Annotated in this window: 102 protein-coding genes and 2 pseudogenes (2 of these 104 cut by a window edge); 49 read left to right on the forward strand and 55 right to left on the reverse strand. The window is 60.4% G+C overall.

Annotated elements, in window-relative coordinates; translation table 11 throughout:
* The 12 genes from nuoC to ACMYUN_RS25110 all read right to left on the reverse strand — a co-directional run.
* Positions 1–344 carry the 5' portion of an NADH-quinone oxidoreductase subunit C/D gene (nuoC, locus tag ACMYUN_RS25055; RefSeq protein ID WP_415762078.1) on the reverse strand. It extends 1,441 nt beyond the left edge of the window, so the window shows 344 of its 1,785 coding nt (coding positions 1–344); its start codon is at positions 342–344; its stop codon lies beyond the left edge, outside the window.
* A 69-nt stretch (positions 345–413) separates the two neighbouring features.
* Positions 414–1,088: a NuoB/complex I 20 kDa subunit family protein gene (locus ACMYUN_RS25060; RefSeq protein ID WP_016775278.1), complete on the reverse strand. Its 675-nt coding sequence runs from the start codon at positions 1,086–1,088 to the stop codon at positions 414–416.
* Positions 1,089–1,098: 10 nt separating this feature from the next.
* On the reverse strand, positions 1,099–1,512 hold the full coding sequence (locus ACMYUN_RS25065; RefSeq protein WP_003223812.1) for an NADH-quinone oxidoreductase subunit A: 414 nt from the start codon (positions 1,510–1,512) through the stop codon (positions 1,099–1,101).
* A 645-nt stretch (positions 1,513–2,157) separates the two neighbouring features.
* Complete coding sequence (gene aceA, locus ACMYUN_RS25070; protein ID WP_003223815.1) at positions 2,158–3,483, reverse strand: isocitrate lyase; 1,326 nt, start codon at positions 3,481–3,483, stop codon at positions 2,158–2,160.
* Positions 3,484–3,959: 476 nt separating this feature from the next.
* Entirely contained in the window at positions 3,960–4,721 is a 762-nt protein-coding gene (locus ACMYUN_RS25075) for a secretin N-terminal domain-containing protein (protein WP_024013416.1), read from the reverse strand.
* Between the two features lie 233 nt (positions 4,722–4,954).
* Positions 4,955–5,380, reverse strand: a complete 426-nt coding sequence (locus tag ACMYUN_RS25080; protein ID WP_016775275.1) for a GNAT family N-acetyltransferase — start codon at positions 5,378–5,380, stop codon at positions 4,955–4,957.
* Positions 5,373–6,542, reverse strand: coding sequence for a cupin domain-containing protein (locus ACMYUN_RS25085; RefSeq protein ID WP_016775274.1), 1,170 nt, complete (start codon positions 6,540–6,542; stop codon positions 5,373–5,375). The genes ACMYUN_RS25080 and ACMYUN_RS25085 overlap by 8 nt, the downstream gene beginning before the upstream one ends.
* Before the next feature lie 86 nt (positions 6,543–6,628).
* Positions 6,629–7,999, reverse strand: a complete 1,371-nt coding sequence (purB, locus tag ACMYUN_RS25090) for an adenylosuccinate lyase (protein ID WP_415762079.1) — start codon at positions 7,997–7,999, stop codon at positions 6,629–6,631.
* Between the two features lie 126 nt (positions 8,000–8,125).
* On the reverse strand, positions 8,126–8,749 hold the full coding sequence (gene hflD, locus ACMYUN_RS25095) for a high frequency lysogenization protein HflD (RefSeq protein ID WP_039763308.1): 624 nt from the start codon (positions 8,747–8,749) through the stop codon (positions 8,126–8,128).
* The gene (gene mnmA / locus ACMYUN_RS25100; protein ID WP_415762080.1) at positions 8,746–9,870 is read right to left on the reverse strand and encodes a tRNA 2-thiouridine(34) synthase MnmA; all 1,125 of its coding nucleotides are present in this window, start codon (positions 9,868–9,870) and stop codon (positions 8,746–8,748) included. Before mnmA ends, hflD begins: the two co-directional genes overlap by 4 nt.
* A 59-nt stretch (positions 9,871–9,929) precedes the next feature.
* Entirely contained in the window at positions 9,930–10,376 is a 447-nt protein-coding gene (locus ACMYUN_RS25105; protein ID WP_039763306.1) for an NUDIX hydrolase, read from the reverse strand.
* A gap of 203 nt (positions 10,377–10,579) precedes the next feature.
* On the reverse strand, positions 10,580–12,805 hold the full coding sequence (locus ACMYUN_RS25110) for an NADP-dependent isocitrate dehydrogenase (RefSeq protein WP_071172899.1): 2,226 nt from the start codon (positions 12,803–12,805) through the stop codon (positions 10,580–10,582).
* Positions 12,806–13,286: 481 nt separating this feature from the next.
* Between ACMYUN_RS25110 and icd the strand changes: the two genes are divergently transcribed.
* Entirely contained in the window at positions 13,287–14,543 is a 1,257-nt protein-coding gene (gene icd / locus ACMYUN_RS25115; RefSeq protein WP_415762081.1) for an NADP-dependent isocitrate dehydrogenase, read from the forward strand.
* Between the two features lie 73 nt (positions 14,544–14,616).
* Here icd and cspD read toward each other — a convergent pair whose 3' ends face one another.
* The gene (cspD, locus tag ACMYUN_RS25120; RefSeq protein WP_415762082.1) at positions 14,617–14,904 is read right to left on the reverse strand and encodes a cold shock domain-containing protein CspD; all 288 of its coding nucleotides are present in this window, start codon (positions 14,902–14,904) and stop codon (positions 14,617–14,619) included.
* A 224-nt stretch (positions 14,905–15,128) separates the two neighbouring features.
* Between cspD and clpS the strand changes: the two genes are divergently transcribed.
* On the forward strand, positions 15,129–15,512 hold the full coding sequence (gene clpS / locus ACMYUN_RS25125) for an ATP-dependent Clp protease adapter ClpS (protein ID WP_011334948.1): 384 nt from the start codon (positions 15,129–15,131) through the stop codon (positions 15,510–15,512).
* Positions 15,513–15,542: 30 nt separating this feature from the next.
* Positions 15,543–17,813, forward strand: coding sequence for an ATP-dependent Clp protease ATP-binding subunit ClpA (gene clpA / locus ACMYUN_RS25130; RefSeq protein WP_039763303.1), 2,271 nt, complete (start codon positions 15,543–15,545; stop codon positions 17,811–17,813).
* A 518-nt stretch (positions 17,814–18,331) separates the two neighbouring features.
* Here the strand turns inward: clpA and infA are convergent.
* The 3 genes from infA to aat all read right to left on the reverse strand — a co-directional run bounded on the left by infA (position 18,332) and on the right by aat (position 20,109).
* Positions 18,332–18,550 carry a translation initiation factor IF-1 gene (gene infA / locus ACMYUN_RS25135; RefSeq protein WP_002553999.1) on the reverse strand — a complete coding sequence of 73 codons (219 nt, stop codon included), beginning with the start codon at positions 18,548–18,550 and terminating at the stop codon, positions 18,332–18,334.
* Between the two features lie 112 nt (positions 18,551–18,662).
* The gene (locus ACMYUN_RS25140) at positions 18,663–19,370 is read right to left on the reverse strand and encodes an arginyltransferase (RefSeq protein ID WP_039763302.1); all 708 of its coding nucleotides are present in this window, start codon (positions 19,368–19,370) and stop codon (positions 18,663–18,665) included.
* Positions 19,371–19,428: 58 nt separating this feature from the next.
* Positions 19,429–20,109 carry a leucyl/phenylalanyl-tRNA--protein transferase gene (gene aat, locus ACMYUN_RS25145; protein WP_415762083.1) on the reverse strand — a complete coding sequence of 227 codons (681 nt, stop codon included), beginning with the start codon at positions 20,107–20,109 and terminating at the stop codon, positions 19,429–19,431.
* 289 nt (positions 20,110–20,398) lie between these two features.
* Between aat and ACMYUN_RS25150 the strand changes: the two genes are divergently transcribed.
* The 7 genes from ACMYUN_RS25150 to cysG all read left to right on the forward strand — a co-directional run bounded on the left by ACMYUN_RS25150 (position 20,399) and on the right by cysG (position 28,294).
* Positions 20,399–20,635, forward strand: coding sequence for a hypothetical protein (locus ACMYUN_RS25150; protein WP_415762084.1), 237 nt, complete (start codon positions 20,399–20,401; stop codon positions 20,633–20,635).
* Positions 20,632–23,040, forward strand: a complete 2,409-nt coding sequence (gene ftsK / locus ACMYUN_RS25155) for a DNA translocase FtsK (RefSeq protein ID WP_039763299.1) — start codon at positions 20,632–20,634, stop codon at positions 23,038–23,040. The genes ACMYUN_RS25150 and ftsK overlap by 4 nt, the downstream gene beginning before the upstream one ends.
* Before the next feature lie 65 nt (positions 23,041–23,105).
* Entirely contained in the window at positions 23,106–23,726 is a 621-nt protein-coding gene (lolA, locus tag ACMYUN_RS25160; RefSeq protein ID WP_415762085.1) for an outer membrane lipoprotein chaperone LolA, read from the forward strand.
* Between the two features lie 180 nt (positions 23,727–23,906).
* Positions 23,907–25,229 carry a replication-associated recombination protein A gene (locus ACMYUN_RS25165; protein ID WP_039763297.1) on the forward strand — a complete coding sequence of 441 codons (1,323 nt, stop codon included), beginning with the start codon at positions 23,907–23,909 and terminating at the stop codon, positions 25,227–25,229.
* Positions 25,229–25,603, forward strand: coding sequence for a fluoride efflux transporter CrcB (gene crcB / locus ACMYUN_RS25170; RefSeq protein ID WP_016775261.1), 375 nt, complete (start codon positions 25,229–25,231; stop codon positions 25,601–25,603). The genes ACMYUN_RS25165 and crcB overlap by 1 nt, the downstream gene beginning before the upstream one ends.
* Positions 25,604–25,618: 15 nt before the next feature.
* The gene (serS, locus tag ACMYUN_RS25175; protein WP_039763296.1) at positions 25,619–26,899 is read left to right on the forward strand and encodes a serine--tRNA ligase; all 1,281 of its coding nucleotides are present in this window, start codon (positions 25,619–25,621) and stop codon (positions 26,897–26,899) included.
* Positions 26,900–28,294 carry a siroheme synthase CysG gene (cysG, locus tag ACMYUN_RS25180; protein ID WP_039763295.1) on the forward strand — a complete coding sequence of 465 codons (1,395 nt, stop codon included), beginning with the start codon at positions 26,900–26,902 and terminating at the stop codon, positions 28,292–28,294.
* A 43-nt stretch (positions 28,295–28,337) separates the two neighbouring features.
* Here cysG and ACMYUN_RS25185 read toward each other — a convergent pair whose 3' ends face one another.
* A complete protein-coding gene (locus ACMYUN_RS25185) occupies positions 28,338–28,532 on the reverse strand; it encodes a hypothetical protein (RefSeq protein WP_415762086.1) in 195 nt (64 codons plus the stop codon).
* 108 nt (positions 28,533–28,640) lie between these two features.
* Here ACMYUN_RS25185 and thpR point away from each other — a divergent pair, with 108 nt between their 5' ends.
* Positions 28,641–29,180 (forward strand): RNA 2',3'-cyclic phosphodiesterase, encoded by a 540-nt coding sequence (gene thpR, locus ACMYUN_RS25190; RefSeq protein WP_415762087.1) that lies wholly within the window; start codon positions 28,641–28,643, stop codon positions 29,178–29,180.
* 279 nt (positions 29,181–29,459) lie between these two features.
* On the opposite strand, the gene ACMYUN_RS25195 is transcribed toward thpR, so the two are convergent.
* The 5 genes from ACMYUN_RS25195 to ACMYUN_RS25215 all read right to left on the reverse strand — a co-directional run bounded on the left by ACMYUN_RS25195 (position 29,460) and on the right by ACMYUN_RS25215 (position 34,803).
* The gene (locus ACMYUN_RS25195; protein ID WP_024013335.1) at positions 29,460–30,557 is read right to left on the reverse strand and encodes a polyamine ABC transporter substrate-binding protein; all 1,098 of its coding nucleotides are present in this window, start codon (positions 30,555–30,557) and stop codon (positions 29,460–29,462) included.
* Between the two features lie 195 nt (positions 30,558–30,752).
* A complete protein-coding gene (locus tag ACMYUN_RS25200) occupies positions 30,753–31,625 on the reverse strand; it encodes an ABC transporter permease subunit (protein WP_415762088.1) in 873 nt (290 codons plus the stop codon).
* Positions 31,622–32,536, reverse strand: coding sequence for an ABC transporter permease subunit (locus ACMYUN_RS25205; protein WP_415762089.1), 915 nt, complete (start codon positions 32,534–32,536; stop codon positions 31,622–31,624). The genes ACMYUN_RS25200 and ACMYUN_RS25205 overlap by 4 nt, the downstream gene beginning before the upstream one ends.
* Positions 32,533–33,675 (reverse strand): ABC transporter ATP-binding protein, encoded by a 1,143-nt coding sequence (locus ACMYUN_RS25210; protein WP_039763289.1) that lies wholly within the window; start codon positions 33,673–33,675, stop codon positions 32,533–32,535. Before ACMYUN_RS25210 ends, ACMYUN_RS25205 begins: the two co-directional genes overlap by 4 nt.
* 366 nt (positions 33,676–34,041) lie before the next feature.
* Positions 34,042–34,803, reverse strand: coding sequence for a gamma-glutamyl-gamma-aminobutyrate hydrolase family protein (locus ACMYUN_RS25215; protein WP_415762090.1), 762 nt, complete (start codon positions 34,801–34,803; stop codon positions 34,042–34,044).
* Between the two features lie 282 nt (positions 34,804–35,085).
* Here ACMYUN_RS25215 and ACMYUN_RS25220 point away from each other — a divergent pair, with 282 nt between their 5' ends.
* From ACMYUN_RS25220 to ACMYUN_RS25245, 6 genes are all read left to right on the forward strand, one after another.
* Positions 35,086–36,462: a glutamine synthetase family protein gene (locus ACMYUN_RS25220; RefSeq protein ID WP_007918694.1), complete on the forward strand. Its 1,377-nt coding sequence runs from the start codon at positions 35,086–35,088 to the stop codon at positions 36,460–36,462.
* Positions 36,463–36,648: 186 nt separating this feature from the next.
* Positions 36,649–38,139: an aldehyde dehydrogenase gene (locus ACMYUN_RS25225; RefSeq protein ID WP_415762091.1), complete on the forward strand. Its 1,491-nt coding sequence runs from the start codon at positions 36,649–36,651 to the stop codon at positions 38,137–38,139.
* A 49-nt stretch (positions 38,140–38,188) separates the two neighbouring features.
* Positions 38,189–39,472 carry an NAD(P)/FAD-dependent oxidoreductase gene (locus ACMYUN_RS25230; RefSeq protein ID WP_415762092.1) on the forward strand — a complete coding sequence of 428 codons (1,284 nt, stop codon included), beginning with the start codon at positions 38,189–38,191 and terminating at the stop codon, positions 39,470–39,472.
* 343 nt (positions 39,473–39,815) lie between these two features.
* A complete protein-coding gene (locus tag ACMYUN_RS25235; RefSeq protein ID WP_011333561.1) occupies positions 39,816–40,364 on the forward strand; it encodes a cupin domain-containing protein in 549 nt (182 codons plus the stop codon).
* Between the two features lie 196 nt (positions 40,365–40,560).
* A complete protein-coding gene (locus ACMYUN_RS25240; RefSeq protein ID WP_129999537.1) occupies positions 40,561–40,845 on the forward strand; it encodes a hypothetical protein in 285 nt (94 codons plus the stop codon).
* Positions 40,846–41,039: 194 nt separating this feature from the next.
* Entirely contained in the window at positions 41,040–41,324 is a 285-nt protein-coding gene (locus ACMYUN_RS25245; protein ID WP_129999536.1) for a hypothetical protein, read from the forward strand.
* Between the two features lie 70 nt (positions 41,325–41,394).
* Here ACMYUN_RS25245 and ACMYUN_RS25250 read toward each other — a convergent pair whose 3' ends face one another.
* Positions 41,395–41,826: a hypothetical protein gene (locus tag ACMYUN_RS25250; protein WP_039763280.1), complete on the reverse strand. Its 432-nt coding sequence runs from the start codon at positions 41,824–41,826 to the stop codon at positions 41,395–41,397.
* Positions 41,827–41,991: 165 nt separating this feature from the next.
* Here ACMYUN_RS25250 and ACMYUN_RS25255 point away from each other — a divergent pair, with 165 nt between their 5' ends.
* From ACMYUN_RS25255 to ACMYUN_RS25265, 3 genes are all read left to right on the forward strand, one after another.
* Entirely contained in the window at positions 41,992–42,381 is a 390-nt protein-coding gene (locus tag ACMYUN_RS25255; RefSeq protein ID WP_039763279.1) for a hypothetical protein, read from the forward strand.
* Positions 42,382–42,397: 16 nt separating this feature from the next.
* The gene (locus ACMYUN_RS25260; RefSeq protein ID WP_415762093.1) at positions 42,398–42,820 is read left to right on the forward strand and encodes an HD domain-containing protein; all 423 of its coding nucleotides are present in this window, start codon (positions 42,398–42,400) and stop codon (positions 42,818–42,820) included.
* 146 nt (positions 42,821–42,966) lie between these two features.
* Positions 42,967–43,986: an AbrB family transcriptional regulator gene (locus ACMYUN_RS25265; RefSeq protein ID WP_415762094.1), complete on the forward strand. Its 1,020-nt coding sequence runs from the start codon at positions 42,967–42,969 to the stop codon at positions 43,984–43,986.
* A gap of 37 nt (positions 43,987–44,023) precedes the next feature.
* On the opposite strand, the gene ACMYUN_RS25270 is transcribed toward ACMYUN_RS25265, so the two are convergent.
* A complete protein-coding gene (locus tag ACMYUN_RS25270; RefSeq protein WP_415762095.1) occupies positions 44,024–44,800 on the reverse strand; it encodes an NAD(P)H-dependent oxidoreductase in 777 nt (258 codons plus the stop codon).
* A 61-nt stretch (positions 44,801–44,861) separates the two neighbouring features.
* Between ACMYUN_RS25270 and ACMYUN_RS25275 the strand changes: the two genes are divergently transcribed.
* On the forward strand, positions 44,862–45,779 hold the full coding sequence (locus tag ACMYUN_RS25275) for a LysR family transcriptional regulator (protein ID WP_415762096.1): 918 nt from the start codon (positions 44,862–44,864) through the stop codon (positions 45,777–45,779).
* Between the two features lie 7 nt (positions 45,780–45,786).
* Here ACMYUN_RS25275 and ACMYUN_RS25280 read toward each other — a convergent pair whose 3' ends face one another.
* Entirely contained in the window at positions 45,787–45,951 is a 165-nt protein-coding gene (locus ACMYUN_RS25280; protein WP_165368427.1) for a hypothetical protein, read from the reverse strand.
* A gap of 83 nt (positions 45,952–46,034) precedes the next feature.
* On the opposite strand from ACMYUN_RS25280, the gene ACMYUN_RS25285 reads away from it, so the two are divergent.
* The gene (locus tag ACMYUN_RS25285; RefSeq protein WP_415762097.1) at positions 46,035–46,820 is read left to right on the forward strand and encodes a DeoR/GlpR family DNA-binding transcription regulator; all 786 of its coding nucleotides are present in this window, start codon (positions 46,035–46,037) and stop codon (positions 46,818–46,820) included.
* Positions 46,821–46,948: 128 nt separating this feature from the next.
* Here the strand turns inward: ACMYUN_RS25285 and ACMYUN_RS25290 are convergent, their stop codons facing one another.
* The 5 genes from ACMYUN_RS25290 to ACMYUN_RS25310 form a co-directional block, all read right to left on the reverse strand.
* Positions 46,949–48,232: an NAD(P)/FAD-dependent oxidoreductase gene (locus tag ACMYUN_RS25290; protein WP_415762098.1), complete on the reverse strand. Its 1,284-nt coding sequence runs from the start codon at positions 48,230–48,232 to the stop codon at positions 46,949–46,951.
* Between the two features lie 148 nt (positions 48,233–48,380).
* Entirely contained in the window at positions 48,381–49,745 is a 1,365-nt protein-coding gene (locus ACMYUN_RS25295; RefSeq protein ID WP_415762100.1) for a glutamine synthetase family protein, read from the reverse strand.
* 534 nt (positions 49,746–50,279) lie between these two features.
* The gene (locus ACMYUN_RS25300) at positions 50,280–51,179 is read right to left on the reverse strand and encodes a bestrophin family protein (RefSeq protein WP_039763268.1); all 900 of its coding nucleotides are present in this window, start codon (positions 51,177–51,179) and stop codon (positions 50,280–50,282) included.
* Positions 51,180–51,204: 25 nt separating this feature from the next.
* Complete coding sequence (gene moaA / locus ACMYUN_RS25305) at positions 51,205–52,203, reverse strand: GTP 3',8-cyclase MoaA (protein WP_415762101.1); 999 nt, start codon at positions 52,201–52,203, stop codon at positions 51,205–51,207.
* Between the two features lie 119 nt (positions 52,204–52,322).
* Positions 52,323–53,174, reverse strand: coding sequence for a CAP domain-containing protein (locus ACMYUN_RS25310; RefSeq protein ID WP_129999526.1), 852 nt, complete (start codon positions 53,172–53,174; stop codon positions 52,323–52,325).
* A gap of 198 nt (positions 53,175–53,372) precedes the next feature.
* Between ACMYUN_RS25310 and ACMYUN_RS25315 the strand changes: the two genes are divergently transcribed.
* Complete coding sequence (locus ACMYUN_RS25315; protein ID WP_415762102.1) at positions 53,373–53,993, forward strand: cell wall hydrolase; 621 nt, start codon at positions 53,373–53,375, stop codon at positions 53,991–53,993.
* Here the strand turns inward: ACMYUN_RS25315 and ACMYUN_RS25320 are convergent.
* Positions 53,990–54,703, reverse strand: coding sequence for a murein L,D-transpeptidase catalytic domain family protein (locus ACMYUN_RS25320; protein WP_415762103.1), 714 nt, complete (start codon positions 54,701–54,703; stop codon positions 53,990–53,992). The two genes, ACMYUN_RS25315 and ACMYUN_RS25320, sit on opposite strands and share 4 nt — an antisense overlap.
* Before the next feature lie 152 nt (positions 54,704–54,855).
* Between ACMYUN_RS25320 and ACMYUN_RS25325 the strand changes: the two genes are divergently transcribed.
* Positions 54,856–56,472 (forward strand): L,D-transpeptidase family protein, encoded by a 1,617-nt coding sequence (locus ACMYUN_RS25325; RefSeq protein WP_415762104.1) that lies wholly within the window; start codon positions 54,856–54,858, stop codon positions 56,470–56,472.
* An 813-nt stretch (positions 56,473–57,285) separates the two neighbouring features.
* On the opposite strand, the gene ACMYUN_RS25330 is transcribed toward ACMYUN_RS25325, so the two are convergent.
* The 3 genes from ACMYUN_RS25330 to ACMYUN_RS25340 all read right to left on the reverse strand — a co-directional run bounded on the left by ACMYUN_RS25330 (position 57,286) and on the right by ACMYUN_RS25340 (position 60,353).
* Complete coding sequence (locus ACMYUN_RS25330) at positions 57,286–57,768, reverse strand: REP-associated tyrosine transposase (protein WP_130000218.1); 483 nt, start codon at positions 57,766–57,768, stop codon at positions 57,286–57,288.
* A gap of 826 nt (positions 57,769–58,594) precedes the next feature.
* The gene (locus ACMYUN_RS25335; protein ID WP_415762106.1) at positions 58,595–59,212 is read right to left on the reverse strand and encodes a DNA-3-methyladenine glycosylase family protein; all 618 of its coding nucleotides are present in this window, start codon (positions 59,210–59,212) and stop codon (positions 58,595–58,597) included.
* 58 nt (positions 59,213–59,270) lie between these two features.
* Complete coding sequence (locus tag ACMYUN_RS25340; RefSeq protein WP_415762107.1) at positions 59,271–60,353, reverse strand: bifunctional transcriptional activator/DNA repair enzyme AdaA; 1,083 nt, start codon at positions 60,351–60,353, stop codon at positions 59,271–59,273.
* Between the two features lie 109 nt (positions 60,354–60,462).
* Between ACMYUN_RS25340 and ACMYUN_RS25345 the strand changes: the two genes are divergently transcribed.
* Positions 60,463–60,894: a VOC family protein gene (locus tag ACMYUN_RS25345; RefSeq protein WP_039763259.1), complete on the forward strand. Its 432-nt coding sequence runs from the start codon at positions 60,463–60,465 to the stop codon at positions 60,892–60,894.
* On the opposite strand, the gene ACMYUN_RS25350 is transcribed toward ACMYUN_RS25345, so the two are convergent.
* A complete protein-coding gene (locus tag ACMYUN_RS25350) occupies positions 60,876–61,994 on the reverse strand; it encodes a carboxylate-amine ligase (RefSeq protein ID WP_415762108.1) in 1,119 nt (372 codons plus the stop codon). The two genes, ACMYUN_RS25345 and ACMYUN_RS25350, sit on opposite strands and share 19 nt — an antisense overlap.
* A 160-nt stretch (positions 61,995–62,154) precedes the next feature.
* Here ACMYUN_RS25350 and ACMYUN_RS25355 point away from each other — a divergent pair, with 160 nt between their 5' ends.
* From ACMYUN_RS25355 to ACMYUN_RS25375, 5 genes are all read left to right on the forward strand, one after another.
* Positions 62,155–62,430: a hypothetical protein gene (locus ACMYUN_RS25355; protein ID WP_039763258.1), complete on the forward strand. Its 276-nt coding sequence runs from the start codon at positions 62,155–62,157 to the stop codon at positions 62,428–62,430.
* Between the two features lie 49 nt (positions 62,431–62,479).
* Positions 62,480–64,117 carry a malate dehydrogenase (quinone) gene (mqo, locus tag ACMYUN_RS25360; protein WP_415764002.1) on the forward strand — a complete coding sequence of 546 codons (1,638 nt, stop codon included), beginning with the start codon at positions 62,480–62,482 and terminating at the stop codon, positions 64,115–64,117.
* A gap of 184 nt (positions 64,118–64,301) precedes the next feature.
* Positions 64,302–64,907 carry a biliverdin-producing heme oxygenase gene (locus ACMYUN_RS25365; RefSeq protein WP_415762109.1) on the forward strand — a complete coding sequence of 202 codons (606 nt, stop codon included), beginning with the start codon at positions 64,302–64,304 and terminating at the stop codon, positions 64,905–64,907.
* On the forward strand, positions 64,904–67,141 hold the full coding sequence (locus ACMYUN_RS25370) for an ATP-binding protein (RefSeq protein ID WP_415762110.1): 2,238 nt from the start codon (positions 64,904–64,906) through the stop codon (positions 67,139–67,141). Before ACMYUN_RS25365 ends, ACMYUN_RS25370 begins: the two co-directional genes overlap by 4 nt.
* Positions 67,142–67,574: 433 nt before the next feature.
* Positions 67,575–68,162 (forward strand): LysE family translocator, encoded by a 588-nt coding sequence (locus ACMYUN_RS25375; protein ID WP_130000059.1) that lies wholly within the window; start codon positions 67,575–67,577, stop codon positions 68,160–68,162.
* A 52-nt stretch (positions 68,163–68,214) separates the two neighbouring features.
* On the opposite strand, the gene ACMYUN_RS25380 is transcribed toward ACMYUN_RS25375, so the two are convergent.
* Complete coding sequence (locus ACMYUN_RS25380) at positions 68,215–69,048, reverse strand: helix-turn-helix domain-containing protein (RefSeq protein WP_415762111.1); 834 nt, start codon at positions 69,046–69,048, stop codon at positions 68,215–68,217.
* 168 nt (positions 69,049–69,216) lie between these two features.
* On the opposite strand from ACMYUN_RS25380, the pseudogene ACMYUN_RS25385 reads away from it, so the two are divergent.
* Positions 69,217–69,608 (forward strand): annotated as a pseudogene (locus tag ACMYUN_RS25385) (GFA family protein).
* An 865-nt stretch (positions 69,609–70,473) separates the two neighbouring features.
* On the opposite strand, the gene ACMYUN_RS25390 reads toward ACMYUN_RS25385, so the two are convergent.
* Complete coding sequence (locus ACMYUN_RS25390) at positions 70,474–71,304, reverse strand: alpha/beta fold hydrolase (protein WP_039763251.1); 831 nt, start codon at positions 71,302–71,304, stop codon at positions 70,474–70,476.
* A 251-nt stretch (positions 71,305–71,555) separates the two neighbouring features.
* Between ACMYUN_RS25390 and ACMYUN_RS25395 the strand changes: the two genes are divergently transcribed.
* The 4 genes from ACMYUN_RS25395 to ACMYUN_RS25410 are packed head-to-tail and all read left to right on the forward strand — an operon-like array spanning position 71,556 to position 75,793.
* On the forward strand, positions 71,556–72,011 hold the full coding sequence (locus ACMYUN_RS25395) for a (2Fe-2S)-binding protein (protein WP_007956954.1): 456 nt from the start codon (positions 71,556–71,558) through the stop codon (positions 72,009–72,011).
* A 22-nt stretch (positions 72,012–72,033) separates the two neighbouring features.
* Complete coding sequence (locus ACMYUN_RS25400; RefSeq protein ID WP_415762112.1) at positions 72,034–74,196, forward strand: molybdopterin cofactor-binding domain-containing protein; 2,163 nt, start codon at positions 72,034–72,036, stop codon at positions 74,194–74,196.
* Position 74,197: 1 nt separating this feature from the next.
* The gene (locus tag ACMYUN_RS25405) at positions 74,198–74,776 is read left to right on the forward strand and encodes a hypothetical protein (protein ID WP_415762113.1); all 579 of its coding nucleotides are present in this window, start codon (positions 74,198–74,200) and stop codon (positions 74,774–74,776) included.
* A gap of 54 nt (positions 74,777–74,830) precedes the next feature.
* Positions 74,831–75,793, forward strand: coding sequence for a sensor domain-containing diguanylate cyclase (locus ACMYUN_RS25410; protein WP_415762114.1), 963 nt, complete (start codon positions 74,831–74,833; stop codon positions 75,791–75,793).
* Positions 75,794–75,923: 130 nt separating this feature from the next.
* On the opposite strand, the gene ACMYUN_RS25415 is transcribed toward ACMYUN_RS25410, so the two are convergent.
* From ACMYUN_RS25415 to gloB, 9 genes are all read right to left on the reverse strand, one after another.
* On the reverse strand, positions 75,924–79,043 hold the full coding sequence (locus ACMYUN_RS25415; protein WP_415762115.1) for a hypothetical protein: 3,120 nt from the start codon (positions 79,041–79,043) through the stop codon (positions 75,924–75,926).
* Between the two features lie 150 nt (positions 79,044–79,193).
* Positions 79,194–79,988 carry an enoyl-ACP reductase FabI gene (fabI, locus tag ACMYUN_RS25420; protein ID WP_003202751.1) on the reverse strand — a complete coding sequence of 265 codons (795 nt, stop codon included), beginning with the start codon at positions 79,986–79,988 and terminating at the stop codon, positions 79,194–79,196.
* A 19-nt stretch (positions 79,989–80,007) separates the two neighbouring features.
* Positions 80,008–81,618 (reverse strand): ABC transporter ATP-binding protein, encoded by a 1,611-nt coding sequence (locus ACMYUN_RS25425; protein WP_130000052.1) that lies wholly within the window; start codon positions 81,616–81,618, stop codon positions 80,008–80,010.
* A gap of 1 nt (position 81,619) precedes the next feature.
* Positions 81,620–82,639 carry an ABC transporter permease gene (locus ACMYUN_RS25430; RefSeq protein ID WP_016774153.1) on the reverse strand — a complete coding sequence of 340 codons (1,020 nt, stop codon included), beginning with the start codon at positions 82,637–82,639 and terminating at the stop codon, positions 81,620–81,622.
* 1 nt (position 82,640) lies between these two features.
* On the reverse strand, positions 82,641–83,714 hold the full coding sequence (locus tag ACMYUN_RS25435; protein WP_415762116.1) for a microcin C ABC transporter permease YejB: 1,074 nt from the start codon (positions 83,712–83,714) through the stop codon (positions 82,641–82,643).
* 4 nt (positions 83,715–83,718) lie between these two features.
* Entirely contained in the window at positions 83,719–85,560 is a 1,842-nt protein-coding gene (locus ACMYUN_RS25440; RefSeq protein ID WP_415762117.1) for an extracellular solute-binding protein, read from the reverse strand.
* Entirely contained in the window at positions 85,557–87,389 is a 1,833-nt protein-coding gene (locus tag ACMYUN_RS25445) for an extracellular solute-binding protein (protein ID WP_130000051.1), read from the reverse strand. Before ACMYUN_RS25445 ends, ACMYUN_RS25440 begins: the two co-directional genes overlap by 4 nt.
* Positions 87,390–87,698: 309 nt before the next feature.
* A complete protein-coding gene (locus tag ACMYUN_RS25450) occupies positions 87,699–89,162 on the reverse strand; it encodes a transglycosylase SLT domain-containing protein (protein ID WP_039763240.1) in 1,464 nt (487 codons plus the stop codon).
* A gap of 99 nt (positions 89,163–89,261) precedes the next feature.
* Positions 89,262–90,029: a hydroxyacylglutathione hydrolase gene (gene gloB / locus ACMYUN_RS25455; protein WP_415762118.1), complete on the reverse strand. Its 768-nt coding sequence runs from the start codon at positions 90,027–90,029 to the stop codon at positions 89,262–89,264.
* Between the two features lie 66 nt (positions 90,030–90,095).
* Between gloB and ACMYUN_RS25460 the strand changes: the two genes are divergently transcribed.
* The 4 genes from ACMYUN_RS25460 to ACMYUN_RS25475 all read left to right on the forward strand — a co-directional run bounded on the left by ACMYUN_RS25460 (position 90,096) and on the right by ACMYUN_RS25475 (position 93,194).
* Positions 90,096–90,854: a class I SAM-dependent methyltransferase gene (locus tag ACMYUN_RS25460; protein WP_039763239.1), complete on the forward strand. Its 759-nt coding sequence runs from the start codon at positions 90,096–90,098 to the stop codon at positions 90,852–90,854.
* A gap of 90 nt (positions 90,855–90,944) precedes the next feature.
* Complete coding sequence (gene rnhA, locus ACMYUN_RS25465; RefSeq protein WP_123441684.1) at positions 90,945–91,415, forward strand: ribonuclease HI; 471 nt, start codon at positions 90,945–90,947, stop codon at positions 91,413–91,415.
* Positions 91,416–91,531: 116 nt separating this feature from the next.
* Entirely contained in the window at positions 91,532–92,290 is a 759-nt protein-coding gene (dnaQ, locus tag ACMYUN_RS25470; protein WP_039763238.1) for a DNA polymerase III subunit epsilon, read from the forward strand.
* A 289-nt stretch (positions 92,291–92,579) separates the two neighbouring features.
* On the forward strand, positions 92,580–93,194 hold the full coding sequence (locus ACMYUN_RS25475; RefSeq protein WP_039763237.1) for a GNAT family N-acetyltransferase: 615 nt from the start codon (positions 92,580–92,582) through the stop codon (positions 93,192–93,194).
* Here the strand turns inward: ACMYUN_RS25475 and ACMYUN_RS25480 are convergent.
* Together ACMYUN_RS25480 and ACMYUN_RS25485 are read right to left on the reverse strand one after the other, a co-directional pair.
* Positions 93,160–94,053 carry a LysR substrate-binding domain-containing protein gene (locus ACMYUN_RS25480; protein WP_130000049.1) on the reverse strand — a complete coding sequence of 298 codons (894 nt, stop codon included), beginning with the start codon at positions 94,051–94,053 and terminating at the stop codon, positions 93,160–93,162. The genes ACMYUN_RS25475 and ACMYUN_RS25480 overlap by 35 nt on opposite strands.
* A gap of 85 nt (positions 94,054–94,138) precedes the next feature.
* Complete coding sequence (locus tag ACMYUN_RS25485) at positions 94,139–94,369, reverse strand: hypothetical protein (RefSeq protein WP_016774209.1); 231 nt, start codon at positions 94,367–94,369, stop codon at positions 94,139–94,141.
* A gap of 183 nt (positions 94,370–94,552) precedes the next feature.
* On the opposite strand from ACMYUN_RS25485, the gene ACMYUN_RS25490 reads away from it, so the two are divergent.
* Positions 94,553–95,110: an NADPH-dependent FMN reductase gene (locus tag ACMYUN_RS25490; RefSeq protein WP_039763234.1), complete on the forward strand. Its 558-nt coding sequence runs from the start codon at positions 94,553–94,555 to the stop codon at positions 95,108–95,110.
* A gap of 150 nt (positions 95,111–95,260) precedes the next feature.
* Positions 95,261–96,544, forward strand: a complete 1,284-nt coding sequence (locus ACMYUN_RS25495; RefSeq protein ID WP_415762119.1) for an arsenic transporter — start codon at positions 95,261–95,263, stop codon at positions 96,542–96,544.
* A gap of 111 nt (positions 96,545–96,655) precedes the next feature.
* Here ACMYUN_RS25495 and ACMYUN_RS25500 read toward each other — a convergent pair whose 3' ends face one another.
* On the reverse strand, positions 96,656–97,606 hold the full coding sequence (locus ACMYUN_RS25500; RefSeq protein ID WP_130000047.1) for a DUF1853 family protein: 951 nt from the start codon (positions 97,604–97,606) through the stop codon (positions 96,656–96,658).
* A gap of 114 nt (positions 97,607–97,720) precedes the next feature.
* Here ACMYUN_RS25500 and ACMYUN_RS25505 point away from each other — a divergent pair, with 114 nt between their 5' ends.
* From ACMYUN_RS25505 to pepN, 6 genes are read left to right on the forward strand one after another with little or no spacing between them, the layout of a single operon-like run.
* Positions 97,721–98,611: an NAD(+) kinase gene (locus ACMYUN_RS25505; protein ID WP_016774212.1), complete on the forward strand. Its 891-nt coding sequence runs from the start codon at positions 97,721–97,723 to the stop codon at positions 98,609–98,611.
* Positions 98,611–99,582 (forward strand): metallophosphoesterase, encoded by a 972-nt coding sequence (locus ACMYUN_RS25510; RefSeq protein WP_415762120.1) that lies wholly within the window; start codon positions 98,611–98,613, stop codon positions 99,580–99,582. The genes ACMYUN_RS25505 and ACMYUN_RS25510 overlap by 1 nt, the downstream gene beginning before the upstream one ends.
* Positions 99,579–100,448 (forward strand): rhomboid family intramembrane serine protease, encoded by an 870-nt coding sequence (locus ACMYUN_RS25515; RefSeq protein WP_415762121.1) that lies wholly within the window; start codon positions 99,579–99,581, stop codon positions 100,446–100,448. Before ACMYUN_RS25510 ends, ACMYUN_RS25515 begins: the two co-directional genes overlap by 4 nt.
* 34 nt (positions 100,449–100,482) lie before the next feature.
* Complete coding sequence (locus tag ACMYUN_RS25520) at positions 100,483–100,743, forward strand: YeaC family protein (protein WP_016774215.1); 261 nt, start codon at positions 100,483–100,485, stop codon at positions 100,741–100,743.
* The gene (locus ACMYUN_RS25525; protein WP_415762122.1) at positions 100,740–101,570 is read left to right on the forward strand and encodes a DUF2797 domain-containing protein; all 831 of its coding nucleotides are present in this window, start codon (positions 100,740–100,742) and stop codon (positions 101,568–101,570) included. The genes ACMYUN_RS25520 and ACMYUN_RS25525 overlap by 4 nt, the downstream gene beginning before the upstream one ends.
* A gap of 10 nt (positions 101,571–101,580) precedes the next feature.
* Positions 101,581–104,238: an aminopeptidase N gene (gene pepN / locus ACMYUN_RS25530; RefSeq protein WP_415762123.1), complete on the forward strand. Its 2,658-nt coding sequence runs from the start codon at positions 101,581–101,583 to the stop codon at positions 104,236–104,238.
* A 185-nt stretch (positions 104,239–104,423) separates the two neighbouring features.
* On the opposite strand, the gene katG is transcribed toward pepN, so the two are convergent.
* Entirely contained in the window at positions 104,424–106,700 is a 2,277-nt protein-coding gene (katG, locus tag ACMYUN_RS25535) for a catalase/peroxidase HPI (RefSeq protein ID WP_415762124.1), read from the reverse strand.
* A gap of 138 nt (positions 106,701–106,838) precedes the next feature.
* Complete coding sequence (locus tag ACMYUN_RS25540) at positions 106,839–109,049, reverse strand: LTA synthase family protein (protein ID WP_415762125.1); 2,211 nt, start codon at positions 109,047–109,049, stop codon at positions 106,839–106,841.
* A 329-nt stretch (positions 109,050–109,378) separates the two neighbouring features.
* On the opposite strand from ACMYUN_RS25540, the gene ACMYUN_RS25545 reads away from it, so the two are divergent.
* Entirely contained in the window at positions 109,379–110,395 is a 1,017-nt protein-coding gene (locus tag ACMYUN_RS25545; protein ID WP_415762126.1) for an ABC transporter substrate-binding protein, read from the forward strand.
* A 99-nt stretch (positions 110,396–110,494) separates the two neighbouring features.
* On the opposite strand, the gene ACMYUN_RS25550 is transcribed toward ACMYUN_RS25545, so the two are convergent.
* The 4 genes and pseudogenes from ACMYUN_RS25550 to ACMYUN_RS25565 all read right to left on the reverse strand — a co-directional run bounded on the left by ACMYUN_RS25550 (position 110,495) and on the right by ACMYUN_RS25565 (position 112,451).
* Complete coding sequence (locus ACMYUN_RS25550; protein ID WP_415762127.1) at positions 110,495–110,812, reverse strand: hypothetical protein; 318 nt, start codon at positions 110,810–110,812, stop codon at positions 110,495–110,497.
* A gap of 137 nt (positions 110,813–110,949) precedes the next feature.
* Positions 110,950–111,169, reverse strand: a pseudogene (locus tag ACMYUN_RS25555) (helix-turn-helix transcriptional regulator).
* A 197-nt stretch (positions 111,170–111,366) separates the two neighbouring features.
* Positions 111,367–111,846: a copper chaperone PCu(A)C gene (locus ACMYUN_RS25560; protein WP_073475275.1), complete on the reverse strand. Its 480-nt coding sequence runs from the start codon at positions 111,844–111,846 to the stop codon at positions 111,367–111,369.
* A complete protein-coding gene (locus ACMYUN_RS25565) occupies positions 111,846–112,451 on the reverse strand; it encodes an SCO family protein (RefSeq protein ID WP_016774221.1) in 606 nt (201 codons plus the stop codon). Before ACMYUN_RS25565 ends, ACMYUN_RS25560 begins: the two co-directional genes overlap by 1 nt.
* Positions 112,452–112,725: 274 nt before the next feature.
* On the opposite strand from ACMYUN_RS25565, the gene ACMYUN_RS25570 reads away from it, so the two are divergent.
* On the forward strand, positions 112,726–113,434 hold the 5' portion of the coding sequence (locus tag ACMYUN_RS25570) for a Gfo/Idh/MocA family protein (protein ID WP_415762128.1). It continues 218 nt past the right edge of the window; only the first 709 of its 927 coding nucleotides appear in the window; it begins with the start codon at positions 112,726–112,728; its stop codon lies beyond the right edge, outside the window.

Raw genomic sequence — 113,434 nt, forward strand, 5'->3', positions numbered from 1 at the left:
CCTTCTGACAAGGCCACCTTGATCATCACGTCACTATTACGCTCCAGCGACATGAGGTGATAGAACACGGTGAAATCGGCGCCGGTCGGCAGCCCTTGACGCTTGGTGCGCAGACGCTCGTCCACGCCGTGCAGGTCATAGAGCATGACGTACGGCTTGGGCAGGTTGCGCAGGAAAGTCAGGACTTCAACCAGTCTGGCGCGGGCCACCCACAGCACCGGCATGCCGGTGCGGGTTGCCTGCGCGGTGAACGCTTCGGCGCCAAAACGGTTGTTCAGTTCGACGACCACATCCTGGTCGTCTGCCTTGTAAGGCGGGATGTACAGAGCACTGCCTGTAGTCATGGTTATTTTTTCGCTTTCGGTCAACGTAAAGAATGAAGCCAGCTTCTCGTTACTTGGAACAGAACTGGATCAGACTTCGTCAGGGCTGCGCAGATTGGTGACTGCGATTCGCTGTTCGCGGCGCTGTTCCTTCTGCGATGGCATGTCGGCGCGATAGACGCCTTGATCACCAACGACCCAGGAAAGCGGACGACGCTCCTGTCCAATCGATTCCTGCAACAGCATCAAGCCTTGCAGAAATGCTTCCGGACGGGGCGGGCAGCCAGGTACGTAGACGTCCACGGGCAAGAACTTGTCCACCCCTTGAACCACGGAGTAGATGTCGTACATGCCGCCGGAGTTGGCGCACGAACCCATGGAAATAACCCATTTCGGTTCGAGCATTTGCTCGTAGAGACGCTGAATGATCGGCGCCATCTTGATGAAGCAGGTACCGGCGATAACCATGAAGTCGGCCTGACGCGGCGAGGCCCGGATCACTTCGGCGCCAAAGCGCGCGATGTCGTGGGGCGCCGTGAAGGCGGTGGTCATTTCCACGTAGCAGCACGACAGACCGAAGTTGTATGGCCACAGGGAGTTCTTACGTCCCCAGTTGACCGCGCCACTCAGCACGTCTTCCAGCTTGCCCATGAAAATGTTTTTGTGGACTTGATCTTCTAACGGATCGGCAACGGTTTCCCGCTGGCCAATCGGATACTGCTCGTTAGGAGCATCGGGGTCGATCCTGGTGAGATTGTATTGCATTGCCAAAGCCTCATTGTTTCAGCTTCGCCTGCCGCTTGCGACGAGCTTCCGGAGCCCAGTCAAGGGCGCCCACTCGGAACAGGTAGACAAGACCTGCCAACAGAATTGCTATGAAAACGAGAGCTTCGACGAATCCGGTCCAGCCGCTTTCGCGGACGGACACAGACCATGCAAAGAGAAAGAGGGCTTCGATATCGAAGATCACGAAGAGCATCGCGACCAGATAGAATTTGGCTGAGAGCCGCAAGCGGGCGCCACCGGTAGGTAGCATGCCCGACTCGAACGGTTCGTTTTTGCTGCGACCCCAGGCTTTTGACCCGAGGAGGCTGGAGACGCCAAGCATGAAGGCACACAGGCCGACGACACCCAGAAGGAAAATGGCAAAGCCCCAGTTGTGGGCCATGAGTCCTGTCGCTTCGGGCATGCTGGTAATCCTTAACAGAGAGCAAAGGTCTCTGAGCTTGATAAAGAAATAAGGCAGTGACGATATGTCGCAGCAATCAATCGGGCTGATTTTATGGCTAAACACCCGGCAAGTAAAATTCCAAAGGCGAAATTATTTACCGGATTAAGGACATAGCGCTTGTCCGCAGCCCTGCGGCCCATGCGTTGCGGGCATTAGCCGGGTTTCCATCAATTATGTTTTGTAGGGTTTGTAACGAACATAGTTGCCGCTAAATGATAATTGATATCGTTTGGAGTGGTTTTGTAACTGTTTAACGAGTGAGTGGCTGGGAAGTTGTCTTACTTGCGCGTTACTGCAAGTAGCGAAGCCTACCGTTTTAGCGGAAATTTCTGACGGATGTACCGCTCTGGATCAATGTATTGATTCGCGATCACCCCCGACCCTGTGGGAGCGAGCTTGCTCGCGAATGCGGTTCATCATTCGACAGGGATAGTGACTGACATGACGCCTTCGCGAGCAAGCTCGCTCCCACAGGGGCGTTGTGGCGTTTGGGAGATTGTCTCAGGCAAAAAAAACGCCCCGATCCAGTCGGGGCGTCAGTCTTGCGGCTCTGCGGTTAGCTTTTTATTCGATCCGCAAAGGCCGTTTGCTCAGCGAAGCTTATCAGTGGAACTGTTCTTCTTCGGTCGAACCGGTCAGCGCGGTCACCGAGGACGAGCCGCCCTGGATCACGGTGGTCATGTCGTCGAAGTAGCCAGTGCCCACTTCCTGCTGGTGCGCAACGAAGGTGTAGCCCTTGGCGGCGTCAGCGAATTCCTGCTCTTGCAGCTTCACGTAGGCAGTCATGTCGTTGCGGGCGTAGTCGTGCGCCAGGTTGAACATGCTGTGCCACATGTTGTGAATGCCGGCCAGGGTGATGAACTGGTGCTTGTAGCCCATGGCGGACAGTTCGCGCTGGAACTTGGCGATGGTCGCGTCGTCCAGGTTCTTCTTCCAATTGAAGGAAGGCGAGCAGTTGTACGACAGCAGCTGGTCTGGGTATTCCTTTTTGATCGCTTCAGCGAAGCGACGGGCTTCTTCCAGATCCGGCTTGGCGGTTTCGCACCAGATCAGGTCCGCGTACGGCGCGTAAGCCAGGCCACGTGCGATCGCTTGATCCAGGCCGGCGCGTACCTTGTAGAAACCTTCTTGAGTTCGCTCGCCGGTCACGAACGGCTGATCGTACGGGTCGCAGTCGGAAGTCAGCAGGTCAGCCGCGTTGGCGTCGGTGCGGGCCAGAATGATGGTCGGCGTACCGGCCACGTCAGCGGCCAGACGGGCAGCGGTCAGCTTCTGTACAGCTTCCTGGGTCGGCACCAGAACCTTGCCGCCCATGTGACCGCATTTCTTCACCGAAGCCAGTTGGTCTTCGAAGTGAACGCCAGCGGCGCCGGCTTCGATCATGCTCTTCATCAGCTCGTAGGCGTTGAGTACGCCGCCGAAACCGGCTTCAGCGTCGGCCACGATTGGCGCGAAGTAGTCGATGTAGCCTTCATCGCCCGGGTTCTTGCCGGCTTTCCACTGGATCTGGTCAGCGCGACGGAACGAGTTGTTGATGCGCTTGACCACGGTTGGCACCGAGTCCACCGGGTACAGCGACTGGTCCGGGTACATGGATTCTGCGGAGTTGTTGTCCGCAGCCACCTGCCAGCCGGACAGGTAGATCGCCTGGATACCGGCCTTGACCTGCTGAACAGCCTGGCCGCCAGTCAGGGCGCCCATGCAGTTGACGAAATCTTTCTCTGGACGGAAGGACGGCTTGGCACCCTGGGTGACCAGGTTCCACAGCTTCTCGGCGCCCATCTTCGCGAAGGTGTGCTCAGGCTGAACCGAACCGCGCAGGCGGACCACGTCGGCAGCGGAGTAAGTGCGAGTCACGCCTTTCCAGCGCGGGTTCTCGGCCCAGTCTTTTTCGAGGGCTGCAATTTGCTGTTCGCGTGTCAGTGCCATGGAGATAAACCTCGTCGCGTCTTTTATGAAAAGTTGTTCTGCGGTGGAAAATTCCTGCGCTCGCTGACCAAAAGCTTAGGTGGTCAAGTCGGATTCGGCGGGGTAGGCGACGGGATGAACGATGGGCTCGAGGGGAAAGTGAGCAGGTAGTGGCGGACTGCGGGGCGCATGCGGGCGTCGTGGGCCTTTATACGGACAACAGCGTGAAGCCGGGTTACCTAAATACGCTTCCGTCCCTCGGGACAACTTCGTTCCAGTCGGCAACCTCGTCAAACACGCCTTGTGGGCGGTACAGACACGAAGCGGTTCGCGGGGTAGGTGCGAACGGCGCTTCGAAGGCCCTTGCCAGGGCCTCTGATTAGCGGGAGCGAGGCCATCATGCCTTCGCTTTTTTTTCGCGTCAAACGTTTTGTAGTGCTTTTTTTCAAGCACTACATCTTTCGTCTAATACGACTAATCAGTCAGTTTTCGGTGCTTTAGTCCAGCGTATCGACTTTCACCCGCAAGGTCATGTCATCGCGGCCTTGAGTCGAGTAGCTGCGGGTCAGGCCCTGTTTGTCGGCCTGAGTCTGGCTATTAACGCCCGCCAGAGTGATCCACTCACCGAGGCGTCCGGTGACGGTTGTGTCGGTGCTTTGCACGTTCACTACATCGGGACGTTCCTGGCTCATGCGGTCACGGTTGGTACTGATTGCCAGGTGGACGGTCTCGCCGGTGACGCTGGCGGTGACGTAGAAGCCCTGGGTGACGTTGCGGTATTGGGTCTCGCTGCTGTAGCCACCGTAGGAGTCGCTTTGGGTGTTGGTGATCGGCACGCTCTGGCCAACCTGAATCAGCGCAGGAGTGCCTTCGCTGGTCTGCACTTGCTGAACGCCACCGTTGCGGCTGGTGGTGCTGCGGCTGATGATCCGGGTCTGGTTCGGTTGAGCGCCGTTGACTGAATAACCTTCGTCGCCACGGCCATTGTTTTCGTTGGTGTCGACGGTGATCAGCAGGCGCTTGGGCGCGGTATCGAGTTGCGCCAGCAGATCCTTCAGCTCTTGAATTTTGCCCGGCTCGGCCTTGACGATCAGTTGGTTGCCGTAAGCGCTGACCTGGCCGTCCTGGCCGATGAAGTCCTGCGCCACCGGCAGCATGTCAGCGCTGGTGTGGTATTTGAGGGGGACGATTTCTGTGGCTGCCAGCACCGAAAAACTGCAGCCGAGCAGCAGGGTGGTGAGCAGGGTGCGTAGGGACATGTCCGTTATCTCCGCGTTCGAAAGGCTTGATATTGCCAGTTTGTCGGCCCGGGGTGGGGCAAGTTGAATCGTAGATAGAAAAACGCCCCGGCATCGGTGGATGGCGGGGCGTGATCGTTCCCACGCTCTGCGTGGGAATGCAGCCAGTGACGCTCTGCGTCACATGCCGCAAGGGACGCGGAGCGTCCCGAGAGGCATTCCCACGCAGAGCATGGGAGCGATCAGGGCGGGGCTCAGGCCGAATGCCGAACCATGTCGACATGCGGAATCCCGGCCTCGAGAAACTCCTCGCTGACCAGACTGAAACCCAGGCGCTCGTAGAACGCCGTGGCTTGCACCTGAGCGCTGAGCTTCTGTTGCTTCAAACCGCGCGCTTCAGCTTCGGCAATCACCGCTTGCATCAGCGCATCACCGACCTTCATGCCACGCCAGTCTTTGAGCACCGAAACCCGGCCGATGTGGCCGTCGGGCAGCAGTCGGGCCGTGCCGATCGGGAAGTCGCCTTCGAACGCCAGGAAATGCACGGCAGTCGCGTCATCGGCGTCCCACTCAAGCTCGGGTGGCACCGATTGTTCGGCGATGAACACCGTTTCACGAATGCGCCGGATCTCGGCGATATCCTTCTGCCAGTCAGCGACACGAACGCGAATTTTATTCATCAGCGAACCCCAGGCTCCCTTGCTTGACCAGCTCGCAGAGCAGGCTGCGGCCGTCTTCATCGCTCAGCCACTCACCGAGGTTGTCGGCGTGCAGGGCGTCAGCGGCGCAGATCAGCTTCAGCAGTTCGCGCAGCTTGCCCGGCAGGTAACGGCTCTGGCCGCTGGCGAACAGCAGCAGATCGTCGTCGACTTCCGACCAGGCCAGACGTGCGCTCGGGTTGCGAATCAGTACGGCGCCGTCCTGCAGGGCGGCGAGGAAGTCTTCTTCTTCGACGTCTTCCGGGCCGACTACCAGTTCCGGGTAGCGCGGCTCGGTCATGTACTGGCCGAACCAGGTCAGCAGCAGGCGCTCGTCGCTCATGTGCTCGGCGAGCAGGCTTTTCAGGCGATCCAGTGCATCGTGTTGAATCTGGTGCGGATCGACCGCCGGCTTGGCGTCGGCATCGGTGTAGCGCTCTTCGTCGGTCAGGAACTGGCTGAGGAAGTCGGTGAAGTGGGTCAGCACTTCAGCGGCGCTTGGCGCGCGGAAACCGACCGAGTAAGTCATGCAGTTGTCGACCGCGACACCGCAATGGGCCAGACGTGGTGGCAGGTAGAGCATGTCCCCCGGCTCCAGCACCCATTCTTCGGTCTCGTGGAATTCGGCAAGGATGCGCAGGTCGGCATGTTGCAGCAGCGGGCTCTCGGAATCGCACATCTGGCCGATTTTCCAGTTGCGCTTGCCGTGGCCCTGCAGCAGGAACACGTCGTAGTTGTCGAAGTGCGGACCGACGCTGCCACCCGGGGCGGCGAAGCTGATCATCACGTCGTCGACGCGCCAGCTCGGCAGGAAGCGGAAGTTTTCCAGCAGTTCGCTGACTTCCGGCACGAACTGATCAACCGCCTGCACCAGCAGGGTCCACTCTTTCTCTGGCAATTTGCTGAACTCGTCTTCGGCGAACGGGCCGCGACGCAGTTCCCAGGGACGCTCGCCGTGTTCGATGACCAGGCGCGATTCGACTTCTTCTTCCAGGGCCAGGCCGGCCAGTTCGTCGGCGTCGATCGGGCTTTCGAAGTCAGGAATTGCCTGACGGATCAGCAGCGGTTTTTTCTGCCAGTAGTCACGCAGGAACTCGCGTGCAGTGAGGCCGCCCAGAAGTTGAAGAGGAATATCGGAATTCATATGTAACCTATTGAAAAAAAGCACTTTTCAGACGGGAATAAAAACGCCCGGCGCGGCCGGGCGTCTCAAACGGGGCAAACGGTCGATCAGATGCGTTTGGCTTGTGCCACAGCGTTGCCGATGTAGTTGGCCGGGGTCAGTTGCTTGAGCTCGGCTTTGGCTTGCGCTGGCATGTCCAGGCCATCGATGAAAGTCTGCAGCGCTTCAGGGCTGATGCCCTTGCCACGGGTCAGTTCTTTCAGCTTTTCGTACGGGTTTTCGATGTTGTAGCGACGCATCACGGTCTGGATCGGCTCGGCCAGGACTTCCCAGCAAGCGTCGAGGTCAGCGGCAATCTTCTGCTCGTTGAGTTCGAGTTTGCTGATGCCTTTGAGGCTGGCTTCGTAGGCGATCACACTGTGGGCGAAGCCGACGCCGAGGTTGCGCAGTACGGTGGAGTCGGTGAGGTCGCGCTGCCAGCGGGAAATCGGCAGTTTGCTCGCCAGGTGCTGGAACAATGCGTTGGCGATACCCAAGTTGCCTTCGGAGTTTTCGAAGTCGATCGGGTTGACCTTGTGCGGCATGGTCGACGAACCGATTTCGCCAGCGATCGTGCGCTGCTTGAAATAACCCAGGGAGATATAGCCCCAGATGTCGCGGTCGAAGTCGATCAGGATGGTGTTGAAGCGTGCAATGGCGTCGAACAGCTCGGCGATGTAGTCGTGCGGTTCGATCTGCGTGGTGTACGGGTTGAAGCCCAGGCCCAGCTCGTCTTCGATGAAGGCGCGGGCATTGGCTTCCCAGTCGATCTGCGGGTAGGCCGACAGGTGCGCGTTGTAGTTGCCGACGGCGCCGTTGATCTTGCCCAGCAGCGGTACGGCAGCGACCTGAGCGATCTGGCGCTCGAGACGGTAAACCACGTTCGCCAGCTCTTTACCCAAAGTGGTTGGCGAAGCTGGCTGACCGTGGGTGCGCGACAGCATTGGCACGTCGGCAAAACGGATGGCCAGTTCGCGGATGGCGTTGGCAGTCTGGCGCATCAGCGGCAGCATCACGTCGTCACGGCCTTCGCGCAGCATCAGGGCGTGGGACAGGTTGTTGATGTCTTCGCTGGTGCAGGCAAAGTGGATGAATTCGCTGACCTTGGCCAGCTCCGGCAGCTTGGCCGCCTGCTCTTTGAGCAGGTATTCGATCGCTTTGACGTCGTGGTTGGTGGTGCGCTCGATCTCTTTGACGCGCTCGGCGTGCTCCAGCGAGAAGTTTTCAGCCAGTTCGTTGAGAACGGCGTTGGCCTCGGCGGAGAAGGCCGGTACTTCAGGGACACCAGCGTGGGCGGCCAGGCGCTGAAGCCAGCGCACTTCAACCAGAACGCGGGCACGGATCAGGCCGTACTCGCTGAAAATCGGGCGCAGGGCCTGGGTTTTGCCGGCATAGCGGCCGTCAACAGGGGAAACCGCAGTGAGCGAAGAGAGCTGCATGGGGTGTTCTCGGACAGTCGGGCAACGAAATGGGGCGCGTATCATACATGAAAAAATCCGCCGGTCCGTCGCCAACTGACCGGCGTATTACGCGTTACAGACTACAAAGCCTTCATGACGCGGCGTTTACTCGCTGCGCATCAACGGATAAAGCTCTTTGAGTAACTTGCGGCGGCTGATCACCAACTGCCAGCGATGACCCCCGAGCTGACGCCACAGGCGCGCCGAACGGATACCCGCGAGCAGCAGGGCGCGGATCTTCGAGGCGTTGCTCGGCTGCTGCAGGTTGCGCATGTCGCCGTGCACCTGAATGCGTTGGCGCAGGGTGCTCAACGTGTCCTGATACAACGCACCGCAAGCGGCGACGACGTTTTCATGAGCCGGGCCAAAATGCTCCACCTGTGACTGAATCTGCGGCAGGCGCTTGGCAATCGTCTCGAGCATGTCGTCACGCTTGGCCAGCTGTCGCTCCAAGCCGAGCATCGACAGGGCGTAGCGCAATGGCTCGCGCTGCAGAGTGCTCGGGTCGCGCTCCAGTGCGCCAATCAGCGCGCGATAGCCTTCGCGCAGATTGATGTCATCGCCGCCGTACACGTCCAGCGTGTCTTTCGGATCACGCACCAGCAGGCTGCCGAGCATGCAGCTCAGGCCGGCCTCGTTGGTCTGGCCGGTCTTGGCGATGCGGTCGACCAGCACGGCGGCGAGAAACACACCACCCAGCGCTGTCAGTTGCTCCTGAGTCGGGCTCATGCCTGGCCGCTCCACGGCTCGGCTACTTCGATCACGCCGCCGCCGAGGCAGATTTCACCGTCATAGAAAACGACCGACTGGCCCGGCGTCACCGCGCGTTGCGGTTCGTCGAACACGGCGCGATAACCGCTGGCGGTTTTTTCCAGGGTGCAGGCCTGATCGCTCTGGCGATAACGCACTTTCGCCGTCAGGCGCAGCGGTTGGCTCAGGTCGATCGGGTTGACCCAGTAGATTTCCGACGCGAGCAGGGCGCTGGAGAACAGCCACGGATGGTTGTTGCCTTGGCCGACGATCAGCTCGTTGGTTTCCAGATCCTTGCGCAGCACGTACCACGGCTCATCGCCGGCATCTTTCAAACCGCCGATGCCGAGGCCCTGGCGCTGGCCGATGGTGTGGTACATCAAGCCGTGGTGACGGCCGATGACTTCGCCTTCGGTGGTCTTGATCTCACCCGGTTGTGCCGGCAGGTATTGCTTGAGGAAATCGCTGAAGCGGCGCTCGCCGATGAAGCAGATCCCGGTGGAATCCTTCTTCTTGGCGGTGGCCAGTTCGTACTTCTCGGCAATCGCGCGGACTTCAGGCTTTTCCAGCTCGCCGACCGGGAACAGGGTCTTGGCGATCTGTTCGCCGCCGACGGCGTGCAGGAAGTAGCTCTGATCCTTGTTCGGATCGAGGCCCTTGAGCAGTTCGGTGCGGCCATCGATGTCGCGGCGGCGCACGTAGTGGCCGGTGGCGATCAGGTCAGCGCCGAGCATCATCGCGTAGTCGAGGAACGCTTTGAACTTGATCTCGCGGTTACACAGGATGTCCGGGTTTGGTGTGCGTCCGGCCTTGTATTCGGCGAGGAAGTGCTCGAACACATTGTCCCAGTACTCGGCCGCGAAGTTGGCGGTGTGCAGCTTGATGCCAATCTTGTCGCAGACAGCCTGAGCATCCGCCAGGTCGTCCATGGCGGTGCAGTATTCCGTTCCGTCGTCTTCTTCCCAGTTCTTCATGAACAGGCCTTCCACTTCATAGCCCTGCTCGATCAGCAGAAGGGCGGAAACGGAAGAGTCCACGCCGCCGGACATGCCGACAATGACGCGCTTCTTGGATGTGTCAGAAGGGGCTGGATCACGCATAGGGATTCAATGAGTGTCTTGGAAAAGGGCGCGATTCTATCAGGCTCGCGGCCGCAAGGCTAAAGAGAAGGGCGGATCAGTTCGAGGCTGAAGTGATGACCGGCCAGATAATCGTCGATGCAACGGATGATCAGCTCGCTGCGCCAGTTGTCGCGCTGGGCGACTAATTCGTCGCGGGTCAGCCACTTGGCGCCGACGATGCCGTCGTCGAGTTGGTAATCCGGGTGATGCTGCACGGCTTTGGCGCTGAAGCATATGCGCTGGTAAGTCACGCCGTTGCTCGGCGCGGTATACAGATAAATGCCGATCACGCCGGTGGGTTCGACGTCCCAACCGGTTTCTTCGAGGGTTTCGCGAATCGCCGCGTCGATCAGGGTTTCATCCGGATCGAGATGCCCGGCGGGCTGGTTGAGCACATTGCGCCCGCCCTTGTGCTCTTCAACCATCAGAAAACGGCCGTTGTCCTCGACGATGGTGGCGACGGTGATGTGGGGGAGCCATTCCATAAAACCTTCCTCAATCTGTTGGTTAAACCCCAATCCCTGTGGGAGCTGGCTTGCCAGCGATAGCGGTGGTTCAGTCACCATCCATGCTGGATGATAAACTGCCATCGCTGGCAAGCCAGCTCCCACAAAGTTTTGTGGTGATCACAAAACCCGGAAACACAAACCCCGGCACAAGGCCGGGGTCTGTTTACCGCATTACAACCTTAAACCAGCGCAGCGATCGCCGCGTTGAAGGTTGCGCTTGGGCGCATGGCCTTGCTGATCAGCTCGGCGTCGGCGTGGTAGTAACCACCGATGTCGACTGGCTTGCCCTGAACGGCGTTGAGTTCGGCAACGATGGTTGCTTCGTTCTCGGTCAGGGTTTTCGCCAGCGTCGCGAACTGCGCTTGCAGTGCCGCGTCTTCAGTCTGGGCCGCCAGGGCCTGAGCCCAGTACATCGCCAGGTAGAAGTGGCTGCCGCGGTTGTCGATATTGCCGACTTTACGCGATGGCGACTTGTTGTTGTCGAGGAACTGCCCGGTGGCCTGGTCCAGGGTTTTCGACAGCACCAGCGCTTTCGGGTTGTTGTAGTTCACGCCCAGATGCTCAAGGGAAGCGGCGAGGGCGAGGAATTCACCCAGCGAATCCCAGCGCAGGAAGTTCTCTTCAACCAGTTGCTGCACGTGCTTCGGCGCCGAACCGCCAGCGCCGGTTTCGAACAGACCACCGCCGTTCATCAGCGGCACGATCGACAGCATCTTGGCGCTGGTGCCCAGTTCCATGATCGGGAACAGGTCGGTCAGGTAGTCGCGCAGTACGTTGCCGGTCACCGAAATGGTGTCCTTGCCTTCGCGGGTGCGCTGCAGGGTGTACTTCATCGCATCGACCGGCGCCATGATCTGGATGTCCAGACCGCTGGTGTCGTGATCCTTCAGGTACGCCTGAACCTTCTCGATCACTACGCCATCGTGGGCGCGCATCGGGTCGAGCCAGAAGATCGCCGGCGTGCTGCTCGCGCGAGCACGGTTGACGGCCAGTTTGACCCAGTCCTGGATCGGCGCGTCTTTGGTCTGGCACATGCGGAAGATATCGCCGGCTTCGACAGCCTGCTCCATCAGCAGCTTGCCTTTGCTGTCGGTGACGCGAACAACGCCGTCTGCCTTGATCTGGAAAGTCTTGTCGTGGGAACCGTACTCTTCGGCTTTCTTCGCCATCAGACCGACGTTCGGCACGCTGCCCATGGTGGTCGGGTCGAAAGCGCCGTTGGCTTTGCAATCTTCGATCACGGCCTGGTAGATGGTCGCGTAGCAGCGATCCGGGATCACCGCCTTGGTGTCGTGCAGCTGGCCGTCGGTGCCCCACATCTTGCCGGAGTCACGGATCATCGCTGGCATCGAGGCGTCGACGATGACGTCGCTCGGCACGTGCAGGTTGGTGATGCCCTTGTCGGAGTTGACCATCGCCAGCGACGGACGAACGGCGTAGACCGCGGCGATATCGGCTTCGATCTGCGCTTGCTGCTCGGCCGGGAGGGCCTTGATGCGCGCGTACAGATCGCCGATGCCGTTGTTCAGGTTGAAGCCGATCTGGTTCAGCACGTCAGCGTGCTTGGTCAGTGCGTCTTTATAGAACTCGGCAACGATCTGGCCGAACATGATCGGGTCGGAGACCTTCATCATGGTCGCTTTCAAGTGCACCGAGAGCAGCACGCCCTGGGCCTTGGCACTTTCGATTTCGGCAGCGATGAACGCACGCAGGGCGTTTTTGCTCATCACGGCGCAGTCGAGGATCTCGCCAGCCTGAACGGTGGTTTTTTCTTTCAGAACGGTGGCAGCACCGTCTTTGGCGATCAGTTCGATCTTCACAGCGTCAGCGGCGTCGATCAGGACAGCTTTTTCGCTGCCGTAGAAATCGCCGGTGCTCATGTGCGCAACGTGGGACTTGGAGTCTTTGGCCCAGGCGCCCATTTTGTGCGGGTGCTTGCGTGCGTAGTTCTTCACCGACAGCGGAGCGCGGCGGTCGGAGTTGCCTTCACGCAGAACCGGGTTCACGGCGCTGCCCTTGACCTTGTCGTAACGCGCCTTGGCGTCTTTGTCGGCGTCGCTGGTCACGGTTTCCGGGTAGTCCGGCAGGTTGTAGCCCTGCGCCTGCAGCTCTTTGATCGCGGCTTGCAGTTGCGGCACCGAAGCACTGATGTTCGGCAGCTTGATGATGTTGGCTTCAGGCGTAACGGCCAGGTCGCCCAGTTCGGCGAGGTGGTCGGCTACGGCTTTGTCGCCCAGTTGCTCGGGGAAGCTTGCCAGGATGCGCGCTGCAAGAGAGATATCGCGGGTTTCCACGGCGATATCGGCCGAGGCGGTGTAAGCCTCGATGATCGGCAGCAGGGAATAGGTGGCGAGGGCAGGAGCTTCGTCGGTGAAGGTATAGATGATCTTCGAGCGGGTGGGCATATTCGGATTAACTCTCTCTTCTTTGCTAAAGCGTGCGCAGAAACTCGAGGGGCGCCGGGTAAGCGCGTTCGTTCAAAGTCATCCATGAACCGAATGTCGAGATTCTTCGCGGTGATGTTGGGTGCATCAGTAGAGCGTCAAGCAGTCAGGCTGCGGTAACAACCCGACCAATCAGGCGGAAAGTCTCGTGCTAGAGAGGCCAGCCGTCGTGACCCTGTGGTCAGCGGGCGGCATTATACATAGGTAGCTGGCAATCTGCCGATGGTTCATATGCAACGATTCTCGTCCATTGGTCTAAAGGTCGCAGGGCGGCATCGGGCAAGGACTCGTTACGAATGCTGGAGTTTGGCGCTTTTCCCTTTGCTTTCAGGCTTGTACGAAACGAGATGTACACGGCGGCGGAACATAGGGTTTGCGTGTTGATACAACTGGGTTACGCTCGAAGCAAGCCAGGTGTTCAATCCAAACAATGGAGTTCAGCATGGGTTACAAGAAGATTCAGGTTCCAGCCGTCGGTGACAAAATCACTGTCAATGCAGACCATTCTCTCAATGTTCCTGATAACCCGATCATCCCCTTCATCGAAGGTGACGGTATTGGTGTCGACATCAGTCCGGTGATGATCAAGGTTGTCGATGCTGCTGTTGAAAAGGCCTACGGCGGCAAGCGCAAGATTTCCTGGATGGAAGTCTACGCCGGCGAAAAAGCCACTCAGGTTTATGACCAGGACACCTGGCTGCCGCAGGAAACCCTCGACGCAGTCAAGGATTACGTGGTTTCCATCAAAGGCCCGCTGACCACCCCGGTCGGTGGCGGCATCCGCTCGCTGAACGTGGCCCTGCGTCAGCAGCTCGACCTGTACGTCTGCCTGCGCCCGGTGCGCTGGTTCGAAGGCGTGCCGAGCCCGGTGAAAAAACCCGGCGACGTCGACATGACCATTTTCCGCGAGAACTCCGAAGACATCTACGCCGGTATCGAGTGGAAGGCCGGTTCGCCGGAAGCCACCAAGGTCATCAAATTCCTTAAAGAAGAAATGGGCGTCACCAAGATCCGTTTCGACGAAAACTGCGGCATCGGCGTCAAGCCGGTATCGCGCGAAGGGACCAAGCGTCTGGCGCGTAAAGCCCTGCAATACGTGGTCGACAATGATCGCGACTCGCTGACCATCGTGCACAAAGGCAACATCATGAAGTTCACCGAGGGTGCCTTCAAGGAATGGGCCTATGAAGTGGCGGCCGAAGAATTCGGCGCGACCCTGCTCGACGGCGGTCCGTGGATGCAGTTCAAGAACCCGAAAACCGGCAAGAACGTTGTGGTCAAGGACGCTATCGCCGACGCCATGCTCCAGCAGATCCTGCTGCGTCCGTCCGAATACGATGTGATCGCTACGCTCAACCTCAACGGTGACTATCTGTCCGATGCCCTGGCGGCAGAAGTCGGTGGTATCGGTATTGCGCCGGGCGCCAACCTCTCCGATACCGTGGCGATGTTCGAAGCGACCCACGGTACCGCGCCAAAATATGCCGGCAAGGACCAGGTCAACCCGGGCTCGCTGATTCTCTCGGCAGAGATGATGTTGCGTCATATGGGCTGGACCGAAGCGGCGGACCTGATCATCAAGGGTACCAACGGTGCGATCAGCGCGAAGACTGTTACTTATGATTTCGAGCGTTTGATGGATGGGGCCAAGCTGGTTTCGTCTTCGGGGTTCGGCGATGCGTTGATTTCGCATATGTAAAACGCGGACAACCAAAAAAACCGCCTGAATTTTCAGGCGTTTTTTTTGTGGCTGATGTTCAGGTGGAAATCAGTCAGCTCATCGCTTTGGCCGTGGCAGCGGCGGCCGCAGCAGCGGCGCCGACTGCACCGCCGACAGCCGGGTCGGGCGCTGCAATGACGATGTTGTGAATTTCGATTGCATGCAGGCCCTTTGGCCCTTGGATGATGTCAAATTTCACGGCTTGCCCGGCCTTAAGGGTCTTATATCCATCCATCTTGATCGCCGTGTAATGCGCAAACAGGTCTTCCGACTTGTCATCCTCAATGATGAAGCCGTACCCCTTGGCATTGTTGAACCATTTCACCTTGCCGACAGCCATGCTCAAATCCCTCTGCAACAGACTCCATCGCTGGAGTATCATCCACGACATCCGCAATCGAATTCGATAAAAGAATTGACTCCGCGGATCTTTTTTACCCACTGTGGGCTCTATTGGTTGTAACACCGTTTTCCCGATAGTCAAGGTGACCGGGCAGTCGTAGTTGAAAACGTGTGCAACCGCCCCCACCACTGTATTCGCACAACTGACGAACCTTTTTTTCCATGCATGCAATCAGCCAGATTCGACTAACATTCAATCAGGATCGCCCGCTTCTCCAAAAGGATCTTCCACAGGAGCACGACGACGATTCGGCAGGCGTTGCTGTTCAGGAAGCAAAGCCCGCGTTACAGGCGCCGCCGATGTACAAGGTGGTTTTGTTCAACGATGACTACACACCGATGGATTTCGTCGTCGAAGTGCTCGAGGTGTTTTTTAACCTGAATCGCGAGCTGGCGACCAAGGTCATGCTGGCCGTCCATACAGAAGGCCGGGCAGTATGTGGAGTGTTTACCCGCGACATCGCCGAGACAAAGGCCATGCAGGTCAACCAGTACGCCAGGGAAAGCCAGCATCCGCTACTCTGTGAAATCGAGAAGGACGGTTAATCGCCGACCACTTGGGTATGAGGTGAAGCTATGTTAAACCGCGAGCTCGAAGTCACCCTCAATCTAGCCTTCAAGGAGGCTCGTTCGAAGCGTCATGAATTCATGACCGTCGAACATCTCCTGCTGGCCCTATTGGATAATGAGGCTGCCGCCACCGTTTTGCGTGCCTGCGGCGCAAACCTCGACAAACTCAAGCATGATCTGCAGGAGTTCATCGACTCCACCACGCCATTGATCCCCGTGCATGACGAGGATCGCGAAACCCAGCCAACCCTGGGCTTCCAGCGTGTCCTGCAGCGTGCTGTTTTCCACGTACAGAGCTCGGGCAAGCGCGAAGTGACCGGCGCCAACGTGCTGGTCGCCATCTTCAGTGAGCAAGAGAGTCAGGCCGTGTTCCTGCTGAAACAGCAGAGCGTGGCGCGCATTGATGTCGTCAACTACATCGCCCACGGCATTTCGAAAGTGCCGGGGCATGGCGATCACTCTGAAGGTGAACAAGATATGCAGGACGACGAGGGCGGTGAGTCTTCTTCTTCAGGCAATCCTCTGGATGCTTATGCCAGCAACCTCAACGAACTTGCGCGCCAGGGTCGCATCGATCCGCTGGTCGGCCGTGAATCGGAAGTCGAGCGTGTCGCGCAGATTCTCGCGCGCCGGCGCAAGAACAATCCGCTGCTGGTCGGTGAAGCAGGCGTGGGTAAAACCGCGATTGCCGAAGGCCTGGCCAAGCGCATCGTCGACAATCAGGTGCCGGATCTGCTGGCCAATGCGGTTGTTTATTCGCTCGATCTTGGCGCTCTGCTCGCGGGCACCAAGTATCGCGGTGATTTCGAGAAGCGCTTCAAGGCACTGCTCAATGAACTGAAAAAACGTCCGCAAGCGATCCTGTTCATCGACGAGATCCACACCATCATCGGTGCGGGCGCTGCGTCGGGTGGCGTGATGGATGCCTCCAACCTGCTCAAGCCGCTGCTGTCGTCTGGCGACATTCGCTGCATCGGTTCGACCACGTTCCAGGAATTCCGCGGCATCTTCGAGAAGGACCGCGCCTTGGCCCGTCGTTTCCAGAAGGTCGATGTCGTAGAGCCGTCGGTGGAAGACACCATCGGTATCCTGCGTGGCCTGAAAGGGCGCTTCGAGCAGCATCACAGCATCGAGTACAGCGATGAGTCATTGCGTGCCGCCGCCGAACTGGCGTCGCGCTATATCAATGACCGGCACATGCCGGACAAGGCTATCGACGTGATAGACGAGGCGGGCGCCTACCAGCGTCTGCAGCCGGTGGAGATGCGCGTCAAGCGTATCGATGTGCCACAGGTCGAAGACATCGTCGCGAAAATCGCGCGGATTCCCCCAAAGCACGTCACCAGTTCCGACAAGGAGCTGCTGCGTAATCTGGAGCGTGACCTGAAGCTGACGGTATTTGGTCAGGACGCGGCAATCGATTCGCTGTCGACCGCGATCAAGCTGTCCCGGGCCGGGCTCAAGTCGCCGGACAAGCCGGTCGGTTCGTTCCTGTTCGCAGGGCCCACCGGTGTCGGTAAAACCGAGGCTGCGCGTCAGTTGGCCAAAGCGCTGGGTATTGAACTGGTGCGTTTCGACATGTCCGAGTACATGGAGCGTCATACCGTATCGCGTCTGATCGGTGCGCCTCCGGGTTATGTCGGTTTCGACCAGGGCGGTCTGTTGACCGAAGCGATCACCAAGCAGCCGCATTGCGTATTGCTGCTCGATGAGATCGAGAAGGCGCATCCGGAAGTCTTCAACCTGCTGCTGCAGGTCATGGACCACGGTACGCTGACCGATAACAACGGGCGCAAGGCGGATTTCCGCAACGTGATCGTGATCATGACCACCAACGCCGGTGCCGAAACGGCCGCGCGGGCTTCGATCGGTTTCACCCATCAGGATCACTCGTCTGATGCGATGGAAGTGATCAAGAAGAGTTTCACGCCGGAATTCCGCAACCGCCTGGACACCATTATCCAGTTTGGTCGCCTCAGCCATGAGGTCATCAAAAGCGTGGTGGACAAGTTCCTCACCGAGCTTCAGGCGCAGCTGGAAGACAAGCGTGTGTTGCTCGAAGTTACCGATGCGGCGCGCAGCTGGCTGGCGGCCGGGGGTTACGATTCGGCGATGGGCGCACGTCCGATGGCGCGTCTGATCCAGGACAAGATCAAGCGTCCGTTGGCGGAGGAGATTCTGTTTGGCGAACTGGCCGAGCATGGCGGTGTGGTGCACATCGACATCAAGGACGGGGAGTTGACGTTTGACTTCGAAACTACGGCAGAGATGGCCTGACGGCTGTGGATCAAGAGGGCGCCTTCGGGCGCCTTTTTGTTGCTCGTTGTTTAGTGGTTTTAGGTGTATATCCGTTGCTGCGGTTACGGCTGCTTAGGGTTTCGCCCTTACGGCGACTCACTTTTTTACAAACGCCTAAAAAAAGTAAGCAAAAAACGCTTGCTCCTGCGTTCGGCCCTCGCAGGCTCGGGTTCCTTCGCTCCGGGACTGATCCGGGCGCAGCGGCTACGGTTTGCTTCGCTGCACCTCCTTCCGCTGTGTCTGGCTGCGCCAGACGGTCGCTGCGCTCCCACGCCCGGATCAGTCCCTCCGCTCAGCCTCCCGAAGTCGCCCGTGGATCAAGATCAAAAGCAGGCGAGCTGACACTCGACCTCAGGGCGAATGCTCATTGTGTAGGAGCTGCCGAAGGCTGCGATCTTTTGATTTGCATGCTGTAAGTGCGAAACCGCCAGCCCCAAAACCTCAAAACCCAGACACAAAAACGCCCGGCATAACCCGGGCGTTCTGTATTGACTTGATTAACGAGCGCGGTAAGTGATCCGCCCTTTGCTCAAATCATAGGGCGTCAGCTCGACGCGCACTTTGTCGCCGGTAAGAATACGAATGTAGTTCTTGCGCATCTTGCCGGAAATATGCGCGGTTACGACGTGCCCATTTTCCAACTCCACACGAAACATGGTGTTGGGCAGGGTGTCGACGACAGTGCCTTCCATTTCGAAGCTGTCTTCTTTCGACATGCAGTAAAGCCCTCGGTATCCAATGAATGGCCCGGTGCAACTGCGCCAGGCAAAAGCGGCGTGCATTGTGCCCGAAAAATGGTGTTTACGCCAAGGGGTTTAGGCCGCAGGTTCAGTTCAGGACGACCCAGCGCTGATTGATCAGCAATTCGATGGGCCGATATTGCGTCTTGTAGTTCATCTTTTTGCAGTTCTTGATCCAGTACCCCAGATACACCGCCTCAAGACCCAGACGCTGGCTCTCGGCGATTTGCCAAAGGATCGCGTAACGACCGAGGCTGCGGCGCTCTTCGTTCGGTTCGTAGAACGTGTACACCGCAGACAAGCCGTTAGGCAGCAGATCGGTGACCGCCACCGCGAGCAGCCGTCCGTCGAGTCGGAACTCGTAGAAGCGCGAGAAGGGCAGGTCGCGCACCAAGAACGTCGAAAACTGGTCCCGGCTCGGCGGGTACATGTCGCCGTCGGCGTGCCGCTGTTCGATGTAGCGCTGGTACAGGTCGAAATATTCTTCGCTGAATTGCGGCTTGACCGGCTGCACTTGCAGATCGGCGTTGCGTTTGAAGATACGCTTCTGCTGACGGTTGGCGATGAACTGAGCGGAAGGGATGCGCGCAGGCACGCACGCATTGCAATTCTGGCAATGCGGCCGGTACAGGTGATCGCCGCTGCGACGAAAGCCCATTTCCGACAGATCTGCGTAGACGTGCACATCCATGGGCTGACTCGGGTCGAGAAACAGCGTCGTGGCCTGCTCCTCGGGCAGATAACTGCAAGAGTGGGGCTGAGTGGCATAGAACTTCAATCGCGCCAACTCGGTCATGAATCAACCCTCGGGATAAGCTGGTGGATTAAGTGTAAGCCACCTGCGCAAAAGTCGCTCAGCAAACCCAGGTCGCCGAATTCGGTTGATCGAGATGGCGCTGCAGATAGTCGGCGAATTCGTCGCGCGGAATCGACCGCGCACCGAGGCTGTGCAGGTGATCCGTCGGCATCTGGCAATCGATCAGCACAAAACCGGCGGCTTTCAGATGCTGGACCAGCGTGGCGAAGCCGTATTTTGAAGCGTTGTCGGCGCGGCTGAACATCGACTCGCCGAAAAACAATTGGCCCATCGCCAGGCCGTACAGGCCGCCCACCAGCTGTCCATCGTCCCAGACCTCAACCGAATGAGCGAAGCCGCGTCGATGCAGTTCTACGTAAGCATCCTGCATGGCCTCGGTGATCCAGGTGCCGTCGGCGTAATCACGCGGTGCAGCGCAGGCGCGGATGACGGCGTCGAAATCCTGATCGAAGGTCACTTGATAGCGTTGCTTGCGCAGCAATTTGGCAAGACTGCGCGAGACGTGCAGTTCGTCGGGGAAAAGCACGGTGCGAGGGTCTGGCGACCACCAGAGAATGGGTTGGCCTTCGGAGAACCAGGGAAAGCAGCCATGGCGATAGGCCTGAATCAGGCGGTCGGCGGACAGATCGCCGCCGGCAGCGAGCAATCCGTTCGGCTCGCGCATGGCTTTTTCCAGGGGCGGAAAGGTCAGGGAATTACGTTGTAACCAAGTCAGCATGGCATCCGGGCTTGCAGAAGGGGAGGGCGGTCAGGGGAGCGTAAAGACCCCGTGGAAGAGTTTGCCGCGAAACGCCGTCAATGTCCTGCAGCGATGTTTGATGGAGTGAGCATTGAGCTGCAACTTGATGTGTCGTCCGTGGTCGTAAGCGTCACCGTATCGATGCCTGTACGCATTCCGTCCAGCGAATTCGGCCGGCCTCGCTACGTTCATCAAATACACGTCATAAGCCTTTGTCACAAAAGACAATGCATGCTCCAATTGCAACGCAATTCGCATGCGTTTGGCTATGCTCAAGGCTCTGCTCTCAAGCATGGCGTCGGGCGCACAAACCCGTACAATGCCGGGTTGTGACGGGCTTTTCGCTGTGCACAGTGTTTATGGCTGTGTTTATAAAACCAGTGGCACAGTGTTAAAAGTAGTCTCAGTTGAGCTTTTCACCTTTTTTACCTGCCTGGATTGGGCAGTTTTTTATCGTCATTCAATAGATGGACGCGCCTCGGGCGCAGGAAAAGAAGCGTTTTGAAGAAGACCACCGAAGCACCCAAAACAGTCGTTCCGCTCTGGCGCCAGCAACTGCACTACCGGCTCAAGGAAGGTGCATTGATCGCCATTGGCGCCTTGTGCCTGTTCCTGATGATGGCTTTGCTCACTTACGGCAAGGACGACCCCGGCTGGAGCCATAACAGCAAGATCGACGATGTGCAGAACTTCGGCGGCCCGGCCGGCTCGTACAGCGCCGATATCCTGTTCATGGTGCTCGGTTACTTCGCCTATATCTTTCCGTTGTTGCTGGCGGTCAAGGCATACCAGATTTTCCGTCAACGCCATGAACCGTGGCAGTGGAGCGGCTGGCTTTTCTCCTGGCGTCTGATCGGTCTGGTGTTTTTGGTGCTTTCCGGTGCTGCTCTCGCGCACATTCATTTCCATGCCGCGACCGGCCTGCCTGCCGGCGCTGGCGGTGCCCTGGGCGAAAGCCTTGGCGATCTGGCAAAGAATGCGCTGAACATTCAGGGCAGCACGCTTCTGTTCATCGCGCTGTTCCTGTTCGGCCTCACCGTATTTACCGACTTGTCGTGGTTCAAGGTGATGGACGTCACCGGCAAGATCACCCTCGATCTGTTCGAACTGTTCCAGGGCGCGCTCAATCGCTGGTGGTCGGCGCGCACCGAGCGCAAGCAACTGGTGGCGCAACTGCGTGAAGTCGATGACCGCGTCCACGATGTGGTCGCACCGACTGTCACTGACAAGCGTGAACAGGCCAAGGTCAAGGAACGCCTGATCGAGCGCGAGCAAGCGCTGAGCAAGCACATGTCCGACCGCGAGAAGCAGGTGCCGCCGGTCATCGCGCCGGCACCGGCCAAGGCGCCGGAGCCGAGCAAACGCGTGCAGAAAGAGAAGCAGGCGCCGTTGTTCGTCGACAGCGCCGTGGAAGGCACCTTGCCGCCGATTTCGATTCTTGATCCTGCGGAAAAGAAACAGCTCAACTATTCGCCTGAATCCCTGGCAGCGGTCGGCCACTTGCTGGAAATCAAGCTCAAGGAGTTCGGCGTCGAAGTCACGGTGGATTCGATTCATCCGGGTCCGGTGATTACCCGTTACGAAATTCAGCCGGCGGCCGGCGTGAAGGTCAGCCGTATCGCCAACCTGGCCAAGGACTTGGCGCGATCGCTGGCAGTGACCAGTGTGCGGGTGGTCGAGGTGATTCCGGGCAAGACCACTGTCGGTATCGAAATCCCCAACGAAGACCGTCAGATCGTGCGCTTCTCCGAGGTGCTGTCGACGCCTGAGTACGACAACTTCAAATCGCCGGTCACCCTGGCGCTCGGTCACGATATCGGCGGCAAGCCGGTCATCACCGACTTGGCGAAGATGCCGCACTTGCTGGTGGCCGGTACTACCGGTTCCGGTAAATCGGTGGGCGTGAACGCGATGATCCTGTCAATCCTGTTCAAGTCCGGCCCGGACGACGCCAAGCTGATCATGATCGACCCGAAAATGCTCGAACTGTCGATCTACGAGGGTATCCCGCACCTGCTCTGCCCGGTTGTGACCGACATGAAGGACGCGGCCAACGCCTTGCGCTGGAGCGTTGCCGAGATGGAGCGTCGCTACAAGCTGATGGCCAAGATGGGCGTGCGTAACCTGTCCGGCTTCAACGCCAAGGTCAAGGAAGCCCAGGAGGCCGGCGAGCCGTTGAGCGATCCGCTGTACAAGCGCGAAAGCATTCACGACGAAGCGCCATTGCTGCAGAAACTGCCGACCATCGTCGTGGTGGTCGACGAATTCGCCGACATGATGATGATCGTCGGCAAGAAGGTTGAAGAACTGATCGCCCGTATCGCCCAGAAGGCGCGTGCGGCGGGGATTCACTTGATCCTCGCGACCCAGCGCCCTTCGGTGGACGTGATCACCGGTCTGATCAAGGCCAACATCCCGACTCGGATGGCGTTCCAGGTGTCGAGCAAGATCGACTCGCGGACGATCATCGATCAGGGTGGCGCCGAGCAACTGCTCGGTCACGGTGACATGCTTTACATGCCGCCGGGCACCAGTCTGCCGATCCGCGTGCACGGCGCATTCGTCTCCGACGATGAGGTTCACCGCGTGGTCGAAGCGTGGAAGCTGCGCGGCGCGCCGGAATACAACGACGACATCCTCAACGGTGTCGAAGAGGCGGGCAGCGGCTTTGAAGGCAGCAGTGGTGGTGGCGACGGTGATGATCCGGAAGCCGACGCGCTGTATGACGAAGCGGTGCAGTTCGTCCTCGAAAGCCGTCGCGCGTCAATTTCCGCTGTTCAGCGCAAGCTGAAGATCGGTTACAACCGCGCTGCGCGGATGATCGAGGCGATGGAGATGGCCGGCGTCGTCACCTCAATGAACACCAACGGTTCGCGTGAAGTTCTGGCCCCGGGCCCGGTACGCGACTGATTCACAAGCAAGAGGCGGGACAATGACGTTCCGCCACTCTCCCACGAGTATTCAAGAGGACTCTCATGCGCCTTATCCGCATGCTGTTGCCAATACTGGCGCTGACCACACTCACGGCCCACGCCGATGAAAAGGACGTGGCGCGTTTGACCCAATTGCTCGAAACATCGAAAACCCTGTCGGCCAACTTCTCGCAGTTGACCCTCGACGGCGGCGGCACCCAGTTGCAGGAAACCACCGGCAACATGACTCTGCAGCGTCCGGGCCTGTTCTACTGGCACACCAACGCGCCAGCCGAGCAGACCATGGTCTCTGATGGCAAGAAAGTCACCCTTTGGGACCCGGACCTGGAGCAGGCCACCATCAAGAAGCTCGACGAGCGTCTGACCCAAACCCCTGCGCTGCTGCTGTCCGGCGATGTCTCGAAGATCAGTCAGAGCTTCGACATCAGTGCGAAAGAGGCGGGCGGTGTGATCGACTTCATCCTCAAGCCAAAAACCAAGGACACCCTGTTCGACAACCTGCGCCTGTCGTTCCGCAACGGCCTGCTCAATGACATGCAACTGATTGACAGCGTCGGCCAGCGTACGAATATCCTGTTTACCGGGGTCAAGGCCAACGAAGCGGTGCCGGCGTCGAAATTCAAGTTCGACATTCCAAAGGGTGCCGACGTCATCCAGGAATAAACACCGGCCCTTGTGGTGAGGGCCTGCTATTGAGGGGCTATTGTGGCGAGGGGATTTATCCCCGTCCGGCTGCCCAGCAGTCGTCGCTTTTGGGGCCGCTTCGCAGCCCAACGGGGATAAATCCCCTCACCACAGGTTCTTCAGCAGATTTCAGAAAATCAGAGGTTTCAACGCTACGTGATGGATCTGTTTCGCAGTGCACCGATTGCCCAACCCTTGGCCGCGCGTCTGCGTGCGGCCAATCTGGATGAGTACGTCGGTCAGGAACACGTGCTCGCTCGCGGCAAGCCTCTGCGCGAGGCGCTGGAGCAGGGCGCGCTGCATTCGATGATCTTCTGGGGGCCGCCGGGCGTGGGCAAGACCACTCTGGCGCGCTTGCTCGCGGAAGTCTCCGATGCGCACTTCGAAACGGTCTCGGCGGTGCTCGCCGGCGTCAAGGAAATCCGCCAGGCCGTCGAGATTGCCAAGCAGCAGGCCGGCCAGTACGGCAAACGCACGATCCTGTTTGTCGACGAAGTACACCGCTTCAACAAGTCGCAGCAGGACGCCTTTCTGCCATACGTTGAAGACGGCACGCTGATCTTCATCGGCGCCACCACCGAAAACCCATCTTTCGAACTCAACAACGCCTTGTTGTCACGTGCCCGTGTGTACGTGTTGAAAAGCCTCGACGAAGCGGCGCTGCGTAAACTGGTGCACCGCGCACTCACCGAAGAGCGCGGCTTGGGCAAGCGTAACCTGACCCTGAGCGATGAGGGTTTCCAGATGCTGCTGTCCGCCGCTGATGGCGATGGCCGGCGTCTGCTCAATCTGCTGGAGAATGCCTCCGATCTGGCTGAAGACAACAGCGAAATCGGCACCGAGCTGCTGCAAAGCCTGCTCGGCGATACCCGGCGACGTTTCGACAAGGGCGGCGAGGCGTTCTACGACCAGATCTCGGCGCTGCACAAATCGGTGCGCGGCTCCAACCCCGACGGCGCGCTGTACTGGTTTGCGCGGATGATCGACGGCGGCTGTGATCCTCTGTATCTGGCGCGGCGCGTGGTGCGCATGGCCAGCGAAGACATCGGCAACGCCGATCCGCGCGCGCTGAGCCTGTGCCTGGCCGCGTGGGAAGTGCAGGAGCGGCTCGGTAGCCCCGAAGGCGAACTGGCTGTCGCTCAAGCCATTACTTATCTGGCCTGTGCACCGAAAAGCAACGCGGTGTACATGGGCTTCAAAACCGCACTGCGTGCCGCTGCCGAAAACGGTTCGCTGGAAGTGCCGCTGCACCTGCGCAATGCGCCAACCAAGCTGATGAAACAATTGGGTTATGGCGACGAGTACCGCTACGCCCATGACGAGCCCGACGCCTATGCCGCCGGGGAAGACTATTTCCCGGAAGAACTCGAGCCGATTGCGTTCTATCAGCCAGTGCCCCGTGGCCTGGAGTTGAAGATCGGCGAGAAGCTCAATCACCTCGCGCAACTCGATCGTCTGAGCCCTCGGCAGCGGAGAAAATAGTGGTCCCATTGATCCTTGCAGTGTCGGTCGGCGGTGTTGCCGGCACATTGTTGCGCTTCGCCACGGGTAATTGGGTCAGCGCCAATTGGCCGCGGCACTTCTATACCGCGACGCTGGCCGTTAATATCGTGGGCTGCCTGTTGATCGGCGTGTTGTACGGCCTGTTTTTGATACGCCCGGAGGTGCCGATCGAGGTGCGTGCCGGGTTGATGGTCGGCTTCCTCGGGGGGCTGACGACTTTTTCATCTTTTTCACTGGATACGGTGCGCCTGCTGGAAAGCGGGCAGGTGTTGCTGGCCCTGGGCTATGCGGCACTCAGCGTATTCGGCGGGCTGCTCGCCACGTGGGCCGGCCTGTCCCTGACCAAACTTTGATAACGAGAAACCGACATGCTCGATTCCAAACTGTTACGTAGCAACCTTCAGGACGTAGCGGACCGCCTGGCTTCCCGTGGCTTTGCCCTGGACACCGCGCGCATCGAAGCGCTGGAAGAACAGCGCAAGACCGTCCAGACCCGCACCGAAGCACTGCAGGCTGAGCGTAATGCGCGTTCCAAATCCATCGGCCAGGCCAAGCAGCGTGGCGAAGACATCGCGCCGTTGATGGCAGATGTCGAGCGCATGGCGGGCGAACTGAGCGCTGGCAAGGTCGAGCTGGACGCGATCCAGACCGAACTGGATTCGATCCTGCTTGGTATTCCCAACCTGCCGCATGAGTCGGTTCCGGTCGGCAAGGACGAAGACGACAACGTCGAAGTGCGTCGTTGGGGCACGCCGACCCAGTTCGATTTCGAAGTAAAAGACCACGTCGCCCTCGGCGAGAAGTTCGGCTGGCTGGATTTCGAAACTGCCGCCAAGCTGTCCGGTGCACGTTTCGCCTTGCTGCGGGGTCCGATCGCCCGCCTGCACCGCGCGCTGGCGCAGTTCATGATCAACCTGCACGTCAACGAGCATGGCTACGAAGAGGCTTACACGCCTTACCTGGTCCAGGCCCCGGCGCTGCAAGGCACTGGCCAGCTGCCGAAATTCGAGGAAGACCTGTTCAAGATCGCCCGCGAAGGTGAAGCCGATCTGTACCTGATCCCGACGGCCGAAGTGTCACTGACCAACATTGTTGCCGGCGAAATCGTCGATTCGAAACTGCTGCCGATCAAGTTCGTCGCCCACACCCCGTGCTTCCGCAGCGAAGCCGGTGCGTCGGGCCGGGATACGCGCGGCATGATTCGTCAGCACCAGTTCGACAAAGTCGAAATGGTCCAGATCGTCGAGCCGTCGCAATCGATGCAAGCGCTGGAAGGCCTGACCGCCAACGCCGAAAAAGTCCTGCAACTGCTCGGTCTGCCTTACCGCACCCTGGCACTGTGCACCGGTGACATGGGCTTCAGCGCGGTCAAGACCTACGACCTAGAAGTGTGGATTCCGAGCCAGGACAAGTACCGCGAAATTTCCTCGTGCTCCAACTGCGGCGACTTCCAGGCCCGTCGTATGCAGGCACGTTTCCGCAACCCGGAAACCGGCAAGCCTGAGCTGGTGCACACCTTGAACGGTTCCGGCCTGGCGGTCGGTCGTACTCTGGTGGCAGTGCTGGAAAACTACCAGCAGGCCGACGGTTCGATCCGCGTGCCGGACGTGCTCAAGCCGTACATGGGTGGCCTTGAGGTCATCGGCTAAATGAAATATCTGCCGCTGTTTCACAACCTGCGCGGCAGTCGTGTGTTGGTTGTCGGTGGGGGGGAAATTGCCTTGCGCAAATCCCGCCTGCTGGCCGATGCCGGTGCGCTGCTGCGGGTGGTCGCACCTGAAATTGAAACGCAACTGGCTGAACTGGTCGCTGCCAGCGGCGGTGAATGCCTGTTGCGCGGTTACGCCGAAACGGATCTGGACGGTTGCGGGCTGATCATTGCCGCGACCGACGACGAAACGCTAAACGCGCAAGTCTCCACCGATGCCCACCGGCGTTGCGTGCCGGTCAATGTGGTGGATGCGCCGGCCTTGTGCAGCGTGATCTTCCCGGCAATCGTCGACCGCTCGCCGTTGATCATTGCAGTCTCCAGCGGCGGCGATGCGCCGGTATTGGCGCGCTTGATTCGCGCCAAGATTGAAACCTGGATTCCTTCGACTTACGGTCAGCTCGCCGGGCTCGCGGCGCGCTTCCGCCATCAGGTAAAAAACCTGTTTCCGGATGTGCAGCAGCGTCGCGGCTTCTGGGAAGACGTTTTCCAGGGCCCGATCGCTGATCGCCAACTGGCCGGGCAAGGCGCGGAAGCCGAGCGCCTGTTGCAGGCCAAGGTCGATGGCGAGCCCATGGTCACCACGGGCGAGGTTTATCTGGTCGGTGCCGGTCCGGGTGATCCGGATCTGTTGACCTTCCGCGCGCTGCGGCTGATGCAGCAAGCCGATGTGGTGCTCTATGACCGCTTGGTAGCGCCGGCGATTCTCGAATTGTGCCGTCGCGACGCTGAGCGGGTGTATGTCGGCAAGCGTCGCTCCGAACACGCCGTGCCGCAGGATCAGATCAACCAGCAACTGGTCGATCTGGCCAAGGCCGGCAAGCGCGTGGTGCGGTTGAAGGGCGGCGATCCGTTCATCTTCGGCCGCGGTGGCGAAGAGATCGAAGAACTGGCAGCCCACGGCATTCCATTCCAGGTCGTGCCAGGCATCACGGCGGCCAGCGGTTGCGCGGCGTATGCCGGGATTCCGTTGACCCATCGTGATCACGCGCAATCCGTGCGGTTTGTCACTGGCCACTTGAAGGACGGTTCTACCGATCTGCCATGGGCTGACCTTGTCGCCCCGGCGCAGACGCTGGTGTTCTACATGGGCCTGGTCGGCCTGCCGATCATCTGCGAGCAGTTGATCAAGCATGGTCGTGCGGCGGATACCCCGGCGGCACTGATTCAGCAGGGCACCACGGTCAACCAGCGGGTCTTCACCGGCACTCTGGCCGACTTGCCGCGACTGGTGGCGGAGCATGAAGTGCATGCGCCCACACTGGTGATCGTTGGCGAGGTGGTGCAGCTGCGCGAAAAACTGGCGTGGTTCGAAGGGGCTCAGGCCCAGGTCTGAAACCGGGTCGCCTGCTTTGCGGGCAGGCGACCTCGGGTTTGCGTCACTCGGGAGACGGCGTGATGCGACAGCCCTTGCGGTTGCGGATCTGTTCGTCGGTTGGCCGTTCGCGGACGAATTCGAAGCGGGGTTCGCCTTCGTTGTAATGCACCAGCCAGCCCCATTCAAGTTCGCTTTCGTCCTGTCCAGGATTTGGTGGCCGGGCCCACCAGGGTTCTTTGCTGAGGATATCGCGCATGGCAGCCTCCGGTTGTTGGCAATCCTTGAACTATAGCTTCCTGTCACGAGTCGTCAGAACAGGCTGTGTTGAATCGGCTCGATGATGACGAAAAAGGGGGGCAGGGCAATGATTGATGGGGTGCGCAAGGATGAACCGTCGAAACGGCTGTTTTTCGCTTTGGATTGCCCGCCGGCGCAGCGCAAAGCCATCGCCCAGTGGCGTTCGGAACTGGGCTTGCGCAGCGGTAAACCGGTGCCGGCGGATAACTTTCATCTGACTTTGCTGTTTCTTGGGGCGGTGCCGCTGGCGCAGATCCACGGCGTTTGTGAAGCCGCAGGCAGTGTGCGTATTCCGGGCGAAGCGTTGCAGCTTGCGCTGGATCGGTTGCAGGTCTGGCATCGCGCCGGTGTGTTGTCGCTGGCGCCCGAGCAGGCACCGCCGGCGTTGTTGCGCCTGGTCTACGCGCTGGAGCAGGCAATGTTGCCGTTCGGTTTTGACGAGCCCACCCATGAGTTTCGCCCGCACCTGACCCTCGCCCGTGAATACCGCGCGCCGGAGCCAGAAGCGAGTACGCCGCCGGAGTTCTTTCTGCGCGCTGAACGCTTCGCCCTGTTCGAATCACACAAGGGCCGCTATCGGGTTGTGCAGGACTGGCCGCTGGTCTGAACGGACAAAAAAAGGCGCCCGAAGGCGCCTGCAATTTCACCCGAGCCGAGGGAGCCGGGTGAGGCCGTTCAGAGCAGGGGGCAGCGGTGGTAAGGCGCTGCGTGAACGGAAAGGGTTGCGCAGATCGTTCCCACGCTCTGCGTGGGAATGCGTCAATGGACGCTCTGCGTCTGCCGTCGAATGGGACGCGGAGCGTCCCGGGCTGCATTCCCACGCGGAGCGTGGGAACGATCAATCTTGCTGCCATAACACCGGACCACTGTAGGAGTGTTGGTGGGCTCACTTGCCGAGCTTCACCCGCGTCCAGCCGCGCGTCATGATCCGCTGCGTGGCAATCGGCTGATCCGGCACCGCATACAAGGTTGCCATCACCGCTTGCGACGGATACGAGCCCGGTTCGTTACGAATCGCTTCGTCCACCAATGGCGTGGCCGCTGCGTTGGCGTTGCTGTAGCCGATGCTGTTGGTGACTTCGGCGATGATGTCCGGGCGCATCAGGAAGTCCATGAACAGGTAGGCGTTGTCGACGTTCGCCGCATCACGGGGGATGGCGACCATGTCGTAGAAACTGCCGGCGCCTTCCTTGGGAATGCTGTAGTCGATCACCACGTTGTTGCCCGATTCCACCGCACGCGCCTTGGCCTGCAGGACGTCGCCGGAGTAACCGACCGCCACGCAGATGTTGCCGTTGGCCAGATCGGAGATGTACTTCGAGGAATGGAAATACGCCACGTACGGGCGGATTTTCATGAACAGCGCTTCGGCCTCGGCAATGTGCGCCTTGTCCTTGTCGTTCACCGGATAGCCCAGGTAGTGCAGGGCGGCCGGGAGCATCTCGGTCGGCGAATCGAGGAAACTGATGCCACAGGCTTTGAGTTTTTCCGCATTCTCCGGTTTGAACAGCAGGTCCCAGGAGTTGGTCGGGGCGTTGGCGCCGAGTACTTCCTTGACCTTGGCTGGATTGAAACCGATGCCGATCGAGCCCCACATGTACGGGAACGCGTGAGCGTTGTCGGGATCACTGGCAGAGGCGTTTTTCAGCAGCACCGGGTTGAGATTCTTCCAGTTCGGCAGCTTCGATTTGTCCAGCGGCTGATAGACGCCGGCCTTGATCTGTTTGGCCAGAAAACTGTTCGACGGCACGACAATGTCGTAACCGGATTTGCCGGCGAGCAGGCGCGCTTCCAGGGTTTCGTTACTGTCGAAGACGTCGTAGGTCACGCGAATGCCGGTTTCGTCTTCGAATTTTTTCACGGTGTCCGGCGCGATGTAATCGGACCAGTTGTAAACACGCAGCACCTTGTCGTTGGCCTGGGCGCCCATGACCATTGCGCCCATTAAGGACAGTGTCAGCAGAGTCCTGCCAAACATTTTCATCGGTACAACTCCCTTCTTTTTATTCAACAAAACAAAAGCTCGGTGCACTTGAACCTTGTGGCGAGGGGATTTATCCCCGCTCGGCTGCGAAGCAGTCGCAAAAACTGAATACGGAGTCTTCAGGTAGAACTGCAGGGACCGCTTCGCAGCCCAACGGGGATAAATCCCCTCGCCACAGTTGTTCATCGGTGTTGCTCAGGCAGTCGCCGCTGCTGGGTGTTGCCACGACTCGTTTGCGGTCTGATCCATCGCTTCCTGAATCGCCCGCTTGCGGTTGGCTTCTGCCTTGCGACCGAAGTACCAGACTAGGAAGGTCACCAGCGACACTGCCAGCAGAATCAGACTGGCCACGGCGTTGATCTCGGGTTTCACACCCAGGCGCACCGCCGAGAACACTTCCATCGGCAAGGTTGTCGAACCCGGGCCGGAGACGAAGCTCGCCAGCACCAGATCATCCAGCGACAAGGCGAACGACATCATCCCGCCCGCCGCCAGCGACGGCGCGATCATCGGAATGGTGATCAGGAAAAACACCTTGAACGGCTTCGCGCCCAGATCCATTGCCGCTTCTTCAATCGACAGATCCAGCTCCCGCAGGCGCGCGGAGACTACCACCGCGACATAAGCGGCACAAAAGGTGGTGTGGGCGATCCAGATGGTGACGATGCCGCGCTCCTGCGGCCAGCCGATCAGTTGCGCCATCGCCACAAACAGCAGCAACAGCGACAGACCGGTGATCACCTCAGGCATCACCAGCGGCGCGGTGACCAGGCCGCCAAACAGCGTGCGGCCCTTGAAGCGCGTCACCCGCGTCAGGACGAAGGCGGCGAGGGTGCCCAGTGCCACAGCGGCAATCGCGGTGTAGCAGGCGATTTCCAGCGAGCGCACCACCGAGCCCATCAGTTGCGTGTTGTCGAGCAGGCCGACATACCACTTGATCGACCAGCCGCCCCACACCGTCACCAGTTTCGAGGCGTTGAACGAGTAGATCACCAGGATCAGCATCGGCAGATAAATGAACATCAAGCCAAAGATCAGCATGAATCTGGAAAAGTTGAAGCGTTTCATCCCCGTGCCTCCATCTCTTTGGCCTGGCTGCGGTTGAACAGCAGAATCGGCACAATCAGGATCAACAGCATGACCACTGCCAGCGCGGACGCTACCGGCCAGTCGCGGTTATTGAAGAACTCTTGCCACAGCACGCGGCCGATCATCAGCGTCTCCGGGCCACCCAGCAGTTCCGGAATCACGAACTCGCCGACCACCGGAATGAACACCAGCATGCAGCCGGCAATGATGCCGTTCTTGGCCAGTGGCACGGTGATCTTCCAGAAGTTGTTGAAGTTACTTGAGCCCAGATCCTGCGCGGCTTCCAGCAGGCTGTTGTCATGCTTGACCAGGTTGGCGTAGAGCGGCAGCACCATGAACGGCAGATACGCGTAAACCACACCGATATAGACGGCAGTGTTGGTGTTGAGGATCTCGATCGGATGATCGGTGAGCCCGGTCCACATCAGGAACCCGTTGAGCAGACCGTTGTTGCTGAGGATGCCCATCCACGCATACACGCGGATCAGAATCGCCGTCCAGGTTGGCATCATGATCAACAGCAGCAGGACGTTTTGGGTTTCCTTGCCGGTCTTGGTGATCGCGTAGGCCATCGGGAAACCGATCACCAGGCACATCAGCGTGCTCAGTGCCGCGACCTTCAGCGAGCCGAGGTATGCGGACAGATACAGCTCGTCTTCACCGAGCAGCGTGTAGTTGCCGATGTTCATCAGCAGCTGGAATTTCTGTTCGGCGAAGGTGTAGATCTCCGAGTACGGCGGGATCGACAGCGCGGCTTCCGAGAAGCTGATCTTCATCACCAGAAAGAACGGCAGCATGAAGAACAGGAACAGCCAGATGAACGGAATGCCGATCACCAGTTTTCGTCCGCTGGGCACCAGGCGCAAGAATTGCTGATTGAAAGTTCTCATGAGCGCAGCACCACGCCGCTGTCGTCTTCCCACCAGACGTAGACCTTGTCGTCCCAGGTCGGCCGCGCGCCACGGCGTTCGGCGTTGGCCATGAACGACTGGACGATCTTGCCGCCGGGCAGCTCGACGTAGAACACCGAGTGGCCGCCGAGGTAGGCGATGTCGTGGACCTTGCCTTCGGACCAGTTGTAGCGGAACTCCGGTTGAGTGGTGCTGACAAGCATTTTTTCCGGGCGGATGGCGTAGGTGATCGACTTGTCCTGTACCGACGTGCTGACGCCGTGACCGACATAGATCTTCTGCTGCAAGTCGGGGCTGTGAATGATCGCGTGGCCTTCCAGGTCTTCCACCACGGTGCCGTCAAAGGCGTTCACGTTGCCGATGAATTCGCAGACCATGCGGCTGACCGGCGCCTCATAAATGTCCACCGGGCTGCCGATCTGCGCGATCCAGCCCAGGTGCATGATCGCGATGCGCTGGGCCATGGTCATGGCTTCTTCCTGATCGTGGGTGACCATGACGCAGGTCACGCCGACGCGCTCGATGATCTCCACCAACTCCAGCTGCATCTGCGAACGCAGTTTTTTATCCAGCGCACCCATCGGCTCGTCGAGTAGCAACAGCTTTGGCCGTTTGGCCAACGAGCGGGCGAGGGCGACGCGCTGTCGCTGGCCGCCGGACAACTGGTGCGGGCGGCGCTTGGCGTATTGGGTCATGTGCACCAGACGCAGCATTTCTTCGACGCGGGCATCGATTTCGCTGGCGGGCAAACGGTCCTGCTTGAGGCCGAAGGCGATGTTCTGCGCCACGGTCATGTGCGGGAACAGCGCGTAGGACTGGAACATCATGTTGATCGGCCGCTCATAGGGCGGCATGTCGGTGATGTCCACGCCATCGAGCAGAATCCGCCCCTCGGTCGGCCGCTCGAAACCGGCGAGCATACGCAGCAGCGTCGATTTGCCCGACCCGGAACCGCCCAGCAGCGCGAAAATCTCGCCCTGATGGATCTCCAGGGACACATCGTCCACGGCCACGGTTTCGTCGAACTTCTTGGTGACACGATCGACTTTCACCAGCACCTTTTTCGGTTGCTGATGACCTTCGAGTGCCTTGCGGTAAGTGCTGGAGGCGTTTGCCATGTGAAACTCCCAACAGGTTTCGTGTGCCTGGCCAACGTGGCCGGGCTTAAGTGGATTGCAAGCCTGCAGGTGCATTCCCAGTCGGATCACATCCCCCTGTGGGAGCGAGCTTGCTCGCGAAGACGTCGTGTCAGCCGACATCGTTGTTACCTGACACACCGCTTTCGCGAGCAAGCTCGCTCCCACAGGGTTTTGCATTGATCTGAAGGTCTTGCTCCTGCCGTCCGGCTTGTTCGGCGCCGCCGTCCTGGCTGCCTGGGTCGTACTTGTTGTTATCACGGGTGTTGCGGTTCACGACTGACGGATGTGCAAACGCACACCCGCCAGCCGTGGGGGCAGTAAATCGTTATTTATTTGGCGATTGCGTCAGCGCTGACTGCGCTTCGCCGCCCGTTGCCGGCAAGCCTCGCCGAACGCCTGGAAAATCTTCAGGTAGTTCGGGTTGTCCAGCACCTGCCATTCCGGGTGCCATTGCACGCCGAGGGCGAGGGTCGGACTGTGCTCGACCGAGATCGCTTCGATCAGGCCATCCGGCGCCACGGCTTCAGCGCGCAGGCCGGGAGCGAGGCGGTCGATGCCTTGGCTGTGAATCGAATTGACCTGAAATTCGTCGGGCAGCTCCAGCGCTTCGAACACGCCGCCAGCGATCACGCTGACCGCATGGGCCGGCGCGTATTGCACGGCCACATCCGGGCTGTCGGCCTCGCGGTGATCGAGCATGCCGGGCAGCTCGTGCACCTTTTGATGCAGGCTGCCGCCGAAGGCCACGTTCATTTCCTGGAAGCCACGGCAGATGCCTAGCACCGGAACGCCGGCAGCGATGGCTGCACGCAATAAAGAAAGGGTGGTGGCGTCGCGGGCTGGATCATGATCCGTGCCGGGCGCACTGGCCGGGCCTTGATAGTGGAAGGGCTCCACGTTAGACGGCGAGCCGGTCAGCAACAGACCGTCAAGCTGACCGAGCAGGTCATCGATTTCAGTCAGATTGCCGAGGGAAGGAATGACCACCGGCAACCCTTGAGCGCCAACGCTGACAGCACGTACGTACTTGTCGCCGCTGATGTGATAGGGGTGCAGGCCAATCCGTTTGACGCACGCAGTAACGCCGATCAATGGCTTGAATGCCATTTTTATTCACCTCGAAGTCTGTCACTTGAACGAGCTTTTCGGGAGCTTAGCCTCGTTGATTTTAATTAACAACTGCCATGTAAAAAATTCTAAACGCCGTTCATCAAATTGCTCAGGTTTACCGGGGTTTGCCGGCGGATATGGCACGAGAGTGTTAATAAAAGCCCGAAAAATAAAGGCTGCAGGGCAGGATGTTCGCTATTGACTTCACTTTGCCTTTCGGATTGACTGGCTGCGCAACACAGTGGTGAACATAATAATTAACAGCTAAATAGGTGCATCATGTCGGTCCCTCTGCGTACCGTTCAACTCAACGAAGCCAACGCATTCCTTAAGAAATATCCTGAGGTTTTGTACGTCGACCTTCTGATTGCGGATATGAACGGTGTGGTGCGCGGCAAGCGCATCGAACGCACCAGTCTTCATAAGGTGTACGAAAAAGGCATCAACCTGCCGGCGTCGCTGTTCGCGCTGGACATCAACGGCTCGACGGTGGAAAGCACCGGTCTGGGCCTGGATATTGGCGATGCCGATCGCATCTGCTACCCGATCCCCGGCACCCTGAGCATCGAGCCGTGGCAAAAACGCCCGACCGCACAACTGCTGATGACCATGCACGAAATCGAAGGTCAGCCGTTCTTCGCCGACCCGCGTGAAGTGCTGGCCAACGTGGTGCGCAAGTTCGACGACCTCGGCCTGACCATCTGCGCGGCGTTCGAACTCGAGTTCTATCTGATCGACCAGGACAACGTGAATGGCCGTCCGCAGTCGCCGCGTTCACCGGTATCCGGCAAGCGCCCGGTGTCGACTCAGGTCTACCTGATCGACGACCTCGACGAATACGTCGACTGCCTGCAAGACATCCTCGAAGGCGCGAAAGAGCAGGGCATCCCCGCTGATGCGATCGTCAAGGAAAGCGCCCCGGCGCAGTTCGAAGTCAACCTGCATCACGTCTCCGACCCGATCAAGGCCTGCGATTACGCGGTGCTGCTCAAGCGTCTGGTGAAGAACATCGCCTACGACCACGAGATGGACACGACTTTCATGGCCAAGCCTTATCCGGGCCAGGCCGGCAATGGTTTGCACGTGCACATTTCGATTCTGGACAAAGAAGGCAACAACATCTTTGCCAGCGAGGATCCCGAGCAGAACGCCGCACTGCGTCACGCGATCGGCGGTGTGCTCGAAACCCTGCCGGCGCAAATGGCGTTCCTCTGCCCGAACGTCAACTCGTATCGCCGCTTCGGCGCGCAGTTCTATGTGCCGAACTCGCCAAGCTGGGGTATCGACAACCGCACCGTGGCCGTGCGCGTGCCGACCGGTTCAGCGGACGCCGTGCGCATCGAACACCGCGTTGCCGGTGCCGATGCCAACCCGTACCTGTTGATGGCTTCGGTGCTGGCCGGCATTCACCACGGTCTGACCAATCAGATCGAGCCGGGCGCACCGGTAGAAGGCAACAGCTACGAGCAGAACGAGCAGAGCCTGCCGAACAACCTGCGCGACGCCCTGCGCGAGCTCGACGACAGCGAAGTCATGGCGCGCTACATCGACCCGATGTACATCGACGTGTTTGTCGCGTGCAAGGAAAGCGAGCTGGCCGAGTTCGAGAACTCGATTTCTGATCTTGAGTACAACTGGTATCTGCATACGGTGTGATCACAGACACCACCGATCCAATGTGGGAGCGAGCCTGCTCGCGAATGCGGTATGTCATTCAGAATATTGTTGCCTGACACGACGCTTTCGCGAGCAGGCTCGCTCCCACAGGGATCGGGTTATCAATTTTTGATGCGTGGGCGATCGCCCGCCGTCGCCCAATCTGCCCTTGTCGAGCTCAAAACAATGACCACAACCCGCAACGACTGGGAACAACGCTTCCAGTCTCTGTCCATCGAATCTCGCGCTTTCATCAACGGTGAGTACCGCCCGGCCATCAGCGGCGACACCTTCGAATGCCTGAGCCCGGTCGACGGCCGCTTTCTTGCCGCCGTCGCCAGCACCGATGAAGCCGACGCCAACCTCGCCGTCGAAGCCGCGCGCCAGTCCTTCAACTCTGGTATCTGGGCGCAAAAAGCCCCCGCCGAGCGTAAGCGCGTGCTGATCCGCTTCGCCGATCTGATCCTGCAACACCAGGAAGAACTGGCCCTGCTCGAGACCCTCGACATGGGCAAGCCGATCAGCGACTCGATGAGCATCGATATCCCGGCGGCCGCCAACGCGATCCGCTGGAGCGCCGAGGCCATCGACAAGATCTACGACGAAGTCGCTGCCACCCCGCACGACCAACTTGGTCTCGTCACTCGCGAGCCGTCCGGTGTGGTCGCGGCGATCGTGCCGTGGAATTTCCCGTTGATCATGGCCAGCTGGAAGTTCGCTCCCGCGCTGGCGGCGGGTAACTCGTTCATCCTCAAGCCTTCGGAAAAATCACCGCTGACCGCCATCCGCATCGCGCAACTGGCGCTGGAGGCGGGGATTCCGAAAGGCGTGTTCAACGTGCTGCCGGGCTACGGCCACACCGTCGGCAAGGCACTGGCGTTGCACATGGACGTCGATGTGCTGGCGTTCACCGGCTCCACGGCGATCGCCAAGCAGCTGATGATCTATGCCGGGCAGAGCAACATGAAACGCGTCTGGCTCGAGGCCGGCGGCAAGAGCCCGAACGTGGTGTTCGCCGATGCACCGGACTTGCGCGCCGCAGCTCAGGCAGCGGCCGGTGCCATCGCGTTCAATCAGGGCGAAGTCTGCACTGCCGGCTCGCGTCTGCTGGTCGAGCGCTCGATCCGCGAGCAGTTCATCCCGCTGTTGGTGGAAGCGCTGCAAGCGTGGAAACCGGGGCACGCACTGGATCCGTCGACCACCGTCGGCGCCGTGGTCGACCAGCGTCAACTGGACAACGTGCTGCGCTATATCAGCATTGGCCGCGAGCAGGGCGCCGAGTTGATTGTCGGCGGCCAACGCACCCTCGAAGAAACCGGCGGCCTCTACGTGCAGCCAGCGATTTTCGACGGCGTGACCAACGCGATGACCATTGCCAGGGAAGAAATCTTCGGCCCGGTGTTGTCGCTGATCACCTTCGACACTGCCGAAGAAGCCCTGCAGATCGCCAACGACAGCATCTTCGGCCTCGCCGCCGGGGTGTGGACCAGCAACCTCAGCAAGGCGCACACCTTCGCCCGCGGCCTGCGCGCCGGCAGCGTCTGGGTCAACCAGTACGACGGCGGCGACATGACCGCGCCGTTCGGTGGCTTCAAGCAATCGGGCAACGGCCGCGACAAATCGCTGCATGCGTTCGACAAGTACACCGAACTGAAAGCGACCTGGATCAAGCTCTGATTCTTTTACAGCGGCGGCCGCCCCTGGTTGGCGGCCCTCGGAGAAACCTATGAAACAGCAACACGTAAACAGCTACTACGCGGCCACGCGCAACGAAGTCATCGATTTCCCGGTTCTCGAAGAAGCACTGGACTGCGACGTCTGCATCATCGGCGCCGGCTACACCGGTCTGTCCTCGGCGCTGTTCCTCAGCGAAGCCGGCTACAAAGTCACCGTACTGGAAGCGGCGAAAGTCGGCTACGGCGCCAGCGGTCGCAATGGCGGTCAACTGGTCAATTCTTATAGCCGCGACGTTGATGTCATCGAAGAGCGCTACGGCGACAAGACTGCAGAAATCCTCGGCAGCATGATCTTCGAAGGCGCCGACATCATTCGTTCGCGCATCAAGGATTACGACATCAAATGCGACTACCGCCCGGGCGGCATCTTCGCAGCGATGAACAAGAAACAACTCAATGGTCTGGCCGAGCAGAAGCGCAACTGGGAACGCTACGGCAACCGCAATCTGAAGATGCTCGATGCCGCGGACATTCGTCGTGAAGTGGGTTCCGACGCCTACGTTGGCGGCTTGCTGGACATGCAGGGCGGCCACGTTCATCCGTTGAATCTGGCGCTAGGGGAGGCCGCTGCCATCGTGCGCTTGGGCGGCAAGATCTACGAGCAATCGGCGGCGGTGGACATCACCTACGGCGAGCCGATCACCGTGCGCACCGCTAAAGGTCTGGTCCGTGCCAAATACCTGTTGATCGCTGGCAACGCTTATCTGCCACAAGGTCTCGACAACCGTGTCACCGCGAAAAGCATGCCGTGTGGCTCGCAGATCGTCGTCACCGAACCGCTGACCGAACAGCAGGCACGCAGCCTGATCCCGAATAATTACTGCGTCGAGGACTGCAACTATTTGCTGGATTACTACCGCCTCACTGCCGACAACCGCCTGCTTTACGGCGGCGGTGTGGTCTACGGCGCGCGGGAGCCGGACGATATCGAACAACTGATCCGGCCGAAGATCCTCAAGACCTTTCCGCAGCTCAAGGACGTGAAGATCGACTACCGCTGGACCGGCAATTTCCTGCTGACCATGTCGCGCATGCCGCAGTTCGGCCGTATCGAAAAGAACGCCTACTACATGCAGGGCTACAGCGGCCACGGCGTCACTTGCTCGCACCTGGCCGGCAAACTGATCTCGGAAATGATCCGCGGCGACGCCGAACGCTTCAACGCCTTCGCCTCGCTGCCGCACATGCCGATGCTCGGCGGCCGCACGTTCTCGGCGCCGCTCACCTCTTTGGGCGCCGTCTACTACTCACTGCGCGACCGTTTCGGCGTCTGATTTACCTCACCGGCGGCGGTCCAAAAGACCCCGCCGGTTTTTCCCTAAACAGCACACAAAACCTGTGGGAGCTGGCTTGCCAGCGATTGCGGTCTTTCAGCAAAAGGGATGTTGAATGTGCCATCCAATCGCTGGCAAGCCAGCTCTCACAAGTTTTTTATTTATCCGCAATAATCGCCAGCCAGCTCATTTCGATCACCATCCATCGAACCTGCTGAGCAACACCGGCAAACGTGATTTAATAGCCGCCTTTCACGGTTCCGGGACACGGGAGCAACGTGATCCGCGCAACCTGCGCGTCACCCGCCACCCACCCCCATCGCCCCTTTTACATAAGGCAGTCATGGATACGGGTTCTCGACTCAAACTAGTACGCGAAAGCTACAAACTCTCCCAGCGCGAGCTCGCCCGGCGTAGCGGCGTGACCAACGCAACCATCTCGCTGATCGAACAGAACCGCGTCAGCCCCTCCGTCAGTTCGCTGAAAAAGCTGCTCGAAGGCATACCGATGTCCCTGGCCGACTTCTTCACCTTCGACCAGCCCCCGCGTGAACATCAATACGTATTCCGCGCCAACGAACAACCCGACCTCGGCCGCCACGGCCTGCGCCTGCTGCTCATCGGCGCCTCCGTCCCCAGCCGCCAGATGCGCCTGCTGCGCGAGCAATACGCCCCTGGCGCCAGCTCCGGCGAAGAGCCGATCGTGCATGCCGAAGGCGAAGAGTGCGGCTTGGTCACGCGTGGCACGGTGGAATTGACCGTGGACGGGCAGGTGAGTGTGTTGAGTGCGGGGGACGGGTATTACTTTCCGACGACGCTGCCGCATAAATTCCGGAATATTGGCGCGGATGAGGCTGAGATCATCAGTGCGAATACGCCGGCGAATTTTTGAAGGGCACGCGTTTCGCCTGGTTTGAATGAGGTGGATTTTTTAGCAGAACGCAGGCCGCACAGGTGTTTTCCTGCGAAGTATTCAGATCTTGAAATTTCGCGATGTCTGCGGCTGATAACCACTCGTCCGACGCATCGCACGTTCGCCGCGCACCTGCTTCCAATGCTGTAACTCCACACGCAACGGAAGAGCCACCATGCTGAACCATAAAATTGCGGTGATTACCCTAGCGGCGTTGCTGTTCGGCAGCGCGCCGTATGCGCTAGCGGCTGGCGACACGTCGACCCCGAAGGCGAGCGACGGCGCCAGCCAGACTCGTGAACCGGCGTCTCCAGCCACCAATGCCGACCCGGATGCCGATTCGCTGCCCCAAGGGGGTGATGGTGGCAAAACCGACAATGGGCCGGTGCCTTCTGCTTCCAAACCCACCCCCGCGGGTCAACCGTCTGGTAGCAGCAGTGGGGGCAGCGGTGGTGGTTGATGGGTACGTCGTATTGGAGAGCCCGGTCTTTCAAACCGGGCTTTTTTCTGCGTATCAGAAATTGTTTTTTCGATGACCCGATGCCTCTTCCGAGGTGTCGGGTCAGTTTATTTTCGCCGTTCGTCAGCCCCTCCGCATTTTCGCCGCTCGCCTGATTCCAATGCATACCTTACCCCCGCAAAGGAGCCGCCAACATGCGCCCAGTCAACCTCGCAGCACTGACGCTAGCCACCTTGGTATCCGCCACCTCGCTATACGCAACGGCCGCCAGCGACACCCCTGCACCCACCGCTAACGACGGCAACAGCCAGACCAACCCGAGCGCGCCGGAAGACATTCATTCCAATGGCGCCACCGTGCCCAAAGGCACACAGGGCAACACCACCAATAATGACGGCTCTACACCTTCAGGTTCCAAGCCCAGTGGTTCGAAGCAATCGAACGACAGCGGCACCAGCAGCGGTGCTGGTGAAGGCTGAGGCTGTTTGCACATGCTGCAAGCCCGGCAACAAGCCGGGCTCTCTATCAGGCAATGCTCGATAAACGAGGCTATTTAGCCTTCCAGTTCCCGCCGCTGTTTTCACAATCAATCTTCGCCTGTGCCAGATGCTCACCGTCGTAGTAATACGTCGTGACTTTGGCGTTGTCAGGCATGTTCAGCGGTTTGGCGCTTTTGTCTTTGCTGGTCGAGTGCGGGTTGGCCAGGGATTCCTGGGTGAGACGGGCGGTGCAGGTGGCCTGGTAGTGGTCGTCGCAGCGTTCGACTTTCTTCTTGGTGGCGTTGAGGGTGTCCTTGGTTTCGTTGCTGCATGACCAGTTGATGGAATCCACGGGCATGCCTTCGTATTCGTAGCAGCTGTGGGTTTCCACCGCCGGCACCGAGGCGCTGGAGGATCGGGTCTGCACGTCGCAGCCTTCAGCCATGACGCAGGTGGGAATGATGGCGAACGTGGCGATCAGGAGCAGCAGTCGGGTTTTCATCGGCAATTCCTCTCCAATGGCGCCGCGTCTGATCGGTGATTTGGCGCTTGTCTGGTTTCGAGGCGGCGAGGGCGGGCAAGGTTCAATCGGCTTTGCGCTGCGCGATCTTCGCGTACACTGCGCAACAATCAGAAACATTCAGCGCCCAAGGATTGGACCGTCGCCATGATTGAAATCGGCCGCCGCAACATAGCCCCCGCTTCACAGCATCCGTTTCACGACATCTATCTTTTTCATATCGATCCGAGCAAACCGGATACGCCGTTCTGCTTTGAGCAGTCCATGGGCGGCGGGCATATGGAGCATGGCGGCGCGCGGTTTTTGGCTCGGGATGAGCTGGACGGTTGGTGTGGTGACTGGCGCGCGCACTTGCGCAAGGCCGATTGCGCGTGGGTCGCCGAGTTGATCGATGCAAATCCGCAGGCGGATCAGGCGACGCTGGTGTCGATGATTCTTCAGCACCATGCTCATCCGGCGAAACCTGTAGGGCGTCTGCGAGCGATCGGCAACTGGCTCAAACGCAACATTCACGTTGGCGGCCGCTATGGCCTTTGACACCACGGAGACTCCCATGGCCCAAACCCTCGAACGCGCTATCGCCATTGCCGCCACAGCCCACAGCGGGCAGGTGGACAAGGGCGGGGCGCCGTACATTTTGCATCCGCTGAAAGTCATGTTACGCATGCACACGCTGGAGGAGCGCATCGTCGCCGCGCTGCACGATGTGGTCGAGGATTGCGGGGTGAGTCTGGATGATTTGCGTGGCGAAGGTTTTAGCGAAGAGGTGCTGGCGGCGATTGCGGCGGTGACCAAAGCGCCGGGCGAGTCCTACGAGGATTTTGTCGACCGCGCCGCGCAAAACCCGATCGGGCGAGTGGTGAAGCTGGCGGATCTGGAAGAGAACAGCGATATCTCGCGGATTGCCTCGCCGAGTTGGGAAGATCTGGAGCGTATCGAAAAATACCGGCGGGCGATTGCACGCTTGCGTATGTAAGACGTATTAGATTCTTGTAGGAGCGAGCCTGCTCGCGAAGGCGATAGATCAGTTATTCATCTGTGACTGGCAGGACGCTTTCGCGAGCAGGCTCGCTCCCACAGGGGAATGGTGGTGTGTCAGTTGGATAGCCAGGAAGGCGAACTATGAAATCCGTTGTGTGCTTGTTGATTGCCGCCGCTTTCGGCGCGTTATTGCAGTTTGAAGGCGTGCCTCACGGCTTGCTGTTGGGTTCGATTGCGGTTACTGCATTGTTTGCCGGCAAAACCGGCATCGCCCCGGCAACCCCTTACGGGTTGGGCTACATCCAGGTCACGCTGGGCATCGCCACTGGCCTTATGTTCGAAGCATGGGACAGCAAAACAGCCTCGACAATGTTGCCCAGCCTTGGCGTGTTGCTGATCTGCCTAGCCGTTCAAATCGCACTCGCCGGCTGGTGGCTGACACGCGGCGCCGGCTGGAATCGCACCGATGCACTGCTGGCGGTGTACCCCGGCGCACTGGCCGCAGTGTTCGATTTGCTTGAATCGGAAAAGGCTTCGAGCAAAGTTATCATCGTGCACCTGATGCGGCTGCTGTTGATCACCGTGTTGGTGAGTTTGCTGATTCCCGGGCAAGCACCTGTGGCTGAAGTCGTCAGCGATCCGTTGACAACAGGCATGGCGCTGACCGCACTCGCTGCCATCGCGCTGAGCGTGTTGCTCGGGCGTTTGCTGCTGCTGATCGGCGTCCCTGCGCCGTTCATGCTGACCGCGATCATCATAACTGCGGTGTTCGTGAAGGCCGGATGGCTGCATGGCTTTCACCTGCCGGAGTGGAGTTTGAACCTCGCCGCACTGATTCTCGGCGTACGCATCGGCTCGCGTTTTCAGGGCCTCGGCATCGCAGAGCTGGCGCGACATGGCCGCACCGCTTTGGTTTCCGTCGGGCTGATGATCGTCGTCGCGGCGGTGTTTGCTGAAGGGGCTGCGCGCTGGCTGGGCAGTGATCCGCTGTCGCTGTGGCTGGCATATATGCCGGGCGCGATCGAGACGATTGCCATTGTTGCGTTTGGTGGCGGGCTGAATGTGGTGTTTATCCTGACGCATCACTTGAGCCGGATGGTGCTGCTGCATTTTGCCCCGGCGTTGTTGGTGCAGGTCAGGCGGGTGCGCGAGGGGGCTTGACCGTGCGCAGCTCCCTCGCCAGACAAGTGGGCTGGGCTCAGCGTAAGTGCGCCGAAAAGCCCTCCAGGCCCGGGGCAATCTCATCCTTCAACGTCAACGCCGGAATCTCGTACTCCCCACCATTCTGCTGCCGAAACCCGATCGGCCGGGCACTCCACAGCTCATCCAGGCGCAACCCCAGTTCAGCGGTGGTCTCGGCATACCGTGCCTCATCCATCCGACTGGTGCGATACACCACAAACGGCGGCACTACATCAAAGCCTGGGTAATACAGAATCCCGTGCTGAATCGGAAACAGCAAATCGTCCATCGGCCCGTTGATGCCGCGTGGGCTGTAGTGCGATTCCCAGCCGCCGGTTGTCACCACCAGCATCGCCCGTTTGCCCTTCATCTTGCCTTCGCCGTAGCGCTCGCCCCAGCGGCTGTCGGAGTGTTCGCCGACGCCATAGGCAAAGCCGTAGGCGTAGACGCGGTCGAACCAGCCTTTGAGGATCGCCGGCATGCTGAACCACCACATCGGGAATTGCAGGATCAGCGCGTCGGCCCAGAGCAGTTTCTCTTGCTCGCGGGCGATGTCGGCGGCTTGGGTGCCCTCGGCGTAGCCGCGTTTCGAGTCGAGGGAGGCGTGGAAGGGTTGCGATGGGTCGCGCTGCGGTGCGTCGTCGGCGTCGAGCACGGCTTTCCAGTTCATCGCGTAGAGGTCAGAGACCTGCACGGTGTGGCCGGCGCCTTGCAGGCGCTGGACGGTGAAGTCGCGCAGCGAGCCGTTCAGCGAGGTCGATTCGGGGTGGGCGTAAACCAGCAATACGTTCATGTCGCGTGCTCCTTGAGTGGATGACTGCAGGATCGGCGCTGGCCCGGTATATTGGAAATGAATGTCCGATATGTCTGGTATAGCCGTGAATAATTTGAGACGCCTGGATATCAACCTGTTGCTGACCCTCGACGTGTTACTCGCCGAGCACAACGTCACCCGCGCGGCGCAGCGCCTGCATCTGTCGCAGCCGTCGGTGAGCGTGCACTTGGCCAGACTGCGCGAAATCTTCAACGATCCGCTGTTGCTGCCCGGCCCGCGAGGCATGCGCCCGACCGCTCGCGCCGATGCGCTGCGCGAGCCGTTGCGTGAAGCGCTGGAGGCGTTGGAAAGGGCGGTGGCGCCAGCGGATGTGTTCGACCCGGCGCAGGCAACCCACAGTTGGAAAATCGCCGCGACCGATTACGGCGAATCCACCGTCGTGCTGCCAGCGCTCAGCCATTTGCGCGAACTGGCACCGGGCACGCGGCTGGCGATCGTCGACCTGACGCCGGCGCAAATGGTCAAGCAAGCCGAGCAGGGCGTGTTCGATCTGGCTTTGCACATCAGTGAAGACGCGCCGCCGGAGTTACATCGACGACCATTGTTCACTGAGCGTTATGTGCTGGCCGGGCGCGTCGGCCACCCGCGATTGACCCAAGCGCCCAGCCGCGAGCAGTTCTGCGCGCTGGAACATGTGCTGGTGTCGCGGGAGGGCGGAGGCTTTTTTGGCGCGACTGACAAGGCGCTGGCAGAAGTCGGATTGGCGCGGAAAGTGGTGTTGTCAGTGCCGCACTTTCTTATGGCGATGTCGGTGCTGGCGAGCACCGATCTGGTGGCGATGCTGCCGTCACGCCTGGTGCGCGGCAATCCGGCGCTGCAAGTGGTCGATGCACCGCTGCGGGTGCCAGGCTATGAAATGGCGATGTTCTGGGCCGAGCGGGTGCACCGGGATCCGGCGCACAAATGGCTACGCGAGCAATTGCTGGCCTCGGTTTGATGCATGTTCAGGCGTGGCCCAAGGCAATCGCGAACGACACGACGATCATGCAGGCGAAGGCGAAATTGAGATTCATGGGCGGTTCTTCCTGAGCTTTTGAGAGTGGTGCCATTGTGAACAGGCGCAGCGCAAAGAAAAAATTCGCCGTGTTGATTCCAATGATCGAAAGCATTGATAGCCGCTGCGTTTGTATTTGCCCGAGACTTTCGCTAGTGTCGGCGAAACCTGCAACTACAAGCACAAACAGGCATAACCATGCACGACCACTCCATCGCCGAATTGCCGTCCCTGCGTCGGCAGAAAATCCTTTTGCTGCTCGAACGTGACGGCAAGGTCATGGCCTCCGAGCTGAGCCAGCATTTCGCGGTATCCGAGGACACTATCCGCCGCGACCTCGCCGAACTGGACAGCGCCGGCCTGGTGCAGCGGGTGCATGGCGGCGCGCTGCCGCGACCGAAGGACTCCGGCAAGGATTACTTCACCCGCCTGGATGAGACCGACGAGGTCAAGGTGCGCTTGGCGCAATTGGCGGCGCAGCACATCGAGGACGGGCAGATTGTGCTGTTCGATTCCGGCTCGACCACGTTGCAGGTGGCGCGCGCATTACCTGCCGACATCCGCATTACCGCCGTGACCGCGTCACCGCTGACCGCGATTGCCTTGTCCGAGTACAAAGGCGTGAAAGTGATTCTGGCGGGTGGCCAATTGAATCCGCATTCGATGTCGGCGAGCGGTCAGGAAGCGTTGCGGCTGCTGGCGGGGATCAAGGCGGACTTGGCGATTACCGGGGTGTGCGCGATTCATCCCGAGGTCGGCATCACCTCGCTGCATTTCGATGAAGTGCCGATCAAACAGGCGATGCTCGACAGTGCGACGCAGGTGATTGCAGTGACTACGGCGGACAAGCTGGGCGCGGTAGAGCCGTTTGTGGTGGCGCCGTGTACGCGCCTGCACAGGTTGATTACCGAGCGGCATCCGGGGTCGGGGAGTGTGGAGGATTATCGGCGGTTGGGGATTGTGGTGGAGCAGTTGCCGGATTGAAATTTTGTGGTGGGACTGATGGCCTCATCCCTGGCAAGCCAGCTCCCACAGTTTTTGCGGTGTACATGAATTTTGGGTACGCCACGGACACTGTGGGAGCTGGCTTGCCAGCGATAGGGCCAGTAAATTCAGCGCAACCGCTCAAGCATCTGGTAATACCACATCCCCGCCGCCAGCAACGGGTTGCCGAGCAGGTCGCCCATTGGCACGCGAATGTGCTGGCACGCGGCGAAGGTGTCGAACTGTTCCATTTGCCCAGTGATCGCCCGGCTCATGATTTCGCCCATGATGTGCGTGGTGGCGATGCCGTGTCCCGAGTAGCCCTGGCAATACCAGACGTTGTCCGAGAGCTTGCCCAGTTGGGGAATGCGATTGATGACGATGCCCATCGCGCAACTCCACTGGTAATCGATCGGCACGCCTTTGAGCGCCGGGAACGTGCGCTCGATACACGGGCGCAGTTCCGCCGCGATGTCGCGCGAATCCTTGCCGCTGTAGTTGGCACCGCCGCCGAACAGCAAACGGCCGTCGGCGGTGAGCCGGTAGTAATCGAGGACGAAGCGGCAGTCGTACACGGCGAGGTCTTCGGGGTTGATCTGTTTCGCCAGATCGCCCAGCGGCGCGGTGGTGACGATGCCGCCCATGGCCGGGAATATCTTGCCCTTGAGCTGACCCGGTTCGAGCTTGTGATAGACATCGCCGGCGAGCATCACCTGACTGGCGTCGATCTGGCCGTGGGCGGTGCGCACGCCGGGGTTGTCGCCGTGAATGATCTGCAGCACTTCGCTGTTTTCAAAGATCAGCGTGCCCAGGCTTTCGGCTGCGCGTGCTTCGCCAATGCACAGGTTGAGCGGGTGCAGGTGCATGTTGCGGGTGTTCTTGATGGCGCCGTGGTAGAGCTCGCTTTGCAGCAGATCGCGGACCTGGCTGCGGTCGAGCAGGCTCACCTCATCGCCCAATCCGCGACGCACAGCTTCGTCGTAATCCTTGCGCAGATCGGTCATGTGGCTCGGCTTGTACGCCGCGTGCAAATGGCCGTGTTTGAGGTCGCACTCAATGCCATATTTCTCGACGCGTTGCTGGATGATTTCATGTCCGCGCCAGCGCAGATGCCAGATGAAATCGTCCACGTCATCGCCCAGTTTCGCGCGCATCTGTTTGCGCATCGCACCGTCGCCGGAGAGGCTGCCGGTGACCTGCCCGCCATTGCGGCCGGTGGCGCCCCAGCCGATCTTGTGGCTTTCGACGATGGCGACTTTCAGGCCGTTTTCCGCCAGCTCGACGGCAGTGGCGACGCCAGTGAAACCGCCGCCGATGATCACCACATCGACCTTGTGCCGGCCTTGCAGGGTCGGGTAGTCGGTGTCCTGGTTGAGGGTGGCGGTGTAGTAGGAATTGCAGCGAATGGTCATGTCAGGGTCCACAAAAAATTCCAGGTTCGAAGTGCATTCCCTGTGGGAGCGAGCCTGCTCGCGAAAGCGGTGTGTCAGTCACCCAAAATGTTGAATGTGATGACGCCTTCGCGAGCAGGCTCGCTCCCATAGGTTCGGTGTCGGATCGTTAAGCCTCGGTCAGGTACCACCGCCAATCCTGCTCACCCACTTGCGCCATGAACTGCCGATACTCGGCACGCTTTACCGCCAGATACACCCCAAGGAATTCCTGCCCTAAAGCCTCTCGTGCCCACTGGGAATTTTCCAGCGCCTGCAACGACGTCAGCCAATCGGTCGGCAGCAATTCTTTCGCCTGGGCATAACCATTGCCCTCGACCGGCGCACCCGGATCCAGCTCTTCGCGGATTCCGCGATGAATCCCGGCGAGGATCGCTGCCGCTGCCAGATAGGGGTTGGCGTCGGCGCCGCAGATGCGGTGTTCGATGTGTCGTGTCGGCGCCGGGCCGCCGGGTACGCGCAGGCTGACAGTGCGGTTGTCGACGCCCCAGGTCGGCGCCAGTGGTGCGTAGCTGTTGGCCTGGAAACGCCGGTAGGAGTTGGCGTTGGGGCAGAACAGCAGCAGCGAATCCAGCAGAGAGGCGAGCATGCCGCCGATCGCCGTGCGCAACAGCGGCGTGCCGGCCGGGTCTTCAGAAGCGAACAAGTTACGCCCCTCGGCGTCGGCGAGGCTGACGTGCATGTGCATGCCGGTGCCGGCCAGATCATCGAACGGCTTGGCCATGAACGTCGCCTGCATGCCGTGCTTTTGCGCTACGCCTTTGACCAGACGTTTGTAGCGCACCGCCTGATCCATCGCCTCCAGCGCATCGCCGTGTTCAAGGGTGATTTCCACTTGCCCCGGGGCGTATTCGGAAATCGCCGTGCGCGCCGGAATGCCGTGCAGTTTGCACGCGCTGTAGAGGTCGGCGAGGAACGGCTCGATCTGTTCCAGCTCGCGTAAACCGTAGACTTGCGTGTGTCGCGGTCGCCCGCCGTCGGCGTCCAGCGCCGGTTGCGGGCGGCCGTTGTGATCGCGTTTGGCGTCGAGCAGATAGAACTCCAGCTCGCAGGCCATGATCGGGTGATAACCTTCGGCCTTGAGCCCGTCGATCACCTTGATCAGCAGGTGCCGAGGGTCAGCGATGCTCGCCGGCATGCCCTCGGTCGGGTGCATGCTGACCTGCACCGCCGCCGTCGGAATCTGCCGCCACGGCAGGCGCACCAGACTGCCTTGCAGCGGATAGGCGCGGCAGTCGATGTCGCCGACGTCCCACACCAGCCCGGAGTTCTCGACGTCCTCGCCTTGTACGGTCAGGCCAAGGATGGTGCTCGGCAATGGCCGGCCGCTTTCGTACACGGCGAGCAGTTCATCACGGTGCAACAGCTTGCCGCGCGGCACGCCGTTGGCGTCGAGGATGAACAACTCGATCATATCGATATCAGGGTTCTGTTCGAGGAACAGGCGGGCGTCTTCGATGGCTGCGAATTTCATGGCAAATCACTCACGATGGCGCCGCACAGGCGCGCAGATTCGGCCGGACACGACGCGACAAAAAGGCGTAAGTGTCCCGGCAGGGATATCAGCGAAAAGGAAAATTGACTGTCGCGGGTATCAAGCTCGCGATCAGGCAGGAACGGCGATATCCGGCGGGCGTGCGGAGTGACGCAGCTTGGAACGGCGCAGGGCCATGGGCAGATTGACGATGCGGTTCATACGCGGCCCCTGTTGCAATGGGCGCGTACAGCAGAGACGTGCAACCTTTGCGGTTGTTGTGGTGACGTACTCATAACGCGTGTTTCCGTTGGCGGAAAGCGTCGGCAGCAGGGCGAACCCGGCGACCGGTGTGCCCGGATAGTAAGGGGGAATTTGCGCGCGTGTAAACGGAAGATTAGTCGGTGGCGCTTTCCGGCGTTTGGGCTGATTGACCGAGTTGCCTTTTTCGCGAGCAGGCTCGCTCCCACAGGAGAATGCATTTCAACTGTTTCCGCGAGCACTTCGGTTCAGAGTGAACACGCCGGGCCCGCTTCAGCGCAGTACGTAATCGTCCGGTTCCGCTGCGGGCGGCAATGGCGAGACGCCCAGTTCGTACAGCACGTCGCGCTCCAGGGTGCGCACGAGTGCATCGGTCGGCAGATCGTTCTCATCGCGGCCGAACGGGTCTTCGAGCTCATCGGCAATCGCGTCGAGGCCGAAAAACGTGTAGCTGACAATCGCCGTGAACAGCGGTGTCAGCCAGCCGAGGGATTCGGCCATGGCGAACGGCAGCAGAATGCAGAACAGGTAAATCGTGCGGTGCAACAGCAAGGTGTAAGGGAAGGGCAGCGGCGTGGTCTTGATGCGGTCGCAGACGGCCTGCGCCTGGGTCAGGCTGGTCAGGTGACTGGCCAGCAATTGATAGCGCCACGCCGAGATCACACCGCTCGCTTCCAGTTCCGAACACTGGCGCCCGACTTGATGCAGAATCTGTCCGCAGTGGTCCGGAGCCCCCGTGTCGATGGGCGGGCTTAGCCAGTCGGCGCTGGCGCGCGCTTCGTTTTCGCCACGTAGCCGTGCGTTCAACGCGTGGGCGAAACCGCAGAGATTGCGCAACAGTGGCGCCCGCAGGCTGATTTCAGCAATGCCCTGGGTTTCGCGCATCACCGAACGCACCCGCACCAGTACCTCGCCCCAGGCCTTGCGCGCCTCGTACCAGCGGTCATAACAGGCATTGTTGCGAAAGCTCATGAAGATCGACAGCGACAGGCCGAGCAGGGTGAACGGTGTGGCGTTGACCTTGGCAAAGTAACTCGGCTCGAGGATTTCGATCAACACGATCACTGCAGCCAGCAGCGTGACCATCAAGGTGCGCAGAGCGATGCGTTTGGCGATCGAGCCTTTGAGGGTGAACAGCACGGCGAACTGATTGGGTTTCGGTCTGACGATCATCTCGCGGTCCGCGTCTGGGGGCTGGTCAGCCGCCGGTCATGTTCATGAAACGCACCACTTGCACGTCGTCGTTGACTTCGAAGTTGTGTCGATACGGTTTGAGTTTCATCGCCTCGATGATCGCGTTCTCCAGACGTTCCGGATGGCCCGGATGGGCGCGTAACACGGCTTTGAGGTCCATCGAGTGCTCGTTGCCCAGACACAGCAGCAGGCGACCTTCGACGGTCAGGCGCACGCGATTGCAGGTGCCGCAGAAGTTGTGACTGTGCGGCGAAATGAAGCCCAGGCGAATGTTCGGTGCTTCGGCCACGCGCCAGTAGCGCGACGGCCCTTGCGTCGATTCGGTCGAGTCGATCAGGGTAAAACGTTCGGCGATACGCTCGCGTACTTGCGCGCTGGAGTAGAAGGACTCAGCGCGGCTGTGTTCAGCAATCGCGCCCAGCGGCATCTCTTCGATGAAGGAAATATCCAGTTCACGCTCGATGGCGAAACTGACCAGATCGTTGATCTCGTGGTCGTTGCGCCCCTGCATCACCACGCAATTGAGTTTGGTGCGGGTGAACCCGGCGGCACGAGCAGCGTCGATGCCGTCGATGACCTGCGCCAGATCACCAGTGCGCGTCAGTTCCTTGAAACGGCGCGGATCGAGGCTGTCGAGGCTGATGTTGAGGCGCTTGACCCCGGCGTCGAACAGCGGCTTGGCCAATCGGCCCAATTGCGAGCCGTTGGTGGTCAGGCACAGTTCGCGCAGGCCGGGCAGGGCGGCGATCTGCTCGCAGAGTTGCACGACACCGGGGCGGATCAGCGGCTCGCCACCGGTCAGGCGGATCTTGCGCGTGCCGAGGGCGACGAAGCTTTGCGCCACCTGAAACAGCTCTTCGAGGGTGAGAATCTGCTGGCGCGGCAGGAACTGCATGTCCTCGGCCATGCAATACACGCAGCGGAAATCGCAGCGGTCGGTAACCGACAGGCGCAGATAATCCACGCGGCGGTTGTGACCATCGATCAATTCACGCTGTGTCATGGGCTCGCCTCGTGGATGTGGAACGCCGTCAGCGGGCGCAGATCGCGCAGGGTAGGCTGCGCTCGCCATGCCGTCCAATCACTCTGGCTGACCGAGTGATTGACGGCGTCGATGATGCCTTACGGTGCGCCAAACATTGCCGTCCAGTAAATACCGGCGTTGCTTTTCGGATCGGTCGCATAGGCGGCGCCCAGTTCCTGGTATTGCGGGTTCATCAGATTGGCGCAGTGCCCGGGGCTGGCGAGCCAGCCGTCAACGACCTTGCCGACGGTGTCTTGCCCGGCAGCGATGTTTTCACCGACCAGCTGCCCGCTGTAGCCGGACAGCTCGGCACGGTCGCCGGGTGTGCGGCCGTCGCGGTCCTTGTGGTCGAGATAATTGTTGTTGGCCATGTCGCGGCTGTGATCCTGAGCGACAGTGCCCAGCGTGGCGTTCCACGCCAGCGGTGCCGCCGCCGCGAAGGACTGCCCGCCGCACTGGCGCGCCTGGCCGCGCGCGGTATTGAGTTGCGCCAGCAGCTTTTGCCCTTCGCTTTGCGCATCGCCGAGTTTCGCCGTCAGCAACGGCCGCGCGAGGACGATGCGCCAGTCGCGGTCAACGCGGTTGACGCCGATATCGACAAACTGCGGGTCGAGCACCACCTGACAGAAGCTTTCCTGAATCGCCTTCATTGCTGACGCCGCATCTCGCGGGCCGTTGAGGGTAATCGCCTGCACGTTGACCATCGGGTAGTGGGCGCTGGTCATGGCCTGCTGCAAATCGACCGCGCCGCTGGCAGGCAGTCGCAGCCGTGGATCGGCCGACAGCGGTGGCAACTCGTTCGACGCCTGTGTGCCGCAACGCTGCGGCTGGCTGCGATAGCTGTTGATCGACTCGATCAATTGCAGTTCATCGCCGGCCAGCGCCGAGGTGGCGAACACCACACCCAGCGACAATGCGGCACAACGCAAAACGGACGGCATGAAGCGCATGGAAATCTCCCTTGAGCTGAATGCGCCCATGATGCGCGAAAGGCCTGCGATGAGTGAATGCCTTTTTCTTTCCAGAGGATTTTTTTCTGCGCTGGTACGCCCGCGCATTTGCTCGCTACACTCTGCGAAGACCCCGCAAACCGGGCGTCTCCCCGACGTAACACTCTGCCCTTCGCGGGCGCTGACGGAAGAACCGACATGGGATCGAAAGGCTTGGCGGGCGGTTTGTTGTGGATCTTTTTGACCGGCGCGACATGGGCCGGGACGCAGGCGCCGATCGAGGCCAAAGCTGAACAGAAAGCCGAGGTACTCGAGGAGAAAGCGGCGGATAAAGTCAGCGCTGCGCCGGCGCCGAAATCCGAAGCCATCACTCCCACCGAAGCGCAAGCGGTGGACCCGGCAGGCGCCGCGCCGCTGGACGATCCGCTGACCTGTCTGGCGCGCAGTATCTATTGGGAAGCCAAGGGCAAGGACACCCCGGAAATGGAAGCCGTCGCCAGCGTGGTGATGAATCGCCTCGGCCACGATGGCTTTCCCGACACGGTGTGTGCGGTGGTCAAGCAAGGCTCGGAAACCGGCAACTGCCAGTTTTCCTGGTGGTGCGACGGCAAGCCCGATCAGGTCAAGGAGGATGCCGAATACGCGCTGGCCAAGGAAATCGCTGGCAAGGCGTTGAACCGTCAACTCAAGGATCGCACGCGCGGCGCCCTGTATTTTCACGATCGCGGCGTGCGCCCGAGCTGGGCCAAGGCCTATCGCAACACCGCGCAGACCGGCAGGTTCCTGTTCTACAAACCCGCCGGGGGCGACGCGCGTTAACTGGCGTGGGTGTTGAGAATGCTTGCCACCTGCTGCGGCTGGCAGTTCAGGTACGGTGACTTTTGCAACCAGCGCTGATCCGGGTACCAGGAAAACATGAACTGGCCGTTCTTCAGGCGATCGATCACCTGTTTGGCAATCTGCGGCCGCACGGCGGGGCAACCCTGACTGCGGCCGATACGGCCCTGACGCTTGCTCCACAGCGGGTTCACGTAACTGGCGGCATGAATCACGATCGCGCGATCACGGGCCAGATCATTGAAACCCGGTTCCAGCCCATCCATGCGCAGTGAATAGCCGTGGGTGCCTTCGTAGCTTTCCTGGGTGCGGAACAGGCCGAGACTTGACTGATAACTGCCTTCGCGATTGGAAAACTGCGTGGCGAAGTTCTCCCCGGAGTTGGAGCCGTGGGCGACCAGATCGCGCAGCACCAGCTTCTTTTTATTCAAGTCGAAGATCCACAGGCGGCGCTCGGTGGACGGTTGCGAATAATCGATGATCGCCAGATGCCGCGAGGGTTTCGCGCCGTTGTTGACCGCGCATTGCATGGCGTTCAATGCACCTTTGAGCGCCTGGGGATTGAGTTCCGGCGCGGCGTGGGCGAGGCTGTTGTAGAGAACCGGCGATGGCTTGCCGGCGGCAAATACGGGGCTGGTCACGGCGACAACGGTCGCGGTGCTCAACAGAAGTCGGCGCAAAAACGTCAACATTTTATAAAGTGTCCTCAACTTGCTACATAAACGGCACTTTGGCTCCTGACTCCCAGTCAATACCCGCAGGCTCGCGGTTCGAGCCTGACTGTTCAGCGCACCTGATGTAAGGTTGGCCGTCATCTGGACGGCCATGGATTGGAGTAAAGCAGTTGTTCAAAAAGTACGCATGCTACTTGAGCATTTGTTTGCTCGCTGCGCCGTTTGTCGCTTGCGCCGATGAGCCGCTGCCCCCGCTCGAAACCCTGCCGACACCGGCGACGCAATTGCCGGTGGAACCGCGCAGCCCGTTGCAAGCGGTGTTGATCAGTCTCGCGCAGTCGTGCCCGGCGATTGCCGCGCGCCTCAACGCCCCGGCCTTGAGCCAATTGCAGGCGTTCTATGAACAGCAGGACTGGATGCCGGTATGGGCAGGGGAGCCGGCACGCTTGCCGGCGTTGCGTGCGCAATTGCAGCTGTTGGCCGACGATGGCCTGAATCCGAACCGCTACGCCGTGGCAACAACGCCGCCGCAGGATGGTGAGCTGTGCGCCGACATCGACATCAGCCGCAACTATCTGCAGGCCTTGCAGGATCTGCATTACGGTCGTCTGTTGCAATCGCATTTCGAACCGCTGTGGCATGTCGACGGTCCGCAGACCGACCGTCAGGCGCAATTGCTCAGCATTGCCGTGCCGGGCATGAACGACATTCCTGCGGCGTTCGATCTGGCGCGTCCGCATCTGCCGCAGTATCAAAGTCTGCGCCAGCTGTATGCTGCGCAACGCTTGCAAGCCTTGCCGCAATGGCAGCCGGTGGGCAACGGCCCGTTGCTGCGTCCGGCGATGGAAGACCCGCGCGTGCCGGAACTGGCCCGACGACTCTACAACGAAGGCTATCTGGCACACGCGCTGGTGCCGCCGGAAAATGCCTACGATGACGTGCTGGTGGAGGCAGTGAAGCATTTTCAGGCCACGCATTCGTTACAGGCTGACGGTGTGGTCGGGCCGGGCACCATTGCCGAACTGAACATCAGTCCGCTGACCCGCCGCGATCAGTTGCGCGTCAATCTCGAACGTTTCCGCTGGATGGCCCAGGACATGGAGCCCAGCGGGCTGGTGGTGAATGTCGCGGCCGCTGAGCTGACGCTGTATCAGGGCGGTCAACCGGTGTGGCAGACCCGCACCCAGGTCGGCCGCGCCGAACGCCAGACCCCACTGCTCAAATCCCGCGTCACCCGCCTGACACTGAACCCGACCTGGACCGTGCCGCCGACCATCTGGAAAGAAGACAAGCTGCCGGAAATCCGCAAGGACCAGACCTTCCTCAGCCGCCAGAACCTGCAAGTGCTCGACGCCAACGGCCAGCCTCTGGCGGCCGCAGACATCGACTGGGACAACCCGGGCAATATCCTCTTGCGCCAGGACGCCGGTCCACGCAATCCGCTGGGGCAGATGGTCATTCGATTCCCCAACCCGTTCTCGGTGTACCTGCACGACACGCCGAGCAAAGCGCTGTTCGACAAGGGGCCGCGAGCGTTCAGCTCCGGTTGCGTGCGCGTCGAGCATCCGCTGCAACTGCGCGACCTGCTGCTGTCCCCCGCCGAAAAGACCCGCACCGATACGTTGCTGGCAAGCGGTACGACTCATGAATTTCGCTTGTCGGCGCCGGTGCCGATCCTGATGACCTACTGGACGGCGCAAGTCGACAGCACCGGCCATGTACGCTACGCGCCAGACATCTACAGTCGCGACAGCGCATTGCTGGTGGGGCTGGATCGGGCGCATTGACGTTGTATGGAGCGATACATCAGCAATGATGCTGCCCGACCTGACGCTTTCGCGAGCAAGCCCGCTCCCACAGGGGGATTGATGGTGTTGGAAGATTTTGCGCCTGTCGCCAGTCGAATGTGGGAGTGGGCTTGCTCACGAAGGCGGCGGTACGGTCAGCAGTGATGCTGCCTGACCTGACGCTTTCGCGAGCAAGCCCGCTCCCACAGGGGGATTGATGGTGTTGGAAGATTTTGCGTCTGCCGCCAGTTGAATGTGGGAGTGGGCTTGCTCACGAAGGCGGCGGTACGGTCAGCAGTGATGCTGCCTGACCTGACGCTTTCGCGAGCAAGCCCGCTCCCACAGGGGGATTGATGGTGTTGGAAGATTTTGCGTCTGCCGCCAGTTGAATGTGGGAGTGGGCTTGCTCACGAAGGCGGCGGTACGGTCAACAGTGATGTTGCCTGACCTGACGCTTTCGCGAGCAAGCCCGCTCCCACAGGGGGATTGATGGTGGTGGAAGATTTTGCGTCTGCGCCAGTTGAATGTGGGAGTGGGCTTGCTCACGAAGGCGGCGGTACGGTCAGCAGCGATGTTGCCCGACCTGACGCTTTCGCGAGCAAGCCCGCTCCCACAGGGGGATTGATGGTGTTGGAAGATTTTGCGCCTGTCGCCAATTGAATGTGGGAGTGGGCTTGCTCACGAAGGCGGCGGTACGGTCAGCAGCGATGTTGCCCGACCTGACGCTTTCGCGAGCAAGCCCGCTCCCACAGGGGATCTGTGGTGTTGGAAGATTTTGCGCCTGTCGCCAGTCGAATGTGGGAGTGGGCTTGCTCACGAAGGCGGCGGTAGGGTTCGGCTGACCCAAATTGCATCCCAGAGTGAGTAATCATCAAGCTTTTGCACCAGACCCGCGCGTAGCGGGTTGGCCACTACATATCTGGCCATTTGCACCAGACTCTCTTCTTGCCGTAGCGCACGATCATGAAAACCCTGTTGCCACAGGCTACCTGTTCGACCGCTCGCCACATTGATGGCTCTGGTGCTCAGGGACTTCGTCTGGCACATCAGTTGTCCCAGTGTTCCATTTTGCAACTGGACCAACCAGTGGAAATGATCCGGCATGACCACCCAGGCCAACGTATCGGCCAAACCTTCTGTTTGCGCTCGCTGGAACTGGTTAGCTACTAATCTGCCGAGATCGTGATTCTTGAAAACCGGCTCGCGATGCAAGGTGTTGGCCGTGAGCAGGTAAATGCGGTTCTGTTCGCAAAAGCGGCCGATTCTGAGACGGTGAGACGAATATCGTTCGGGCATTCCTTTGCCTTGTTCATGATTGATTGGAATGAAAGGCTAGCCGAGCTGGAAGAGCCGGATGTGATGATTGTTGGCAGGATGTGTCTGCGTATCAGACTCCTGCTGAGGGGATTAAGCAGCGATGTTGTCTGACCCGACGCCTTCGCGAGCAAGCCCGCTCCCACAGGGGGATTGATGGTGTTGGAAGATTTTGCGTCTGCCGCCAGTTGAATGTGGGAGTGGGCTTGCTCACGAAGGCGGCGGTACGGTCAGCAGTGATGCTGCCTGACCTGACGCTTTCGCGAGCAAGCCCGCTCCCACAGGGGGATTGATGGTGTTGGAAGATTTTGCGCCTGTCGCCAATTGAATGTGGGAGTGGGCTTGCTCACGAAGGCGGCGGTACGGTCAGCAGCGATGTTGCCCGACCTGACGCTTTCGCGAGCAAGCCCGCTCCCACAGGGGGATTGATGGTGTTGGAAGATTTTGCGCCTGTCGCCAATTGAATGTGGGAGTGGGCTTGCTCACGAAGGCGGCGGTACGGTCAGCAGTGATGTTGCCTGACCTGACGCTTTCGCGAGCAAGCCCGCTCCCACAGGGGGATTGATGGTGTGGGAAGATTTTGCGTCTGGCGCCAGTTGAATGTGGGAGTGGGCTTGCTCACTAAGGCGGCGGTACGGTCAGCAATGATGTCGCCTGACCTGACGCTTTCGCGAGCAAGCCCGCTCCCACAGGGGGATTGATGGTGTTGGAAGATTTCGCGCCTGCGCCAGTTGAATGTAGGAGTGGGCTTGCTCACGAATAGGGCAGCAAATTCAGTGCAGATGGTTGAGTTGACGCCGTTTGATGCCTAGCCCCTGCCCACCCGCCACAAATACCACGCCGCCACCGTGCGATACGGGCTCCAGGCTCGGCCGATTTCGATCATTTCTTTGCGTGTCGGCTGGATTTCCAGGCCTTTCAAACGTCGATAACCCTCGCGCACGCCAAAGTCATCGGCGGGGAGGATGTCCATGCGTTCGAGGCTGTAGATCAGCAGCATTTCCACTGTCCAGCGACCGACGCCGCGCAGACTGGTGAGGCGTGCGATCAGCGTTTCATCGTCCATCGCCCGCGCAGTCGGGTAATCCGGCACCACGCCATCCAGCGTCGCCTGGGCAATCCCCTGAATCGTGGCGATCTTGCTCGCTGAAAACCCGCAGGCACGCAGTCGCTCGACATCAGTAGCCAAAATCTGCTCCGGACGCGGAAACGCCTGTCCGGGAAACAAACCCACCAAACGCCCGAGAATCGCATCGCCAGCCTTGGCGTGCAGTTGCTGATAGGCAATCGCGCGGACCAGCGACTCATAGGGATCGCGCGCCGGATGTGGCTGATGCAGACACGGGCCAACCGCGCGGATATGGCGCTGCCAGTCAGCGTCTGTAGCGGCCAGAAAAGCGCTGGCCAGGTCATACCCGTCAGCCATGCTGCCGTGAACCGGTCGTACTCATCCAGATCCCTTTTTGCCTGATGGATTGCATGCTTCAAAAAGCCAATTGTTGAGTCATTTGCAGTGCGGCGTTCTCCAGCCTGAGCAGAAACGCCTTGCGCGGTTGTCCGCCACCATAGCCGGTCAGCGAGCCGTCCGCGCCAATCACCCTGTGGCACGGCACCACGATCGAAAGACGATTGTGCCCATTGGCCAGGCCGACTGCACGGCTGGCGCCGGGTTTGCCCAGCCCGGCGGCGATAGCGCCGTACGTGCTGGTGTGGCCATAGGGGATTTGCAGCAGCGCCGCCCAGACCTCGCGGGCGAACGCGCTGCCGGGCAGATGCAGTGCCACGCTGAATTGTGTGAGTTTGCCGGCGAAGTAATCCGCCAGCTCCACTTCGATCTGCTGCAAATGCGCGTGGTGCCCCGGCGCGACGGCGTAGCCATAACGGTTCTGCAGGGCTTCGACCTCGCGGGTCAGCGCCGGGCGATCGAGAAACTCCAGCAGCACCAGTCCGCGACGTTCGGCCATGGCGATCATCGGCCCCAGCGGCGTGGTCAGGCGGGTGAACAGCAACGGCTCACTGTTGGCGGCGCGGCCAGGGGTGATGTGGAAAGATTTCTGAAACGCGTCGCGAAAACCGCTCAGCGATTCATAGCCGGAGTCGAACGCGGCGTGATCGATCGACGTGCCTTGCCTGATTCCACCCAAGGCCATGCCGAGGCGACGGGTGCGCAGCCAGGCATGGAAGGTCATGCCGAAATGCTGTTTGAACCAGCGCCGCAGCTTCAGCGGTTCGATGCCTTCAGCAAGCAATTGCGCATCGCTCCAGCGCCGTTCCGGATCGGCGTCCACTGCGTTGAGCAGGCGCTGCACCCAATCCGGGGCGATGGCGGCCGCGTCCAGCGGTTTGCAGCGCAGGCAGGCGCGATAACCGGCGCACAGGCATTCGTCGGCGTGGGCGAAGAATTCGACGTTTTCCGGTTTCGGCTTGCGCGCCGTGCAACTGGGGCGGCAAAAGATCCCGGTGGTTTTAACGGCCGTGAAGAACACGCCTTCATAGGCAGTGTCGCGCTCGAGCATGGCGCGAACCATTTCGGCGTGGGGCGGCAGGACAGCGGCTGGTATGTTCATGGGCTGAGAGTAAATCCGCTTTGTCGATGGCTCCACCGAAAAATCGACAGTGAATTTTTTTGCTGGTGCCGCACAATGAGCGGATCGCCGCTTTCAAGGAAGCCAGCCCATGCATCCGTTTTCCATTCAGCACATCGACCATATCGTCCTGCGCGTTGCTGACCTGCAACGCAGCATCGATTTCTACGGCAAAGTGTTCGGCGCCGAAGTGGTCAGGCACAACCAGCCGTTAGGGCTGGTGCATTTGCGGGCCGGCACGTCGATGATCGATCTGGTCGACCTGGCGGGCGAGCTCGGGCGCAAGGGCGGCGGCGCAGCGCAGACGCACAAGCGCAACGTCGATCACTTCTGCCTGCGCATCGAGCCGTTCGACGAAGCCGCGCTCAGCGCTCATCTGCAATCATTCGGGCTGACCGTGGAAAAAGCCGCCAGACGTTTCGGCGCCGAGGGCTACGGCCTGTCGTTGTACTGTTTCGACCCGGACGGTAATCAGGTCGAACTCAAGGGCGCGTCCGAGATTGCTCAGCCAGACGTTTCCTGAAGCAACAGTTCGCTCACTTGCGCCAGCGCCGAGCGGTTGTTTTGCGGTTGTTCAGATGCTTGCTCGAACAGCGCCAGTTGCCGATCGGCGCTGGTGCCGCTGGCGATGATCGCGCGAGCCTGATCGAACAACTGCGCCGCGCCCAAGGCCTGCGCAGTATCGGCAAAGCGCTGCTCGGCCAGCTCCAGCCACTGCGCGATCGAACAGTCGCCGTCGATGCCTTCGACCAGAAAGCGCGCATGAGTGCCCAAGCGTTTGGCCCGCCAACGATTTTCTTCCAGCATCGAACGCGCGGTCTGGTCGTACAGCAATCCGGGGCGCCGCTGCGCGCTGGCGTGGGCCACCAGTACACGGAAAAACGCTGCCAGGGTCAGCGCGTCGTCGACCCTGGGGCAAGCGTCTGTCATACGCAGTTCGAGCGTCGAAAAACGCGCCGCCGGACGCACGCCCCACCAGCACTCGGCGGGCTGCGTGATCGCACCGATGCGCGTGAGAAATGCCACGTGCTCATCGTAATGGCGCTGATCGGCAAACAGCGGCGGGATGCCCATGCGCGGCCACTCGTCACACGCCGTCTGCCGATAACTCATGAAACCACTGGCGACGCCATTCCAGAGGGGCGAAGAACAACTCAATGCCAACAGCAGCGGCGTCCACGGCAGCACTTCATTCATCACCGCGATGCGGTCCAGCGGCTGCGCGACCTCGACGTGCACGTGCAGACCTGACACTACGCTGCGCCGCGCGACATGACCGTAGCGTTCGAATAAGTCCTGGAAATGTTCTTCTTCGGTCGGCATCTGTTCTCGCCAGTCAGCCAGCGGATGGCTGCCGGCGCTGAGCACGCCCAGACCAAACGGCGCAAGCGCTGCGCGCAAGGCCTGACGGCTGCCACGCAAGAAATCGCCGGCATGCTCAAAGTCGCTGAACACCGGCGAAGCCACCTCTATCTGCCCCTGAAACATCTCCGTGGCAAACCACGCGCCCAGCGCCGCACGACATGCCTCGATGGCCGGCTGCGAAGGGCTGCCGACCATGCGCAGGGTCTGCAGGTCGGTCAGGAAAAATTCTTCTTCGATGCCAAATCGCGGGCTGGTCATGGCGCTGCTCGAGCGACTGTTTCTCATGGGAACCGCGCGCGGCAGCGGTGGTTCACGCCAGGCGACCAGCGCCGCGAAATGCACCGTTGGTCTTTTCCATTGCACTTGGAAGGCCCGTGGTTTTCAAAAAAGGTCCTACCAATGTGCTCTGGAGGCAGACATGAACAACCCGTCCAGCAACGACAAAGCGCTCAACGAAACCCTCAATCCCAACGACGACGGCTTCGTCATCGGCACCGCCGGGCGCGATGAAGACCCGAACGCCACCACCGACTGGGATGTGAGCCGCGACAACGAAGATGTCATGACACCTGACGATACTCGCGGTCTGCCGGGTTATCCCGGTGCCGAAGAGAACAACCCATCGAAACCCGTTCCCGACAGCAGCGTGCCGGCCAATGGTGATCCGTCCGTGCAGAACGACAGCGCCGACTAAACTCGCACTAGCGCCGACAGAGCCGAAGGAGGCCTTTATGAACCATCCGATGCGCAAATGCGCACTGGTCGCCTTGACCCTCTCGGTCGGCATTGGCCAGGCGTACGCCGAACAAACCAAACGGGTCGACGTGATGCTGGTCGGCGGCGGCATCATGAGCTCGACGCTGGCGGTCTGGCTCAGTGAACTGGAGCCGGGCTGGTCGATGGAAATGGTCGAGCGTCTGGACCAGGTCGCCGAGGAAAGCTCCAACGGCTGGAACAACGCCGGCACCGGCCACTCGGCGCTCGCCGAACTCAACTACACGCCGGAGAAGGACGGCAAGGTCGACATCACCAAGGCTGTCGAGATCAACGAGGCGTTCCAGATCACCCGCCAGTTCCTCGCCTGGCAGGTGAAAACCGGCGTGCTGAAGAATCCGCGTTCGTTCATCAACTCCACGCCGCACATGAGTTTCGTCTGGGGCGATGACAACATCCGTTTCCTCAAGAAACGCTACGAGGCGTTGCAGGCCAGCCCCTTGTTCCGGCCGATGCAGTATTCCGAAGACCCGGAGCAGATCAAGCAATGGGTGCCGTTGATGATGGAGGGGCGCGATCCGACGCAGAAGATCGCCGCCACCTGGACGCCGATCGGCACCGACGTCAATTTCGGCGAGATCACCCGGCAGTTCGTCAGCCATCTGCAAAGCCGCGACAACTTCAACCTCAAGCTGTCCACGGAAGTGCGCGACATCACGCGCAACGACGATGGCTCGTGGCACGTTGAGTACAAGAACCTCAAGGACGGCACCACGGCCGCCACCGACGCGAAATTCCTGTTTATCGGAGCGGGTGGGGCGGCGTTGCCGCTGCTGCAGAAGTCCGGGATCGAGGAAGCGAAAGACTACGCCGGGTTCCCGGTGGGTGGTTCGTTCCTGGTCACGGATAATCCCGAAGTCGCGCAACAGCACATGGCCAAGGCCTATGGGATCGCTTCGACCGGCGCGCCACCGATGTCGGTGCCGCACCTCGATACGCGGGTGCTCGATGGCAAACGGGTGATTCTGTTTGGGCCGTTCGCCACGTTCTCCACCAAGTTCTTGAAAGAGGGTTCGTATTTTGATCTGCCGGCCAGTACGACCCTGCACAATCTCTGGCCGATGGTTCGGGTCGGCGTGCGCGAGTTCGATCTGGTGCAATACCTCGCCGGCCAGTTGATGCAGTCCGATGACGACCGTTTCGAGGCGCTGCGCACCTACTTCCCCCATGCGAAGAAAGAGGAGTGGCGACTGTGGCAGGCCGGCCAGCGCGTGCAGATCATCAAGAAGGATGAACAGCAGGGCGGGGTGCTCAAGCTCGGTACCGAAGTGGTCGCTTCCAAGGACGGCAGCATTGCCGGGCTGCTCGGCGCGTCGCCGGGGGCCTCGACCGCCGCGCCGATCATGCTTGATCTGATGGGCAAGGTGTTCAAGGACAAACTGGCCTCGGCGCCGTGGCAGGACAAGCTGCGCCAGATCGTGCCCAGTTATGGCACGCGCCTGAACGAGCACCCGGACAAGGTCATGGAGGAGTGGCGCTACACCAGCGAAGTGCTGCAACTTACGCCACCACCGGGCATCGATCAGGCCCCGGCGCAAAACCCGCCGGGCAATATCGACGCTGTGCAGCAGAAGAATCTGGACAGCGATCCCGATCTCAAGCCCTGAGATTGGCAGATGTGGCGCGGGTCGAACTTTTTTGATCCGGCGCCACTCTGAACGTGTCATAGGGTCGCGGTTCGGCAGAAATAATCGCCCTGGCAGGCAGAAACGCTGTCTGTCGTGATAAATTCCTCCCCACGTCGAGCCCACCCAGAATGGCCCCTGCCGGGTCCCACCAAGAGCGATCTACATGCAAGCAAAGGCCCGTGAGGTTTATGTGCCACCGGTGCTGCAGGATCTGCGGGCCGGCACAGCCGAACTGCACATCGCACTGGAAAAACGCCTTCCTTTTTTCTCCGATACCCTCGATACCCCCGCTTTCGAGCGCTTGATGCAGGCCTATTACGGTTTCTATCAACCGCTGGAACAGGCGTTGCTCGCCAGTGGTGCGGTCCCGGACGATTTCAACCTGACGCCGCGTCTGAAGGCTCAAACCCTGCGCGCCGACCTGCGCGCGTTGGGCGCAACCGCTGATGATTTGCCACTGTGTGAGGATCTGCCGGTTATCGACTCCAGCGCTGCCAGCCTTGGCGTTCTGTACGTGCTTGAAGGCGCGACCCTCGGCGGGCAGATCCTGCGACGGGAAATCGCCGCGCGGCTGAATCTGGACGCCGACAACGGCGCCGCGTTTCTCGATGTCTACGGCGCTGCCACGGGGCGGCGCTGGCGCGAGTTCATTGAATACCTGAGCAACCGGCCCATGGCGGCCAGCGAACGCGCGGCCGTGGTCAGCGCAGCACAAACCACATTCAGCTGTTTCGAGCAGTGGCTCGAGCGCCAGGAGGTACTGGCATGAACCCGCAAGACCAACAAGCCTTTGAAGAACTGCTGGCCAACTGTGCCGACGAGCCGATCCGCTTTCCCGGCGCGATCCAGCCCCATGGTTTGCTGCTGACCCTGACCGAGCCTGCGCTGCAGATCATTCAGGTCAGTGCCAACGTCGAAACTCTGCTGGCCCGTGCGCCCGAATCGCTGATCGGCCAGCCACTGCACAGCCTGATCGGCGCCGAGCACGCCGCGCAAGTGCTCGAAGCCCTGCAGCAGACGACATTCTCCGAAGCGGCGCCACTGCGTTTCGAGCTCAACGGCACCGCGTTCGAAGGGTTGCTGCATCGCCATCAGGGCGTGCTGATTCTTGAGCTTGAGATCCACGTACAGAATTTCCAGCCGCGCAACGTCGCCGGGGTCAAGACTCATCTGGGCCGCATGCTCCAGCGCCTGCAAGCGGCAACCACGCTGCAGGCCCTGTACGACATCAGCGTCAAGGAAATCCAGGCGATGACCGGTTACGACCGGGTGCTGATCTATCGCTTCGAGGAGGAGGGCCACGGTCAGGTCATCGCTGAAGCCTCCGATCCGTCGATGGAAGTGTTCAACGGCCTGTTCTTCCCGGCCTCGGACATTCCCGAGCAGGCGCGCGAGCTGTATCGCACCAATTGGCTGCGGATCATCCCCAACGCCGATTATCAGCCGGTGCCACTGGTGCCGAAGTTGCGCCCGGACACGCAGACACCGCTGGACCTCAGTTTCGCCACGCTGCGCAGCGTCTCGCCGATTCACTGCCAGTACATGAAAAACATGGGCGTGCTGTCGTCGATGAGCATTTCCCTGCTCAAGGGCGACAAGCTCTGGGGCCTGATCAGCTGCGGCAACCGCCAGCCGCTGCACGTGCCGCATGAATTGCGCATGGCCTGCCAGACCATCGGCCAGGTCCTCTCGTTGCAGATCAGTGCGATGGAAACCCTTGAACTGACCCGTCAGCGTGAAGAGAAGGTCGAGGCGCTGGCGCGGCTCAATCAGGCGATGGTCGATTCGCCGCAGAACGTGTTCGACGGCCTCGCCCAGCAGCCGGCGACGTTGATGGCGTTGGTCAATGCCGGTGGCATCGCAATCATCGAAGACAAGCAATTGCACCGTTACGGCAACTGCCCTGAGCCGGAAGAAATTCGCGCGCTGCACAAATGGCTGCAGGCGCGCGGCGAGCCGGTGTTTGCCAGCCATCATCTGTCCAGCGTTTATCCGCCGGCGGAGCAGTATCAGGCGGTGGCCAGCGGTGTGCTCGCCTTGAGCCTGCCCAAACCGGTGGACAACGGCGTGCTGTGGTTCCGCCCGGAAGTGAAGGAAAACATCAACTGGAGCGGTGACCCGCGCAAACCACTGGACCTGGAAAACTCCGACGCCGGCCTGCGCCTGCGGCCGCGTACCTCGTTCGAGATCTGGAAAGTCGAGATGGCCGGGATCTCCACCAAATGGAGCCACGGCGATCTGTTCGCCGCCAACGATCTGCGCCGTTCGGCACTGGAAAATGATCTGGCCCGCCAGGTCCGTCGCGAGCAAGAGGCCGTGCGAGCGCGGGATGAACTGGTGGCGGTGGTTTCCCACGATCTGCGTAACCCGATGACGGTGATTTCGATGCTCTGCGGCATGATGCAGAAAGCCTTCAGCTCGGAGGGGGCGCACACTTCGCGGCGCATCTCTACGGCGATCGACACCATGCAGCAGGCCACGGCGCGGATGAATACGCTGCTGGAGGACCTGCTCGATACTTCGAAAATCGACGCCGGGCGCTATTCCATCACACCGCAACCGCTGGACGTCGGGCTGATCTTCGAAGAGGCGCAGTCGCTGCTGTCGCCGCTGGCCCATGACAAGGACATCAGCATTTCCTTCCAGGCCGATCCTGATTTGCGCATCCATGCCGACCCCGAGCGGCTGTTTCAGGTGCTGTCGAACCTGGTCGGCAACGCCATCAAGTTCACCCCACGCATGGGCACTGTCGGCGTACACGCCAAATCGGTGGGCGATGAGATTGTCTTCATCGTGCGCGACAGCGGCGAAGGCATTCCCAAAGAGCACTTGCCGCATGTGTTTGATCGTTACTGGACGGTCAAAGAAGGCAACCCGACCGGCACGGGCCTGGGTTTGTACATCACCCAAGGCATCGTCGAAGCCCATGGCGGCCAGATCGTCGCCGAGAGCGAGCCGGGGCAGGGCAGCGAATTCCGCTTCACCGTACCGCGCCTGGCCTGAGTGCCCCTGTAGGAGCGGGCTTGCTCGCGAAGGCGTCATCCCAGCCAACATTGGGTTGATTGACACACCGCTTTCGCGAGCAAGCTCGCTCCCACAGGTTTTGCGGTAGGCCCGAGATTGCATTTCACACACAACCCGGTGGGAGCGGGCTTGCTCGCGAAGGCGTCATCCCAGCCAACATAGGGTTGATTGACACACCGCTTTCGCGAGCAAGCTCGCTCCCACAGGTTTTGCGGTAGGCCCGAGATTGCATTTCACACACAACCCGGTGGGAGCGGGCTTGCTCGCGAAGGCGTCAGCCCAGCCAACATTGGGTTGATTGACACACCGCTTTCGCCAGAGGATTCGCATCCTCAGGGGCATTTTCTTCAATACCGCACCCCCGGCGCCCGCTACCGTAGCCACCTCGTTCCTCATTCGAAGCAGGTGTGCAATGAGTCTGATTCTTTCCATGGCGGCATTTGCCTTGGCCGCTTCCATCACCCCCGGGCCGGTCAATATTGTCGCCTTGAGTTCCGGCGCGCAGTACGGGTTCCGCGCCAGCCAGCGGCATGTCGCCGGGGCGACGTTGGGGTTTGTGCTGTTGCTGGTGCTGATGGGCCTGGGCCTGCATGAGGTGCTGCAACTGTGGCCGTTCATGACGCGGGTGGTGCAATGGGCCGGGGTGGCGTTTCTGTTGTTCATGGCTTGGAAACTGGCCAGCGATGACGGCCAACTGAACACCCGCGAGTCCGGCCGCGCGCCGTCGATGCTCTATGGCGCGGTGATGCAATGGCTCAACCCCAAGGCCTGGCTGGCGTGCGTGGCCGGCATGGGCGCGTTTGTCGCTGATGGCGAGGCACGGTTGGTCTGGCAGTTTGCGGCGGTGTATCTGGTGATCTGCTATCTGTCGGTGGGCTGCTGGGCGTATGCCGGGACGTTTTTGCGCGGCTATCTGAGCAACGCGGCGGGGATGCGCTGGTTCAACCGGGTGATGGCGTTGTTGCTGGCGGTGAGTGCGCTTTATCTCCTGATCACCTGATTTTCTGTAGGCGCTGACGAGTGCAGGGGTTTGCATGTACGGCAGATAAAACTCAGCCGCGATACTGCCCCGGCGTCGCCGCCAGATGCTGTTTGAACGCTCGCTGAAAATGCGCCTGATCGGCGAATCCAGCCTCTAGCGCCACATCGGCAATCAACCGCCCGCTGCGCAAGCGCTCGCGGGCGAACTGGATGCGCTGGTTGACCACGAAGGCATGGGGCGTCATCCCGTAACGCTGCTTGAACGCTCGAATCAGGTACGACGGCGACAGCTGCGCCGCTGCGCAGATCGCCTCGAGGCTAAGCACTTCGGTGCAATGTCCCCGGATGAAATCAGCGGCACGTTCCAGCTTGAAGTTAGGCTCACGTATCGGCTGAGCAGCAGGATTCAGACGCAGCTGCAAATCACTGAAAAACTCCACAGCCGCGCTCTGTTTCGCCAGCGGCTCCAACTGATCGTCAACCAACACTTCATATAACCCCATCAACTTGCCGAACAACTCGGCATCGGCCAGATGCGTGTCGGAAAAACGCCGAAACTCCAGCTCAGCGGCAAACCCCAACTGATGCTGCAAATCGGTCAGCCACGGCGTTTCGACATACAACATCACATACGACCACGGCTGATCATCGATCGGATTGCACGCATGCACATCGCCAGGATTCATCAGCACCACGGTGCCGGCCGCCACCTCGTACTGCGCCTGTTCATGCACATAAGTACTGCGCCCGGCGGTGATTGCGCCGATGGAAAAGTGCGCATGGGAATGCCGCGCATAACAAACCTCACGCCCATCCGCGATGGCCCGCGCTTCGATGAAGGGCAGGGCGTCGTCGCGCCAGAAGCGCGGGGCTTTCTCGGGGTTTTTCGCAGCGGCGTGTTTCATCGTGATCGTCCCGGCAGGTCAGCGTCTGAGTGTATTAGCTCTGGCCCGCGAATGCCTGTTGCAGCGCGGCAACATCGAGTTCTTTCATCTGAAACATCGCCTGCATTGCAGCCCCGACTGTTATAGGCTCTGGGGGACGTGACACCACGGGCGCGATGGAGCTGAACCATGAATATATTTGCCGGCGGATGCCTGTGCGGCGTTGTGCGCTTTCAAGTTTCTGGCGAGCCTTACCGGGTTGGACTGTGCCATTGCCTGGACTGTCGCAAGGTCCACGGCGCGCTGTTTCATGCCTCGGCGATATTTCCTGAGGGCGCTGTGACCATTAGCGGTGAAACCCACGAGTATCAAGGTCGACATTTCTGCCCGCGCTGTGGCTCGTCGGTGTTCAACCGCAGTGGTGATGAGGTCGAGGTGAACCTCGGCGCGCTGGATGCGCCGGATCAGTTGAAACCCACCTATGAGAGCTGGACTGTGCGTCGCGAATCCTGGCTGCCGGATTTTCCGCTGGCCAGGCACTACCGGGGGATCGTGAAGGCAAAGGGCGGGCAGAGGGATAGGGGATTGATTCAACGTTCAGCACACCTGCGATTTCTGTAGGAGTGAGCCTGCTCGCGAAGGCTTTTTGTCGAGCGGTGATTTGTTCTGGTTGACCGAGTACATATCCGTTGCTGCGGTAACGGCTGCTTAGGGTTCCGCCCTTACGGCGGGTCACCTTTTTCAAACGCCAAAAAGGTAACCCAAAAGGCTTGCTCCTGCGTTCGGCCCTCGCAGGCTCGGGTTCCTTCGCTGCGGGATCGATCCGGGCGCAGCGGCTCCGGTTTGCTTCGCTGCACCTCCTTCCGCTGTGTCTGGCTGCGCCAGACGGTCGCTGCGCTCCCACGCCCGGATCAATCCCTCCACTCAGCCTTCCGACGTCGCCGGTGGATCAAGATCAAGAGCACTCGAGCTTGCGCTCATTGTTGAGTGGGGCGGCTGTGCCGCGGGCAGCTGCGCTGCTTTGCTTTTCTGCGGGAGCGAGCCTGCTCGCGATAGCTATCTCAAAGATACGAGTGAATAACGGGCCTACCCTGATCCCTGTGGGAGCTGGCTTGCCAGCGATGGCGGCCTTCCCGCCGACCAGTCTGTGTCGGATAAACCCATTACCAACTGTGGGAGTGAGCTTGCTCGCGATAGCTATCTCAAAGATGCGAATGAATAGCGGATCTACCCTGATCCCTGTGGGAGCTGGCTTGCCAGCGATGGCGGCCTTCCCGCCGACCAGTCTGTGTCGGATAAACCCGATACCAGCTGTGGGAGCGAGCTTGCTCGCGAAAGCGGAGTGTCATTCGCAGCTAACTAGACTGGAGAGACGCCTTCGCGGGCAAGCCCGCTCCCACAGGGGATCAGTATTTGCCAATATCGCGGTAATCCTTCTTGAGGTGATTACCCGCGAATAAACGCCAGCAAATCCGCATTGATGGTTTCAGCCTGCGTCGTTGGCATGCCATGCGGGAAGCCCGGATACGACTTCAGCGTGCCGTTGGGCAGCAGTTTCGCTGACAACGGCCCGGAGTTGGCGTAGGGCACGATCTGGTCGTCCTCGCCGTGCATGACCAGAACCGGCACGGTGACTTTTTTCAGGTCTTCGGTGAAGTCGGTCTGCGAGAACGCGACGATGCCGTCGTAATGCGCCTTGGCGCCGCCGATCATGCCTTGGCGCCACCAGTTGGCGATGATTCCCTCGGAGGGCTCGGCGCCGGGGCGGTTGTAGCCGTAGAAGGGGCCGCTCGGCACATCGCGATAGAACTGCGCGCGATTCGCCGCCAACTGCGCTTGAAAGCCATCGAACACCGATTTCGGCAAACCGCCCGGATTGCTTTCGGTCTGCACCATCAGCGGTGGTACGGCGCTGATCAATACCGCTTTGCTGACCTTGTCCTGACCATGTCGGGCAATGTAGTGGATCACTTCGCCGCCGCCGGTGGAGTGGCCGACATGCACAACGTTGCTCGTACCCAGATGATTGACCACGGCCAGCACATCGTCGGCGTAGTGATCCATGTCATGGCCGTCCCAGACCTGGCTGGAGCGGCCATGCCCGCGTCGATCATGAGCAATCACCCGAAAGCCCTGCGCGAGAAAGAACAGCATCTGCGCATCCCAGTCATCCGAACTGAGCGGCCAGCCGTGGTGGAAGTGGATTACCGGCGCGTCGCGCGGGCCCCAGTCCTTGTAGAAGATGTCGACGCCGTCTCGAGTGGTGACAAAGCCCATGGGTAATGCTCCTGACTCAAAGGAAGGTCAAACGCGATGTGTCGCGTACCGAAAGTGCAGAGGTACGACGACTCACTGCGAGCCGTTATCAACTGTAGGAGCAAAGCTGCGGTCTGCATGACCGCTGGTCACAACGTCTCGCTTGCTGCGCAAATTAGGCTTTGCTGAAAGGGATAAGCGCGGGCATCCGTAGGTTTTTGCGACCACAGCGACGCCCCTTCGCCACACCGTGAGTCTGAGGAAATCACCCGATGCTGACCCTGAATATCAATGGCAAGGATCAGGAGCTCGATGTCCCCGCCGACATGCCGCTGCTCTGGGTTCTGCGCGATGTCGCGCACCTGACCGGGACCAAGTTCGGTTGCGGCATGGCCCAGTGCGGCGCCTGCACCGTGCACGTTGACGGCGCGCCATTACGTTCGTGTATCACCCCGGCCACTGCCGTCGCCCACGGGCAGAAAATCCTTACCATCGAAGGCTTGTCCAGCGATGGCTCGCACCCGGTGCAGCAAGCCTGGGCCGAACTCGATGTGGTGCAGTGCGGTTACTGCCAGTCCGGGCAGATCATGTCCGCCGCCGCGTTGCTGGCGAAAATTCCCAAGCCCACCGACAGCGATATCGATCAGGCGCTCTCCGGCAATATCTGCCGCTGCGGCACCTATCCGCGCATTCGCGCAGCGGTCAAACGCGCCGCCGACATCGGCTGATTCAATCTCTGGGAGATAGACGATGAACAGTCCGGTATCGCGTCGCGGGTTTCTCAAGGGCAGCGCCGTGCTGGGTGGCGGCCTGATGGTGGCGTTTGTGGTGCCCGGGGCCAATCGCTTCGCCCGCGCGGCAGAGAATGAAAACAAGACGTTCGCACCCAATGCGTTCCTGCGGATCGCGGCGGACAACAGCGTCACCGTGCTGCTCGGCCATTCGGAGATGGGTCAGGGCATCTGGACCGGCCTGACCATGCTGATTGCCGAGGAACTGGACGCCGACTGGTCGAAAATCCGCGTCGAGCACTCGCCAGCCTCAGCGGCGGATTATGGTTTGCCGGCGTTCGGCGGCATGCAGATCACCGGAGGCTCGACCTCGACCTGGATGGAATTCGACCGCTACCGACTGGCCGGGGCGACGGCCCGGCAGATGCTGGTCGAGGCCGCAGCAAAACGCTTCGACGTCGCGCCGTCGACGATTCGCACTGAGTCCGGCGTGGTCATCGCCGGGGACCAACGCGCGACCTACGGCGAACTGGCCGATGCCGCCGGGCAACTGCCGGTGCCGGATCCGAAAACCATCACCTTCAAGGAAGCCAAGGACTGGAAAGTCATCGGCAAACCGACCAAGCGCCTCGACACCCCGGAAAAGATCACCGGCCGCGCCAAATTCGGCATGGACGTGCAGTTCGAAGGCCTGATGACCGCGATGGTCGCCCGCGCCCCGGTGTTCGGTGCCACGGTGAAATCCTTCGAAGGCGCCGCAGCGCTGGCAATCCCCGGCGTGCACAAAGTGCTGCAGGTGCCCAGCGGGATAGCGGTGGTGGCCGAGCATTTCTGGGCGGCGAAGCTGGGCCGTGATGCGCTGAAGGTTGACTGGGATCTTGGGCCACTGGCCGACATGAGCAGTGAAAAACTGCTGGAGAGTTTCCGCAAACTGGCAGCGACTCCGGGCACCTCGGCCACGCAGGCTGGAGACGCCAAAGCCAATTTCGCCAAGGCCACGAAGAAAATCGAGGTCGAATACAGCGTGCCGTATCTGGCCCACGCGCCGATGGAACCGCTCAACTGCACGGTGAAAATCAGCGCCGGCAAATGTGAAATCTGGACCGGCACGCAATTTCAGACGCTGGACCAAATGGTCGCCAGCAAGATCACCGGGCTCAAACCCGAGCAGGTTGAAATTCACACCGAGTTCCTCGGTGGTGGCTTCGGTCGCCGCGCCAATCCGACCTCGGACTTCGTCGCCGAAGCCGTGCAGGTAGCGAAAGCGGCGGGCCTGCCCGTGAAAACCGTCTGGGCGCGCGAGGATGACATTCGCGGCGGCTATTACCGCTCGATGTACCTGCACAAGGCGCAGGTCGGGCTGGGCGCCGATGGCTTGCCGATGAGTTGGCAGCATGTGCTGGTCGGGCAGTCGATCATGACCGGGACGATGCTCGAGGCGGCGATGGTCAAGAACGGCATCGATGCGACGTCGGTCGAGGGCGTCGCCGACAGTCCGTATATCAAGGATCTGCCTCATCATCAGGTCGACCTGCATTCGCCGCAGACCGGCATCAACGTGCTGTGGCTGCGTTCGGTGGGCCATACCCATACCGGGTTCGTCATGGAATCGCTGATCGATGAACTGGCGACGGCGGCGGGCAAGGATCCGGTGGAATACCGACGCACGCTGCTCAAGGCGCACCCGCGCCATCTCGGCGTGCTCAATCTGGCGGTGGAGAAGGCCCACTGGGGCGCGCCGTTGCCGGACGGGCATGCCCTCGGCGTGGCGGTACACGAGTCATTCGGCAGCTACGTGGCGCAGGTTGCCGAGGTGTCGCAGGACAATCTGGCGATTCGCGTGCATCGAGTGGTCTGCGCCGTCGACTGCGGCATTGCGGTGAACCCGCAGAGCATCGCCGCGCAGATGGAGTCGTGCATCACCTTCGGCCTCGGCATGGCGTTGCACAGCAAACTCACCGTCAAGGACGGCGGCGTCGTGCAGTCCAACTATCACGATTACCAGGTGCTGCGGCTCAACGAAATGCCGGTGGTGGAAGTGCATATCGTCCCCAGCAGCGAAAAACCCGGCGGCATTGGTGAGCCCGGCGTACCGCCGACCGCGCCGGCCGTGGCCAACGCGGTGTTTGCCCTGACCGGGCAACGCCTGCGCGAACTGCCACTGCAACTGTCGGGGGTGTGAGATGAAACGACATCTGGTGTTGGGCACCGTCGTGTTGCTCGGTCTTGGAGGCTATGCCTCGGACCTGTTTGCTGAGGATCAGCAGGCGTTGCAAGCCTTTGGCACGGTGCAGAAAGTGTTCCAGAGCCCGCGCTGCCAGAACTGCCACATTCCCGGCGATTCGCCGTTGCAGTTCGACGCCGGCATCCCTCACGCCATGAATGTGGTGCGCGGCATGGACGGCAAGGGCGCCGCCGGTTTGCCCTGCGCGACCTGCCACGCCGAAAGCAATCCGCCGGCCAGTTACGGCCCTCACGCGCCACCGGGTGCGCCGCATTGGAGCCTGCCGCCAGCCGCGCACAAAATGGCCTGGATCGGCCTGCCCTCGGACCAGCTCTGCGCAATGATCAAGGATCGCGCAAGCAACGGCGATCGCGACTTCGCCGCCCTGTTAAAACACGTCAGCGAAGACAAACTGGTGCTGTGGGGCTGGAATCCCGGGGCAGGGCGCGCGCCGGTACCGGTCCCGCACGACATTTTCGTCGCGCAATTCAAGCTGTGGGCCGATGCCGGCGGGCCGTGCCCGGTGGCGCAAATGTGAAGCCTCGGCGATTTAGCGCTACGCTGAACGCATGACTGTCTACGGAGTGTGCGCATGCTGGTGCCCGGAAAACCTGCCAACGAAGCTGCACGTATTGACGTGTTGCATGGCCTCAACCTCGACTCGGCCCCCGAAGAGCGCTTCGATCGCCTGACGCGCCTGGCCAAGCGCTTGTTCAACGTGCCGATCGCCCTGGTCACGCTGGTCGACAAGGATCGCCAGTGGTTCAAATCCTGTGTGGGGCTGGATGTCAGCGAGACGTCGCGCGACGTCTCTTTCTGCGGCCATGCAATTTTGCAAAACGAGCTGATGCTGGTCCCCGATGCGCTGGAGGATGTGCGCTTCCATGACAATCCGCTGGTCACCGGCGCACCGAATATCCGCTTTTACGCCGGTTATCCGCTGACCGTGCCCGACGGCAACAAAATGGGCACCTTGTGCCTGATCGATACCAAGCCTCGCCATCTCGATGACGAAGAGCGCGCGCTGCTGCGCGACCTCGCCGAGATGGCCGAGCAGGAGCTGATGGCGGTGCAAATGGCGAGCATGGATGAGCTTACGCTGTTGTCCAATCGCCGTGGTTTCAAGCAACTGGCCCAGCATGCACTGGATGCTTGCGCGCGCCTGAATCGCCCGGCGACGCTGCTGTTTTTCGACCTCAACGATTTCAAGCAGATCAACGATCTGTACGGGCATGCCGAGGGCGACAGTGCGCTGAAAACCTTCGCCGATGTGTTGCGCATTGCCTTTCGCGAGAGCGACGTGGTCGGGCGCTTGGGCGGCGATGAGTTCGTCGCGTTGCTGACCGGCTCCAGCCACGTCGAAACCACACGGATCATGGCGCGGCTCAAGGAAATCCTTGAAGAGCGCAACGCCACGTTGCACCGCGGTTATGCGATTCGCTTCAGTGTCGGCCAGATCGAATACGACCCCACGCGACACGAAACCGTCGACCGCCTGCTGGCCGATGCGGATGGCGCGATGTATGCGCACAAACAGGCGTTGAAAGGCTGCTAGTCCTGGCGCGAATCCTTTGTAGGGGTGAGCCTGCTCGCGATAGCGGTGGTTCAGGCAGTGTCGCAGTCACAGACAGAACGCTAGCGCGAGCAGGCTCACTCCTACAGAATTCGATGGTGCACCCGGAGGTTCAGCGCTTGGGCGGGCTCAGCTTCTGGTAAAACGCCAGCCATTTATCATGACAGGCTTCAACATCCTTGAGTGCAGGCGCCTTCAGGGCTTCCCGCAGCGCTTGGGCTTCATGGGCGTCGAACAGATGCCGGACGGCGGTGCTGGCGATGGCGTTGACTTTGTTGGAGGAAAAGCTGTCAGGCACGGCGGTGCGCGTTTGTTCCTCCAACGGTTCCCCTTGAATTTCGAGGCGACTGATAAACGCTTTACAGGTAGCGTTTGCGCGAGGCTCGGTGCCATGCCGGTAGGCTTCGGCGTCGAAGGGCAGCGCTTTCGCCGGTTCTTTCGCGGCCGATGGCTTAAGTGCAGCGATGTCGACATCACGGCGCAAAACCACTTCATTTCTGCAGGTGAAAATTTCGAATACTCGGGTCGGGGTTCCGTGCAACAGCGCGAGGATGGCAAACGGGGCAGCGTCGGCAGTTGATGTGCTCGCGCTGGGCGATGCAGAGCGCAGGGCAAGCAATTCCAGCCGGTGTTCTTCGATATCGAGCCTTTGTGCCAGCGGCAGACGGCAAATCGCCTCCTTGATCAGGGCAATATGGGCCTCTTTCATTTGCACGACGCGGGCCTCAAGTGCGGTTTTGAACAGGCTCGCGACGTTGTTCAATCGGGCAAAGGACGCGTTCATGGTGGTCAGCGACAACTGTTCACTGCTTGATTGCCAGGCCTTCATATCGTCCGAGAGCTTGCCGGCCACGTGCAATTGGCTCAGCGAGTAAAGCGGCGCAGAAGCTTGTCCGTGTGATTCCGAGCGAGACAGTACCTTGGCCTCCAGATACGGATTATCAGCAAACACGTTGCGCAGATCCGACTGCGCGATTGTTGCAGGCGTGGGGAAAGACGCCAGAAAGGCCCGATGGTATAAGCCGCGCATCAACCGATTGTGACTGCGAAAAACCCGATCGGCGCGCTTCAGCGTCGCGGCGTCGTACACCGTGACCGGGCATTCGGCATTACGCTGGATCAATCCTCTGGCGACCGCCCAGTCAACGATCACCGAGGCGCAGGCTTCACCGCGCAGAAACTTGTAAAAATCCGCAGGCGCCGGGCCTTTCGTCAGGGCACTGAGTTGTCCGAACGTCATCAGGCGGGCCACACCAGGGAAACGACTTTCAATGTAAAGCACGACCTGTTTCAACCTGACCCAGCGCAGGCAACTCATGTAAGCGATGAATGCCGGAATATCGCGTGTGAGGAATTCCGGCGCCATGGCCGACAGCAGAAGATGGGTCGCCAGGGTCTTGTTTTTGATCGGTGCCAGACCGGGTTGCCGATCAATGAAACGTCGTACTTCATCGTAACGCTCGCCCCAGAAATCGCTGTCCTCCAGACGCTGGCCGATGATGCGGTTCAGGTCCTCGCCGGCGCTCGGCTCCAGACTGAGAATCAACGCAGCGAGCAACAGGCGGTCGCGGTTGGTCGCCACCAGACGCTTGTTCTGGCCCGGCGGCGCGAGCTTTGCAAGCAGTTGATTGCCCAATGTGCGCGCGCGTGGCGTGATCAGGATACAGCTGATCAGGTAGTCGGCCTTGGCCTTGAGCGTTGCAAGCGGCAAGTCGGTATCGACGCCTTCGCTCAGATAGTCGATCAACGGTACCGAGTCCTTGGGCAAAAACGATTGGGTGGTGTCGATGACGATCTGGCGTTGCGCAGCGCTGAATCGCTCGGTCCGGGTGCCGGGCTGGCCTAGCAGGTACCACTGGTTCATGTGCCCGGGGCGCATGTGCAGATTGATCTTGTTCCAGTGGGCAAGGGACAGGGCCTGTTGAACAGTCCTCGGCAGCGGCAACTCGTAGAATCGCAGCATCTGCGCGAGCGTGACTCGCCCGTTGGAGCGCAAGGCGCCGCCAGCTTTGCGTGCCTTGACTTTGAGTTTGTCGCGATAGAGCTTCAGGTCCGCGTGGCCTTCTACCTGTGCCGTTAACGTGACCCAGCCTTGCGCACTGGCAGTGCCTACATGACCGGATTCAGTCACCAGCAGTTGACTGTCTGCGGGTAAGCCGCGCTGCCGCAGAAGGTTCTGAAAATCGGCGTTGGAACTGAGTAGTTGCAAGTCACTCTGGCCGTCTGCGATCCATTCTGCCAGTGCAGACTCCGGATGCGGATCACTGAATTCCTCGTAATCGATCCTGGCCGTCGGTGGCTTGTTCCAGCTCAGTGCTTCCAGGCGCTTGACGATGTGCCGAGCGTCTTCCAGATCAGCGAAGTCTTCGCGATAGCGGCGGATGGGCGCGCCAGTCTGCACGTAGTCGCTGACGTAGGGCAATTGCGGCCAGCGCTGTTGTCGCAGGCGTTGCGCCAGCGCTTTGGCTGCTTCGGCGTCCTCTGGCAAAGCAAACTCGTAGCGACGCAGGAGTTCGCCCAGTTTGAGGCGAGGCCCTCTGACGGGAGCGGAAACAGAAGCCGAAGTGAGTGTTACCGGCGTGTCGAGAAAGCCTCGCTGCTCGAACGGATCGCTCGCCAGCAGCACCTCGTCGATTCGCTCGGCGATGGCCTGTAAATCCTCCAGTTGCGCGTTGCGCTCCTTGACGAGCGCTGAAGTGGTCTGGCCGTTTTCATCAATGGCGGCCAGACCGGTTTTCTTCAACTCGGCGACGAGGACTCGGGCCTGAATCTGGTTTTGCGGTTCCGGATAACCGTAGAACGCCAGAACCACTTGCCGTGGAAAGCGATACAGCGGGTTGGCGGACTTGCCGCCGATATAGGGTAGACCTGACCCGGCGGGGTCAATGCGCTGGGAAATCGACAGCAGCATCGGCGCCATCTGCCACCAGCCGGAATCATCTTCCAGCCGAAAGGTGCGTACGTCGCTGGAGCCGTTCGAGGGAATCTGCGCTTGCAGGGTATCGCCCTTGATCTGCAGGGTGTCCAGATCGATGTGAAAGCGACTTGCCCAATCGAGAAATTCAGGACGTTCGAGGGCGCTCCAGTAAAGCTCCATCCACTCGCGCAGCCGGCATGCACGGGGAACCTCCAGCGTTCGCTCTGGCGCGGTGGCGCTGACCACCGGCACGGCGGTCAATTCTGCAATGAGATTCTGAATCAGCGTCTGTTCATGTACCGGTGTGTCGTCCATCTGCGCCTCCCTGGCGGCTGCTAAGCATCGAGCGCCGAGTATCAAAGGCAGGGCAGGGTGGTTGGCGGTACATATGTAGTTGGGCGAGCTTTTCTGCAGGCATAAAAAAACCCGCCGGATTTGGCGGGTTTTCTATCGGCTACAGGAAGATCACTCTTCGATGTTGCCCATCGCGGTGGTGTTGAAGCCGCCGTCGACGTACATGATTTCACCGCTGATGCCCGACGCCAGGTCGGAGCACAGGAAGGCGCCGGCGTTGCCGACTTCTTCAATGGTGACGTTGCGGCGCAGCGGAGTCTGCGCTTCGTTGGCGGCCAGCATCTTGCGGAAGTTCTTGATGCCGGAAGCGGCCAGAGTGCGGATCGGGCCCGCCGATACGCAGTTGACGCGGGTGCCGTCCGGGCCCAGGGAACCGGCCAGGTAACGGACGCCGGCTTCCAGCGAAGCCTTGGCCATGCCCATCACGTTGTAGTTCGGCATGGTGCGCTCGGCGCCCAGGTACGACAGGGTCAGCAGGCTGCCGTTGCGGCCTTTCATCATTTCGCGACCGGCCTTGGCCAGGGCCACGAAGCTGTAGGCGCTGATGTCGTGAGCGATGCGGAAACCTTCACGGGTGGTGGCTTCGGTGAAGTCGCCGTCCAGTTGGTCGCCCGGGGCGAAGCCGACGGAGTGCACGATGCAGTCCAGGCCGTCCCACTTCTTGCTCAGTTCTTCGAAGACCTTGGCGATTTCTTCATCGCTGGCCACGTCGCACGGGAAGCACAGCTCAGGGCTCGAACCCCAGCCTTGTGCGAACTCTTCGACGCGACCCTTGAGTTTGTCGTTCTGATAAGTGAAGGCAAGCTCAGCGCCCTCGCGATGCATGGCGGCAGCGATGCCGGATGCGATGGACAGCTTGCTGGCGACACCGACGATCAGTACGCGCTTACCGGCGAGAAAACCCATGTGTTGCTCCTCTTTCAGGTTATTGCGCAGTGGCTGGTGCCAGAAAAGCGGCTTCCAGCAACTGCTGTGTATACGGATGTTGGGGGGCGGCAAAAATACTTTGCGCGTCTCCCTGTTCGACCACTTGGCCATGCTTGACCACCATCAGCTGGTGGCTCAGCGCTTTGACGACAGCCAGGTCATGGCTGATGAACAAATACGTCAGGTTGTACTTGGCTTGCAGTGAACGCAACAGCTCCACCACTTGCCGCTGCACCGTGCGGTCGAGCGCCGAAGTCGGCTCGTCCAGCAGGATCAGCGCCGGTTTCAGCACCAGGGCCCGGGCAATGGCGATTCGCTGCCGTTGCCCACCGGAAAATTCGTGGGGGTAGCGGTGCCGGGTTTCCGGATCCAGACCTACCTCCTTCAATGCCGCGATGATCGCCGCTTCCTGTTCGGCTGCGGTGCCCATCTTGTGTATCCGCAGGCCTTCGCCGACGATGTCGTTGACGCACATGCGCGGGCTCAGGCTGCCAAACGGGTCCTGAAACACCACCTGCATTTCCCGCCGCAGCGGGCGAACCTCACTCTGCGTCAGGCAGTCTAGCTGCTTGCCTTCAAAGCGGATCGCGCCTTTGCTGCCGATCAGACGCAAAATCGCCAGACCGAGGGTGGATTTGCCGGAGCCACTTTCGCCGACGATCCCCAGGGTCTGGCCCTGAGGCAGGCTGAAATTGATGCCGTCCACTGCCTTGACGTAATCCACCGTGCGCTTGAGCAGGCCTTTCTTGATCGGGAACCAGACTTTCAGGTCCTCGACTTCGAGCAGCGGCGCGCCAATCTCATTGCTCGCGGGGCCGCCGCTGGGCTCCGCGCCGAGCAATTCCCGAGTGTACGGATGCTGCGGCGAACGGAACAGCTCTGCGCACGATGCCTGTTCGACGATGCAACCGCGCTGCATGACACATACGCGATGCGCAATTCTTCGCACCAGGTTCAAATCGTGACTGATCAGTAGCAGCGACATGCCCAATCGAGCCTGAAGTTCCTTGAGCAAATCGAGGATTTTCAGCTGAACGGTCACGTCCAGCGCCGTGGTCGGTTCGTCGGCGATCAGCAGTTCCGGCTCGTTGGCCAGGGCCATGGCGATCATCACCCGTTGCCGCTGGCCGCCGGACAATTCATGGGGCAGGGCCTTGAGGCGCTTGTGCGGCTCGGGAATGCCGACCATTTCCAGCAACTCCAGCGTGCGTTTGGTCGCGACTTTGCCGCTCAGACCCTTGTGGATGCCGAGCACTTCATTGATCTGCTTTTCGATCGAGTGCAGCGGATTCAACGAGGTCATCGGCTCCTGAAAGATCATGGCGATGCGGTTGCCACGGATGTGACGGATGGTCTTCTCGCTCAAGTCCAGCAGGTTCTGCCCGGCGTACTTGATGCTGCCGGCCGGATGCCGCGCCATCGGGTAGGGCAGCAGGCGCAGGATCGAATGCGCCGTGACCGATTTGCCCGAGCCCGATTCGCCGACCAGCGCCAGGGTCTCGCCGCGCTTGATGTCGAAGCTCACGCCTTCGACCACACGGTGTACGCGCTCGCCGAAACCGAATTCGACGGCGAGGTCGCGCACTTCGATCAGATTGTCCTGATTCATTTCACTTCCTCGGGTCGAAGGCATCGCGAGCGGACTCGCCGATAAACACCAGCAGACTCAACATCAGCGCCAGCACGGCAAACGCGCTCATGCCCAGCCACGGCGCCTGCAGGTTGGATTTGCCTTGCGCGACCAGTTCGCCCAGCGACGGACTGCCGGCCGGCAAGCCGAAACCGAGGAAGTCCAGTGCAGTCAGGGTGCCGATGGCGCCGGTGAGGATGAACGGCATGAAGGTCATGGTCGAGACCATGGCGTTGGGCAGGATGTGACGGAACATGATCGCGCCGTTCTGCATGCCCAGCGCGCGGGCCGCGCGCACGTATTCGAGGTTGCGGCCACGCAGGAACTCGGCGCGCACCACGTCGACCAGGCTCATCCACGAGAACAGCAGCATGATGCCCAGCAGCCACCAGAAATTCGGCTGGACGAAACTGGCGAGGATGATCAACAGATACAGCACCGGCAGCCCCGACCAGATCTCGAGAAAACGCTGCCCGGCCAGATCGACCCAGCCGCCGTAGAAACCCTGTAGCGCCCCGGCGATCACGCCGATGATCGAGCTCAACACGGTCAAGGTCAGCGCAAACAACACGGAAATGCGGAAGCCGTAGATCACCCGCGCCAACACGTCGCGGCCCTGATCGTCGGTGCCCAGCAGGTTGTCCGCCGAGGGCGGCGCCGGGGCCGGGACTTTCAGGTCGTAGTTGATGCTCTGATAGCTGTAGGGGATCGGCGCCCACAGAATCCACGCGTCCTTGGCCTTGAGCAGCTCACGGATGTACGGACTCTTGTAGTTGGCTTCCAGCGGGAATTCGCCGCCGAAGGCGGTTTCCGGGTAGCGCTTGATCGCCGGGAAATACCAGTTGTTGTCGTAATGCACGACCAGCGGCTTGTCGTTGGCAATCAGCTCGGCGCCCAGACTCAGGCCAAACAGGATAAGAAACAGCCACAGCGACCACCAGCCACGCTTGTTGGCCTTGAACAGTTCGAAGCGTCGGCGGTTGAGAGGGGACAGGTTCATCTCAATGCTCCCGGCTTGCAAAGTCGATGCGCGGATCGACAAAGGTGTAGGTCAGGTCGCCGATCAGTTTCACCACCAGCCCGAGCAGGGTGAAGATGAACAGGGTGCCGAACACCACCGGGTAATCGCGGTTGATCGCCGCCTCGAAACTCATCAGGCCGAGGCCGTCGAGGGAGAAAATCACTTCAACCAGCAACGAGCCGGTGAAGAAAATGCCGATGAATGCCGACGGGAAACCGGCGATCACCAGCAGCATGGCGTTGCGGAACACGTGGCCGTAGAGCACGCGATGGCGGGTCAGGCCTTTGGCCTTGGCGGTGACCACGTACTGTTTGTTGATCTCGTCGAGGAAGCTGTTCTTGGTCAGCAAGGTCATGGTCGCGAAGTTGCCAATCACCAGCGCCGTCACTGGTAATGCCAGATGCCAGAAGTAATCGAGGATCTTGCCGCCGAAACTCAGCTCATCGAAGTTGTTCGAAGTCAGCCCGCGCAGGGGGAACCAGTCCAGATAACTGCCGCCTGCAAATACCACGATCAGCAGGATCGCAAACAGAAACGCCGGGATCGCATAGCCGACGATGATCGCCGAACTGGTCCATACGTCGAAGTGGCTGCCGTGCCGCGTGGCCTTGGCGATGCCCAGCGGGATCGACACCAGGTACATGATCAGCGTGCTCCACAGCCCCAGCGAAATCGACACCGGCATCTTTTCCTTGATCAGGTCGATGACCTTGGCGTCGCGGAAGAAACTGTCGCCGAAATCCAGCTGCGCGTAGTTCTTGACCATGATCCACAGGCGTTCCGGGGCCGATTTGTCGAACCCGTACATGTGCTCGATTTCCTTGATCAGCGCCGGGTCCAGCCCCTGCGCGCCACGATAGGACGAGCCGGCCACCGCCACCTCGGCACCGCCGCCGGCAATCCGGCTGGTGGCGCCTTCGAAGCCTTCGAGCTTGGCGATCATCTGCTCGACCGGCCCGCCGGGCGCGGCCTGGATGATCACGAAGTTGATCAGCAGGATGCCGAACAGGGTCGGGATGATCAGCAGCAGTCGCCAAAAGATATACGCCAGCATCTGATTACTCCGTGCCCGCAGGGTCGGCTTGCAGTTGGGTTTCGACTTCTACGGCAGGCTTGGCGTCAGGCTTGACCCACCAGGTGTTGATGCCGATGTCGTACTTGGGCGAGGTTTTCGGGTGGCCGATGTGGTTCCAGTAGGCCACGCGCCAGCTCTTGATGTGCCAGTTCGGCACCACGTAGTAGCCCCATTGCAGCACCCGGTCCAAGGCGCGAGCGTGGGCCACCAGACTTTTGCGCGAGTCGGCGTTGATCAGGCTTTCCACCAGTTGGTCGACGGTCGGGTCTTTCAGGCCCATGCTGTTGCGACTGCTCGGCTTGTCGGCGGCGGCGCTCATCCAGTACTCGCGCTGTTCGTTGCCCGGCGAGTTGGACTGCGGGAAGCTGCCGACCATCATGTCGAAGTCCCGCGAACGCACGCGGTTGATGTACTGCGAGACGTCAACGCGGCGGATCACCAGATCAATGCCGAGGTCGCTGAGGTTGCGCTTGAATGGCAGCAGCACGCGTTCGAATTCAGTCTGGGCGAGGAGGAATTCGATCACCACCGGTTTGCCGGTGGCGTCGACCATTTTGTCATCGACAATCTTCCAGCCGGCCTCTTGCAGCAGTTGATACGCCTCGCGCTGCTGGTTGCGGATCATGCCGCTGGCGTCGGTCTGCGGATTTTCGAAGGCTTCGCTGAACACCTGGGCCGGCAGTTTGCTGCGGAACGGTTCGAGGATCTTCCGTTGCTCGGCGTCGGGCAGGCCGGTGGCGGCCATTTCCGAGTTCTCGAAGTAGCTGCGAGTGCGCACGTAAGCGCCGTTGAACAACTGCTTGTTGGTCCATTCGAAATCGAACAGCAGCCCCAGCGCCTGACGCACGCGCACATCCTGGAACACCGGGCGGCGCAGGTTGAAGACGAAGCCCTGCATGCCGGTCGGGTTGCTGTTGGGGATCAGTTCCTTGATCAAACGGCCCTCGGTGACCGCCGGAACGTTATAGGCGCTGGCCCAGTTCTTCGCAGTCATCTCCAGCCAGTAGTCGAACTGCCCGGCTTTCAGCGCTTCGAGGGCGACGGTGTTGTCGCGGTAATAGTCGGTGGTCATCGTGTCGAAGTTGTAGAAGCCACGGTTGACCGGCAAGTCCTTGCCCCAGTAATCCTTGACCCGTTCGTAACGTACCGAACGGCCGGCCTTCACTTCGGTGACCTTGTACGGGCCGCTGCCCAATGGGATTTCCAGATTGCCCTTGTTGAAGTCGCGGCTGGCCCACCAGTGTTTTGGCAGGACCGGCAACTGGCCGAGGATCAGCGGCAGCTCGCGGTTGTTGCTGTGCTTGAACTTGAACAAGACTTTCAACGGGTCTTCGGCGATGGCTTCGGCGACGTCGTTGTAGTAGCCGCGAAACATCGGCGAGCCTTCCTTGGTCAACGTCTCGAAGCTGAACACCACGTCTTCGGCGCGCACCGGGTGGCCGTCGTGAAAGCGGGCCTCGGGGCGCAGGTAGAAACGCACCCAACTGTTGTCGTCGGCTTTTTCGATTTTGCTGGCGATCAGGCCGTATTCGGTAAACGGCTCGTCGAGGCTGTGTTTGGTCAGGGTGTCGTAGATCTGGCCGATGTCATCGGCCGGCACGCCTTTGTTGATGAACGGGTTGAGGCTGTCGAAGCCACCGAACCCGGCCTGACGAAACACGCCGCCCTTGGGCGCATCGGGATTCACGTAGTCGAAATGCTTGAAGTCGGCCGGGTATTTCGGCGGCTCGTTGTACAGGGTCACGGCGTGTTGCGGGGCGGCCCAGGCCAGCCCGGCGAACAGCAAGCCGCCGGCCTGCACGAGCAGGGTGCGAACAGCGTTCATCGATCTTTCTCCGAAGACTTCAGCCACCATGCGCTCAGGCCCAGGGTGTAGGGCGGCGTGGTGACAAAGGCCAACCGGTTGCGGTAGGCCAGACGGTGATAATTGAGGTACCAGTTGGGAATGCTGTAGTGCTGCCAGAGCAGCACGCGGTCGAGTGCCTTGCCGGCGGCGACCTGCTCGTCGCGGGTGCGCGCGGCGAGCAACTGTTCGAGCAGGTGATCGACCACGGGATTGGCGATGCCCGCGTAATTCTTGCTGCCCTTGACGTTCACCTGGCTGGAGTGGAAATACTGCCACTGCTCAAGGCCCGGGCTTAAGGTCTGGCCAAGGGTCATCGAGATCATGTCGAAATCGAATTGATCGAGGCGCTGCTTGTATTGCGCACGATCGACGGTGCGCAGGCGCGCGTCGATGCCGATGCTGTTGAGGTTCTCGATGTACGGCTGATAAAGACGCTCCAGGCTCGGATTGACCAGCAGCAGTTCGAAGCGCAGCGGTTGGCCATCAGCGTTCTGCAAGCGCTGGCCGTGGAGTTTCCAGCCGGCTTCGGCAAGCAGGGCGAGGGCCTTGCGCATGGTCTCGCGCGGAATGCCACGGCCGTCGGTTTTCGGCAGGGTGAACGGCTCGGTGAACAGCCTGGCCGGGAGCTGATCCTTGTACGGCTTGAGCATCAGCCATTCATGCCCGACCGGCAGGCCCGAGGCGGTGAATTCGCTGTTGGGGTAGTAACTGGTGGTGCGTTGATACGCATCACTGAACAACGCGCGGTTGGTCCATTCGAAGTCGAACATCAGGCCCAGCGCCTCGCGAGTCTTTACGTCCGAGAACGTCGCGCGGCGGGTGTTCATGAACAGGCCCTGAGTCTGGGTCGGGATCTGATGCGGGATCTGCGCCTTGATGACATCGCCACGCCGTACGGCGGGGAAGTTGTAACCATTGACCCAGTTCTTCGCCTGATGCTCGATGTAGATGTCGAACTCACCGGCCTTGAACGCTTCGAAGGCCACATCGCTGTCGCGGTAGAACTCGACTTCCATGCGATCGAAATTGTACTTGCCGCGATTGACCGGCAGGTCCTTGCCCCAGTAATCCTTGACCCGTTCGAAAATCAGCTGCCGCCCCGGCGTGACTGACGTGATGCGGTACGGCCCGCTGCCCAGCGGCGGCTCGAAGGTGGTGGCCTTGAAGTCACGGTCTTTCCAGTAATGCTGCGGCAGTACCGGCAGCTCGCCCAGGCGCAGGATCAACAGCGGGTTGCCCGAGCGCTTGAGCACGAAACGGATGCGCTGTTTGTTGAGGATGTCGACCCGCAGCACTTCCTGCAGGGCCGTGCGATACAGCGGATGACCGTCCTTGAGCAGCGTTCGATAGGAGAACGCCACGTCGTAGGCGGTTATCGGCGCGCCGTCGTGAAAGCGCGCTTCGGGGCGCAGATTGAAGACGACCCAGCTGCGATCTTCGCTGTACTCCACCGATTGCGCGATCAAACCGTAACTCGACGCCGGCTCGTCGCCGGACGGCGAGTACTGCCCGGTACCGACCATCAGCGGCTCGTTGAGCTCGTTGATGCCGTACTGAAGAAAATTGGCGGTGGTGACCGGGCTGGTGCCCTTGAAGGTGTACGGATTGACCGTATCGAAGGTGCCGAACGCCATCACCCGCAACGTACCGCCCTTGGGCGCTTGCGGGTTGACCCAGTCGAAGTGGGTAAATCTGGCCGGGTACTTGAGCGTGCCGAACTGCGCATAACCATGACTTTCGGTAATCGTCGCGCTTGCGGGTGAGCTCAAGGCCAGGCTGATCAGGAGCAGGGAGAGGGCACGCTTCAAGTCAGATCCGATCCAGCGGCTTGGGCTTTGTGGGCCGTACAGTAACAGCTTGTCTGGACAGGAAAAAGATGCGGGTTAATGCCGGGTTAATCGGTACACGATGTTGAGCTGATTTGTTTCTGTGGTGGGGGGTTATCTGTGGCGAGGGGATTTATCCCCGCTGGACTGCGCAGCAGTCCCCCTTCTTCAAGATGCAGAAAAAACGGGGCCGCTGCGCGCCCCAGCGGGGATAAATCCCCTCGCCACAGTGTTCCCGCCTGGCACAAAGCAATCGGCAATAAAAAGCCCCTGAATTCAGGGGCTCTTCAATCAGTGCGGCTGATAAACCGTGAGCATCTGCCCAGGCTTGAGTGCCTTGCCCGCACCCGGATTCCAGCGCTTTAGATGTTGCATCTCGACGTTGAAGCGCTTGGCCACCACATACAGGGTGTCGCCACGCTTGACCTTGTACTGGGTCTGCTGCTTGCTCTCGTCCTTGCCTTTGCTCTTGGTATTCGCCGCGACCACGGTGTTGACCCGGCCGGACTTGCGCGCCGGGGCACGCTTGGTGTTGTCCTGCATGACCAGGGTCTGGCCGACCTTGAGATTCTTGCCGGTCAGCTTGTTCCAGCGCTGCAGATCCTTGACTTCGACCTTGTTGGCCTTGGCGATGGAGCCGAGGTTGTCGCCACGCTTGACCCGATAAGCACGTTTGAGCTGCGCCACTTCCGACGGATCGGCGCCTTCGAACACCGGTTTCAGCGAGCGCGGGCTAATCAGTTCGTCCGGGCGCATGGTCTGCAGACTGGCGGTCAGCAGTTGCGCCTTGGACGTCGGCACCAGCAAGTGCTGCGGGCCGTCGATAGTGGTGCGCTGTTTGAAGGCCGGGTTGAGCTGGAACAGTTCGTCTTCATCGATATTGGCCACCGCAGCGACCTTGGACAGGTCCATGCGCTGGTTGATTTCGACAACCTGGAAGTACGGTTCGTTGGCGATCGGGTTGAGGTTGACGCCGTAGGCTTCCGGCGCCAGCACCACTTGCGACAGTGCCAGCAACTTCGGCACGTAGGCCTGGGTTTCCGCCGGCAGCGGCAGATTCCAGTAGTCGGTGGGCAGGCCGAGCTTTTCGTTGCGCTCGATCGCCCGGCTGACCGTACCTTCACCGGCGTTGTAGGCCGCCAGAGCCAGCAGCCAGTCGCCGTTGAACATGTCGTGCAGGCGAGTCAGGTAATCCATCGCTGCCGTGGTCGAGGCGGTGATGTCGCGACGACCGTCGTAGAAGCGGGTCTGGCGCAGATTGAAGTAACGCCCGGTGGACGGAATGAACTGCCACAGGCCCACCGCATCGGCGCGGGAGTAGGCCATCGGGTTGTAGGCGCTCTCGATCACTGGCAGCAGGGCCAGTTCCAGCGGCATGTTGCGTTCTTCGAGGCGTTCGACGATGTAATGAATGTAGAGACTGCCGCGTTCGCCGGCATTCTCGAGAAAAGAGGGATTACTGGCGAACCACAGGCGTTGTTGCTCGATGCGCGGATTGACGCCAAGGCCTTCCTGCAACTGAAAGCCCTGGCGCATGCGTTCCCAGATGTCCTGGGGCGCCACGGGAGTGGGCTTCTCTGTCAGCCAGATCGGCTTCTGCTTGGCTCGCGCAGCAATGTTCGGCGTGTGCGTCGCTTCAGTCTGCGGAGCGTGGCTGGAGCAACCCGCCAGCGTGGCGGACACAGCCACCGCGATGGCTTGCGCCAGGCGGGTCAAAGCATCTGAATTGACGGACTTACGTATGGATGACGACATTGGCTGGAAGTAAGTTCCGGGCAAAAATGTCGGGCGATTCTAGAAAGCGCACCCCCTGCGGTCAACCATTGAGAATTTTTGCCCCTGCCGACGCGGTCGTCAGAACGTGTCTTTCCATGCCCGCAGAGCCGCAAAAACCTCACTCGGCGCCCGGTTTTGATCGCCTTCCCGTTCGTCCACTTTTTGTGTAACCAATGTTTCAGAAGTGCGTAAAAACGGATTGGTGAGCTTTTCCAGAGCCAGAGTCGACGGCAGGGTCATCACGCCGTTCTGCCGTTGCTGAGTGACCTTTTCCAGACGGGCGGCAACATGCCGATTGCCAGGCTCGACGGCGGCGGCAAACTTCAGATTGCTCAAGGTGTATTCATGGGTGCAGTAGACCAGGGTATCTTCCGGCAGAGCCGCGAGCCGGCTGAGCGAGTGGTACATCTGCTCGGGCGTACCTTCGAACAGCCGGCCGCAACCGGCGGCGAACAGGGTATCGCCGCAGAACAGCAGGCCATGGTGGTAATAAGCAATATGTCCCAAAGTGTGACCGGGCACCGCGTAGACTGCGAAGTCCCAGCCGAGCACGCTGACGCTGTCGGTGTCTTTCAGCGCTACGTCGCGCGCCGGGATGCTTTCGCTGGCCGGGCCGTAGACCTTGGCGCCGGTCGCCGCTTTCAGGCGCTCGACACCGCCGACGTGGTCATGGTGATGGTGGGTGATCAGAATATCGCTGAGCACCCAGCCCGGATGGGCCTCGAGCCACGCCTGCACCGGGGCGGCATCGCCCGGATCGACCACCGCGCAGCGCTGGGTCTGATGATCCTGTAACAACCAGATGTAGTTGTCGGTGAACGCGGGCAGGGCACTGATCTGTATCATCGTCGGAATTCGCCAAGCGGAAAACATTGGCGCATCTTAGTAGTTCCTGGCGCGTTGGAGAATGACATGACCGATAAAGCGTTCGCTCAGGCCGATCCCGACTGGCTGGCATTGATCAGCGCCGCCCGCGAATGGCTGTCGGGGCCGCTCGGGCAATTTCTGCTGGATGAAGAGCGGCGCATGCTCGACGACGAGCTCGGCCGGTTCTTCGGCGGTTATCTGGTGCATTACGGCCCGTCCGCCGAAACCCCGCCGGCGGCGCCGCAAGTGCAGCGCAACGTGCGTCTTGGCGCGCCGTTGCCCGGGGTCGAGATCGTCTGCGAAGAGCAGGCCTGGCCGTTGAGCGAGCATGCCGCCGACGTGGTGGTGATGCAGCATGGCCTGGATTTCTGCCTGTCGCCCCACGGTTTGCTGCGTGAAGCGGCGAGCAGCGTGCGCCCCGGCGGGCATCTGCTGATCATCGGCATCAATCCCTGGAGCACCTGGGGCCTGCGGCATTTCTTCGCCAATGATGCCCTGCGCAAGGCGCGCTGCATCTCGCCGTCGCGGGTCGCCGACTGGCTCAATCTGCTCGGCTTTGCGCTGGAGAAACGCCGCTTCGGGTGCTATCGTCCGCCGCTCGCGTCGCCCACGTGGCAGCACCGTCTGGCTGGCTGGGAACGCAAGGCCGGTGACTGGCAGCTGTCCGGCGGTGGCTTCTATTTATTGGTGGCGCGCAAGATCGTGGTGGGGCTCCGGCCATTGCGCCAGGAACGCCGCGAGCCGATGGGCAAGCTGATTCCGCTGCCGATGGCCAAGGTCAACCGCCGCCGCATCGAACCGTAAACCCTCTTTTATTTGTGGCCGGGCTTGTCCCGGCCGCGGTCATTGTCGATCCGTGATTGGCAGGACAGGCATTTTTCTGGAAAGACTGGCATGAGCGAAAGCGTGGAAAGCGTCGACACCGTAGAACTGTTCACCGACGGCGCCTGCAAGGGCAACCCCGGGCCCGGCGGCTGGGGCGCGTTGCTGGTGTGCAAGGGTGTCGAAAAGGAACTGTGGGGCGGCGAGGCCAACACCACCAACAACCGCATGGAACTGCTCGGCGCGATCCGCGGCCTTGAAGCACTCAAGCGCCCCTGCGACGTGCTGCTGGTGACCGACTCGCAGTACGTGATGAAAGGCATCAACGAGTGGATGGCCAACTGGAAGAAGCGCGGCTGGAAGACGGCCGCGAAAGAGCCGGTGAAGAATGCCGATCTGTGGAAAGAGCTGGACGAGCAGGTCAATCGGCACAAAGTCACCTGGAAGTGGGTGCGCGGGCACATTGGCCATCACGGTAACGAGCGGGCTGACCAGTTGGCCAATCGTGGGGTGGATGAGGTTCGCGGTTACAAGCAGAGCTGATTTCGCTTTCTAATCGTGGCGTGGCCGTTCGCGAGCAGGCTCGCTCCACAAGGTTCGAGTCCAGCGTGTTAACATCCGCGCCTTTGCCCGATTGACCCGTTGAGAGCTGAGCACTGATGGCCACCAGATCCGTTGTACTCGATACCGAAACCACCGGCATGCCGGTGACCGATGGTCACCGGATCATTGAAATCGGTTGCGTCGAACTGATCGGTCGGCGCCTGACGGGCCGGCATTTCCACGTTTATCTGCAACCGGATCGCGAAAGCGACGAGGGTGCGATCGGTGTGCACGGCATCACCAACGAATTCCTGGTCGGCAAGCCGCGCTTTGCCGAAGTTGCCGACGAGTTCTTCGAGTTCATCAAAGGCGCGCAGCTGATCATCCATAACGCGGCGTTCGACGTTGGCTTCATCAACAACGAATTCGCTTTGATGGGCCAGCACGATCGCGCCGACATCACCCAGCATTGCACCATCCTCGACACCCTGATGATGGCCCGGGAACGTCACCCGGGGCAGCGCAACAGCCTCGATGCGTTGTGCAAGCGCTACGGCGTCGACAACTCCGGCCGTGAACTGCACGGCGCCTTGCTCGACTCGGAGATCCTTGCCGACGTCTACCTGACCATGACCGGCGGCCAGACCAGCCTGTCGCTGGCCGGCAACGCCTCCGACGGCAATGGTACGGGCGAGGGCGCGGACAACTCAGCCACGGAAATCCGTCGTCTGCCGGTCGATCGCCAGCCAGCGCGCATCATCCGTGCGACCGAAGAAGAACTGGCGGCGCATCTGGTGCGGCTGGAGATCATCGCCAAATCGGCGGGGGCGCCGGCGTTGTGGACGCAGATTGCCGAGGCTGATGCGCAGGTCTGAAGATCAAGATCAAAAGATCGCAGCCTTCGGCAGCTCCTACGGGGATTGCATTCCATAGTAGGGACCAGGAAGGCAGCGATTTTTTGCGTTTGGCGACATGGAGCCAAGTTGCCACTCTCGCCACATTCGCTGCAACCCACTACCCTGAGTGCACTGGTCAGGTGCAAACCTGCCGCCTCAGGACACTGAGCCTCATGTATAAAGAGTTGAAATTCACGCTGGCGATCATCCATCGCGACAACAAGGTCGACTCTGTCGGCTGCGTCAAGGAATGAGGACTTTTCCCAGTATGCAACCGGTCATGAATCCGAAATACCCAGGGTTGTCGGTGCGCGTCGCCGATGAAGGTTTCGCGCCGTATATCTGGGGCAGTGACTTCAGTTTCGAGGTCGCCGCCTATGGTGCTGCCGCGATCGGCAAACCGGTCGAGCAGTGGCCGGTGACGCCGATCGTGCCGTACCGCAAGTGCTATGGCATCGATCCGGAAGAGTTCAGCGCCTTTCACAACGCGCCCGACAGCGCGATTTTCATGGCGTATCTGGACGACGAGCCGGTCGGCCACCTGGTGATCAGCACCAACTGGAACGGCTTTGCCCACATCGATGAACTGGCGGTGCATGCCCCGGCCCGGCGCCATGGCGTGGCCAAGGCGTTGCTTGATGTGGCGCAGTTCTGGAGTCGCAAGAAAAAGCTGCCGGGCATCATGCTCGAAACCCAGAACAACAACCTCGGCGCCTGTCGTCTGTATGAGCGTTGCGGTTATGTGATCGGCGGCATCGACCAGTTGCGCTATCGCGGCATTGATGCGCACACCGCCGAGGTCGCCCTGTTCTGGTATCGCCTGTTCGACAATCCGCTGGAAAAACCACTCAGCTCGACAACATCGCCTCGGCTTGTTCCGTGACGATGGCCAGCAGTGCCTGAATCGCCGCCGACGGCGTGGCATGTTTGAAGGTCAGCGCGTAGAGGTTGATCGGCACTGCCGGTGAGAGCGGGCAGGCGTCAAGCCCACTGGTGCGAGCGCCCAACGCGGTGAAGGGGTCGACGATGGCCAGACCTTCGCCGGCCTCGACCATGCTGCGCATCATCTGATGGGTCTGCACACGGGTCTGAATGCTTGGCGCCGGACGCAAGGCCTGGAGCTTGTTTTCCAGCGCCGGGCTGAGCGGGTCCTGACCTTCGAGACCGACCATGGCCTGACCGGCCAGGTCTGCCAGGGATATGTATTTCTGCTTGGGTTGCAGCCAGCCGTGAGGAGCGAGCAATTGCAGCTTGCCCTGGGCCAGCGATTGGCAGTGGATATCGGGGTGTTCGGGGTCGTGCAGGCTCAGGCCCAGATCGCTTTCACGCAATAACAGGCTGCGGACGATATCGCGAGTCGGCGCGCTGAGCAGGCTGCAAGGTGCGTCGGGCAAGCGTCGGCGCAGGGTCGCAAGGCTTTGTGGCAGTAATTGCTGGGCCAGCGGCGGGGTGCCGATGATGCGCAAGGGCGGGGCGAGGTACTGCTTGAGGCTGCTGGCCAGCCGCTGCACTGGCTCCAGCGCCTCATAAACGTGCGCGATTTCCACTTGCAGGGCGCGCGCTTCGGGGGTCGATTGCAAACGCCCGCGAACGCTGGCAAACAGCATGAACCCCAGCTGACTCTCGGCTTCGCGCAAACGCTCTTCGACCTCGGTCACCGGCAATTGCAGCCATTCGGCGGCGGTGCCCAGGTGACCGGTCTGCAAGAGCGCCTGAATCACTTCGATGTGGCGTAAACGCATGCGTGAAGTCCATGTTCAGCAGGTGGGGTCAGACGCTGAATCCTACCCCAAGTCCGCTCGCATGACTTCTGCTCATAACGCCGGGTTATTGAGCGACAGTTGGCTCAGGTTCACGGATCAGGGTAATGCCTGATTGAACCAGGAGAAACTCGCTGTCACTGACCTTATTGACCCGATCGCCAATGGCCAGTCTGTAAATGGGCTCCGAGCCAGTGGATCCGTCTGCAGACGGGTTCGATTCCTGGAATTCATGCACGGAATAAACGCGGCCTTCCGCATCTCTTGCATGAAACTGACCGACGAGTACTGCTGCCATCTGCTTAGAACCTCTGGAGATAAAACGCTTGATTTGCGGCTTTGTAGACCGTCATCAAGCTTGGTAAGTTTTCCTGCAGGAAAAAAATATTCCCCGCGCAGGAAAAACCAATGACCACTGGTGAAAGCGTCACTGGATCATCTATAACTAGCGACTCTTCCCACGGACCATCGAGAGTCTTCCATGAGCAATGTCTACAACGTCGCCGTAGTGGTCGGTAGCCTGCGTAAAGCATCGATCAATCGCAAAGTTGCACTGGCCCTCGCCGAACTGGCACCGGCCAATCTCAAGCTCGAGATTGTCGAAATCGGTGAACTGCCGCTGTACAACGAAGACATCGACGGCGATTCTCCGCCCGCAGCCTACAGCACTTTCCGTCAGAAAGTGGCGTCATCCGACGCGGTGCTGTTTGTCACCCCCGAATACAACCGTTCGATCCCGGCGCCGTTGAAGAACGCCATCGACGTCGGTTCGCGCCCTTATGGCCAGAGCGCGTGGAGCGGCAAGCCTGGCGCGGTGATCAGCGTATCCCCAGGCGCCATCGGCGGCTTCGGCGCGAACCAGCACCTGCGCCAGACCTTCGTTTTCCTCGATATTCACTGCCTGCAACAGCCGGAAGCGTATCTGGGCGGTGCAGGCAACGCGTTTGATGAAGCGGGCAAGCTGAGCGACTCGGTGAAACCGTTCCTGCAGAAATTCATCGATGCGTACGGCCAGTTCGTCGAGCAACACAAGAAATAACCGCGTACACAAAAACCTGTGGGAGCGAGCTTGCTCGCGAAGGCGTCGTCAGCCGTTGCAAAATTGCTGATTGACCTACCGCTTTCGCGAGCAAGCTCGCTCCCACATTTTGATCTTCAATCCATTTTCGATAGTTGAAGGCTTCTGCGAATGCTCGCTGCGTCACTGATTTTCCTGCTGACCATCACCCTCGTCATCTGGCAACCCAAAGGCCTCGGCGTCGGCTGGAGTGCAACGCTGGGCGCTGTGCTGGCGTTGATCTTTGGCGTCGTCCACCTCACCGATATCCCGCTGGTCTGGCAGATCATCTGGAACGCGACCGGCACCTTCGTAGCGCTCATCATCATCAGCCTGTTGCTCGACGAAGCTGGCTTCTTCAATTGGGCGGCGCTGCACGTGGCGCGTTGGGGGCGGGGCAGTGGGCGCAAGCTGTTTGCCTTCATGGTGCTGCTCGGTGCGCTGGTCTCGGCGCTATTCGCCAATGACGGTGCTGCACTGATTCTTACGCCCATCGTGATTTCCATGCTGCTGGCGCTGCGGTTCTCACCAGCGGCGACGCTGGCCTTTGTCATGGGTGCCGGGTTCATTGCCGACACGGCGAGCCTGCCGCTGGTGGTTTCAAACCTGGTCAACATCGTTTCGGCGGACTTTTTCCACATCGGCTTCAACCGCTATGCCGCGGTGATGGTGCCGGTCAATTTCGTCAGCGTGGCGGCGACGTTGGGCATGTTGATGTGGTTCTTTCGCCGCGATATTCCAGCGGCTTACGACCCGGAACAATTGGAAAATCCGCAAACCGCGATCCACGACAAGGCCACGTTCTACGCCGGTTGGGTGGTGCTGGTGATCCTCTTGATCGGCTGCTTCGCCCTCGAGCCGCTGGGCATTCCGATCAGCGCGATCTCGGCAGTGTGCGCCGCGCTGCTGCTGGGCATTGCCGCGCGGGGCCACAAGATCTCCACGCGCAAGGTCATGAAAGAGGCGCCGTGGCAGATCGTGATTTTCTCGCTGGGCATGTACCTGGTGGTGTATGGCTTGCGCAATGCCGGGCTCACCAGTTACCTCGCCGGTTGGCTGGACGTGTTCGCCGGCCACGGCGTGTGGGGCGCGGCCATGGGCACCGGTGTACTGACCGCGTTGCTGTCGTCGATCATGAACAATTTGCCGACGGTCCTGATCGGATTGCTGTCGATCGATGCCAGCCAGGCCAGCGGGGTGATCAAGGAAGCAATGATCTACGCCAACGTCATCGGCAGCGACCTGGGGCCGAAGATCACTCCGATCGGCAGTCTGGCGACCTTGCTGTGGCTGCATGTGCTGGAGCGCAAGGGCATTCACATTGGCTGGGGCTATTACTTCCGCGTCGGGATTGTGCTGACGGTGCCGGTGTTGCTGGTGACGTTGGCGGCTTTGGCGGTGCGGCTTTCGCTTTAGACCGGGGTGGGCCCCTTCGCTGGCAAGCCAGCTCCCACAGGATTTGTATTCACCGCGAAACCTGTGGGAGCTGGCTTGCCAGCGAAGGGGCCAGTTCAGGCACCACAAATCTCAGGTTTGGCCGGGGACATTCGGCCAAAGATCCGCCACCAGAAACAGGCGCTCCGCCTCTTCCCATTCGCCCTGGGCATTCTCGGTCAGGCGCACCATCAACTGCGCCGGGGCCAACGCTGGCAGGTCTTCGAGCCACAAACGCAGATGCTCATCCGCCCAGACCTGATCCGCCGGATAATGCGCCGGCGCCAGCCAGGCGTGGCGGGGCAGGGGTTGCCAGCGGCCCGGCGGGCGTTGCGCGACAAACGCCGGCCAGTCTTTCTGATGCAGCCAACTGCCACGCAAATGTTGCGGATGCGCGCCGTGCGGTGAATCGGCCTGCCCGGGCCACGGATAGAGTAGATAACCGCCCAGCCACAATTGCGCGCTGAACGTCTCGATATCCAGCGCGGCGAGCACTTCGCGGCTCTCCGGGCGCGCCGAGATCGGCAATTGATGCTCGGCCAGATGCGCCAGTTTGCGATCCAGCCGGTCATGACAACCCGGCCCCAGCCACTGCGCCGGATCGCGGCCATCGCCATCCTGCGGGCCAAGGTAGAGCTTGATCGCCAATTCCAGGTGATGCACACCGTCGCGGTCACGCAGCAGCATGTCGAGTTCGCCGAGGGTGTGCCCGGCGCGGCGGATCGGCAGGTTGGCGGCGATCAATTCGATGCCCGGCGCATGCTCCACAGCGAACTGCCACAGACGCTCGTAATACAGGCCCAGACGCCGGGTGCGCGCCTGCGCCAGCCATTGCAGCAGGCCGTAACTGTCGTGGTCGAGCTGGCGCAGCCAGTGTTCGAGACGCTGCGGGTCATGTACCCAATCGCTGCCGGCCAGCGGATGGCGCTGCGGCCACGGCGTGGCGGCGAGCATCGGCGGTGCGAGGATGACCCACGCCAGGTCCCGCACTTCGGGATGGCGTAATTGATGAGGCAACTGCAACAGGTCGGGAAAGAGGATCATCTTGCGAGCATAGCCTTAAACCTGAGCCCGCCCTTGAGGCTGAAAGGATTTTGTCTATCTGGCGCTTTCGCCCATAATCGGGTTTTCGCGTTTTCGATTGTCCGCAGAGGTCCCATGGAGCAATTTCGTAATATCGGCATCATCGGTCGCCTGGGCAGTTCCCAGGTGCTGGATACCGTCCGCCGACTGAAACGCTTTCTGCTCGACCGTCACCTGCATGTGATCCTCGAAGACACCATCGCTGAAGTCCTGCCCGGCCACGGCCTGCAAACCTCGTCGCGCAAGATGCTCGGCGAAGTCTGCGACATGGTCATAGTCGTCGGTGGTGACGGCAGCCTGCTCGGCGCCGCGCGGGCGCTGGCCAAACACAATATTCCGGTGCTGGGCATCAACCGTGGCAGCCTCGGCTTCCTCACCGATATTCGCCCGGACGAGCTGGAAATCAAGGTCGCCGAAGTGCTCGACGGCCACTATCTGGTGGAAAACCGCTTCCTGCTGCAAGCCGAAGTGCGTCGCCATGGCGAGGCCATCGGGCAGGGCGATGCGCTCAACGACGTGGTGCTGCACCCGGGCAAATCGACGCGGATGATCGAGTTCGAGCTGTACATCGATGGCCAGTTTGTCTGCAGCCAGAAGGCCGACGGCCTGATCGTCGCCACGCCGACCGGCTCCACTGCCTACGCCTTGTCTGCCGGCGGGCCGATCATGCATCCCAAGCTCGACGCTATTGTGATTGTGCCGATGTACCCCCATACCTTGTCGGGACGGCCGATCGTGGTCGATGGCAACAGTGAGCTGAAAATCGTCGTGTCCAAAGATATGCAGATCTACCCGCAGGTGTCCTGCGACGGCCAGAACCATTTCACCTGCGCACCGGGCGACACCATTACCGTGAGCAAGAAAGCGCAGAAGCTGCGCCTGATTCATCCTCTCGATCACAATTACTACGAGGTGTGCCGCACCAAGCTTGGCTGGGGCAGCAAGCTGGGGGGCGGAGGCGACTGATGCTCGATCCCGCGCGCAGTTACGACCTGATCGGTGACGTGCACGGATGCGCTCTGACCCTCGAACACTTGCTGGACCGTCTCGGTTATCACAAGCAGGCCGGGGTCTGGCGCCATCCTTCACGCATGGCGGTGTTCGTCGGCGACATCATCGACCGCGGCCCGCGCATTCGCGAGGCGCTGCACATCGTCCACGACATGGTCGAGGCGGGTCAGGCGCTGTGCATCATGGGCAACCATGAATTCAACGCGCTCGGCTGGGTCACCCCGGCACCACCGGGCAGCGGCAAGCAGTTCGTGCGCGAACACACCAAGCGCCACGCGCGGCTGTTGCAGGAAACCCTCACTCAATTTGAAGACCATCCCGGCGACTGGCATGACTTCCAGCAATGGTTCTATGAACTGCCGCTGTTCGTCGATGCCGGTCGTTTCCGCGTCGTCCACGCCTGCTGGGATGCCGGACTGATCGAGCCGTTGCGAGCGTTGTTTCCTAATGGCTGCGTCGATGAGCACTTCCTCCAGGCCTCGGCGGTTCCGGGCAGTTTTGCCTGCACTGTGTTCGACCGCTTGCTGCGCGGCACCGACATGCGTTTGCCGGGCGGCTTGACCATGACCAGCGGCGACGGTCTGGTGCGTTCATTCTTTCGCACCAAATTCTGGGAAGACGACCCGAAAACCTACGGCGACATCGTCTTCCAGCCCGATGCGTTGCCAGAACCTGTCGCGCAGACGCCGCTGACTTCGACCGAGAAGAATTCCCTGCTGCGCTATGGCGTCGACGAGCCGTTGCTGTTCGTCGGCCATTACTGGCGCAGCGGCAAACCGGCGCCGATCCGCCCGAACCTCGCGTGCCTGGATTACAGCGCGGTGCTCTACGGCAAACTGGTGGCCTATCGTCTGGACCAGGAAACGCGCCTGGATCCGCAAAAATTCGTCTGGGTCGATGTCGAGCGGCCGGAGGTGCTGCAATGAGTGCGGTAGCGGTATTGCGCCTGCCGTTGGCGGTGGATTTGAGCGGTTTCGTCAAACTGTTGCAGCGCATGCAAGTGCCCCATCGGGTCAGCGAAGAGGCGGGCGAGCAGGTGTTGTGGGCGCCGGAGGAAATCAGCGAGGACGTGCGTTCGCTGTACGAGCGCTTCCCGGCTGGCGACCCGGAACAGCAACTGGATATTCCTGTAGGCCAGACCTTCAAACGGCCAGGCTTCGGCGAACAGCTGAAACACGCCAAAGCCACTGGGTTCATTCTGCTGTTGAGCCTGATCGTCGCTGGCCTGACCTTTCTCGGCGAAAACCTCGAGACACTGCGCTGGCTGACCTTCCTCGATTTCCGCGTGATCGGCGAGTACATCCACTTCACGCCGCTGGCCGACAGTCTGGCGGCAGGGCAGTGGTGGCGGCTGGTCACGCCGATGCTGATCCACTTCGGCATTCTCCATCTGGCCATGAACGGCATGTGGTACTGGGAACTGGGGCGGCGCATCGAGTCGCGTCAGGGCAGCATCAACCTGATTGGCCTGACGCTGCTGTTCAGTCTGGTGTCCAACTACGCGCAGTTCGTCTGGAGCGGCCCGAGCCTGTTCGGCGGTCTGTCCGGCGTGCTTTACGGCTTGCTCGGGCATTGCTGGATCTTCCAGCTGCTGGCACCGAATCCGGCCTATCGCCTGCCGCGCGGCGTGCTGGTAATGATGCTGGTGTGGCTGGTGGTGTGCATGTCCGGGCTGATCTCGCTGATCGGTTTCGGCCAGATCGCCAATGCCGCGCACCTGAGCGGGTTACTCATCGGATGCCTCACTGGTTTGTTGGGCGGTTTGTATAACCGCCGTAAACTGGCCGTCTAACATTTTTGTTTCAGTAAAGAGCACGGAGATCCTGATGTCCTCTTTCAACGACATGATCAACAACATCACCCCGGACATCTACGAAAGCCTGAAACTGGCCGTGGAGATCGGTAAATGGTCCGACGGCAACAAACTCACTGCCGAACAGCGCGAGCTGTCGTTGCAGGCGATGATCGCCTGGGAAATCCAGAACCTGCCTGAAGACCAGCGCACCGGTTACATGGGCCCGCAAGAATGTGCGTCGAAGTCGATCGAAGTGCCGAACATCCTGTTCAAGTCGGATGCCATCCATTGATCGAGATTGGCCGCGGTGCAATCAGCAAAATGTCGGCGCGTCTGGACGGGTCGAACGTGCAGTACGCGTTTCGTCTGGATGACGTCGAGGTGCCGGTCAACCCGTTGATCGGCAGCACGCTGCGTCTGGAATTTTTGGGAGCAATTCATTGCACCCATTGCGGGCGCAGGACCAAAACCAGTTTCAGTCAGGGTTATTGCTACCCGTGCATGACCAAACTGGCGCAGTGCGACCTGTGCATCATGAGTCCGGAGCGTTGCCACTTCGACGCCGGCACCTGCCGTGATCCGGTGTGGGGCCAGCAGTTCTGCATGACTGATCATGTGGTCTACCTGGCCAACTCGTCGGGGATCAAGGTCGGTATCACCCGTGCCACGCAGCTGCCGACCCGCTGGCTGGATCAGGGTGCAAGTCAGGCGCTGCCGATCATGCGCGTATCCACACGCCAGCAATCGGGGTTTGTCGAGGACCTGTTCCGCAGTCAGGTGGCGGACAAGACCAACTGGCGCGCCCTGCTCAAGGGCGATGCTGCAGCGGTGGATCTGGCGCAGGTGCGCGATCAATTGTTCGAAAGCTGCGCCGAAGGCCTGCAAGGCTTGCAGGAGCGATTCGGCCTACAGGCGATTCAGACGATTGCCGATGTAGAACCGCTGGAAATCCGCTATCCCGTCGAGCAATACCCGGCGAAAATCGTCAGCTTCAACCTGGACAAGAACCCGATTGCCGAAGGCACGCTGCTGGGGATCAAGGGCCAGTACCTGATCTTCGACACCGGCGTGATCAACATTCGTAAATACACGGCCTATCAGCTTGCCGTGCATCAATAAGGATTCCAGCATGCGCACCGAACAACCGAAGATGATTTACCTCAAGGACTATCAGGCGCCCGAGTACCTGATTGACGAAACCCACCTGACCTTCGAGTTGTTCGAGGACCACAGCCTGGTTCACGCGCAACTGGTGATGCGCCGCAACCCGGAGCGCGGCGCCGGCCTGCCGCCGCTGGTGCTCGACGGCCAGCAACTGGAGCTGCTCTCGGTAACGCTGGCGGACCGGGAGCTGAGCGCTGCTGACTATCAAGTCTCGGACAGTCACCTGACCCTGCAGCCGACCAGTGAAACCTTCACCCTCGACACCAGCGTACGCATCCACCCGGAAACCAATACCGCGCTGGAAGGCCTGTACAAGTCCGGCACGATGTTCTGCACCCAGTGCGAAGCCGAAGGCTTTCGCAAGATCACCTATTACCTCGACCGCCCGGACGTGATGAGCAAGTTCACCACCACGGTGGTGGCCGAACAGCACAGCTACCCGGTACTGCTCTCCAACGGTAACCCGATCGCTTCCGGCCCCGGCGAAGACGGCCGGCACTGGGCGACCTGGGAAGACCCGTTCAAGAAACCGGCGTACCTGTTCGCGCTGGTCGCCGGTGATCTGTGGTGCGTCGAAGACACCTTCACCACCATGAGCCAGCGCAACGTCGCGCTGCGCATTTATGTCGAGCCGGAAAACATCGACAAGTGCCAGCACGCGATGAACAGCCTGAAGAAATCCATGCGCTGGGACGAAGAGGTCTACGGTCGCGAGTACGATCTGGACATCTTCATGATCGTCGCGGTCAACGATTTCAACATGGGCGCGATGGAGAACAAGGGCCTCAACATCTTCAACTCCAGCGCCGTGCTGGCCCGCGCCGAAACCGCCACCGACGCCGCGCACCAGCGGGTCGAGGCGATCGTCGCCCACGAATATTTCCACAACTGGTCGGGCAACCGCGTGACCTGCCGCGACTGGTTCCAGCTGTCGCTCAAGGAAGGTTTCACGGTGTTCCGCGATGCCGGTTTCTCCTCGGACATGAACTCGGCGACGGTCAAGCGCATTCAGGACGTGGCGTACCTGCGTACCCACCAGTTCGCCGAAGATGCCGGGCCGATGGCCCATGCCGTGCGCCCGGACAGCTTCATCGAGATTTCCAACTTCTACACCCTGACCGTGTACGAAAAGGGCTCGGAAGTGGTCGGCATGATCCACACCTTGCTCGGTGCCGAGGGCTTCCGTAAGGGCAGCGATCTGTACTTCGAACGCCACGACGGCCAGGCCGTGACCTGTGACGATTTCGTCAAGGCCATGGAAGATGCCAATGGCGTCGACCTCAGTCAGTTCAAGCGCTGGTACAGTCAGGCCGGCACACCGCGTCTGGCCGTCAGCGAGTCCTACGACGCTGCCGCAAAAACCTACAGCCTGACCTTCCGCCAGAGCTGCCCGCTGACCCCGGACAAAGTAGAAAAACTGCCATTCGTGATTCCGGTCGAGCTCGGCCTGCTCGACAGCCAGGGCAACGAAATTGCTCTGCGTCTGGCCGGTGAAGCCTCGGCGCAAGGCACCGCCCGAGTGATCTCGGTGACCGAAGCCGAGCAGACCTTCACTTTCGTCGACATTAACGAGCAACCGCTGCCATCGCTGCTGCGCGGCTTCTCGGCGCCGGTGAAACTGAGCTTCCCGTACAACCGCGATCAACTGATGTTCCTGATGCAGCACGACAGCGACGGCTTCAACCGCTGGGATGCCGGTCAGCAGTTGTCGGTGCAAGTGCTACAAGAGTTGATTGGCCAGCATCAGAAAGGCGAGAGTCTGAAGCTCGATCCGCGTCTGGTGTCGGCGCTGCGCACGGTGCTGTCCGACGACTCGCTGGATCAGGCGATGGTTGCCGAAATGCTCTCGCTGCCGGGGGAGGCCTATCTCACTGAGATCAGCGAGGTGGCTGACGTCGAGGCGATTCATGTCGCTCGCGAGTTCGCCCGCAAGCAACTCGCCGAAGGCTTGTTCGAAGCGCTGTGGCTGCGTTATCAGGCCAATCGCGATCTGTCGAAAAAGACTCCGTACGTGGCCGAGGCCGAGCACTTCGCCCGGCGCGCCTTGCAGAACATTGCCCTGTCGTACCTGATGCTCAGCGGCAAGCCGGAAGTGCTGGCGGCGGCGCTGGAGCAGTTCGAGACCGCCGACAACATGACCGAGCGCCTGACTGCGCTGGCGGTGCTGGTCAATTCGCCGTTCGAAGAGCAGAAGGCTTTGGCTTTGGCCAGCTTCGCCGAGCACTTCAAGGACAATCCGCTGGTCATGGATCAGTGGTTCAGCGTGCAGGCCGGCAGCACCTTGCCGGGCGGTTTGGAGCGGGTGAAGGCGTTGATGCAGCACCCGGCGTTCAACATCAAGAACCCGAACAAGGTGCGGGCATTGATCGGCGCGTTCGCCGGGCAGAACCTGATCAACTTCCACGCGGCGGACGGTTCCGGTTATCGCTTCCTTGCCGATCTGGTGATCGAACTGAACGGCTTCAACCCGCAGATCGCCTCGCGCCAACTGGCCCCGCTGACCCGCTGGCGCAAATACAACAGCGCGCGCCAGGCACTGATGAAGGCCGAGCTGGAGCGGATTCTGGCGTCCGGAGCGTTGTCCAGCGACGTGTATGAAGTGGTAAGCAAAAGCCTGGCGTAACGCCGATCAACTCCTGGGCGTTTGATTGATCGTTCCCATGCTCTGCGTGGGAATGCCTCTCCCGACGCTCTGCGTCGGCTTTGGGACGCAGAGCGTCCCTTGCTGCATTCCTTTGCTGCGCGTGGGAACGATCAACAAAAAAAATGCCGCTCAACGAGCGGCATTTTCATTGACACAAAAAACAGCTATTTGCGCAGATCAAACCGATCCAGATTCATCACCTTCGTCCATGCCTTGACGAAATCATTGACGAACTGCGTCTTCGCATCGGCGCTGGCATACACCTCGGCCAAGGCGCGCAATTGCGCATTTGAGCCGAACACCAGATCCACTCGCGTCGCCGTCCATTTCGCCGCCCCGGTCTTGCGGTCACGTCCCTCGAACTCATCGGCATCCCGTGACGTCGGCGTCCATTCCACGCCCATGTCCAGCAGGTGGGTGAAGAAGTCATTGCTCAGCGTATCGGTTTTATCGGTGAACACGCCATGCCGCGTCTGCCCGACGTTGGTGTTCAACACCCGCAGACCACCCAACAGCACGGTCATTTCCGGTGCCGTGAGAGTCAGCAACTGCGCCTTGTCGATCAGCAGTGTTTCCGCCGCAACCGTGTATTTGCCTTTGCTGTAATTGCGGAAGCCATCGGCGATCGGTTCGAGGAAGCCGAACGATTCGACATCGGTTTGCTCCTGCGAAGCATCGACGCGGCCCGGTGAGAACGGCACCGACACTGAGTGCCCGGCGTTCTGCGCGGCTTTTTCCACCCCGGCATTGCCGGCCAGGACGATCAGGTCTGCCAGCGAGATCTTCTTGCCATTGGCAGCCGAACCGTTGAACTCGTTCTGGATGCCTTCCAGCGTGCTCAGCACCTTGTCCAATTGCTCGGGCTGGTTGGCCTGCCAGAACTTCTGCGGGGCCAGACGCAAGCGACCACCGTTGGCGCCGCCGCGCTTGTCCGAGCCACGAAAGGTCGACGCTGCCGCCCACGCCGTCGAGACCAGTTGTGACACCGACAATCCCGAAGCCAGCACCTTGTTTTTCAGCGCCGTGGCGTCGCTGTCATCGATCAGCGCGTGCGTCACGTCGGGCAGCGGGTCTTGCCAGAGCAATTCCTCTTTCGGCAATTCCGGGCCGAGGTAGCGGGAGAGCGGACCCATGTCGCGATGGATCAGCTTGTACCAGGCGCGGGCGAACGCGTCGGCGAGTTGATCAGGATTAGCCAGGAAGCGCCGGGAGATCTGTTCATAGGCAGGATCGAAACGCAGCGCCAGATCGGAGGTCAGCATGGTCGGCGAGAGCTTCTTGTTCGGATCGTGAGCGTGGGGAACGGTGCCCGCACCGGCGCCGTTTTTCGGTTGCCACTGATTGGCGCCCGCCGGACTTTTGCTCAGCTCCCATTCGAAGCCGAACAGGTTTTCCAGATAATTGTTGCTCCAATGCGTGGGCGTCGTGGTCCAGGTGACTTCCAGGCCACTGGTGATGGTGTCGGCGCCTTTGCCGGTGCCGAAGGCATTTTTCCAGCCCAGACCTTGCTGCTCCAGACCGGCCGCTTCCGGCTCTGGACCGACATTGTCGGCAGGGCCGGCGCCGTGGGTCTTGCCGAAGGCATGGCCGCCGGCGATCAGCGCGACGGTTTCTTCATCGTTCATGGCCATGCGACCGAAGGTTTCGCGGATGTCCTTGGCCGAGGCCACAGGGTCCGGGTTGCCTTCAGGGCCTTCCGGGTTCACATAGATCAGGCCCATCTGCACGGCGGCGAGGGGATTTTCCAGATTGCGTTCGCCCTGATCGGTGCGGCTTTCTTCGCGGCCATGCAGATCGGGCTCAGCCACCAGCGTGCCGTCGCCGGGCTCCTGCACCGGACCATTGCTCTTGCCGTAACGGTTGTCGCCGCCCAGCCATTCGGTTTCCGAACCCCAGTACACATCTTCATCCGGTTCCCAGACATCGGCACGGCCACCGGAAAAACCGAAGGTCTTGAAGCCCATCGACTCCAACGCGACGTTGCCGGTGAGCACGATCAGGTCGGCCCAGGAAATATTGCGTCCGTATTTCTGCTTGATCGGCCACAGCAGGCGGCGGGCTTTGTCGAGGCTGACGTTATCTGGCCAGCTGTTGAGCGGCGCAAAGCGTTGCTGACCGGAGCCGGCGCCGCCACGGCCATCGGCGGTGCGATAGGTCCCGGCGCTGTGCCAGGCCATGCGCACGAACAACGGGCCGTAATGGCCGAAGTCTGCCGGCCACCAGTCCTGAGAATCAGTCATCAGCGCTTTGATGTCTTGTTTCAGGGCTTGAAAGTCGAGGCTTTTGAAGGCTTTGGCGTAGTCGAAGTCCTGGCCCAGCGGATCGGACTTAGGTGAGTGCTGGCTGAGGATTTTCAGATTGAGTTGATTCGGCCACCAGTCACGGTTCGTTGTACCGCCGCCGGCGGCGTGGTTGAACGGGCATTTCGATTCGTTTGCCATGTTCGTATCCCTATCAGGTCTGCGGCCGGCTCGTGCCGACTTCGGACTGGTAAGGCTAGACCCGAGTTGGCAAGTCGGCTAATAGCCCGACTGTTGGAAGCCGATAGGCAAACTCTTTCACCGCAACTCCTTCAGGGATTAGCTGGATTGCGCGGTTTCGTCATCAGGAACGTCATCAAGAATGTCATCCTGCCCCGGCAGTTCAGTGATCACGCTGAAGTCCGACACTTCAACCGCGCCATTGCCATAGCCCAGCAAATGAAACGAGAAGGCCTTGCGCGGCTGCGGGTTTTCAAAGCTGAAGTCCAACTCCAGTGGCTGGTCCGCCGTGGCGACCATTTCCGTAGGCAGGCCCAGTTGCACGTCCTGTTCGAATTGCTTGGCCTTGAGCTGAATGTACGCCGCCTGCTGCGGATCAACCGAGCGCACGGTCAGGCGCACGCGGGTGTGCGAGCCTTTGGGCATTTCCAGGTATTGCGCGCCGATCAGGTTGTCGGCCCAGTCATCCTTGATCTGTGCTTGCAGTGGGATGATGTTGTTGCTGCCGAACTGATAGCGATGGTTGAGCGGCGTGCGCAGCAGGGACAGGTCGAGGGCATCGGCGCGCGCGGCAATCTGTCGGGCCGGATGGCCGCTGTAGGTGCCTTTGTAAGTGGCGCTTTCGGCGATGAAGCCGGCGCTTTGGTAGTAGCGGCAGCGGCGCGGCAGGTCGCATTCAGAAAAGATGCCCTGACCGTTGTGGTAGCGCAGTTTGCCATTGGTGAACGACATGATTTCGCGCCCGGAATCGTAGTCGCGAAACAACGACCGACCGCTCAGCGCAGTCGGCACCGGCAGGTCGAAATAGTCGAGGATCGAGGTGCTCAGATCGACGTGGCCATAAACCCCGGCATTCAGCCGCGGCAGTTGCGCCTGTTCCGGCGCCAGCGTCAGGTTGAAACCCCATGACGAGGCCAGACGTACACCGTCGATGCCGTGGGATTCATCCGAGGTGATCACCACCAGCGTGTCGTTGAGAACGCCCTGGCGCTCGAGCCCCGAGAGAAAATGATCCAGCGCATCGTCCAGATAACCGACAGCGGCCTGCTTCGGCGTTTCATAACGTTGCAGGTAATCCTCCGGTGCGGAGTAGGGCTGGTGGGTGCCGACCGTCAGCAGCGTGAGCATCCATGGCTGCTTGTGCTTTTTCAGTTGGCCGACGTAATCCAGCGCGCCTTCGAAAAACGCCTTGTCATCCTTGCCCCAGGGGAATTCCAGATAGTTGCTGTTGCTGAACCATTCCAGACCGTGGGTCGCATCAAAACCGATGTGCGGCATGATCTTGTCTTTGGCCATGAAGCGCAGGCCGGCGCCCTGTAAATAGTGGGTGCTGAAGCCGTGTTCGCGCAGCTGCGCCGGCAGGCAGGCCTGATTGCGTTCGGTGAGGGTGAGCATTTCCACGCCTTTGGGCGTGCCATTGTTGAGCTTGTCGTAGTCACCACAGAGCATGGCGTACAGACCGCGAATGGTCTGGTGGGTGTGCAGCACGTAATCCGGGGTGTTCATGCCGCGCTCGGCCCAGCGGCTCAGGTTGGGCATCAGGTCTTCTTGATAGTGACTGCCGATCGCCTCACGGTTGGCGCGAATGTAGGCACCGGGAATGCCCTCCAGCACGATGATCAACACGTTGCGCGCCTGGCCGGGCGCGGCGAGCAATTTCTGGCCATTGAGGTCGACGTCGGTGAGTCCAGCCATCGCGGGTGTGGGTTCTTCGATATCGCCGTCCAGCCATTCTTCGGCCTGGATCTGCAGGTCGGCGACTTCGCTGGCGAGCAATTGATGCGGCAGGTTGTACAGGCGCCAGGCATCGCCGTCGTTCGGCCACAGGTTTTGCGTGCCCCAATGTGCGGCGAACAACACGATTGGCGCGACCCAGACAGAGCGAGGCAGAGCAGGGCGAGACAAGCCGCGACCAACAAACTGAGTCACCAGCCAGAAAACCAGCGCGCCCAACAAAGCAATGGTCAGGGCAGGGTGCGCAAGTCCGCCGCCGGTGGAATTCTCGACGAACTGCGGGTCAATCAGGTAGTGAATATCCGAAGGCGTCGGCAGGCGGCCGACGGCGCTGACCAGTTCTGCCGTGGCGATCGCCAACAGTGCCCAGAACACCAGCACTGGCAAGGCCAGCCACCACGCGCGACGATGCAGTGCCACGACCAGCAGACTGCCGACGGCCAGGTCCGAGAGAAAGCCCAGCGGTGTTGACCAGCCCAACGCCGCGCGCAGGCACACGGGCACGATCAGTACCAGAACGATCAGGGAAAGGAGGCGGGCATTCGGCCGCCGTAGCCAGTTAAAAAGTGAGCTCACAAAAAAAGGCCTGCGTGTCATGAAAGGGTCAAGAAACTGTGGGCGATGATACCAAGGGTAGGAACGCTGATCGGTTTTTTTGACCCGCGACTGGCGATTCGTGAAAGACCGCGTGCCTAGACCGGGCGGGGCTTCTGGACGTTTTGCGGCTTTTCAGGGGAGGCAGTTTTTTGTTTCAGACTGTTGTAGGTTCGTCCGGTGCTCGTGGTATTCCAGCCGCAGAAGACAAATCGCTCAGTGCTATCGATATACGATAAAGATATTTAATTTCTATTTTTTATAGCTATAAAATCAGCCCTTTCAGCCCACCCCCATGCTGCGAGGTTGTCATGGCCACACCGTTCAAACGTTCCGCGCTGACTCTGTTGGCCGCAACCCTGACAGCGGGTGCGCTGTTCAGTAGCGGCGCACGGGCCGAGGGCAAAATCAGCATCGCCCAGCAATTCGGCATCGGTTATCTGATTCTCGACGTCGTGCGCGATCAACACCTGATCGAGAAACACGGTAAGGCCCAGGGTCTGGAGATCAAGGTCGACTGGAACAGCATTTCCGGCGCCACGGCGATGAACGAGGCGCTGCTCACCGGAGCGCTGGACGTGGTCTCGGCCGGCGTGCCGCCGATGCTCACCGTGTGGGATCGCACCAAGGGCAAGCAGAACGTCAAGGCTATCGCCGCGCTCGGCTCGATGCCCAATTACCTGCTGACCAACAACCCGAACATCAAAACCCTCAAGGACTTCAGCGACAAGGATCGCATCGCCGTGCCAGCGGCTGGCGTAGGTTTCCAGTCGCGCACGCTGCAGATTGAAACCGCCAGGCAATTCGGCGACGACCAGTTCAAGAAATTCGACAACATTTCGGTCAGCCTGCCGCACCCGGACGCCACCGCCGCGCTGATCGCTGGCGGCTCGGAGATCAACTCACATTTCTCCAGCCCACCGTTTCAATACCAGGCTCTGCAAAACCCGAACGTGCACAAAGTGCTGAGTTCCTACGACATCCTCGGCGGCCCGGCGACGTTCAACGTGCTCTACACCACAGAAAAATTTCACGACGAAAACCCGAAAACCTACAAGGCGTTCTACGACGCACTGGCCGAAGCCGAGAACATCATCAAAGCCGACAAACCCGCCGCCGCCCAGGCCTACGTCCGCGTAGAGCAATCGAAACTGCCGCTGGCCCTGGTCGAGCAAATCGTCAAAGACCCGGAAATTGACTTCACCGTCGTACCGCAACGCACGTTCATCTATGCCGAGAAACTGCAGGAACTCGGTGTGTTGAAGAACAAAGCGGCGAGCTGGAAGGATTATTTCTTTGAAGAGGCGCATGGTGGTGCGGGGAGTTGAGGGGGCGGCAGGCTCTTTTGGGCTTACGCTGCCGAGCTTGGTTCACGCTTCATGCTGCTGAGTAGTGGCTGTCCGTTGCCGGACAGCCGTCCCGAACCATCATGCAACGACCTTGTATTCGCTTTGGAAAACTTCGTCGCCGGGCCACCAGCGGAACGTACAGGTGAGCGAGTTGTTTTTGCTGCGCTCCAGACCCCAGCGGGGGACGATTCCGTAAGTTTCTGTCACCTTTGCGATAGTAAAAATATCGGTGCTCAGACTGCTGCCGTCGGCAAAAGTGAAATCCAGTTTGAGACGGGTCATTTTCGCCGTCGGCGTTATCTTCGCGCCGATGTCGCTGATCTTGGATAGCGAAATCTCGGTTTGCTCGGCATTCAACCCTTCGAAGTCAAAAGGAAAATCTACGGTGCCAGTCATCTTGCAATGCTCCATCTGATCAATGAGACCCCTGCAATCATTGCCGGGAATACGCAGCATAGGGCGCATGGTATTGATGCAACACTGTAAAAGTTGACAGTTCTTTAGCAAGAAACGCAATAAATCAAGGAGTGCCACTACTGTTTACGGCAGAACGGTTCTGCTTCCCCATCCTCAAAAATATTTTCAATCGGCAATCCAAACGTTCGCGCGATCTGAAACGCCAGCGGCAGGCTCGGGTCGTAGCGTTCATTTTCGATGGCGTTAACGGTCTGGCGCGAGACGTTCAAGCGCTCCGCCAGATCGACCTGTGACCACTTGCGCTCGGCGCGCAGAAACCTTGAGGTGATTTCTCATTGATAGCGACGCCGGGCGATTTGCAGACCGAGGATCCACATCGCGGCCATCACCGGCCATACGCAGGTCCACGGGATGTGCGGGGCGCCGATATTTTCCATGCGGTCAAAGCATCGTTTCCATAAAAAACGGGGCGGCCTGATCATCGATCAAGCCGCCCCGTTTTTCTGTCAGGCGAAGAGTCTTTCTGTCAGCGATCAATGCATCTTGCTGTGATCATGGCCGCCCATGTTGGTCAGCGCGCGAACCGGTGCCTTGACTTCAATGGTTTCTTTCTCGCCCTTGGCGTTTTCAACGGTCAGGGTCAGCGGCACGCTGTCGCCTTCCTTCAACTGACCGGTCAGGCCCATCAGCATGACGTGGTAGCCGTTCGGGTCGAAGCTCACGGCTTTGCCGGCAGGCAACTCAACCGACTTCACCGGGCCCATGGTCATGACGTCGTTCTTCATGCTCATTTCATGAATCTGTACGTCCTTGGCCACTGGCGAGGCAACGCTGAGCAATTTGCTGTCGCTGTCGGCAGTAACGGTCATGAACGCGCCGCTGGCAGACTGGGTCGGCACAGTGGCACGGACCCAGGCATCGTCGACTTTGGTCTGCGCCGACGCCTGAAAGGCCAGGCCGAGCAGGGACAGTGCACATACGGTGCGTTTGAGGTGATTCAGAACGGGATGCATCAGCAGACCTCCATAACAGTAAGCAAATCTTCCGTGCACTCTTGGGCTGTCAGCGAAGTGGACAGGCCCAGGCGCAACTCACCACGCGAGTCGTAGACGTAACTGGTGGACGTATGGGAGATGGTGTAGGTGTCGCCGGCCGGGACTTTCTCGTAAAACACGTCGAATTCCTTGGCGGTCGCCTTGGTTTCCTCAAGCGTGCCGTACAACGCGACGAAGCTCGGGTCGAAGGCTTTGACGTAGGCGTCGAGGATCTGCGGCGTGTCGCGTTCGGGGTCGAGGGTGATGAACACCACTTGCAGGCGATCGCCGTCGCGGCCCATCAGTTTTTTGATCTGTGCGGCGCGGGCCAGAGTAGTGGGGCAAACGGCCGGGCATTGGGTGAAGCCGAAGAAGATCATCGGCATCATCCCGCGAAAGCTCGACAGCGACATGGTCTCGCCTTCGGGGTTCTTGAGCTTGAAGGTGCGTCCGAGGATCTTGTCGCTCAGATCCTTGCCGTACTTGTACGACAGTTGGCCACGGGTATCGCAACCGGCGAGCAGGCCGAGCCCGAGCACGCCCATTCCCGCAAGTACCTTGCGGCGAGTCAACAAAGCCGTCATCTAATACCGCCTTTTGCAGCCCGCGAGTCGGCAGGACTGGCGGGGGGTTAACCGTAAAAGCGCCGCATGATAGCAAACTGAGGCTGATCGCCGGCTGCCGATCGCCGCGCGGTGCGGGATCGGACGACAAAAGGTGTAAGAAGAAATGACGGATACGCCCATTCGTTCGTTGTGATCAGAATCGATTTAAATAGTATGACGATTGGAGGCGGGCGTAGAAACACGTACTCTTGCCGCTGCGCTGCAAAGACCAAAACAACAACAGGAGTCTGTAATGCAACCGATTCGTCTCGGCCTGGTGGGCTACGGCAAGATCGCCCAGGATCAACACGTTCCCGCCATCCTCGCCAACCCCGCGTTCCAGTTGGTAGCGGTCGCCACCCAGGGCAAACCTTGCGCCGGGGTGGAAAACTTCCAGTCGCTGGGCGAACTGCTTGAAAACGGCCCGGCCGTCGATGCGATTGCCTTCTGCACGCCGCCGCAAGGGCGTTTTACCCTGGTGCAACAGGCGTTGGCGGCCGGCAAGCACGTGCTGGTGGAAAAACCGCCCTGTGCAACGTTGGGCGAGGCCATGGCCCTGGTCGATCAGGTCGCTGAACAAGGCGTCAGTGCTCTGTTCGCCTGGCATTCACGCTACGCACCGGGCATCGCCGCCGCCCGCAACTGGCTGGCCAGCCGCACCCTGCAAAGCGTACAGATTGACTGGAAGGAAGACGTGCGCAAATGGCATCCGGGCCAGGCGTGGATCTGGCAACCGGGTGGCCTGGGTGTGTTCGATCCGGGCATCAACGCCTTGTCGATCATCACCCACCTGCTGGCACTGCCGCTGTTTGTCGAAGCCGCCGAGCTGCGCGTGCCGAGCAACTGCCAGTCGCCGATTGCCGCCTCGATCAAAATGTCTGATGCGCATCAGCTCGACGTACGCGCCGAGTTCGATTTCGACCATGGCCACGACGAACTGTGGAGCATCGAAATTCGCTGCG

It is taken from the genome of Pseudomonas sp. CP4, from assembly GCF_047758505.1.
GTDB lineage: Bacteria > Pseudomonadota > Gammaproteobacteria > Pseudomonadales > Pseudomonadaceae > Aquipseudomonas > Aquipseudomonas fluorescens_AO.

Coding starts and splice junctions, on each gene's coding strand:
- ACMYUN_RS25060 (WP_016775278.1), bottom strand. CDS start 1,088: ATGCAATACAATCTCACCAGGATCGACCCCGATGCTCCTAACGAGCAG.
- ACMYUN_RS25065 (WP_003223812.1), bottom strand. CDS start 1,512: ATGCCCGAAGCGACAGGACTCATGGCCCACAACTGGGGCTTTGCCATT.
- aceA (WP_003223815.1), bottom strand. CDS start 3,483: ATGGCACTGACACGCGAACAGCAAATTGCAGCCCTCGAAAAAGACTGG.
- ACMYUN_RS25075 (WP_024013416.1), bottom strand. CDS start 4,721: ATGTCCCTACGCACCCTGCTCACCACCCTGCTGCTCGGCTGCAGTTTT.
- ACMYUN_RS25080 (WP_016775275.1), bottom strand. CDS start 5,380: ATGAATAAAATTCGCGTTCGTGTCGCTGACTGGCAGAAGGATATCGCC.
- ACMYUN_RS25085 (WP_016775274.1), bottom strand. CDS start 6,542: ATGAATTCCGATATTCCTCTTCAACTTCTGGGCGGCCTCACTGCACGC.
- purB (WP_415762079.1), bottom strand. CDS start 7,999: ATGCAGCTCTCTTCGCTCACTGCGGTTTCCCCTGTTGACGGCCGCTAT.
- hflD (WP_039763308.1), bottom strand. CDS start 8,749: ATGAGCCCGACTCAGGAGCAACTGACAGCGCTGGGTGGTGTGTTTCTC.
- mnmA (WP_415762080.1), bottom strand. CDS start 9,870: ATGCGTGATCCAGCCCCTTCTGACACATCCAAGAAGCGCGTCATTGTC.
- ACMYUN_RS25105 (WP_039763306.1), bottom strand. CDS start 10,376: ATGGAATGGCTCCCCCACATCACCGTCGCCACCATCGTCGAGGACAAC.
- ACMYUN_RS25110 (WP_071172899.1), bottom strand. CDS start 12,805: ATGCCCACCCGCTCGAAGATCATCTATACCTTCACCGACGAAGCTCCT.
- icd (WP_415762081.1), top strand. CDS start 13,287: ATGGGTTACAAGAAGATTCAGGTTCCAGCCGTCGGTGACAAAATCACT.
- cspD (WP_415762082.1), bottom strand. CDS start 14,904: ATGGCTGTCGGCAAGGTGAAATGGTTCAACAATGCCAAGGGGTACGGC.
- clpS (WP_011334948.1), top strand. CDS start 15,129: ATGCATGCAATCAGCCAGATTCGACTAACATTCAATCAGGATCGCCCG.
- clpA (WP_039763303.1), top strand. CDS start 15,543: ATGTTAAACCGCGAGCTCGAAGTCACCCTCAATCTAGCCTTCAAGGAG.
- infA (WP_002553999.1), bottom strand. CDS start 18,550: ATGTCGAAAGAAGACAGCTTCGAAATGGAAGGCACTGTCGTCGACACC.
- ACMYUN_RS25140 (WP_039763302.1), bottom strand. CDS start 19,370: ATGACCGAGTTGGCGCGATTGAAGTTCTATGCCACTCAGCCCCACTCT.
- aat (WP_415762083.1), bottom strand. CDS start 20,109: ATGCTGACTTGGTTACAACGTAATTCCCTGACCTTTCCGCCCCTGGAA.
- ACMYUN_RS25150 (WP_415762084.1), top strand. CDS start 20,399: ATGCTCAAGGCTCTGCTCTCAAGCATGGCGTCGGGCGCACAAACCCGT.
- lolA (WP_415762085.1), top strand. CDS start 23,106: ATGCGCCTTATCCGCATGCTGTTGCCAATACTGGCGCTGACCACACTC.
- ACMYUN_RS25165 (WP_039763297.1), top strand. CDS start 23,907: ATGGATCTGTTTCGCAGTGCACCGATTGCCCAACCCTTGGCCGCGCGT.
- serS (WP_039763296.1), top strand. CDS start 25,619: ATGCTCGATTCCAAACTGTTACGTAGCAACCTTCAGGACGTAGCGGAC.
- cysG (WP_039763295.1), top strand. CDS start 26,900: ATGAAATATCTGCCGCTGTTTCACAACCTGCGCGGCAGTCGTGTGTTG.
- ACMYUN_RS25185 (WP_415762086.1), bottom strand. CDS start 28,532: ATGCGCGATATCCTCAGCAAAGAACCCTGGTGGGCCCGGCCACCAAAT.
- thpR (WP_415762087.1), top strand. CDS start 28,641: ATGATTGATGGGGTGCGCAAGGATGAACCGTCGAAACGGCTGTTTTTC.
- ACMYUN_RS25195 (WP_024013335.1), bottom strand. CDS start 30,557: ATGAAAATGTTTGGCAGGACTCTGCTGACACTGTCCTTAATGGGCGCA.
- ACMYUN_RS25200 (WP_415762088.1), bottom strand. CDS start 31,625: ATGAAACGCTTCAACTTTTCCAGATTCATGCTGATCTTTGGCTTGATG.
- ACMYUN_RS25205 (WP_415762089.1), bottom strand. CDS start 32,536: ATGAGAACTTTCAATCAGCAATTCTTGCGCCTGGTGCCCAGCGGACGA.
- ACMYUN_RS25210 (WP_039763289.1), bottom strand. CDS start 33,675: ATGGCAAACGCCTCCAGCACTTACCGCAAGGCACTCGAAGGTCATCAG.
- ACMYUN_RS25215 (WP_415762090.1), bottom strand. CDS start 34,803: ATGGCATTCAAGCCATTGATCGGCGTTACTGCGTGCGTCAAACGGATT.
- ACMYUN_RS25220 (WP_007918694.1), top strand. CDS start 35,086: ATGTCGGTCCCTCTGCGTACCGTTCAACTCAACGAAGCCAACGCATTC.
- ACMYUN_RS25225 (WP_415762091.1), top strand. CDS start 36,649: ATGACCACAACCCGCAACGACTGGGAACAACGCTTCCAGTCTCTGTCC.
- ACMYUN_RS25230 (WP_415762092.1), top strand. CDS start 38,189: ATGAAACAGCAACACGTAAACAGCTACTACGCGGCCACGCGCAACGAA.
- ACMYUN_RS25235 (WP_011333561.1), top strand. CDS start 39,816: ATGGATACGGGTTCTCGACTCAAACTAGTACGCGAAAGCTACAAACTC.
- ACMYUN_RS25240 (WP_129999537.1), top strand. CDS start 40,561: ATGCTGAACCATAAAATTGCGGTGATTACCCTAGCGGCGTTGCTGTTC.
- ACMYUN_RS25245 (WP_129999536.1), top strand. CDS start 41,040: ATGCGCCCAGTCAACCTCGCAGCACTGACGCTAGCCACCTTGGTATCC.
- ACMYUN_RS25250 (WP_039763280.1), bottom strand. CDS start 41,826: ATGAAAACCCGACTGCTGCTCCTGATCGCCACGTTCGCCATCATTCCC.
- ACMYUN_RS25255 (WP_039763279.1), top strand. CDS start 41,992: ATGATTGAAATCGGCCGCCGCAACATAGCCCCCGCTTCACAGCATCCG.
- ACMYUN_RS25260 (WP_415762093.1), top strand. CDS start 42,398: ATGGCCCAAACCCTCGAACGCGCTATCGCCATTGCCGCCACAGCCCAC.
- ACMYUN_RS25265 (WP_415762094.1), top strand. CDS start 42,967: ATGAAATCCGTTGTGTGCTTGTTGATTGCCGCCGCTTTCGGCGCGTTA.
- ACMYUN_RS25270 (WP_415762095.1), bottom strand. CDS start 44,800: ATGAACGTATTGCTGGTTTACGCCCACCCCGAATCGACCTCGCTGAAC.
- ACMYUN_RS25275 (WP_415762096.1), top strand. CDS start 44,862: ATGTCCGATATGTCTGGTATAGCCGTGAATAATTTGAGACGCCTGGAT.
- ACMYUN_RS25280 (WP_165368427.1), bottom strand. CDS start 45,951: ATGCTTTCGATCATTGGAATCAACACGGCGAATTTTTTCTTTGCGCTG.
- ACMYUN_RS25285 (WP_415762097.1), top strand. CDS start 46,035: ATGCACGACCACTCCATCGCCGAATTGCCGTCCCTGCGTCGGCAGAAA.
- ACMYUN_RS25290 (WP_415762098.1), bottom strand. CDS start 48,232: ATGACCATTCGCTGCAATTCCTACTACACCGCCACCCTCAACCAGGAC.
- ACMYUN_RS25295 (WP_415762100.1), bottom strand. CDS start 49,745: ATGAAATTCGCAGCCATCGAAGACGCCCGCCTGTTCCTCGAACAGAAC.
- ACMYUN_RS25300 (WP_039763268.1), bottom strand. CDS start 51,179: ATGATCGTCAGACCGAAACCCAATCAGTTCGCCGTGCTGTTCACCCTC.
- moaA (WP_415762101.1), bottom strand. CDS start 52,203: ATGACACAGCGTGAATTGATCGATGGTCACAACCGCCGCGTGGATTAT.
- ACMYUN_RS25310 (WP_129999526.1), bottom strand. CDS start 53,174: ATGCGCTTCATGCCGTCCGTTTTGCGTTGTGCCGCATTGTCGCTGGGT.
- ACMYUN_RS25315 (WP_415762102.1), top strand. CDS start 53,373: ATGGGATCGAAAGGCTTGGCGGGCGGTTTGTTGTGGATCTTTTTGACC.
- ACMYUN_RS25320 (WP_415762103.1), bottom strand. CDS start 54,703: ATGTTGACGTTTTTGCGCCGACTTCTGTTGAGCACCGCGACCGTTGTC.
- ACMYUN_RS25330 (WP_130000218.1), bottom strand. CDS start 57,768: ATGCCCGAACGATATTCGTCTCACCGTCTCAGAATCGGCCGCTTTTGC.
- ACMYUN_RS25335 (WP_415762106.1), bottom strand. CDS start 59,212: ATGGCTGACGGGTATGACCTGGCCAGCGCTTTTCTGGCCGCTACAGAC.
- ACMYUN_RS25340 (WP_415762107.1), bottom strand. CDS start 60,353: ATGAACATACCAGCCGCTGTCCTGCCGCCCCACGCCGAAATGGTTCGC.
- ACMYUN_RS25345 (WP_039763259.1), top strand. CDS start 60,463: ATGCATCCGTTTTCCATTCAGCACATCGACCATATCGTCCTGCGCGTT.
- ACMYUN_RS25350 (WP_415762108.1), bottom strand. CDS start 61,994: ATGACCAGCCCGCGATTTGGCATCGAAGAAGAATTTTTCCTGACCGAC.
- ACMYUN_RS25355 (WP_039763258.1), top strand. CDS start 62,155: ATGAACAACCCGTCCAGCAACGACAAAGCGCTCAACGAAACCCTCAAT.
- mqo (WP_415764002.1), top strand. CDS start 62,480: ATGCGCAAATGCGCACTGGTCGCCTTGACCCTCTCGGTCGGCATTGGC.
- ACMYUN_RS25365 (WP_415762109.1), top strand. CDS start 64,302: ATGCAAGCAAAGGCCCGTGAGGTTTATGTGCCACCGGTGCTGCAGGAT.
- ACMYUN_RS25370 (WP_415762110.1), top strand. CDS start 64,904: ATGAACCCGCAAGACCAACAAGCCTTTGAAGAACTGCTGGCCAACTGT.
- ACMYUN_RS25375 (WP_130000059.1), top strand. CDS start 67,575: ATGAGTCTGATTCTTTCCATGGCGGCATTTGCCTTGGCCGCTTCCATC.
- ACMYUN_RS25380 (WP_415762111.1), bottom strand. CDS start 69,048: ATGAAACACGCCGCTGCGAAAAACCCCGAGAAAGCCCCGCGCTTCTGG.
- ACMYUN_RS25390 (WP_039763251.1), bottom strand. CDS start 71,304: ATGGGCTTTGTCACCACTCGAGACGGCGTCGACATCTTCTACAAGGAC.
- ACMYUN_RS25395 (WP_007956954.1), top strand. CDS start 71,556: ATGCTGACCCTGAATATCAATGGCAAGGATCAGGAGCTCGATGTCCCC.
- ACMYUN_RS25400 (WP_415762112.1), top strand. CDS start 72,034: ATGAACAGTCCGGTATCGCGTCGCGGGTTTCTCAAGGGCAGCGCCGTG.
- ACMYUN_RS25405 (WP_415762113.1), top strand. CDS start 74,198: ATGAAACGACATCTGGTGTTGGGCACCGTCGTGTTGCTCGGTCTTGGA.
- ACMYUN_RS25410 (WP_415762114.1), top strand. CDS start 74,831: ATGCTGGTGCCCGGAAAACCTGCCAACGAAGCTGCACGTATTGACGTG.
- ACMYUN_RS25415 (WP_415762115.1), bottom strand. CDS start 79,043: ATGGACGACACACCGGTACATGAACAGACGCTGATTCAGAATCTCATT.
- fabI (WP_003202751.1), bottom strand. CDS start 79,988: ATGGGTTTTCTCGCCGGTAAGCGCGTACTGATCGTCGGTGTCGCCAGC.
- ACMYUN_RS25425 (WP_130000052.1), bottom strand. CDS start 81,618: ATGAATCAGGACAATCTGATCGAAGTGCGCGACCTCGCCGTCGAATTC.
- ACMYUN_RS25430 (WP_016774153.1), bottom strand. CDS start 82,639: ATGAACCTGTCCCCTCTCAACCGCCGACGCTTCGAACTGTTCAAGGCC.
- ACMYUN_RS25435 (WP_415762116.1), bottom strand. CDS start 83,714: ATGCTGGCGTATATCTTTTGGCGACTGCTGCTGATCATCCCGACCCTG.
- ACMYUN_RS25440 (WP_415762117.1), bottom strand. CDS start 85,560: ATGAACGCTGTTCGCACCCTGCTCGTGCAGGCCGGCGGCTTGCTGTTC.
- ACMYUN_RS25450 (WP_039763240.1), bottom strand. CDS start 89,162: ATGTCGTCATCCATACGTAAGTCCGTCAATTCAGATGCTTTGACCCGC.
- gloB (WP_415762118.1), bottom strand. CDS start 90,029: ATGATACAGATCAGTGCCCTGCCCGCGTTCACCGACAACTACATCTGG.
- ACMYUN_RS25460 (WP_039763239.1), top strand. CDS start 90,096: ATGACCGATAAAGCGTTCGCTCAGGCCGATCCCGACTGGCTGGCATTG.
- rnhA (WP_123441684.1), top strand. CDS start 90,945: ATGAGCGAAAGCGTGGAAAGCGTCGACACCGTAGAACTGTTCACCGAC.
- dnaQ (WP_039763238.1), top strand. CDS start 91,532: ATGGCCACCAGATCCGTTGTACTCGATACCGAAACCACCGGCATGCCG.
- ACMYUN_RS25475 (WP_039763237.1), top strand. CDS start 92,580: ATGCAACCGGTCATGAATCCGAAATACCCAGGGTTGTCGGTGCGCGTC.
- ACMYUN_RS25480 (WP_130000049.1), bottom strand. CDS start 94,053: ATGCGTTTACGCCACATCGAAGTGATTCAGGCGCTCTTGCAGACCGGT.
- ACMYUN_RS25485 (WP_016774209.1), bottom strand. CDS start 94,369: ATGGCAGCAGTACTCGTCGGTCAGTTTCATGCAAGAGATGCGGAAGGC.
- ACMYUN_RS25490 (WP_039763234.1), top strand. CDS start 94,553: ATGAGCAATGTCTACAACGTCGCCGTAGTGGTCGGTAGCCTGCGTAAA.
- ACMYUN_RS25495 (WP_415762119.1), top strand. CDS start 95,261: ATGCTCGCTGCGTCACTGATTTTCCTGCTGACCATCACCCTCGTCATC.
- ACMYUN_RS25500 (WP_130000047.1), bottom strand. CDS start 97,606: ATGATCCTCTTTCCCGACCTGTTGCAGTTGCCTCATCAATTACGCCAT.
- ACMYUN_RS25505 (WP_016774212.1), top strand. CDS start 97,721: ATGGAGCAATTTCGTAATATCGGCATCATCGGTCGCCTGGGCAGTTCC.
- ACMYUN_RS25510 (WP_415762120.1), top strand. CDS start 98,611: ATGCTCGATCCCGCGCGCAGTTACGACCTGATCGGTGACGTGCACGGA.
- ACMYUN_RS25515 (WP_415762121.1), top strand. CDS start 99,579: ATGAGTGCGGTAGCGGTATTGCGCCTGCCGTTGGCGGTGGATTTGAGC.
- ACMYUN_RS25520 (WP_016774215.1), top strand. CDS start 100,483: ATGTCCTCTTTCAACGACATGATCAACAACATCACCCCGGACATCTAC.
- pepN (WP_415762123.1), top strand. CDS start 101,581: ATGCGCACCGAACAACCGAAGATGATTTACCTCAAGGACTATCAGGCG.
- katG (WP_415762124.1), bottom strand. CDS start 106,700: ATGGCAAACGAATCGAAATGCCCGTTCAACCACGCCGCCGGCGGCGGT.
- ACMYUN_RS25545 (WP_415762126.1), top strand. CDS start 109,379: ATGGCCACACCGTTCAAACGTTCCGCGCTGACTCTGTTGGCCGCAACC.
- ACMYUN_RS25550 (WP_415762127.1), bottom strand. CDS start 110,812: ATGACTGGCACCGTAGATTTTCCTTTTGACTTCGAAGGGTTGAATGCC.
- ACMYUN_RS25560 (WP_073475275.1), bottom strand. CDS start 111,846: ATGCATCCCGTTCTGAATCACCTCAAACGCACCGTATGTGCACTGTCC.
- ACMYUN_RS25565 (WP_016774221.1), bottom strand. CDS start 112,451: ATGACGGCTTTGTTGACTCGCCGCAAGGTACTTGCGGGAATGGGCGTG.